At 40.2% G+C, this 115,343-nt stretch carries 102 protein-coding genes (2 of these 102 cut by a window edge); 58 read left to right on the forward strand and 44 right to left on the reverse strand.

The window, feature by feature from the left end:
* Positions 1 to 1,119, reverse strand: the 5' portion of a protein-coding gene (locus tag O7C57_RS00245; protein WP_251464819.1) for an MdtL family multidrug efflux MFS transporter. It extends 72 nt beyond the left edge of the window; only the first 1,119 of its 1,191 coding nucleotides appear in the window; the start codon lies at positions 1,117 to 1,119; the stop codon falls past the left edge of the window.
* A 420-nt stretch (positions 1,120 to 1,539) separates the two neighbouring features.
* Between O7C57_RS00245 and asd the strand changes: the two genes are divergently transcribed.
* Complete coding sequence (asd, locus tag O7C57_RS00250) at positions 1,540 to 2,646, forward strand: aspartate-semialdehyde dehydrogenase (RefSeq protein WP_154623495.1); 1,107 nt, start codon at positions 1,540 to 1,542, stop codon at positions 2,644 to 2,646.
* Positions 2,647 to 2,693: 47 nt separating this feature from the next.
* Here the strand turns inward: asd and O7C57_RS00255 are convergent, their stop codons facing one another.
* On the reverse strand, positions 2,694 to 4,511 hold the full coding sequence (locus O7C57_RS00255) for an FUSC family protein (RefSeq protein WP_269723488.1): 1,818 nt from the start codon (positions 4,509 to 4,511) through the stop codon (positions 2,694 to 2,696).
* Between the two features lie 117 nt (positions 4,512 to 4,628).
* On the opposite strand from O7C57_RS00255, the gene O7C57_RS00260 reads away from it, so the two are divergent.
* Positions 4,629 to 5,084, forward strand: a complete 456-nt coding sequence (locus O7C57_RS00260; RefSeq protein WP_154623497.1) for a MarR family winged helix-turn-helix transcriptional regulator — start codon at positions 4,629 to 4,631, stop codon at positions 5,082 to 5,084.
* 42 nt (positions 5,085 to 5,126) lie between these two features.
* Here O7C57_RS00260 and O7C57_RS00265 read toward each other — a convergent pair whose 3' ends face one another.
* The 5 genes from O7C57_RS00265 to dnaA form a co-directional block, all read right to left on the reverse strand.
* On the reverse strand, positions 5,127 to 6,716 hold the full coding sequence (locus O7C57_RS00265; protein WP_196714135.1) for a phosphoethanolamine transferase: 1,590 nt from the start codon (positions 6,714 to 6,716) through the stop codon (positions 5,127 to 5,129).
* Between the two features lie 224 nt (positions 6,717 to 6,940).
* Positions 6,941 to 9,355, reverse strand: a complete 2,415-nt coding sequence (gyrB, locus tag O7C57_RS00270) for a DNA topoisomerase (ATP-hydrolyzing) subunit B (protein ID WP_154623499.1) — start codon at positions 9,353 to 9,355, stop codon at positions 6,941 to 6,943.
* A gap of 18 nt (positions 9,356 to 9,373) precedes the next feature.
* Positions 9,374 to 10,468, reverse strand: a complete 1,095-nt coding sequence (recF, locus tag O7C57_RS00275; RefSeq protein WP_154623500.1) for a DNA replication/repair protein RecF — start codon at positions 10,466 to 10,468, stop codon at positions 9,374 to 9,376.
* 8 nt (positions 10,469 to 10,476) lie between these two features.
* Positions 10,477 to 11,577, reverse strand: a complete 1,101-nt coding sequence (gene dnaN / locus O7C57_RS00280) for a DNA polymerase III subunit beta (protein ID WP_154623501.1) — start codon at positions 11,575 to 11,577, stop codon at positions 10,477 to 10,479.
* A 5-nt stretch (positions 11,578 to 11,582) separates the two neighbouring features.
* Entirely contained in the window at positions 11,583 to 12,974 is a 1,392-nt protein-coding gene (dnaA, locus tag O7C57_RS00285) for a chromosomal replication initiator protein DnaA (RefSeq protein WP_163860443.1), read from the reverse strand.
* Positions 12,975 to 13,666: 692 nt separating this feature from the next.
* On the opposite strand from dnaA, the gene rpmH reads away from it, so the two are divergent.
* The 6 genes from rpmH (at position 13,667) to O7C57_RS00315 (ending at position 18,647) form a co-directional block, all read left to right on the forward strand.
* Positions 13,667 to 13,810 carry a 50S ribosomal protein L34 gene (rpmH, locus tag O7C57_RS00290; RefSeq protein WP_004906236.1) on the forward strand — a complete coding sequence of 48 codons (144 nt, stop codon included), beginning with the start codon at positions 13,667 to 13,669 and terminating at the stop codon, positions 13,808 to 13,810.
* 21 nt (positions 13,811 to 13,831) lie between these two features.
* Positions 13,832 to 14,191 (forward strand): ribonuclease P protein component, encoded by a 360-nt coding sequence (gene rnpA / locus O7C57_RS00295; protein ID WP_163863441.1) that lies wholly within the window; start codon positions 13,832 to 13,834, stop codon positions 14,189 to 14,191.
* Positions 14,155 to 14,415: a membrane protein insertion efficiency factor YidD gene (gene yidD, locus O7C57_RS00300; protein WP_014657163.1), complete on the forward strand. Its 261-nt coding sequence runs from the start codon at positions 14,155 to 14,157 to the stop codon at positions 14,413 to 14,415. The genes rnpA and yidD overlap by 37 nt, the downstream gene beginning before the upstream one ends.
* 2 nt (positions 14,416 to 14,417) lie before the next feature.
* Positions 14,418 to 16,067 carry a membrane protein insertase YidC gene (gene yidC / locus O7C57_RS00305; RefSeq protein ID WP_154623503.1) on the forward strand — a complete coding sequence of 550 codons (1,650 nt, stop codon included), beginning with the start codon at positions 14,418 to 14,420 and terminating at the stop codon, positions 16,065 to 16,067.
* A 99-nt stretch (positions 16,068 to 16,166) separates the two neighbouring features.
* Positions 16,167 to 17,531: a tRNA uridine-5-carboxymethylaminomethyl(34) synthesis GTPase MnmE gene (gene mnmE / locus O7C57_RS00310; protein ID WP_154623504.1), complete on the forward strand. Its 1,365-nt coding sequence runs from the start codon at positions 16,167 to 16,169 to the stop codon at positions 17,529 to 17,531.
* 336 nt (positions 17,532 to 17,867) lie between these two features.
* On the forward strand, positions 17,868 to 18,647 hold the full coding sequence (locus tag O7C57_RS00315; protein WP_154624784.1) for a transferase: 780 nt from the start codon (positions 17,868 to 17,870) through the stop codon (positions 18,645 to 18,647).
* Positions 18,648 to 18,650: 3 nt separating this feature from the next.
* Here the strand turns inward: O7C57_RS00315 and fdhD are convergent, their stop codons facing one another.
* Positions 18,651 to 19,481 (reverse strand): formate dehydrogenase accessory sulfurtransferase FdhD, encoded by an 831-nt coding sequence (gene fdhD, locus O7C57_RS00320; RefSeq protein WP_154624783.1) that lies wholly within the window; start codon positions 19,479 to 19,481, stop codon positions 18,651 to 18,653.
* Positions 19,482 to 19,663: 182 nt separating this feature from the next.
* On the opposite strand from fdhD, the gene fdnG reads away from it, so the two are divergent.
* From fdnG to O7C57_RS00390, 14 genes are all read left to right on the forward strand, one after another.
* Positions 19,664 to 22,711 carry a formate dehydrogenase-N subunit alpha gene (gene fdnG, locus O7C57_RS00325; RefSeq protein ID WP_154624782.1) on the forward strand — a complete coding sequence of 1,016 codons (3,048 nt, stop codon included), beginning with the start codon at positions 19,664 to 19,666 and terminating at the stop codon, positions 22,709 to 22,711.
* A gap of 11 nt (positions 22,712 to 22,722) precedes the next feature.
* Positions 22,723 to 23,667, forward strand: a complete 945-nt coding sequence (gene fdxH / locus O7C57_RS00330) for a formate dehydrogenase subunit beta (RefSeq protein ID WP_269723489.1) — start codon at positions 22,723 to 22,725, stop codon at positions 23,665 to 23,667.
* Entirely contained in the window at positions 23,664 to 24,314 is a 651-nt protein-coding gene (fdoI, locus tag O7C57_RS00335; RefSeq protein WP_154624780.1) for a formate dehydrogenase cytochrome b556 subunit, read from the forward strand. The genes fdxH and fdoI overlap by 4 nt, the downstream gene beginning before the upstream one ends.
* 800 nt (positions 24,315 to 25,114) lie before the next feature.
* Positions 25,115 to 26,365 (forward strand): formyl-CoA transferase, encoded by a 1,251-nt coding sequence (gene frc / locus O7C57_RS00340; RefSeq protein ID WP_269723490.1) that lies wholly within the window; start codon positions 25,115 to 25,117, stop codon positions 26,363 to 26,365.
* 63 nt (positions 26,366 to 26,428) lie between these two features.
* Entirely contained in the window at positions 26,429 to 28,132 is a 1,704-nt protein-coding gene (gene oxc, locus O7C57_RS00345) for an oxalyl-CoA decarboxylase (RefSeq protein ID WP_154622149.1), read from the forward strand.
* A gap of 106 nt (positions 28,133 to 28,238) precedes the next feature.
* Positions 28,239 to 29,183 (forward strand): transporter YfdV, encoded by a 945-nt coding sequence (gene yfdV / locus O7C57_RS00350; protein ID WP_154622151.1) that lies wholly within the window; start codon positions 28,239 to 28,241, stop codon positions 29,181 to 29,183.
* A gap of 61 nt (positions 29,184 to 29,244) precedes the next feature.
* Positions 29,245 to 30,501, forward strand: coding sequence for a formyl-CoA transferase (gene frc / locus O7C57_RS00355; RefSeq protein WP_163863432.1), 1,257 nt, complete (start codon positions 29,245 to 29,247; stop codon positions 30,499 to 30,501).
* Between the two features lie 262 nt (positions 30,502 to 30,763).
* Positions 30,764 to 32,497: a nitrilase-related carbon-nitrogen hydrolase gene (locus O7C57_RS00360; RefSeq protein ID WP_154622147.1), complete on the forward strand. Its 1,734-nt coding sequence runs from the start codon at positions 30,764 to 30,766 to the stop codon at positions 32,495 to 32,497.
* A gap of 73 nt (positions 32,498 to 32,570) precedes the next feature.
* Positions 32,571 to 33,290: a potassium channel family protein gene (locus O7C57_RS00365; protein WP_154635715.1), complete on the forward strand. Its 720-nt coding sequence runs from the start codon at positions 32,571 to 32,573 to the stop codon at positions 33,288 to 33,290.
* A 37-nt stretch (positions 33,291 to 33,327) separates the two neighbouring features.
* A complete protein-coding gene (locus O7C57_RS00370; protein ID WP_154624751.1) occupies positions 33,328 to 34,044 on the forward strand; it encodes a YoaK family protein in 717 nt (238 codons plus the stop codon).
* Positions 34,045 to 34,759: 715 nt separating this feature from the next.
* Positions 34,760 to 35,695 carry a formate dehydrogenase accessory protein FdhE gene (fdhE, locus tag O7C57_RS00375; protein WP_154624752.1) on the forward strand — a complete coding sequence of 312 codons (936 nt, stop codon included), beginning with the start codon at positions 34,760 to 34,762 and terminating at the stop codon, positions 35,693 to 35,695.
* A 22-nt stretch (positions 35,696 to 35,717) separates the two neighbouring features.
* Positions 35,718 to 37,109: an L-seryl-tRNA(Sec) selenium transferase gene (selA, locus tag O7C57_RS00380; protein WP_249999543.1), complete on the forward strand. Its 1,392-nt coding sequence runs from the start codon at positions 35,718 to 35,720 to the stop codon at positions 37,107 to 37,109.
* Positions 37,106 to 38,974: a selenocysteine-specific translation elongation factor gene (gene selB, locus O7C57_RS00385; RefSeq protein WP_269723491.1), complete on the forward strand. Its 1,869-nt coding sequence runs from the start codon at positions 37,106 to 37,108 to the stop codon at positions 38,972 to 38,974. The genes selA and selB overlap by 4 nt, the downstream gene beginning before the upstream one ends.
* Before the next feature lie 95 nt (positions 38,975 to 39,069).
* Complete coding sequence (locus O7C57_RS00390) at positions 39,070 to 40,728, forward strand: LTA synthase family protein (protein WP_154624754.1); 1,659 nt, start codon at positions 39,070 to 39,072, stop codon at positions 40,726 to 40,728.
* A 55-nt stretch (positions 40,729 to 40,783) separates the two neighbouring features.
* Here the strand turns inward: O7C57_RS00390 and O7C57_RS00395 are convergent, their stop codons facing one another.
* Positions 40,784 to 41,212, reverse strand: a complete 429-nt coding sequence (locus O7C57_RS00395) for a TOBE domain-containing protein (RefSeq protein ID WP_154624755.1) — start codon at positions 41,210 to 41,212, stop codon at positions 40,784 to 40,786.
* Positions 41,213 to 41,335: 123 nt separating this feature from the next.
* Positions 41,336 to 42,076: a GntR family transcriptional regulator gene (locus O7C57_RS00400; protein ID WP_154624756.1), complete on the reverse strand. Its 741-nt coding sequence runs from the start codon at positions 42,074 to 42,076 to the stop codon at positions 41,336 to 41,338.
* Positions 42,077 to 42,247: 171 nt separating this feature from the next.
* Here O7C57_RS00400 and O7C57_RS00405 point away from each other — a divergent pair, with 171 nt between their 5' ends.
* The 6 genes from O7C57_RS00405 (at position 42,248) to O7C57_RS00430 (ending at position 48,864) form a co-directional block, all read left to right on the forward strand.
* The gene (locus O7C57_RS00405) at positions 42,248 to 43,258 is read left to right on the forward strand and encodes an ADP-ribosylglycohydrolase family protein (RefSeq protein WP_154624757.1); all 1,011 of its coding nucleotides are present in this window, start codon (positions 42,248 to 42,250) and stop codon (positions 43,256 to 43,258) included.
* 10 nt (positions 43,259 to 43,268) lie between these two features.
* Positions 43,269 to 44,678 (forward strand): purine-cytosine permease family protein, encoded by a 1,410-nt coding sequence (locus tag O7C57_RS00410; RefSeq protein ID WP_154624758.1) that lies wholly within the window; start codon positions 43,269 to 43,271, stop codon positions 44,676 to 44,678.
* Positions 44,678 to 45,610, forward strand: coding sequence for a PfkB family carbohydrate kinase (locus tag O7C57_RS00415; protein WP_154624759.1), 933 nt, complete (start codon positions 44,678 to 44,680; stop codon positions 45,608 to 45,610). Before O7C57_RS00410 ends, O7C57_RS00415 begins: the two co-directional genes overlap by 1 nt.
* A gap of 132 nt (positions 45,611 to 45,742) precedes the next feature.
* Positions 45,743 to 46,744, forward strand: a complete 1,002-nt coding sequence (locus O7C57_RS00420; protein WP_154624760.1) for an NAD-dependent epimerase — start codon at positions 45,743 to 45,745, stop codon at positions 46,742 to 46,744.
* Between the two features lie 59 nt (positions 46,745 to 46,803).
* Positions 46,804 to 47,970 carry a nucleotide sugar dehydrogenase gene (locus tag O7C57_RS00425; protein WP_163863421.1) on the forward strand — a complete coding sequence of 389 codons (1,167 nt, stop codon included), beginning with the start codon at positions 46,804 to 46,806 and terminating at the stop codon, positions 47,968 to 47,970.
* Between the two features lie 189 nt (positions 47,971 to 48,159).
* Positions 48,160 to 48,864, forward strand: coding sequence for a lipopolysaccharide core heptose(II) kinase RfaY (locus O7C57_RS00430; RefSeq protein ID WP_154625027.1), 705 nt, complete (start codon positions 48,160 to 48,162; stop codon positions 48,862 to 48,864).
* Between the two features lie 40 nt (positions 48,865 to 48,904).
* On the opposite strand, the gene thiM is transcribed toward O7C57_RS00430, so the two are convergent.
* The gene (gene thiM / locus O7C57_RS00435; RefSeq protein WP_163863419.1) at positions 48,905 to 49,672 is read right to left on the reverse strand and encodes a hydroxyethylthiazole kinase; all 768 of its coding nucleotides are present in this window, start codon (positions 49,670 to 49,672) and stop codon (positions 48,905 to 48,907) included.
* A gap of 42 nt (positions 49,673 to 49,714) precedes the next feature.
* Entirely contained in the window at positions 49,715 to 50,917 is a 1,203-nt protein-coding gene (locus O7C57_RS00440) for an ROK family protein (protein ID WP_154625025.1), read from the reverse strand.
* Positions 50,918 to 51,105: 188 nt separating this feature from the next.
* Between O7C57_RS00440 and O7C57_RS00445 the strand changes: the two genes are divergently transcribed.
* The 3 genes from O7C57_RS00445 to O7C57_RS00455 all read left to right on the forward strand — a co-directional run bounded on the left by O7C57_RS00445 (position 51,106) and on the right by O7C57_RS00455 (position 54,242).
* A complete protein-coding gene (locus O7C57_RS00445; protein ID WP_269723492.1) occupies positions 51,106 to 51,924 on the forward strand; it encodes a purine-nucleoside phosphorylase in 819 nt (272 codons plus the stop codon).
* Between the two features lie 54 nt (positions 51,925 to 51,978).
* Positions 51,979 to 52,881 carry a DMT family transporter gene (locus O7C57_RS00450; RefSeq protein WP_154625023.1) on the forward strand — a complete coding sequence of 301 codons (903 nt, stop codon included), beginning with the start codon at positions 51,979 to 51,981 and terminating at the stop codon, positions 52,879 to 52,881.
* Between the two features lie 113 nt (positions 52,882 to 52,994).
* The gene (locus tag O7C57_RS00455) at positions 52,995 to 54,242 is read left to right on the forward strand and encodes a nucleoside permease (protein WP_154625022.1); all 1,248 of its coding nucleotides are present in this window, start codon (positions 52,995 to 52,997) and stop codon (positions 54,240 to 54,242) included.
* Between the two features lie 230 nt (positions 54,243 to 54,472).
* On the opposite strand, the gene O7C57_RS00460 is transcribed toward O7C57_RS00455, so the two are convergent.
* The 4 genes from O7C57_RS00460 to O7C57_RS00475 form a co-directional block, all read right to left on the reverse strand.
* Complete coding sequence (locus O7C57_RS00460; protein ID WP_163863416.1) at positions 54,473 to 55,603, reverse strand: ABC transporter substrate-binding protein; 1,131 nt, start codon at positions 55,601 to 55,603, stop codon at positions 54,473 to 54,475.
* Between the two features lie 316 nt (positions 55,604 to 55,919).
* Positions 55,920 to 56,711, reverse strand: coding sequence for a glycosyltransferase family 32 protein (locus tag O7C57_RS00465; RefSeq protein WP_244316456.1), 792 nt, complete (start codon positions 56,709 to 56,711; stop codon positions 55,920 to 55,922).
* A 12-nt stretch (positions 56,712 to 56,723) separates the two neighbouring features.
* Positions 56,724 to 57,494, reverse strand: coding sequence for a glycosyltransferase family 25 protein (locus tag O7C57_RS00470; RefSeq protein ID WP_154635713.1), 771 nt, complete (start codon positions 57,492 to 57,494; stop codon positions 56,724 to 56,726).
* Positions 57,495 to 57,943: 449 nt separating this feature from the next.
* A complete protein-coding gene (locus O7C57_RS00475; RefSeq protein ID WP_154622530.1) occupies positions 57,944 to 58,807 on the reverse strand; it encodes a YicC/YloC family endoribonuclease in 864 nt (287 codons plus the stop codon).
* Positions 58,808 to 58,929: 122 nt separating this feature from the next.
* Between O7C57_RS00475 and rph the strand changes: the two genes are divergently transcribed.
* Together rph and pyrE are read left to right on the forward strand one after the other, a co-directional pair.
* Positions 58,930 to 59,643, forward strand: coding sequence for a ribonuclease PH (gene rph / locus O7C57_RS00480; RefSeq protein WP_154622540.1), 714 nt, complete (start codon positions 58,930 to 58,932; stop codon positions 59,641 to 59,643).
* 122 nt (positions 59,644 to 59,765) lie between these two features.
* Positions 59,766 to 60,407 carry an orotate phosphoribosyltransferase gene (gene pyrE / locus O7C57_RS00485; protein ID WP_154622531.1) on the forward strand — a complete coding sequence of 214 codons (642 nt, stop codon included), beginning with the start codon at positions 59,766 to 59,768 and terminating at the stop codon, positions 60,405 to 60,407.
* 229 nt (positions 60,408 to 60,636) lie between these two features.
* Here pyrE and slmA read toward each other — a convergent pair whose 3' ends face one another.
* The 3 genes from slmA to coaBC form a co-directional block, all read right to left on the reverse strand.
* On the reverse strand, positions 60,637 to 61,236 hold the full coding sequence (gene slmA, locus O7C57_RS00490) for a nucleoid occlusion factor SlmA (protein ID WP_154622532.1): 600 nt from the start codon (positions 61,234 to 61,236) through the stop codon (positions 60,637 to 60,639).
* Positions 61,237 to 61,831: 595 nt separating this feature from the next.
* Positions 61,832 to 62,287 (reverse strand): dUTP diphosphatase, encoded by a 456-nt coding sequence (gene dut / locus O7C57_RS00495; protein WP_154622533.1) that lies wholly within the window; start codon positions 62,285 to 62,287, stop codon positions 61,832 to 61,834.
* Complete coding sequence (coaBC, locus tag O7C57_RS00500; protein WP_154622534.1) at positions 62,274 to 63,479, reverse strand: bifunctional phosphopantothenoylcysteine decarboxylase/phosphopantothenate--cysteine ligase CoaBC; 1,206 nt, start codon at positions 63,477 to 63,479, stop codon at positions 62,274 to 62,276. The genes dut and coaBC overlap by 14 nt, the downstream gene beginning before the upstream one ends.
* A gap of 180 nt (positions 63,480 to 63,659) precedes the next feature.
* Here coaBC and radC point away from each other — a divergent pair, with 180 nt between their 5' ends.
* The 9 genes from radC (at position 63,660) to O7C57_RS00545 (ending at position 71,691) form a co-directional block, all read left to right on the forward strand.
* Positions 63,660 to 64,328, forward strand: a complete 669-nt coding sequence (gene radC / locus O7C57_RS00505; RefSeq protein WP_163863676.1) for a RadC family protein — start codon at positions 63,660 to 63,662, stop codon at positions 64,326 to 64,328.
* Between the two features lie 251 nt (positions 64,329 to 64,579).
* On the forward strand, positions 64,580 to 64,816 hold the full coding sequence (rpmB, locus tag O7C57_RS00510; RefSeq protein WP_004924239.1) for a 50S ribosomal protein L28: 237 nt from the start codon (positions 64,580 to 64,582) through the stop codon (positions 64,814 to 64,816).
* Between the two features lie 11 nt (positions 64,817 to 64,827).
* Entirely contained in the window at positions 64,828 to 64,995 is a 168-nt protein-coding gene (gene rpmG, locus O7C57_RS00515; protein ID WP_004924244.1) for a 50S ribosomal protein L33, read from the forward strand.
* 197 nt (positions 64,996 to 65,192) lie between these two features.
* Complete coding sequence (gene rfaQ / locus O7C57_RS00520) at positions 65,193 to 66,257, forward strand: lipopolysaccharide core heptosyltransferase RfaQ (protein ID WP_269723493.1); 1,065 nt, start codon at positions 65,193 to 65,195, stop codon at positions 66,255 to 66,257.
* Between the two features lies 1 nt (position 66,258).
* The gene (locus tag O7C57_RS00525; protein ID WP_154622536.1) at positions 66,259 to 67,383 is read left to right on the forward strand and encodes a glycosyltransferase family 4 protein; all 1,125 of its coding nucleotides are present in this window, start codon (positions 66,259 to 66,261) and stop codon (positions 67,381 to 67,383) included.
* Positions 67,376 to 68,173 carry a lipopolysaccharide core heptose(I) kinase RfaP gene (gene rfaP, locus O7C57_RS00530; protein WP_154622537.1) on the forward strand — a complete coding sequence of 266 codons (798 nt, stop codon included), beginning with the start codon at positions 67,376 to 67,378 and terminating at the stop codon, positions 68,171 to 68,173. Before O7C57_RS00525 ends, rfaP begins: the two co-directional genes overlap by 8 nt.
* Positions 68,174 to 68,197: 24 nt before the next feature.
* A complete protein-coding gene (locus tag O7C57_RS00535) occupies positions 68,198 to 69,205 on the forward strand; it encodes a glycosyltransferase (protein WP_163863407.1) in 1,008 nt (335 codons plus the stop codon).
* Positions 69,206 to 69,263: 58 nt separating this feature from the next.
* Positions 69,264 to 70,289 carry a glycosyltransferase family 8 protein gene (locus O7C57_RS00540; RefSeq protein WP_269723494.1) on the forward strand — a complete coding sequence of 342 codons (1,026 nt, stop codon included), beginning with the start codon at positions 69,264 to 69,266 and terminating at the stop codon, positions 70,287 to 70,289.
* A 421-nt stretch (positions 70,290 to 70,710) separates the two neighbouring features.
* A complete protein-coding gene (locus O7C57_RS00545; protein ID WP_269723495.1) occupies positions 70,711 to 71,691 on the forward strand; it encodes a glycosyltransferase in 981 nt (326 codons plus the stop codon).
* Between the two features lie 31 nt (positions 71,692 to 71,722).
* On the opposite strand, the gene O7C57_RS00550 is transcribed toward O7C57_RS00545, so the two are convergent.
* Positions 71,723 to 72,961: an O-antigen ligase family protein gene (locus O7C57_RS00550; protein ID WP_249999526.1), complete on the reverse strand. Its 1,239-nt coding sequence runs from the start codon at positions 72,959 to 72,961 to the stop codon at positions 71,723 to 71,725.
* Positions 72,962 to 73,165: 204 nt separating this feature from the next.
* On the opposite strand from O7C57_RS00550, the gene mutM reads away from it, so the two are divergent.
* Complete coding sequence (mutM, locus tag O7C57_RS00555) at positions 73,166 to 73,975, forward strand: bifunctional DNA-formamidopyrimidine glycosylase/DNA-(apurinic or apyrimidinic site) lyase (protein WP_154624185.1); 810 nt, start codon at positions 73,166 to 73,168, stop codon at positions 73,973 to 73,975.
* Between the two features lies 1 nt (position 73,976).
* On the opposite strand, the gene coaD is transcribed toward mutM, so the two are convergent.
* Positions 73,977 to 74,462, reverse strand: coding sequence for a pantetheine-phosphate adenylyltransferase (gene coaD, locus O7C57_RS00560; protein WP_247047210.1), 486 nt, complete (start codon positions 74,460 to 74,462; stop codon positions 73,977 to 73,979).
* Positions 74,463 to 74,677: 215 nt separating this feature from the next.
* Between coaD and waaA the strand changes: the two genes are divergently transcribed.
* Entirely contained in the window at positions 74,678 to 75,955 is a 1,278-nt protein-coding gene (gene waaA, locus O7C57_RS00565) for a lipid IV(A) 3-deoxy-D-manno-octulosonic acid transferase (protein WP_154624183.1), read from the forward strand.
* A 208-nt stretch (positions 75,956 to 76,163) separates the two neighbouring features.
* Positions 76,164 to 77,630 carry an ArnT family glycosyltransferase gene (locus O7C57_RS00570; protein WP_154624182.1) on the forward strand — a complete coding sequence of 489 codons (1,467 nt, stop codon included), beginning with the start codon at positions 76,164 to 76,166 and terminating at the stop codon, positions 77,628 to 77,630.
* Between the two features lie 75 nt (positions 77,631 to 77,705).
* On the opposite strand, the gene rfaC is transcribed toward O7C57_RS00570, so the two are convergent.
* From rfaC to rfaD, 3 genes are read right to left on the reverse strand one after another with little or no spacing between them, the layout of a single operon-like run.
* A complete protein-coding gene (gene rfaC, locus O7C57_RS00575) occupies positions 77,706 to 78,668 on the reverse strand; it encodes a lipopolysaccharide heptosyltransferase RfaC (protein WP_154624181.1) in 963 nt (320 codons plus the stop codon).
* Entirely contained in the window at positions 78,668 to 79,714 is a 1,047-nt protein-coding gene (rfaF, locus tag O7C57_RS00580) for an ADP-heptose--LPS heptosyltransferase RfaF (protein ID WP_196714184.1), read from the reverse strand. The genes rfaC and rfaF overlap by 1 nt, the downstream gene beginning before the upstream one ends.
* A gap of 10 nt (positions 79,715 to 79,724) precedes the next feature.
* Positions 79,725 to 80,663, reverse strand: coding sequence for an ADP-glyceromanno-heptose 6-epimerase (gene rfaD / locus O7C57_RS00585; RefSeq protein ID WP_154624179.1), 939 nt, complete (start codon positions 80,661 to 80,663; stop codon positions 79,725 to 79,727).
* A gap of 354 nt (positions 80,664 to 81,017) precedes the next feature.
* On the opposite strand from rfaD, the gene O7C57_RS00590 reads away from it, so the two are divergent.
* Together O7C57_RS00590 and tdh are read left to right on the forward strand one after the other, a co-directional pair.
* Positions 81,018 to 82,214: a glycine C-acetyltransferase gene (locus O7C57_RS00590; protein ID WP_154624178.1), complete on the forward strand. Its 1,197-nt coding sequence runs from the start codon at positions 81,018 to 81,020 to the stop codon at positions 82,212 to 82,214.
* Positions 82,215 to 82,243: 29 nt separating this feature from the next.
* Positions 82,244 to 83,272 carry an L-threonine 3-dehydrogenase gene (gene tdh / locus O7C57_RS00595; RefSeq protein WP_269723496.1) on the forward strand — a complete coding sequence of 343 codons (1,029 nt, stop codon included), beginning with the start codon at positions 82,244 to 82,246 and terminating at the stop codon, positions 83,270 to 83,272.
* A gap of 44 nt (positions 83,273 to 83,316) precedes the next feature.
* Here the strand turns inward: tdh and O7C57_RS00600 are convergent, their stop codons facing one another.
* A complete protein-coding gene (locus O7C57_RS00600) occupies positions 83,317 to 84,312 on the reverse strand; it encodes a divergent polysaccharide deacetylase family protein (protein ID WP_269723497.1) in 996 nt (331 codons plus the stop codon).
* 26 nt (positions 84,313 to 84,338) lie between these two features.
* Positions 84,339 to 85,631, reverse strand: coding sequence for a murein hydrolase activator EnvC (gene envC, locus O7C57_RS00605; protein ID WP_154624175.1), 1,293 nt, complete (start codon positions 85,629 to 85,631; stop codon positions 84,339 to 84,341).
* A 496-nt stretch (positions 85,632 to 86,127) separates the two neighbouring features.
* Here envC and O7C57_RS00610 point away from each other — a divergent pair, with 496 nt between their 5' ends.
* The 4 genes from O7C57_RS00610 (at position 86,128) to cysE (ending at position 89,036) form a co-directional block, all read left to right on the forward strand.
* A complete protein-coding gene (locus O7C57_RS00610) occupies positions 86,128 to 86,565 on the forward strand; it encodes a rhodanese-like domain-containing protein (RefSeq protein ID WP_154624174.1) in 438 nt (145 codons plus the stop codon).
* Positions 86,566 to 86,684: 119 nt separating this feature from the next.
* Entirely contained in the window at positions 86,685 to 87,152 is a 468-nt protein-coding gene (secB, locus tag O7C57_RS00615; RefSeq protein ID WP_154624173.1) for a protein-export chaperone SecB, read from the forward strand.
* Between the two features lie 8 nt (positions 87,153 to 87,160).
* The gene (gene gpsA / locus O7C57_RS00620; protein WP_154624172.1) at positions 87,161 to 88,189 is read left to right on the forward strand and encodes an NAD(P)H-dependent glycerol-3-phosphate dehydrogenase; all 1,029 of its coding nucleotides are present in this window, start codon (positions 87,161 to 87,163) and stop codon (positions 88,187 to 88,189) included.
* Positions 88,190 to 88,214: 25 nt separating this feature from the next.
* Positions 88,215 to 89,036, forward strand: coding sequence for a serine O-acetyltransferase (gene cysE / locus O7C57_RS00625; RefSeq protein ID WP_154624171.1), 822 nt, complete (start codon positions 88,215 to 88,217; stop codon positions 89,034 to 89,036).
* A gap of 81 nt (positions 89,037 to 89,117) precedes the next feature.
* Here cysE and O7C57_RS00630 read toward each other — a convergent pair whose 3' ends face one another.
* The 9 genes from O7C57_RS00630 to O7C57_RS00670 form a co-directional block, all read right to left on the reverse strand.
* Positions 89,118 to 89,402 carry a Txe/YoeB family addiction module toxin gene (locus O7C57_RS00630; protein ID WP_269724006.1) on the reverse strand — a complete coding sequence of 95 codons (285 nt, stop codon included), beginning with the start codon at positions 89,400 to 89,402 and terminating at the stop codon, positions 89,118 to 89,120.
* Positions 89,403 to 89,456: 54 nt separating this feature from the next.
* Entirely contained in the window at positions 89,457 to 89,645 is a 189-nt protein-coding gene (locus tag O7C57_RS00635; RefSeq protein WP_425476429.1) for a type II toxin-antitoxin system Phd/YefM family antitoxin, read from the reverse strand.
* A 78-nt stretch (positions 89,646 to 89,723) separates the two neighbouring features.
* The gene (trmL, locus tag O7C57_RS00640) at positions 89,724 to 90,227 is read right to left on the reverse strand and encodes a tRNA (uridine(34)/cytosine(34)/5-carboxymethylaminomethyluridine(34)-2'-O)-methyltransferase TrmL (RefSeq protein WP_154624169.1); all 504 of its coding nucleotides are present in this window, start codon (positions 90,225 to 90,227) and stop codon (positions 89,724 to 89,726) included.
* A gap of 162 nt (positions 90,228 to 90,389) precedes the next feature.
* Positions 90,390 to 91,415 (reverse strand): UDP-glucose 4-epimerase GalE, encoded by a 1,026-nt coding sequence (gene galE / locus O7C57_RS00645; protein ID WP_154624168.1) that lies wholly within the window; start codon positions 91,413 to 91,415, stop codon positions 90,390 to 90,392.
* A 17-nt stretch (positions 91,416 to 91,432) separates the two neighbouring features.
* Positions 91,433 to 93,511 (reverse strand): polysaccharide biosynthesis tyrosine autokinase, encoded by a 2,079-nt coding sequence (locus tag O7C57_RS00650; protein ID WP_269723498.1) that lies wholly within the window; start codon positions 93,509 to 93,511, stop codon positions 91,433 to 91,435.
* 33 nt (positions 93,512 to 93,544) lie between these two features.
* On the reverse strand, positions 93,545 to 93,973 hold the full coding sequence (locus O7C57_RS00655) for a protein tyrosine phosphatase (RefSeq protein WP_154624166.1): 429 nt from the start codon (positions 93,971 to 93,973) through the stop codon (positions 93,545 to 93,547).
* 5 nt (positions 93,974 to 93,978) lie between these two features.
* On the reverse strand, positions 93,979 to 95,124 hold the full coding sequence (locus O7C57_RS00660; RefSeq protein WP_269723499.1) for a polysaccharide export protein: 1,146 nt from the start codon (positions 95,122 to 95,124) through the stop codon (positions 93,979 to 93,981).
* A gap of 37 nt (positions 95,125 to 95,161) precedes the next feature.
* Positions 95,162 to 95,830 carry a glycosyltransferase family 2 protein gene (locus O7C57_RS00665; RefSeq protein WP_336432825.1) on the reverse strand — a complete coding sequence of 223 codons (669 nt, stop codon included), beginning with the start codon at positions 95,828 to 95,830 and terminating at the stop codon, positions 95,162 to 95,164.
* Positions 95,831 to 95,955: 125 nt separating this feature from the next.
* Positions 95,956 to 97,107 carry a glycosyltransferase gene (locus O7C57_RS00670; RefSeq protein ID WP_269723500.1) on the reverse strand — a complete coding sequence of 384 codons (1,152 nt, stop codon included), beginning with the start codon at positions 97,105 to 97,107 and terminating at the stop codon, positions 95,956 to 95,958.
* Between the two features lie 489 nt (positions 97,108 to 97,596).
* Between O7C57_RS00670 and O7C57_RS21490 the strand changes: the two genes are divergently transcribed.
* A complete protein-coding gene (locus O7C57_RS21490) occupies positions 97,597 to 97,800 on the forward strand; it encodes a hypothetical protein (protein WP_269723501.1) in 204 nt (67 codons plus the stop codon).
* 636 nt (positions 97,801 to 98,436) lie between these two features.
* Here the strand turns inward: O7C57_RS21490 and O7C57_RS00680 are convergent.
* The 9 genes from O7C57_RS00680 to cpxR all read right to left on the reverse strand — a co-directional run bounded on the left by O7C57_RS00680 (position 98,437) and on the right by cpxR (position 109,159).
* The gene (locus O7C57_RS00680; protein ID WP_269723502.1) at positions 98,437 to 99,342 is read right to left on the reverse strand and encodes a glycosyltransferase family 2 protein; all 906 of its coding nucleotides are present in this window, start codon (positions 99,340 to 99,342) and stop codon (positions 98,437 to 98,439) included.
* Between the two features lie 65 nt (positions 99,343 to 99,407).
* Positions 99,408 to 99,965 carry a LicD family protein gene (locus tag O7C57_RS00685; RefSeq protein ID WP_269723503.1) on the reverse strand — a complete coding sequence of 186 codons (558 nt, stop codon included), beginning with the start codon at positions 99,963 to 99,965 and terminating at the stop codon, positions 99,408 to 99,410.
* 86 nt (positions 99,966 to 100,051) lie between these two features.
* On the reverse strand, positions 100,052 to 101,287 hold the full coding sequence (locus O7C57_RS00690; protein ID WP_269723504.1) for an oligosaccharide flippase family protein: 1,236 nt from the start codon (positions 101,285 to 101,287) through the stop codon (positions 100,052 to 100,054).
* Positions 101,288 to 101,289: 2 nt separating this feature from the next.
* Positions 101,290 to 101,679 (reverse strand): ParB N-terminal domain-containing protein, encoded by a 390-nt coding sequence (locus O7C57_RS00695; RefSeq protein ID WP_269723505.1) that lies wholly within the window; start codon positions 101,677 to 101,679, stop codon positions 101,290 to 101,292.
* A complete protein-coding gene (locus tag O7C57_RS00700; protein WP_269723506.1) occupies positions 101,680 to 103,488 on the reverse strand; it encodes an aminotransferase class I/II-fold pyridoxal phosphate-dependent enzyme in 1,809 nt (602 codons plus the stop codon).
* Between the two features lie 13 nt (positions 103,489 to 103,501).
* Positions 103,502 to 104,467, reverse strand: a complete 966-nt coding sequence (locus O7C57_RS00705) for a hypothetical protein (protein WP_269723507.1) — start codon at positions 104,465 to 104,467, stop codon at positions 103,502 to 103,504.
* A gap of 688 nt (positions 104,468 to 105,155) precedes the next feature.
* Positions 105,156 to 106,595, reverse strand: a complete 1,440-nt coding sequence (locus O7C57_RS00710) for a capsule assembly Wzi family protein (RefSeq protein ID WP_247047397.1) — start codon at positions 106,593 to 106,595, stop codon at positions 105,156 to 105,158.
* 498 nt (positions 106,596 to 107,093) lie between these two features.
* Entirely contained in the window at positions 107,094 to 108,464 is a 1,371-nt protein-coding gene (gene cpxA, locus O7C57_RS00715) for an envelope stress sensor histidine kinase CpxA (protein WP_154623646.1), read from the reverse strand.
* Positions 108,461 to 109,159, reverse strand: coding sequence for an envelope stress response regulator transcription factor CpxR (gene cpxR / locus O7C57_RS00720; protein WP_004924392.1), 699 nt, complete (start codon positions 109,157 to 109,159; stop codon positions 108,461 to 108,463). The genes cpxA and cpxR overlap by 4 nt, the downstream gene beginning before the upstream one ends.
* Before the next feature lie 153 nt (positions 109,160 to 109,312).
* On the opposite strand from cpxR, the gene O7C57_RS00725 reads away from it, so the two are divergent.
* From O7C57_RS00725 to O7C57_RS00750, 6 genes are all read left to right on the forward strand, one after another.
* Positions 109,313 to 109,852, forward strand: coding sequence for a Spy/CpxP family protein refolding chaperone (locus tag O7C57_RS00725; RefSeq protein WP_154623647.1), 540 nt, complete (start codon positions 109,313 to 109,315; stop codon positions 109,850 to 109,852).
* 428 nt (positions 109,853 to 110,280) lie between these two features.
* Positions 110,281 to 111,030 (forward strand): M48 family metallopeptidase, encoded by a 750-nt coding sequence (locus tag O7C57_RS00730; protein WP_154623654.1) that lies wholly within the window; start codon positions 110,281 to 110,283, stop codon positions 111,028 to 111,030.
* Positions 111,031 to 111,300: 270 nt separating this feature from the next.
* The gene (locus O7C57_RS00735; RefSeq protein ID WP_154623648.1) at positions 111,301 to 111,942 is read left to right on the forward strand and encodes a lysophospholipid acyltransferase family protein; all 642 of its coding nucleotides are present in this window, start codon (positions 111,301 to 111,303) and stop codon (positions 111,940 to 111,942) included.
* Positions 111,939 to 112,883 (forward strand): phosphatidate cytidylyltransferase, encoded by a 945-nt coding sequence (locus O7C57_RS00740; RefSeq protein ID WP_154623649.1) that lies wholly within the window; start codon positions 111,939 to 111,941, stop codon positions 112,881 to 112,883. The genes O7C57_RS00735 and O7C57_RS00740 overlap by 4 nt, the downstream gene beginning before the upstream one ends.
* A 573-nt stretch (positions 112,884 to 113,456) precedes the next feature.
* Positions 113,457 to 114,434, forward strand: coding sequence for a 6-phosphofructokinase (pfkA, locus tag O7C57_RS00745; RefSeq protein WP_154623650.1), 978 nt, complete (start codon positions 113,457 to 113,459; stop codon positions 114,432 to 114,434).
* 184 nt (positions 114,435 to 114,618) lie between these two features.
* A protein-coding gene (locus O7C57_RS00750) for a sulfate ABC transporter substrate-binding protein (protein ID WP_196714165.1) crosses the window boundary here: on the forward strand, positions 114,619 to 115,343 show its 5' portion. It continues 277 nt past the right edge of the window; only the first 725 of its 1,002 coding nucleotides appear in the window; the start codon lies at positions 114,619 to 114,621; its stop codon lies off the right edge, out of view.

Below are 115,343 nucleotides of genomic sequence, written 5' to 3' on the forward strand. Positions count from 1 at the left end.
ACCTGCCGCTAATAAAATGATCAACAGCATATGCATGGACTGTACGCCAATCCAACCCATAATCCAGATATAAAGAGAAGCAAAGCTCAGTTGTGAAATACCGAGAATAGAACTGGCGATACCCGCTTTCCTTGAATAGGGTGAGAGCGCTTGGCTCATAATAATGCCAAATAACATTGAAAAGCCTACACCGCAAAAACCAAACACAACAAATAGCAGCGCAATATGTTCAATGCCTGATAAGTAGGACAGCAAAATCAGCGCATTGACTAAAAATAAACTGAGGGCAGTATAAATAAGAGATTGGCTCTTAAATAAAGAAATCAGCTTTGGCATGGAAAATGATGTTGCCATGCTCAGCATCGCCAGTAGTGTCATTGCCGTAGAAAATTGCCCCGTTGTAAAGCCTAAGTTACCCATCAAAATGATTGGGGAGACATTAACATAGGTTAAAATCACCGCAATACCGAAACAGGAAATGATCAAGCGAGTCAAAAAGAAGCTATTAAGAAAACGTTCCTCTGTGGCGGAGGTTGCTAGCGTGTCATTGTGCTGATTTTTATTGATGACCGGTTTGGTTTCTTTGATACCGATAAGGCAAAACAAAATACTGACGACCGCGTAGGCAGCCATAAAGTAAAACATCACTGACCAGTGGTAAAAGAGTAAAATGGCAAAACCGATAACAGGGGCAAGTACTGGCGCAATGCAAGTAATCCCATTCATCATCGCGAGTACCTTAGTACGTACTCTTGCCGATAATACATCGCGTAATATGGCGAAGGTGACTACATAGCAGAATCCCGCCCCAATTCCCTGTAAAAAACGAGCAATCAAAAAGAAATTAGCGGTAGTGGATGTGCCAGCCATGATGGATGAGGCCGCAAATATCATGGCACCCACCAGAACAACAGGTTTACGCCCAATATGATCGGCGCACCAGCCAGCAATTAACATTGTTGATGCCATCCCCGCGAGATAAATAGAGAAGGCCATATGCAACTGGCTTTCAGTTGCTTGTAGGTCTGCGGCGATGAGCGGAATACCTGTTAGATGCAGGTCGACACCTAAAGGATAAATTAACACTATCCAGAAACTAAAAAGAACATATTTGATCATAGGGCAAAGAGTATCCTGAGAAAAGCAGGTGGGGATTTTAATCAAAAGTGATCATTCATGATATTAATTAATAACAAAAAAGCATTTTTTATTGTTGTTTTGGAAAGAAAAGGCGACTCAATAGCCGGTTTTTTCGGTAGCAGGCGGGCATATGGATAACGATTTAGAGCCAGTAAAGTAGAAGGTAAGTCAAATATTGAGTTTAGTGAGTCGTTCTAAGCCTGGCCGTATGGCAAGTATATTAGCGATATTACTAATCTTCTTATTATTAGTGAATAATTTCACTTGCACACTGGTTCATATTTTGTCAGCTTTAATGTACCTAATGAATTTCTAATTTCTGTGAATAAAGAAAGAAGGGATACAGGGGATCTCGAAATTTATTTGGGTAAAAATGTTTAAATGGACAGGGTGAACACAATGAAAAATGTAGGATTTGTCGGCTGGCGGGGCATGGTCGGTTCAGTTTTAATGCAAAGAATGGTAGAAGAAGGTGATTTTAACGCAATTCATCCTGTATTTTTTACCACTTCTCAGCATGGTGCAGAAGCTCCAGCGTATGGCGGTCATCGCGGTACACTACAAGATGCCAATGATATTGATGCATTAAAAGCGTTAGATATCATTATTAGTTGTCAAGGCGGTGATTATACCAATGATATCTATCCTAAATTGCGCGCGGCAGGTTGGGATGGCTATTGGATTGATGCTGCTTCAGCATTACGTATGAAAGATGATGCGATCATCATTCTTGATCCGGTCAACCAACAACATATCCAAGACGGTTTGAATAAAGGGATCAAAACCTTTGTTGGCGGTAACTGTACCGTCAGTCTAATGCTCATGTCATTAGGCGGCTTATTTACTCATAATTTAGTTGAATGGGCTTCTGTAGCAACTTATCAAGCCGCGTCAGGTGCTGGTGCACGTAACATGCGCGAATTATTGATACAAATGGGCGCTTTGCATACTCAAGTTGCTAAAGAGCTACAAGACCCAGCATCCGCTATCTTAGATATCGAGAAAAAAGTGACAGACTTTACACGCAGCGGCGCGATGCCAGCCGATGCGTTTGGGGTACCTTTAGCCGGTAGTTTGATCCCATGGATTGATAAAGCACTCGAAAATGGCCAAAGCCGCGAAGAATGGAAAGGCCAAGCAGAAACCAATAAAATTTTGGCGACAGGTAACAATATTATTCCTGTTGATGGGCTTTGTGTTCGTGTTGGTGCACTGCGTTGCCATAGCCAAGCATTCACACTAAAACTCAAAAAAGATATTGCACTTAATGAGATTGAGCAGCTACTGGCATCGCATAATGAGTGGGTCAAAGTCGTCCCTAATGATCGTGAAATCACTATGCGTGAACTTACCCCAGCGGCGGTAACAGGTACATTAAGTACACCTGTTGGTCGTCTTCGTAAATTGAATATGGGGCCTGAATACCTGTCAGCCTTCACAGTTGGTGACCAACTATTGTGGGGAGCAGCAGAGCCACTGCGTCGTATGTTAAATATTTTGCTGTAAATGCATTCAATTATCGCTGCACCTGAAACCTCAGCGTTGAGGTGCAGCTAGCTTATCTTTTCCGCAGATAATTTATTTAAATAGCGGTGTAACAACACCACTCTATTTGAATTTTCGTTGCGTTGTAATCGCTGCATAATGCGTTCGATATTGTATGGGGTTATTTTGTCGTGTTGTAGACGAAATACTAATACATTTAATGCGCGTTTTTTCGATGGATTATGTGAAAACTGCTTATATAGCATTAATAAAACTAACCAAATGCCATGTCTTATTTCGAAAAACTCAAGGGTCGACTTAAAGGGAAACTCACTTTTTTTGGCGAGTGCTAATCCATTTAATAAACGGTGCATTATTCGAGTCGTTGACGGCTTATTACCCTGAGCAAGTTGTAAAATACCCTGCTTAAATTGCCGATGTGCGAGCCTGAGTAGGTGCTGGTATCGTTTTTGCGGATTAGTAGGATAGATCCACATAAACGCCGCCATAGCAACCAGAGGGCCGCAAACAATGGCTATTGCATTCCCGATACTTGTTGGTAACGAGAGGGAAAATGGGTAGCTTGGTTGCAGTAAAATCAATGACACCATGATGTAGTCAAAAGCGATAAAAATCAGTCGACTGTGAGCAAAAACTAAAATACCGCTAACGATAACAGGGATAATGAATAAGGCCATCTGCCACGATGAATTTGCAAAGGGCCATAGGAACCAAGTACAGAGTAATGCCGCAACAGCACCTAAAAATTGCCCTATAAAGACATTTTTCATAAACCTGTCAGGGTAATCGAATGAGGCAAATATGGTTAACATCACGGAGAGCCCTAGAGTGAGATAAGCGAGTGTTTGCCATTGCGTGAGTGACCAAAGTACCCCAACCACTCCAATGGTGATAAATGAACGCGTGAAGGCATGCCATGCCGATATTTTGTCTTGATGTAGTTTTAACTTATCGATGCGGCTAACTCTTTTGATGGATGTGCCTTTAATGGCGTAATAAAGCGTGATTAAAAGACTTTTTAATGGACCGTTAGGGCAAAGGAACAGTAAATGTTTCCATTCTTTTTCTGAAGGCTCATGTTCAGGAAAAGGGAATGCTGCAATGGATCTAAATTGGGCGAGATGAAGTAATATTTGGCTTTGTGCTATTAATCGTTGTCGAGCCTGAACCACCTGTTTTCGATGGTAACGCCAACCAATACGATTTGCTTCAAGCAACTCATCATAACTGGCAATTTGTTGCCATAACGTGTCAATATCTTCTTGTTTAACCGACTCTTTTTTATTTAATGCATGATGCAAAACGGCATAAAATCGTTGGTCAATTTGATTTTTTAGCACGGTTGCTGGTGCTTGATCTCGCTTAGGGGTAAACAGGTAATTAAAAATAACGGCAGATAGCACACCGACCAGGATTGTCCAAAATCTATCCCATGCGACCATAAAAATATTATTGGTATCATGTACGCTAAGCATACTCACCATGACGGCTGAATAGCCTGCAAGTAGCGTACCATAGGCAACGAATCCTTTTTGTAATTGGCCAATGCCACTACATGCGCCTAACCAGACGGCAAGCCCAAGGATAAACAAGAGGGGATGAAGCATATGCAGATAAATAAGCAATACGCCCGCGAGTACACCACTGACGGTGCCAGCAAAACGCCACCAACTCTTTTCGAGTAGGTTTTCACGCCAAGGTTGCGCCGATGCCCATACTGTCATTGCCGCCCACTGCGGATGAACGAGCTGAAAATATTGTGCGATAAATAGCGCAATAATGGAGGCACAAGCCGTAATTGTGGCAAAACGTAAACGATCTGGGCTAAACCCTAAACGCTGCAATAAGGCATTATTATGTGACATAAAGTATTGAATATGAGTAATATCTGCGTGTGAATAATAAGATTAGTTGATAATATCAACTAAATGGATAGCGAATTATCAACTAAATAGTTGATAAAATCAACTAATGAGGTGTTTATGCGTACAGACCAAGCTCGTGTTTTTGGGATCATCAGTCGTGCGGCTCACCGTTATATGAAATGGATGGGGGAGCCTTATGGGCTTAATGCCATCGAGTGTTTGATGTTACTTCATATTCAACAATATGATGAATCTACGCTTGAGCAAATATCGCGAGCGATGGTGATTGATAAGTCAGTCACCACGCGAGGGATCAGCAAGTTTCTCGAACAAAAGTGGGTGGAAAAGAAAAATAGTGATGTTGATAAACGTGCGTATCATATTTCGTTGACCCTTTTGGGAAACAAAGTGGTTGATGAGTTAAATCACAAATTAAACAAATGGAATGATTACTTGGCGGCTGATTTAACCGAGCAAAATGCACAACAGTTATTTGGTTTTTTAGACAGCCTAGCGAAGAATGCCGTAGAAATGACAGTTAAAGATTTTCCCGAACGATTCGGTGAAGATTAAGCACAATCACTCCCCCATGGCATCACAGGGAGTGATTTATGCTTATTGTGGAGAGGATAACTCAGATGGTAATGTTTTCAAATTCAATAGATTACGATTTCCATCGATCATATTGATCTCTTTTTGTGGTTGGTAGCAATGGCGTAAGGGAGATAAACAGGCTTTCGCCGCTTTTTGTTGTATGCCTAACCAATCACTCATTAGCCAATAATTATTCGCTGTTGAGTATGGTTGATGTAGAACCTGCTCATTTAATTCAGGCCTAGTGGCATTGGGGCTGTACCATATAAATAGCGGAATTTCATAAGCTTCTCTGCGCGGGCTATTGACGCCATGGTGATAGTGTATTTGATTATCGCTATCTAACCGTTGTAAAGCGTGGTCAGAAAAATACATCACCGAAGCCGATTTTCCTTCCAGCTGCTGTAGAATTTTATCGATAAATTTATCGGTATAGGCGATAGAGCTGTCATAACAATTATCATCCTCTTGCTCACTGAATGCCTGATATTCTTCTTCAGGGAAGCGGTTACAGGATGGCTCATGGCTACCATAGGTGTGTAGTACTATCAGTTTTTTCTTTTTAGAATCATCCAGCTCAGTGTTTATCGCGTGCTCAACATAATCCAAAATTTCTTCATCGTAACCGACGAATTCATTCCATTTTTTGTGTTTTGCCATACTGGCAATGGAAGAAATGACACTGGTTTTTTTATTTGTCTTACCTTGATTACTAATCCAATAGGTTTCAAAACCAGCATGGTTAGCTAAGGCAATAATGTTATCTGCATAATGTTGCTTATCCTGCATTTGCGAAAAACTGATATTAGAAAGCGATACAGGAACCGATAAGATGGTGACTGGTGCAGGGGAGTAGGCTTGTTGAAACACTAACATTTGTTGTTTACGTCGATTGAGGTTCGGCGTGGTGTCGTATTCATAACCATAAAGGCTAAGGTGGTCACGACGTACTGATTCACCAATGATGAGCACATAAATATCGGCATCAGGTTGTTTTTTATCATATTGATATTTAACGACATGGCTAGATATTTTTCTAATACCTCGATTTTCATAGAGATTCCTAATCAGTGCCGAGGCGTTATAAAAAGGCGTATGGGAGAGGTATTGCTCCCCTAACAGTAGGTAGCTATCTTGTTTTGCGAATAATGCAGAATAATAGGCGGGAACTGCCGCAAGATAGACGCAGAATAGGCCAAAACTAGCTAAAGTGACCTTACGATTAAGGTATTTAGCACACTTATGAATACTGAGAAAATAAACAGTAAACACAACAAGATAAAACAGTACGTAGTATTTATTGTAGGAAAGCATACCGACTGTTTCACTGCTATTTGTATTGATAAAGGTTTCGGCTATTGATGAGGAAAAGCGGATGTCATGTTTTTGGTAAAAGAAAAAAGAAACCGAGAGATTGAGCGCCCATAAAAAGGCAACAAACACGGTGGCAATTTTACCCACTAGCGTTTTATAGTTCCCTGCGCACAGTAACATAATTAGGGTGCCAGTTACCGTAATAGCTAGCTTGGAAAGTAAACTAATATCACCACTCAATAATGCAGGGATAGCGGAGATCAGTAAAAAATAAACTAAAATGATAAATAAACGCATAATAATAATAGTGTTCTAGATACCTTGCTTAATAAAAATTCCAATAGGTATTACTTTTAGTTAATTAGGTATATGTTAAGCGTTTATAACATAAAAAATGCGTGTGTAATTAATATTGAGGGGGTAAAAAACTGTAAACTAGCGTTATGTTAAGTCATAAAAAAAGAAAACCCCATGTTTTTACACGAGGTTTTCTGTTTTATAACATTTTTTATCGGCGGTAATTAAATATCAATATTCGCCGCTTTCAGAGCATTCTCTTCGATAAAGGCACGGCGTGGCTCAACAGCATCGCCCATTAATGTGGTAAACAGCAAGTCAGTGGCAATCGCATCTTTTACGGTCACACGCATCATACGGCGTGTATTTGGATCCATGGTTGTTTCCCACAGTTGCTCTGGGTTCATCTCACCAAGACCTTTATAGCGCTGTACAGAAAGTCCACGGCGTGATTCACGACTCAACCATGCTAATGCTTCTTCAAAGTTGTTGATATTCTGACGACGTTCGCCACGCTCGATGTAAGCGCCTTCTTCTACTAAATCGGCGATCATATCACCTAAATGCGTGATACGACGGTACTCACTGCCATGAACAAAGTCAAAGTCCAGATTATAGTCGGTATCGACACCGTGGGTGCGAATACGAATAGTCGGTTCAAACAACTGGCGTTCACGGTTTTCTTTAATGAAATAGCTATAAGTACTACCAAGTTGTTCATTTTCTTCTAAACGTTGAACTAATGTTTTCGCCCACTCTTCAACTTGTTCTTTGTTTTTCAGCGCATCTTCTGTCAATGTTGAGTGATATACCAAACTATTCAGCAGAGCTTGTGGATAGAGGCGTTCAAGGCGGCGGATAATTTTATGCGCGGCATTGTATTCAACCACCAGTTTTTCTAGCTCTTCACCCTTCATTGCCGGTGCATCAGCACTTAAATGTAGAGCAGCACCATCAAGCGCAATCGAAATCAGGTACTCATCCATCGCTTCATCGTCTTTGATATACTGCTCTTGTTTGCCTTTCTTCACTTTATACAATGGTGGCTGAGCGATATAAACATGACCGCGTTCAACAATTTCAGGCATTTGACGATAGAAGAAGGTTAATAACAGGGTACGTATGTGTGAACCATCAACGTCAGCATCCGTCATAATGATGATGCTGTGATAGCGTAGTTTATCTGGGTTGTATTCGTCACGACCAATACCACAACCTAATGCAGTGATTAGCGTAGCCACTTCTTGTGAAGACAACATCTTATCAAAACGCGCTTTTTCGACGTTCAGAATTTTACCTTTCAGAGGTAAAATCGCTTGGTTCTTACGGTTACGGCCTTGTTTTGCAGAGCCGCCCGCTGAGTCCCCTTCCACAAGGTAAAGTTCAGAAAGTGCAGGGTCACGTTCTTGGCAGTCTGCCAATTTACCCGGTAAACCCGCTAAATCTAATGCGCCTTTACGGCGAGTCATTTCACGTGCTTTACGAGCAGCTTCGCGAGCACGGGCCGCATCAATGATTTTACCCACAACGATTTTGGCATCATTTGGATTTTCCAAAAGATATTCGACAAAACGTTCGTTCATCATCGTTTCAACAGCGGTTTTAACTTCTGAAGAGACGAGTTTTTCTTTTGTTTGTGATGAGAACTTAGGATCAGGCACTTTTACAGAGATAACCGCGATCAAGCCTTCACGAGCATCATCACCCGTTGCACTGACTTTGGCTTTTTTCTGATAGCCTTCTTTATCCATATAGTTGTTCAGCGTACGTGTCATTGAAGCACGGAAGCCTGCAAGGTGAGTACCACCATCACGCTGAGGAATGTTGTTGGTGTAGCAATAAACATTCTCTTGGAAACCATCATTCCACTGCATAGCAATTTCAACACCAATGCCGTCTTTTTCAGTCGAGAAATAAAATACGGATGGGTGAATAGGGGTTTTGTTGCGGCTTAAATATTCAACAAAAGCTTTGATACCGCCTTCATAGTGGAAATGATCTTCTTTGCCATCACGTTTATCAATGAGTTTGATTGATACACCTGAGTTTAAGAATGATAGCTCACGCAGACGTTTCGCTAAAACATCGTATTCAAATTCAGTGACACCTTTAAAGGTATCCATACTTGGCCAGAAACGGACACGTGTTCCGGTTTGCTCCGTTTCACCAACCACGGTTAATGGGCCTTGTGGCTCACCATGGCTATAGGTTTGTTCGTGAACTTTACCATCACGGCGGATAGTCAGCTCTAATTTTTCGGATAAGGCGTTAACAACAGAAACCCCAACCCCGTGCAGACCGCCGGAGACTTTATAGGAGTTATCGTCAAATTTCCCGCCTGCATGCAGAACTGTCATGATAACTTCTGCTGCTGATACTCCCTCTTCCTCATGGATACCTGTTGGAATACCACGACCATCATCTTGAACAGAGACAGAGTTATCAGCATGGATTGTGATCACGATGTCGTCACAAAAGCCGGCGAGGGCTTCGTCGATAGCGTTGTCGACAACCTCGAAGACCATGTGATGAAGACCTGTACCATCGTCGGTATCACCGATATACATGCCTGGGCGCTTACGCACGGCATCCAGCCCTTTTAATACCTTGATACTTGAGGAGTCATATGTATTCGACATCAACGTTTCCCGCTATATTTATTCCTGTGGTTTAACTTCTATTTTGCCACGTTCTACGCTAAACATCTTGCTATTTACATCAATCATGTCTTTAACTTGCTCAGGTGTTATTGCGCTAACAAATACCTGAGCTTGCGTAGCCTTGAGTCGAGCCGCTAATAATTGACGACGGCCCGAATCAAGTTCCGAGGCAAAATCATCCAGTAGATACAGGCATCTTTGCCCGTTCTGTCGGGTGAAAAACTCACCCTGCGCTAACCTTAATGCGCACATTAAAAGTTTTAACTGACCGCGTGAAAGCATATCTTCCACAGGGGTTCCATTTGCCCTGATCCGTAAATCTGCTTTATGTGGCCCTGACGCGGTATAGGTTAACGCTTTATCGCGCTCAAATTGGCGCTCTAATAGCTCTGAATAATCGGTTTCTTTATCCCAACCGCGTTGAAAAGAGACCGATAAAACAAATTCAGGCAAAAACTGTTGGCAAGTTTGCTCAATATTCTCCGCAATACCTGCAATATATTCATCCCGCCATCGGCTAATTTGCTCTGCAAGGGGAGCTAACTGCTTATCCCAATGGCGTATTTGTTCATAATGGTTAACTTGCCGTAAAGCGGCATTACGTTGTTTTAATAACCGTTTTAAGTCTGACCAAACGGAAAAAAACAAGGGTTCATTATGAAAACACCCCCAATCGATAAAGGCTCGCCGATATTTAGGTCCACCATTTAGCAACGTAAACCCTTCAGGGGTAATTAATTGCATTGGCAGCAGTTTTGCTAGCTCTGCAATTTTATGGCCATCTGTCCCGTCAATTCTGACTTTGCTGTCACCTTCACGATTTTTACTTAAACCGAGTGACAGTTCTTTGCGTGATTCATCAAGATGGCCTAATTTCCCATGTAGGATAAATTGCGCTTGTTCATGACGAATGACGCGGTTCGCTTGAATACTGCGAAATGCACGACCATGGCCTAACGTGTATATCGCTTCCAGTACACTGGTTTTACCGCTGCCATTAGGACCGATTAAAAAATTGAATCCATTAGCTAAAGTGAGATCGGCATCTTCAATATTACGAAAATCGCGGATCAATAAACGCGAAAGTATCATAAAAATAATTACAAGCGCATTGGCATGACGACATAAACCGCTGCGTTGCTGGCGGAGTCTTCAATTTGAACACTCGACACGGCATCGGTTAAAAACAGAGTGACATTTTCACTTTTCAGCGCATTGAGGACATCTAAGATGTAGCTCACGTTAAAACCGATTTCCATTTCTGTGCCTTGATAGCTCACATCAACAATCTCTTCCGCTTCTTCCTGCTCAGGGTTGTTCGCGGTAATGCGAAGTTGATTTTCACTGAAATACAAGCGAACACCACGGAACTTTTCATTGGATAGAATCGCTGCACGTGAGAACGCTTGTTTGAGTAAATCACAGCGAGCTTCTAATGTTTTGTCTGGATTTTTCGGCAGTACACGGCGATAATCAGGGAACCGGCCATCAACGAGTTTTGACGTGAAAATAAAGTCACCGACATGCGCGCGAATATTATTGCTACCAATCTGTAATTGTACCGGAGAATCGCCGCCATCTAACAGGCGCATTAATTCAATCACCCCTTTACGCGGCACAATGACTGAATGAGAAGGTAAGTCTTGTCCGATATCCATGGCACAGACGGCAAGGCGGTGACCGTCGGTAGAAACGGTTCTTAAAAGTTGACCTTCTGTTTCAAATAGCATGCCGTTGAGGTAATAACGAACGTCTTGGTGTGCCATTGAAAACTGGGTTGCTTCAATTAAGCGCTTAAGGATTGACTGTGGAAGTGAAAACTCAACTTCACTTTGCCAATCATCTAAATTTGGGAAATCGGTCGCCGGTAAGGTTGACAGTGAAAAACGGCTACGTCCAGAGCGAACGAGCAATCTGTCGTCATCAAGTTCGACTCGAATTTCAGAACCTTCAGGTAGCCCACGCCAGATATCAAAAAACTTGCGTGCTGGAACGGTTGTTGCTCCAACGTCATGTTCCTGTGTTAAAGGAACATTGGCCATCATCTCCATTTCTAAGTCGGTTCCCGTCAATAGCAAAGCACCTTCTTTAACTTGTAAGAGAAGGTTGCCCAAAATAGGTAGCGTTGGACGCCCGCCTAATGGACCACTAACCTGTTGTAACGGTTTTAATAACTGCTCGCGTTCAATAGTAAATTTCATAGCAATTAAGATGATAAAGTTCTGATTAAATTAGAAAAATCCTCTTTGATGTCATGGCTTTCTTCCCGTAATTGTTCAATTTTACGGCAAGCATGCAATACCGTTGTATGATCACGGCCACCAAAGGCATCCCCGATTTCAGGCAAACTATGATTCGTCAGTTCTTTCGCCAGTGCCATTGCCATCTGACGCGGGCGAGCGACAGAACGGGAACGGCGTTTAGAAAGTAAATCTGCAACCTTTATTTTGTAATATTCAGCGACAGTTTTCTGAATGTTATCAATAGTTACCAGTTTTTCTTGTAGTGCTAGTAAATCTCGCAGCGCTTCACGTACAAAATCGATGGTGATGGCGCGGCCTGTAAAGTTTGCATTTGCAATAACACGGTTTAGCGCCCCTTCCAACTCACGAACGTTGGAACGTAAGCGTTTTGCGATAAAAAAGGCCACTTCTCCTGGAAGTTGGATCTCATTCTCATCGGCTTTTTTCATCAAAATCGCGACTCGAGTTTCTAGCTCTGGTGGCTCAATGGCGACAGTTAGCCCCCAGCCAAAACGCGATTTTAAACGATCTTCGACCCCGTTGATTTCTTTAGGGTAGCGATCGGAAGTTAAAATAATTTGTTGATTACCTTCTAGTAATGCGTTGAAGGTATGGAAAAATTCTTCCTGAGAACGCTCTTTGTTCGCAAAAAATTGGATGTCATCGATAAGCAATGCATCGACAGAACGGTAATAGCGTTTGAACTCTTCAATCGCATTGTTTTGTAAAGCTTTGACCATATCTTGAACAAAACGTTCAGAATGCATATACACCACGCGCGCATTTGCTTTGTGTTGCATGATGCTATTACCAACGGCGTGTAATAAGTGCGTTTTACCTAAACCCGTTCCCCCATAAAGAAATAAAGGGTTATAGGCTCCGCCGGGATTTTCAGCTACTTGCCTCGCAGCAGCGCGAGCGAGTTGGTTTGATTTACCCTCAACAAAGTTATCAAATGTGTGTTTTGGATTCACATTTGAGCGATAGGCGACATCAGGCTGTGCTTTGGTTGAGTTGTCCCAACTTGGTTTCACAGGTGCCGATGGAATGGCAATCGCAGGCACTTCATGAGCATGGCGAGATTGCGTACTCGCTGGAGGAGTCGTTATTGGTTTGCTCCCCACTTCAAAACGTAGTACTGGTGCATCAGTACCACAAAAGTCATTCAATAATTCATTGATATTATTGATGTACTTATCTCTTACCCAATCAAGGACAAAACGATTCGGGGCATAAAGTGCCAGTGTATTATCGTTTAATTCAGCTTGAAGAGGGCGTATCCACATACTGAATTCTGTGGCAGGTAGTTCATCCTGCAATCGGGCAAGACATTGCTGCCAAAGCGAAAGTGACACGGTGGACTCCCCTAAACAAGATCAATGAAACAAAAGAAGTACAGATTAAGCAAAGAATTTTTACTGGCGCTTTATACAAGTCCCAGCGAAGCTCATGTGATTCATTTTTACTCAACGTATTTTCCCGATCCTCAGATCGGAAATGTGACCGGAGATCATACCGTAAAATTGGCAAGAGATCTTCATTCTTTTACACAGTTTTTATGCTTTTTATCCACAGGTAAATGTGGTAAGACAATGCGGTTATAGGAGTAACGCGCACTTTGATCTCGATCCGCGACATTTTTTCCACAAAGCTGGGGATAACTTTAGACGATTTATGGAAAATATTCTCTAAGGATCAAAAAATATTTTTAGATCGCTCGATGATCCTTGCGCTTTGAGGTGGAGTCCGTATAATCTCCCACCCTGTATAGCGCATTGAAGTTGTTTTCATAATGAACTAATTTAAAGTAAATTATGGGCTTTAAGCTTCATTCGCTGTTGCAGCATATGTCAGCAAACCTGTCAGCCAGGCTATAAATAAAAGTGGTTTGATTGCGTCATTTCATTGACGTGACCCCCTATGTTTTATTACAATCCTGCCTCTTTCTATATTGTTGCGATAGAGGCACAGGTGTAAATCAGTTTCCACTGGTTGCCAACGCGTTTACTGAATCAGTAATAAATTTTAAAGTTAGGTAGAAATCGTTATGAAACGCACTTTTCAACCGTCCGTACTGAAACGCAACCGTTCACACGGTTTCCGTGCTCGTATGGCCACTAAAAATGGTCGTCAGGTTCTGGCTCGCCGTCGTGCTAAAGGCCGCGCTCGTCTGACCGTTTCATCTAAGTAATAAAGCTAGCCCTCTATTCCAGTGGTTAAGCTCGCTTTTACCCGGGAGTTACGTTTGCTAACTCCCAGGCATTTCGATAATGTCTTTAAGCAGCCGCAGAGGGCGAGTTCCCCAGAGATAACAATCCTTGGTCGCCTAAACGAGCTGGGGCATCCCCGCATTGGTCTTACCATCGCTAAAAAAAATGTTAAACGAGCTCATGAGCGAAATCGAATTAAACGATTAGCGCGTGAATATTTTCGTTTGCATCAACACGAGTTACCGCCAATGGATTTTGTGGTATTGGTAAGAAAAGGGGTTTCTAATCTCGATAATCAACAAATCACGGAAGCATTGGGTAAATTATGGCGTCGACACTGTCGCTTGGCTCAAAACTCCTGATTGGCTTGATTAGGGGATACCAATTGGCAATTAGCCCGCTGTTAGGGCCACGTTGCCGTTTCAATCCAACTTGTTCAAATTATGGAATTGAGGCATTGCGCAGGTTTGGAATGTTAAAAGGTAGTTGGTTAACGGCGAAACGCGTATTAAAATGCCACCCTTTACACGCTGGTGGAGACGATCCTGTTCCGCCTAAAAAAAACGATGATAATAGAGAATTATAACGATGGATTCGCAACGCAATCTTCTACTCATCGCTTTGCTATTTGTTTCGTTCTTAGTATGGCAGGCCTGGGAGAGCGATAAAGCTGCTCAGGATATAAAAACTGTCCAAACGGCACAACGAACAGATATGCCAAGCAGTGATTCCCAAACTGTGACGAGCAGTGGGCAAGGTAAGCTGATCACAGTGAAAACAGATGTGTTAGATTTACGCATCAATACTCGTGGTGGTGATATCGATGAGGCTGACTTGTTAGCCTATCCTGCAACCCTTCATTCAGAAGACCCTTTCCGTCTATTGGAAACGGCGCCTGACTTTCTTTATCAGGCTCAAAGTGGTCTGATTGGCCAACACGGTCCAGACAACCCAGCGAATAATAATGGTCAACGTCCTGTGTATACCACGGCTGAATCAAGCTTCGTATTACAAGATGGCCAAAATGAGCTGCGTGTGCCAATGACATTCACCGATAAAGACGGTGTGGTTTATCAAAAAACCTATGTCTTGAAACGCGGCCAGTATACTGTTGATGTTGAATACAATATTCAAAACCCAACAGCACAACCTTTAAATCTCGCCTTCTTTGGTCAATTGAAACAAACAATTCAATTACCAAAAGAACGTGATACAGGTAGTAGCAACTTCGCCTTACATACTTATCGCGGTGCTGCTTATTCTTCAGATGAAACTAACTATAAAAAATATAGCTTTAGTGATATTGAAGATAAAAACCTGAATATCACAACGAAAGGTGGCTGGATAGCGATGTTGCAACAATATTTTGCAACCGCATGGATCCCTGCTAGCAACGAAAAAAGCACTTTCTATACCATTGACCTTGATAAACAGTCAGCCATCATTGGTTATAAGAGTGAGCCAATGACTATTGCGGCTAATGGTGCTGGAACTTATTCATCTACATTATGGGTTGGTCCTGAAATCCAATCAGAGATGGCTGAAGTTGCTCCTCACTTAGATTTAACTGTTGATTACGGTTGGTTATGGTTTATCTCTCAGCCACTGTTCAAGCTGTTGAAATTCATTCACGGTTTTGTCGGTAACTGGGGTATTGCTATCATCGTTATTACCTTTATCGTCCGTGGTATCATGTACCCGCTGACAAAAGCTCAGTACACATCAATGGCGAAAATGCGTTTACTGCAACCAAAACTGGCTGCGATGCGTGAGCGTATTGGTGATGATAAACAGCGCATGAGCCAAGAAATGATGGCGTTGTATAAGGCAGAAAAAGTAAACCCACTAGGTGGTTGTTTACCGCTACTTATCCAAATGCCAATCTTCCTTGCACTTTATTACATGTTGATGGGCTCTGTTGAGCTACGTCATGCCCCATTCTTTGGTTGGATTCAGGACTTGTCAGCACAAGACCCATACTACATCCTGCCAGTATTAATGGGTGTGACGATGTTCGTTATTCAGAAAATGTCGCCAACGGCGGTGACAGACCCAATGCAGCAGAAGATTATGACCTATATGCCGGTCGTATTTACTATCTTCTTCCTGTGGTTCCCATCAGGTCTGGTACTGTACTATATCGTGAGTAACTTAGTGACCATCATCCAGCAACAGATTATTTATCGTGGTCTGGAAAAACGTGGTCTACATAGTCGCGATAAAAAAGAGAAAAAATAATCTCAATCTTAGGTGAGCCGAAAGGCCACTTAAGGATATAGTATTAAGGCGGCCATTACGGACCGCCTTAATTTTTTATAGCTATGACAGAGAAACATCATGCAAACCAACGATACGATTGTTGCCCAAGCAACGCCTCCAGGTCGTGGTGGAGTCGGTATTTTACGAGTATCAGGCCCGAAAGCGGCTTTTGTTGCTCAAACGGTATTGGGTAAACTGCCAAAACCACGTTATGCGGATTATTTACCTTTCCGAGACGTTAATGACAGCGTACTTGATCAAGGTATTGCTATCTTCTTTCCTGGCCCAAATTCATTTACAGGGGAAGATGTTTTAGAACTGCAAGGGCATGGTGGCCCTGTCATTCTAGATTTATTACTGAAACGGATTCTTACGATTGAAGGCGTTCGTATTGCCAATCCGGGTGAATTTTCTGAACGCGCCTTTTTGAACGATAAGCTAGATTTAGCGCAAGCAGAAGCGATTGCAGACCTTATTGATGCAAGTTCAGAACAAGCTGCTCGTTCGGCAATGAACTCTTTACAAGGCGCGTTTTCTGCTCAAATTCATCAAATGGTTGAAGCACTAACGACTCTGCGTATCTATGTAGAAGCGGCTATCGATTTCCCCGATGAAGAAATTGATTTTCTCTCTGACGGAAAAATTGAAGCGAAGTTGAATGAGGTGATTGCCGATTTAGCCCGAGTTCGCTCTGAAGCACGCCAAGGGAGTTTATTGCGTGAAGGAATGAAAGTGGTTATTGCTGGGCGTCCTAATGCAGGTAAATCGAGTCTGTTAAATGCATTAGCAGGGCGTGAAGCTGCCATCGTTACGGATATTGCGGGTACCACACGAGACGTATTACGTGAACATATTCATATTGACGGCATGCCGCTACATATTATTGATACAGCCGGTTTACGTGAGGCAAGTGATGAAGTAGAGCGCATTGGTATTGAGCGTGCCTGGGCAGAGATCGAACAAGCTGACCGTGTTCTCTTTATGCTTGATAGCACCACGACAGATGCGACAGAACCACAAGCCATCTGGCCTGAGTTTATGGCGCGTTTACCTGAAACTTTACCCGTAACGGTCATCCGTAATAAAGCCGATAAAACGGGTGAGAAAATAGAATTTGTAGGGGATGTGCGTTACCCATTGATTCGTTTATCGGCGCGTGAAGAACTGGGTATAGATTTGCTGCGCGATCATCTCAAAGAAACCATGGGTTTTAATAGTAACACGGAGGGGGGGTTTTTGGCTCGCCGCCGCCATTTACAGGCATTAGATGCTGCTGCTGTGCATTTAGCTCAGGGGCATGAGCAATTGGTCGTTGCCCGTTCAGGAGAACTATTAGCCGAAGAATTACGTTTAGCGCAACAAGAGCTCAGTGAAATCACGGGGGAATTCACATCAGATGATTTGCTCGGCCGCATTTTCTCAAGTTTCTGTATCGGGAAGTAAAAACTGATTTAACTCAGTGTGGTAGCAGCTTGCTATCTAATCAGCAAGCTGCTTAAAAAGTCGCGGTTGTAATAACTTCTAACGTATTTCCATTAGATCTGTTAACTGATTATAGAACTGAGGAGTGAAGACAAAAGTATTTTTAGAGTCGCTATTTTCTATGCAGGAAACCCAAATTAGCATATTGAAATATATGGCAAAGGGCAGTGATAGTGCTAACATCATTAAGAAATACTTATTATTCGGATGGTGCCTACTTAACGTTAATTTTATCTTAATCCTTCTTTTTATTTTCCTTTTATACTACCGAGCTCATTTTCGTCATAGGTTATATTTATGAGTATCAAACCTTCTATTACGATAAACATCCACAGTTTTGTCCAACGCCCTGATCTTATTGAACAGTCTGATGAACTGCTAGACAAGTTATGGCCACAATTTATGTGTGAAACGGCCGTCTGTGATGAATATTGGGAAAAACTTTATGAAGAGCCTATGAACCAATTTCAATTTTTAGCGGTAGCGGATATTCAAGGTACTGAAAAAGTGGTCGGGGTGATTAAATCCGTCCTCTTCCAATGGCCTGATCACAACCTCACAAAATTAGTGGATTTAGGCTGGGATGACATTTTCAATTTTGCGATTGAAAACAAAAACGGAGAGGATCGCTATATTTCTGCACTCTCTGTCACTGTTGAGCCTGAATATCGCGGCTATCAAATACCAGCTCTGCTGATCAACGCGTTGAAAAAAGCAGCGGTAGCGTATGGTGCAAAGGCCGTCGTAGTACCTGTTCGCCCAACTTTAAAGCATCGTTATCCATTACAACCCTTCGATGATTATTGCCGATGGACCAACGAGCAGGGAGAACCTTTTGACCCTTGGATACGCACACATTGGCGCTTAGGTGGCAAAATATTAAAACCTATACACCGCTCAATGTCGATTAAAGGCACGGTCGAGCAGTGGGAGTCATGGACAGGCATGCGTTTTATACAGTCAGGACAATACGTCGTACCGAACGCGTTAGTCCCTGTCACTGTTGATATAGAAAAACAATCGATTGAATATATTGAGCCGAATTTGTGGATGTTGCACTCTCTGGAGAAGGCATAACCATTAGTTCGTTATGCGGCTTGGGTGAGTAAAGACAGTTGCTTTCCCTTGGCGGCAAAAACCCACTAAGGTTAGATTGGCTTTATCAGCCACTTCGATGGCAAGGGAGGTGGCTGCTGAAACAGCAAACAAGATTTCTGCTCCACAACTTGCTGCTTTTTGTACCATTTCATAACTGGCACGGCTAGAGACCAAGACAGCGCCTTGTTGCCAATGATGGCGATGTTTCATGCCTAATAGCTTATCAAGCGCAACATGGCGGCCGACATCTTCACATCCCCCCACAAGCAGGCCTTCTGGGGAAATCCATGCAGCGGCATGGGTACAGCCCGTTAATGCACCGATTTCTTGCACTTTCTTCAGTTCAGTTAATGCGTGATCAAGGTGAGATAGTGAGAACGTTTGAGTGAAAGGCAGTGGAGGAATCGGTTTGAATATCTCATCAAGTTGTTCAGTACCACAAATACCACAGCCAGTTCGCCCAGCTAGGTTACGTCTACGCTCTTTTAACCCCATAAAACGGCGGTTAGATAACTCAACATGCACTTCAAGGCCACGATGACAGCCTTGAATGATATCAATTCCTCGGATTTCTTGTTTTGATTGTATGATCCCTTCCGATAATGAGAACCCGATAGCAAAATCTTCTAAATCTTTTGGTGTCGCCATCATCACGACATGTGATATGCCGTTATAAACTAAAGCAACAGGTAATTCTTCGGCTACCCAATCAGTTATAGACTGATCAAGGTTGCCTTTTTGTTGCACACTTGTATGGTTTGCGCCAATCATTTTCAAAGATTTTGACAGTTTCGTGTTATTTGTTTCATACATTAGATGAATTCCTAGCACTAATGATACATAATATTAATTATGGGTAAAAAGAATTTACACCATTTCTCAGGCAATGAACCTGAATACGATACGGAAGACGTTGAATAAGAACAGTTTACCTGAATATCGCGATTTAAAACATTTCTTAGGTAAACAAGAGCAATGTAAATGAGGAGATCCCCATGCAAGTCAGCAGAAGGCAGTTCTTTAAGATCTGCGCTGGCGGTATGGCGGGTACGACGGCAGCAGCGTTGGGTTTTGCACCCTCAACTGCGTTAGCGTCGACACGTCAGTATAAATTACTGCGTGCGAAAGAAACCCGAAATACCTGCACGTACTGTTCTGTCGGTTGTGGGCTATTGATGTATAGCTTAGGCGATGGAGCGAAAAATGCCAAAGAAAGCATTTTTCATATTGAAGGTGACCCGGATCATCCGGTTAACCGCGGCGCACTCTGCCCGAAAGGTGCAGGACTTATCGACTTTATCCACAGTGAAAGTCGACTCAAATATCCTGAAGTACGCGAACCTGGAACCAATGAGTGGAAACGCATCACTTGGAACGACGCTTTTGATCGTATTGCCAAGTTGATGAAAGAAGACCGTGATGCCAATTTCATCAAGCAGAATAAAGATGGTGTAACGGTTAACCGTTGGCTGACAACAGGTATGCTCTGTGCTTCAGCCGCTAGTAACGAAACAGGTTTTGTCACCCAAAAATTTAGTCGCGCCCTCGGCATGCTTGCCGTGGATAACCAAGCGCGTGTCTGACACGGACCAACGGTAGCAAGTCTTGCTCCAACATTTGGTCGCGGTGCGATGACCAACCACTGGGTTGATATTAAAAACGCAAACCTTGTTGTTGTTATGGGCGGTAATGCGGCAGAAGCTCACCCAGTCGGTTTTCGCTGGGCGATGGAAGCCAAAATCCATAATAAAGCTAAACTCATTGTTATTGATCCACGCTTTACCCGTACAGCGGCTGTGGCGGATTTCTATACGCCTATCCGTTCTGGTACTGACATTGCATTTTTGTCAGGTGTGATTAAATACCTACTGGATAACAAAAAAATTCAGCAGGAATACGTTGAAGCTTATACCAACGCTAGCCTTATCATTCGTGAAGACTACGGTTTTGATGATGGTTTATTCACAGGCTATGATGCAGAAAAACGTCAGTATGATAAAACGACGTGGAACTACGAGATGGATGAGAATGGTTTCGCACGACGCGATCCTACGTTAACTCACCCTCGTTGTGTCTTGAATCTGCTGAAAGATCACGTTAGCCGTTATACACCTGAAGTGGTGAATAACATCTGCGGTACGCCGATTGAAGACTTCTTGAAAGTCTGTGAGTACATTGCAGAGACGAGTGCAAAAGATAAAACGGCCTCTTTCCTGTATGCACTTGGCTGGACGCAACATACCATCGGTGCACAAAACATTCGTACCATGGCGATGATCCAGTTACTGTTGGGTAATATGGGTATGCTAGGCGGTGGGGTTAACGCACTGCGTGGTCACTCGAATATCCAAGGTCTGACTGACTTAGGCTTGTTATCTCAAAGCTTACCGGGTTATCTGACTTTACCGTCAGAAAAACAAACCACGCTAGAGAGCTATTTAGAAGCGAATACCCCTAAAATGACCCAACCTGGTCAGGTGAACTATTGGGGCAATTACCCGAAATTCTTTGTCAGTATGATGAAGACTTTCTACGGTGATAAAGCGCAAAAAGAGAATAGCTGGGGCTTTGATTGGTTACCTAAATGGGACCAAGGCTATGATGTTTTACGTTATTTCGAAATGATGGATAAAGGTGAAGTCAATGGTTATATTTGCCAAGGCTTTAACCCATTAGCCTCATTCCCGAACAAAAACAAAATCATCAAATCGCTATCTAAGTTGAAATTCTTAGTCACGATTGACCCATTAAATACAGAAACGTCAAACTTCTGGCAAAATCATGGCGAAATGAATGATGTCGACCCATCGACTATTCAAACAACGGTTTTCCGTCTGCCATCTTGCTGTTTTGCTGAAGAGAATGGTTCGATTGTAAACTCTGCTCGTTGGTTGCAATGGCACTGGAAAGGTGCAGATGCCCCAGGTGAAGCCATCAGTGATGGTGAAATTCTGTCAGGTATTTATCACCGTATACGCCAGCTCTATGAAACCGAAGGTGGTGAGTCACCAGAGCCAGTATTAAACATGACTTGGAACTACTTTGACCGTGATAATCCAACTCCGGAAGAAGTGGCACAAGAAAGTAATGGTTATGCACTGGTCGATCTAAAAGATGCTGATGGCAACATCATTGTGAAGAAAGGTGAGCTGTTAAGTTCGTTCGCCCAATTACGTGATGATGGGACTACATCGAGTGGTTGCTGGATCTTTACGGGTAGCTGGACACCGAAAGGTAACCAGATGGCGCGTCGTGATAACTCTGACCCAACAGGTCTGGGTAATACTCTTGGCTGGGCATGGGCATGGCCGTTAAACCGCCGTGTTATTTATAACCGTGCATCTGCTGACCCAATGGGCAAACCATGGGATCCACGCCGTCAAATTCTAGAATGGGATGGCAGCAAGTGGATAGGTATGGACGTACCGGACTACAGTAATGCGCCTCCGGGCAGTGGTGTACACCCATTCATTATGCAACCAGAAGGTATGGGACGTTTGTTTGCACTGGATAAAATGGCGGAAGGTCCATTCCCAGAGCATTATGAACCGATTGAAACACCGCTCGATACCAACCCATTACACCCTAATGTGGTGTCTAACCCTGCTGCTCGTGTATTTAAAGACGACTGGGCGCAAATGGGTAAAGCGACAGAATTCCCTTATGTTGGAACAACCTATCGCTTAACTGAGCATTTCCACTATTGGACAAAACATGCGTTGTTGAATGCCATTATTCAGCCACAGCAATTCATTGAAATTGGTGATCGCTTGGCGAAAGAAAAAGGGATTAAACAAGGCGATATGGTGAAAGTCAGCTCTAAACGCGGCTATATTAAAGCGAAAGCGGTTGTCACAAAACGTATTCATACGTTGAAAGTCAACGGCAAAGATGTGGATACCATAGGTATTCCTATCCACTGGGGCTTTGAAGGTTTAGCGGTGAAAGGCTTCATTGCAAATACACTGACGCCATATGTGGGTGATGCCAATACGCAAACGCCGGAATTTAAATCATTCCTTGTCAATGTGGAAAAGGTGTAAGGAGATAAATTATGTCAATGCAATCACAAGACATTATTCGTCGCTCTGCCACCAATTCCCTGACGCCCCCAGCGCAAGTGAGGGACTTTAAGGAAGAAGTGGCGAAGCTGATTGACGTGACTACCTGTATTGGCTGTAAAGCTTGTCAGGTAGCCTGTTCAGAGTGGAACGATATCCGTGACAAAATCGGTACAAACGTTGGGGTATATGATAACCCAACCGATTTAACCGCTAAGTCATGGACCGTGATGCGTTTTTCTGAAGTGGAAGAGAATGGCAAGTTTGAATGGCTGATTCGTAAAGATGGCTGTATGCACTGCTATGATCCAGGCTGTTTAAAGGCTTGTCCATCAGAAGGCGCGATTGTTCAGTATAAAAACGGTATTGTCGATTTCCAATCAGAACATTGTATTGGTTGTGGCTACTGTATTGCAGGCTGTCCGTTCAATATTCCACGTATTAATCAGGAAGATAACCGTGCATATAAATGTACGCTATGTGTCGACCGTGTGGAAGTTGGGCAAGAACCTGCCTGCGTGAAAACCTGTCCAACCGGTGCTATCCATTTTGGTAGCAAAGAGGACATGACCGCATTGGCGTTAGACCGTGTTGCTGAACTGAAAACACGTGGTTACAACAACGCGGGTCTGTATGATCCGGAAGGTGTTGGTGGTACCCACGTAATGTATGTATTACATCATGCAGATAAGCCTCAGCTATATCATGGTCTGCCGGACAATCCGACAATTAGCCCAACAGTCACTTTCTGGAAAGGTATCTGGAAGCCGTTAGCAGCGGTTGGTTTTGCTGCAACGTTTGCGGCGGCCATCTTCCACTATGTGGGTATTGGTCCGAACCGCGTCTCCAAGAAAGAAGAGGAAGAGGCACTGAAGGACATTCAGGACTCAACATCTTCTGAGACTTCAAAATCAGTTGAAGGGGAGGATCACAAATGATGCCGCAGGATAATGAAAAGATTATTCGCCATAAACCGATTGAGAGGATCAATCACTGGGCGGTTGTGATTTGCTTTTTGTTCACGGCTATCAGTGGATTGGGATTTTTCTTCCCATCCCTGAACTGGTTTATGAACATTCTAGGCACGCCACAGCTGGCTAGGATCCTGCATCCTTTTGTCGGTACAGCGATGTTCTTATTGTTCGTCTTTATGTTCTTCCGCTATTTTCACCATAACTTTATCAATAAAGAAGATATTAAGTGGGCGAAAAATATCGGTAAGGTATTGAAGAATGAAGAGGCTGGGGACGTTGGTCAATATAACCTTGGTCAAAAAGGGGTATATTGGGTGGTGACTATCTGTTTACTGCTGCTAGCGGTAAGCGGTGTGATCATGTGGCGTCCTTACTTCGCAGACTTTTTCTCAATCCCAATTTATCGTGCAGCCATTATCGTGCACTCCATTTCAGCGATTGCCTTGATCATTATGATTGTGGTGCATGCTTATGCTGCTATCTGGGTCAAAGGCTCAGTACGTGCAATGGTTGAAGGTTGGGTAACACGTGGTTGGGCGAAGAAGCATCACCCACGTTGGTATCGTGAAATTGTCGAAAAAGAGAAACAGCAGCAACAAGAGAAAAACTAAGCTTCTATTGTTGTTCTGATCAAAAACCCACAAACGTTTATTGTTTGTGGGTTTTTTTTGATAAAAACAATATTCAATGTATTGAATAAATTGGCTTCACAAGCAGTCAATATATTCATATTAGACGTATAATATAACTAAAGCTATTCAGTAATATAAATAATGTAATAATTTATTTCATTATTATCGTAATATAAATAAATTTATAATTTAAGAAAAATAAAAACAATAAGCGTACAAAACGAAAAATATTATTAATACCCTTCATATTATGATGATCTGGATTAATCATAATAAGGGTTATATCAAATAAATAATAATTAAAGCGCATTCAATAATAGTACTCTGATTGTTGATTTTATTTTGATAATAAAGTTGTGTTTTTATTTCCATCATTGATTTATAACACTTTTATCTCTTTTGTTTATCCTTTATGGTTAGCTTAATTAAGATGCTCAAATTAATAATATCAAATAAGATAATCATAATAGGAGTGATTAATGACGTATTATAATAATCAATACTGTACATTTTAGTATTTATAAATAGCAATTCATTCAGTTATTGAAAAATTAAGAGATTAATAACTGTTTATTATTAACAAGATAGAATAATAAAACCATTGGCCGATATTATTTTGATTGCCTAGACATTAGATGAAATATTTATTATAACGGTGTAAATCATTATTTCTTAATAAGAATTCATCTAAATATAATCATTGTTTTTTGAAATGACATTCACCACAGCTAAATAAATCATTTAATTCCATTTACGACAGCTAAATAATGAGGTAATTCATGGATCTTCCTTTACAAGGTATCAAAGTACTCGATTTTACAGGTGTACAGTCTGGGCCATCTTGTACTCAAATGTTAGCGTGGTTCGGTGCTGATGTAATTAAAATTGAACGCCCTGGTGTGGGGGATGTGACGCGTAATCAGTTGAGAGATATTCCTGATGTCGATGCGCTGTATTTCACCATGCTAAACAGTAATAAACGTTCAGTTGAATTAAATACCAAAACACCAGAAGGTAAAGAAGTGATGGAACGCCTGATTAAGCAGGCCGATGTTTTGGTTGAGAATTTCCATCCAGGTGCTATCGACCATATGGGTTTTACTTGGGAACATATTCAAGAACTTAACCCTCGTTTAATTTTTGGTTCAATCAAAGGTTTTAATGAAAATTCACCTTATGCAGATGTAAAAGCCTATGAAAACGTTGCACAAGCTGCGGGTGGTGCGGCTTCAACGACAGGTTTTTGGGATGGCCCACCGTTAGTGAGTGCGGCGGCATTAGGTGACAGTAATACGGGCATGCACTTATTAATCGGCTTACTCGCCGCATTGTTGCACCGTGAAAAAACAGGCAAAGGGCAACGAGTGACGATGTCAATGCAAGATGCAGTATTGAACCTGTGTCGTGTTAAGTTGCGTGACCAACAGCGTTTAGAAAAAGTGGGTTACCTCGAAGAGTATCCTCAATATCCGAACGGTAAGTTTGGTGATGCGGTACCTCGTGGAGGTAATGCGGGGGGCGGTGGCCAACCCGGTTGGATTTTAAAATGTAAAGGTTGGGAAACTGACTCAAATGCGTATATTTACTTCACAATTCAAGAGCAGGATTGGGAGCAAACCTGTATTGCTATTGGTAAACCTGAGTGGGCAAAAGACCCCGCTTACAGCACACCGCAAGCTCGTCAGCCGCATATTTTTGATATCTTTGCTGAGATTGAGAAATTCTTAGCGGATAAAGACAAGCATGAAGCGGTTGAATATCTTAGTCAATACGGTGTGCCATGTGCACCAGTACTTAGCATGCGTGAGATAGCACGTGATCAATCACTGCGTGATAGCGGCAGTATTGTTGAAGTTGAGCAACCAAAACGCGGTACTTACTTAACCGTTGGTTGCCCTATGAAGTTCTCCTCTTTCACCCCTGAAATTAAAAGTGCACCACTGTTAGGCGAGCATACCGAGGAAGTGTTAACTGAATTGGGTTATAGCGCGGAACAAATTGCGTCAATGCGGACTAACAAAGCGATTTAATCTTAAATTAGGGAACGTTGCTGAAAGTTCCCTACGCACTTTTCTGTATTTTATGAGGTGGACATGTCGACTGAACAAACCCAAAACTTAACCGATGGTATGCATATTATCGTCGATGCTCTGAAAAAAAATGGCATTGATACCATTTATGGTGTTGTTGGTATTCCTGTGACAGATATGGCTCGTCACGCTCAAGCCGAAGGTATTCGTTACATCGGTTTTCGTCACGAACAATCTGCGGGTAATGCTGCGGCAATCAGCGGTTTTTTAACGCAAAAACCAGGTATTTGTTTAACCGTATCTGCACCAGGATTCCTAAATGGTATGGTGGCTCTCGCCAATGCGACGACGAATGGTTTTCCCATGATTCAAATCAGTGGTTCCAGTGATAGAGCGATTATCGACCTACAACAGGGCGACTATGAAGAACTGGATCAAATGAATACAGCGAAACCCTTTGTTAAAGCTGCTTATCGTGTCAATAAGCCTGAAGACTTGGGGATCGCGCTAGCACGTGCAATCCGTGCTGCTGTTTCAGGTCGTCCGGGAGGCGTTTATCTGGATTTAACCACAGAAGTACTGGCTGCTGTGATGGATAAAGATGAAGCAGATAAAACCATTTTTACTGTTGAAGATCCTGCTCCTCGCCAACTGCCAGCCCCTGAGTCTGTTGATAAAGCCCTTAAATTGCTAGCGTCAGCTAAACGACCGTTAATTATTTTGGGTAAAGGTGCAGCTTACGCACAAGCAGACGAAAATATTCGTAAATTCATTGAAACAACAGGTATTCCTTATTTACCGATGTCAATGGCGAAAGGGTTATTACCGGATGATCACCCTCAATCAGCGGCAGCAGCACGCTCGCATGCCTTATCTAACGCCGATGTTATCGTATTGATGGGAGCTCGCTTGAACTGGTTGTTAGACCATGGAAAAGGTAAACATTGGTCTCCGGATACACAGTTCATTCAGCTGGATATTGAACCGTCTGAAATTGATAGTAATCGCCGTATTACGGCACCTGTGGTGGGTGATATCTATTCGAGTATTGAGTTATTACTGGCTGGATTGGCCTCAACGCCTGTGAAATCTCCAAGTGATTGGATGGCGGGTATTGATGATATCAAAAAAGCCAATAGTGAGAAAATGGCGGTTAAGTTAAACACTGATACTTCACCGATGAATTATTTCAACGCGTTACGCGCCATTCGCGATGTATTAGTTGATCATAAAGATGTCTATGTGGTGAATGAAGGCGCTAATACGCTCGATAACGCACGTAACATCATCGATATGTACAAACCTCGTCAGCGTTTAGACTGTGGTACTTGGGGAGTTATGGGCATTGGTATGGGGTATGCGGTAGGCGCCGCCGTGACGAGCGGAAAACCTGTTGTTGCCATTGAAGGCGATAGTGCTTTCGGTTTCAGTGGCATGGAAATTGAAACTATCTGCCGCTACAAACTTCCTGTCACCATTTTGATTTTTAACAATGGGGGCATTTACCGTGGGGACGGCGTGAACTTGCATGGTGATGCAGATCCTTGCCCTACTGTATTAATGGCAGGTGCTCGTTATGACAAGATGATCGAGGCTTTCGGTGGCATCGGTTATAACGCAACGACACCGGATGAGATTCAACAAGCGTTAAAAGCAGGTCTTGAGTCCGGTAAGCCAACATTAATTAATGTAGTTATTGACCCAGCGGTGGGAACTGAAAGTGGCCATATTGGAAACTTAAACCCGAAATCTGTGGTGAAAAACTAGTTATTACTTAATTAAATAAAAGTAAGCATTACATCTGTGCCATTTATATATTAAATGGCACAGGGCTGCTTTTTGCCAAAAAAAGGTGAGTCTGATGGCCGATTTTATGTTTAAGATATTTATGAGTGATCTATTACCCATAATTATCATTATGATTTTGGGATACGCGAGCGGTAAACGTAACGTATTTACCAACGATCAAGCCAAAGCATTTAATAAATTGGTATTAAACTATGCGTTACCAGCCGCGTTATTTGTCTCGATTGTACGTGCAAACCGCGAAATGATTTTTGCTGATACTAAGCTAACCATTATTTCTTTTGTCGTCCTGTTGGTCTGTTTTTTCTTCTCTTTCTTTAGCTGTAAATACATTTTTAAACATAGTCGTGGTGAAGCCGCGGTGTGCGCACTGATCGCCGGTTCTCCTACTATCGGTTTCTTGGGTTTCGCCGTACTGGACCCTATTTATGGCCAAACTGTCTCTACAGGTTTAGTGGTCGCCATTATCTCGATTATTGTTAATGCTATTACTATCCCAATTGGGTTGTTCTTACTGAATCCTTCTAATGCAGATGGCAAAAAAGGTGGCGGTGGAATGGATGCCTTGATTTCGGCGTTCAAGGAGCCGGTTGTTTGGTCACCAGTCTTAGCAACCGTTTTGGTATTAATTGGCATTAAAATCCCAGATATGTGGGACCCCACTTTTGATTTGATTGCTAAAGCTAACTCGGGAGTGGCGGTCTTTGCTGCGGGCCTGACTCTGGCTGCGAATAAGTTCGAGTTTGACGGTGAGATTATCTACAACACCTTACTTAAATTAGTCTTAATGCCTGGCCTATTATTACTGGTGGGTATGACCTTTAATATGAGTTCAGAGCAGTTACAAATGATGGTATTAGCAGGAGCATTACCTCCGGCATTCTCAGGTATTATTATTGCGAGTCGCTTTAACTTGTACACTCGTACAGGAACCGCCTCTCTGGCCGTGAGTGTGCTTGGTTTTATCATCGCCGCACCGTTGTGGATTTATATCGCGCGTTTAGTTGCATAAATAAATGGAGGTGAGGTCGCCGCTGGCGGTCTCACCTCTGTTATGACATAAAGGAGTGATTATGGCTTTTCCACTTCCACTTGAAGGCATTCGTGTTCTCGATTTTACTGGCGTACAGTCTGGCCCATCATGTACTCAAATGTTGGCATGGTTTGGGGCGGACGTTATTAAAATTGAGCGACCGGGTATTGGAGATGTTACCCGTCATCAGCTCAGGGATATCCCTGATATTGATGCACTCTATTTCACTATGCTCAATAGTAATAAACGCTCACTAGAATTAAACACGAAGACGCCAGAAGGCAAAGAAGTGATGGAGAAGCTGATCCGCCAAGCCGATATTTTGGTTGAAAATTTCCATCCCGGCGCTATTGACCATATGGGGTTTACCTGGGAAGTCATTCAGCAGCTCAATCCACGTTTGATTTTTGGTTCAATCAAAGGTTTTAATGAAAATTCGCCATATGCGGATGTGAAAGCCTATGAAAATGTTGCGCAAGCGGCGGGGGGATCTGCATCCACGACAGGTTTTCCGGATGGGCCTCCAGTCGTTAGTTCCGCAGCGTTAGGTGATAGTAACACAGGGATGCATCTCTTAATTGGTTTATTAGCGGCATTACTACAACGTGAAAAAACGGGGAAAGGGCAGCGCGTAACCATGTCGATGCAAGATGCGGTACTCAATTTATGCCGTGTCAAAGTGCGTGATCAACAGCGCTTGGAAAAGCTTGGCTTTTTAGAAGAGTATCCACAATACCCGAATGGGTCATTTGGTGATGCAGTTCCACGAGGCGGCAACGCAAGTGGTGGTGGTCAGCCCGGTACGATGCTGAAATGCAAAGGCAGTGATACTGATCCAAATGCTTATATCTATTTTATTAATCAGGATCATAACTGGGAAAATACGTGCGATGCAATTGGTAAGCCGGAATGGAAAACGGATCCTGCTTTTGCGACGACAGAAGCGAGAATGAGCCATATTCAAGACGTTTGGGATGCGATTGAAGAGGTCGCTAAAGACAAAGATAAACATGAGCTGACGGATTATTTTGATCAGTTTGGTGTGCCTTGCTCTGCGGTATTGAGCATGAAAGAGATTATGTATGACCCCGCTTTGCGCGCTAGTGGTTCTATTGTTGAAGTCAAACAGCCATTAAGAGGTCACTATTTAACGGTTGGTTGCCCAATGAAGTTTTCAGCTTTTACGCCAGAGATTAAAAGCGCCCCACTTTTAGGTGAGCATAATAATGAAATCTTAAAAGAGTTAGGTTATAGCGACCAACAAATAGCGTTAATGAAAACTAAAAACGTTATTTAACGTATTCAGCCCAATTAATTATAAATAGGTTAATTGGGCGGTAATGAAATAATGGCATTCAAAATGCTCAAAATAAGAAAATCCATTATTAACTGAAAAAGGTTAATAGCTCAAATTAAAGGTTTTTTACCTCACCCATTAGGGTGAGGCGGTTTTATTCGCCAATTATTTAAATACTCATTATTTGTTATCGCGGCTTATAGCGAGACGACACTATTTTATTTTTGACAATAACTTTTGTTATTAAATAAGGATTAATAATATGAATAATTTAACCGTCAAGAAAAGCAGTAAAGTGGCTGCTGTTGATTTTGTTCCGGCTTGGGGCGACCTAGAGGGCAATATTCGCCGCCTAGTGGAAGCCGCAGAAAAGGTTGCTGCACAAGGCGTTGATTATGCGGTATTCCCAGAAACAGCGGTGAGTGGCTATTTATTTTCAGACTCAGCAGAGTTAGCGCCTTATTTAGATACGATTCCGGGTAAAACGACAGAGGCAATCTTGCCTGTATTGGCGCGTACAGGTATGTATATGAGTGTTGGTATTGCGGAACGTGATACGGATACAGGGATCGCCTATAACTCGGCAGTATTAATGGGGCCAGAAGGCATTATTGGTAAGTATCGAAAAATAGGCCTAAATTCACAGGATCAAAAAGTGTTCGCCCCCGGAAATACAGGCGTGAATACCTTTGATACTCCGATTGGTCGTATTGCTTTGTTGATTTGTTATGATGATACCTATTGGCAATATGTGCGTTTAGCAGCCTTAGAAGGTGCGCAAATTTTAGGGTGGCATTCAGTATCAGATCGTATGATGCCTAATGCTACACCAGCTGAAATGCTTGGAGACCACTCAACCGTGGCGCATGTTCAGCATATGAGTGCGTTTAATGGCATGTGGGTGATTTGTGCCACTCGTAGTGGCATTGAAACTAACCCTATCACACATGGTCAGCTTTATTACAATGGAGGGTCGAGTGTATGGGCACCTTCAGGGCATAAAGTGGCGCAATCTCCGGTTCTAAGCCCACTTGAATTAGAGCCAGGCCTTAATGGAATATACAGCGCAACGATTGACCTTGATGAAGCAGATAAACAGCGCAATGCATTATTAGCAAAACGTCGCCCTGAATTATATTTCCCAACATTAGCTTTTCATCGTAGCCCAACAGATGCAAATGCAACGACTACAAAAACGCAAGCAACGTTGATTGCAGCACAATGGGAGAAATCCGTGTCTGATTTATCGTCGGTCAAAGTGGAGGAAAATGCGTTATTAGTACTGCCTGAGTTGTCTGCATTGCCTTATACCAATGATCCGAATGTCCTACTAACCCATGCAGAGAAACAAGGTGGCGCTTTTGAGCAAGCATTAGGTCAGATCGCTTCTGAAGGGAAAGGCTATGTCGTTGGAAGCTATCCTGAAATTGATGTTGATAAATTATATCATACGGTCGTATTAGCTGGCCCTGCGGGAGATATCTTAGCAAGATATCGTGTCACTCATCTCAATGAGCGTGATAAAGGTTGGGCAAGCGCGGGTCACTCTGTCAGCGTGACCACAACACCGATTGGACGTATCGCGCTCGCCGCTGCGCACGAATTAGAAGTGCCCGAGCTAGGTGGGCTATATAGTACTTTACGAGCAGATATTATTGCAGCTCCTGCCGGCCTGCCAAGTGATTTACGTGTTGAGATCGACAGCCATCTTTATTCTGTTGACAATCCGCCAACAGGTCGAGCCGACTTTATTCCGTATGCTATCGCAACGTTAAATCAGCTATGGGTAGTGTGCGGAGGACGAAGTGAAAGAGATTTCACGTCAGCAGCAATCTATGGACCTGAACCCGTCGTGTTAACACCAACACTGACCGCAGAACGCGGTGCAGCAGATGTTAGATTACAAGCACAGGTACCAGCACCCTATACTTGGATTAACCAAGAGCGTCTTATTAGTGGGCAACAAGCGATTTGGTTTCCCCCTCTTGTATCTTAATTAATCTCAATTTATTCATGTGGTTAGGTAGGCATCCAGCGGATTGCCTACCTATTTGATGACAAAGATAAAAATGAATATAACAGCCGCTCAAACTTTTTATACAAAGCAAACCCTGATCAAAACATTACATTTTTTTGGGGTCGTCGCCTCGTTATTTTTAATTGCGAGTATTTCACTTGAAACCTTCAGACATGATCCTTTCTTAGCGCACTCGATTTATTTTGATATCCAGTTCTGGATTTGCATCTATTTTACTCTCGACTTTTTTATCTTTTTATTTCTTTCGAAAGAGAGAAAAAAATTTATTGCTAAGTATTTTATTATTATTTTTCTCTCTATCCCGTATTTAACCATCTTAGATTATACGTCGATTCAATTTACGGAAGAACAAATTTACCTAATTCGTTTTATTCCTCTTTTTAGAGGTGGTGCCGCTTTTGTCATGCTTATGATGATGGTCGTAAAACGAAATACCACTGCCTTATTTGTTTCTTACATCATCCTACTTTTTTCAACGGTGTATTTTATTAGCCTAATTTTCTTTATTTTTGAGCGAGGCAATAATGCAGACGTTAAAAATTATGGTGATGCGATTTGGTGGGCTGCGATGACAGTAACAACACTTGGTTCCAATATTATTCCCGTCACAACCGCAGGAAAAGTGGTGACTACACTATTAGCGGCGACAGGCATGACGGTATTTCCAATATTTACTGTTTATATTACCTCGGTGATCAGCCGACTAAGCCAATCTAAAAAAGTATTATCAGGAAATCCTGATGCACTGTAATCACACAAAATAACCATACTTGATAGGTTTAATCATAATGACAACATCAACATCGAAAATTCCTTTTATGCAATTGCCAACCATTGCCTTTTTATTGGCAATAACCTCGGGCATGCTTGATGGCTATGCTTTTTTTACGACTAAATCATTTGCCACTTTTCAGTCGGGTAACATCATCATGTTAGGCTATGAATTTGCTAAACACGGCATGATGGCAACCGTTCCCTACATTATTGCGATTTTTTCATTTGGTGCTGGTGCCATGCTACTGGCGCTATTACGTTATAAATACAACACCAATGAGAAAACATGGACATTTACCCTATTATCATTAGAAATCATGTTGTTACTGCTGCTTATCGCTTATATTTACTTTTTTAATGTTGCCGCGAGTGGTTTCCATGCCGTTTGGGCGCTGTCCTTTATTGCGGGTATGCAAGGTAATGCATTCCATAAAATTAATGGCATGCTATACGGTAATATTGCCGTGACACTGAATGTTCAACTCGGGTTTAGTTCATTAGCAGAATCCGTTGCGTTTAAAGGACCAGAAAGAAAAGAGGCGCTTTATAAAAGTTATTGCTACTTTTTAACTTTATTTGGCTTTGCGGGTGGGGCTTTTATGATGGCCATGTTAGCTGACTATGCGAGAGAGTACGCATTATTAATTACCCTAATCCCATTATGTTTGATTTTTACCCTTGGGCGGCATTTCTCAAGAGAAAATAGTGGACAGTCTATCGACTCTAACTAAGTAGAATATCCGGAAGGTATTGAGTCTATTGTAGTGATATTGAGTCAACTCACTTTACTTGAAATAAAGAATCACAGGCGAGTTAACTCGCCTGTGATTAAAGCAAATATTATTGTTTGATGACCATTGTACTTTCTCATCTTACTATCCATGTCATAGCATGACGCTTTCGCCGCTAAATAACGTCTCGATAATAAGCGAATGTGCTATTCATTCATTTTCATGGCCTCATTGATCACGGTTTCCGATAGCATCTCATGGGGAAACACCAATATTATCTTAAAGGCAATCACCATGCGCCCACTCTACGTTGGGTCATACTGTTGCGCTGCGCTCATTTCCCATCATTGCGATTGAATAACACTTAATCGAAGATCATTTCATCACTTTGGCAGGTCAAAAAATTTCGTTAGCGTAAAGTGATTAACTTCAAAGAAGAGAGCGAATAGAGGCTATTTCTCAGAGCATAAACCGCTAAAGGTACAAGGTTAAGTGATGAAGTCGCTTTATTAGATGGATTTTTACTTAGCTCCTTAAAAGGAAACTTGCTGATACCAAGGCAACAAGGTAGCTACCTAGCGACTTTTGTTTTATCCTGAGCAGTAGATAACAGCAATTTTCGCTGAATAAGCATAAAATACGAACAATAAATCCGAGGATATGGCTAGCATTCCCTCGGATAAGTCGTTTAAAAAATTTAAAAGAGAGCAATGCGATGGGTATTCGTATCGTCCCTAAAGAAGAATTAGGGCAAGAAAGACTGAAAGAAAAAGGTATTGGTTTTATTCCTCCTGTCCTATTTCCGAATTTGAAGAGTCTATATCAGCGTCGTGCTGAAAGATTAAAAGAACTCGGCGCTGGAGAACATCCTTTTGCAGGTTATCTTAATTTTGCCGCTGAAGTGGCCACTGCACAGAATAATGCACAGCATGATAATCCATTAGAAATGGATATGAATGCGGTATTAGAGCGAGCGACAGCGAGTCATAATTCGCCTCTTGATGTGAAAACATTTCCGCGTACAGCACATTGGCACAAGCTTCTGCATTCGATTATTGCGGAATTATTACCTGTAGTACCTGAGTCTGTGCGTCCTGCACTGGAAAATCTCGATAAAGCCTCGGCCAATGAGCTTGAAGAGATGGCCTCCGCATTGCTGAATGAACAGTTCGAAAAGGTACCGGCGGATAAATCAATGTTTATTTGGGCGGCACTCTCTGTTTATTGGGCTCAAATGGCAGCGCAAATTCCGGGTAAAGCTCGTGCGGAACATGGCGATCATCGTCATTTATGTCCGGTTTGTAATAGCATGCCAGTATCAAGTATTGTCCAAATTGGGACAACACAAGGCTTACGTTATTTACACTGTAATTTATGTGAAACCGATTGGCATATGGTTAGAGTGAAATGCAGTAATTGTGAACAAACAGGTAAGCTGAACTATTGGTCTCTTGATGATGAAAACGCGGCCGTTAAAGCAGAAAGTTGTGGTGATTGTGGCAGCTACCTCAAAATTCTTTATCAAGAAAAAGACGCAAAAGTTGAAGCTGTTGCTGATGATTTAGCGTCTATTATTCTCGATGCACGTATGGAAGAAGAAGGCTTTGCTCGTAGTAGCCTTAATCCATTCTTGTTTCCCGGCGAAAAATAGTCACTAAAAGAGAGTAACCATGATGTCAGACTCCACTGCCGCGCTATACCGCCAGCTTCCTGCTATTGATAAGTTACTGCAACTCGACGAGGTACAAACCCTCGTCATTGAATCAGGGCATCATTGGGTGACTGAGCAGTTACGAGATATGCAGCAGCAAGCCCGTGAGTTTATCCAGCAATATGAGCAATTGCCTGCATGGCACGCTGACTGGGTGACAGAGCTGACTAAACGTCATAACAGATTACAGGAAAGTGCGATAAAACCCGTTTTTAACTTAACGGGCACGGTACTACACACGAATTTAGGTCGTGCGGTAATGGCGCAATCTGCCGTTGAGGCGGTGAATAAGGTGATGAGTTCACCTGTAACGTTGGAGTACTCTCTTGATGGTGCCACGCGAGGGCATCGTGACCGCGCTTTGGCTGACTTATTTTGTCAATTAACTGGCGCAGAAGATGCCTGCATTGTTAATAATAATGCGGCAGCTGTTTTATTGTTATTAGCGACTGTCGCGCAAGGTAAACAAGTGATTGTTTCGCGCGGCGAGCTCGTTGAGATTGGTGGGGCTTTTCGAGTGCCTGATGTGATGGCACAAGCAGGTTGCCAACTCGTGGAAGTCGGAACAACCAATCGAACTCATTTACGTGATTATGTTAATGCTATCAATGAACACACTGCATTATTGATGAAGGTGCATACCAGTAACTACAGCATTGAAGGTTTCACCGCAGAAGTTGAAGGTGCCGAGCTGGCTGAGTTAGGTAAGCAGTATCAATTGCCGACAGCAATTGATTTGGGCAGTGGATCAATGATAGATATGACAGCGTATGGTTTACCTGCTGAGCCAATGCCACAAACGTATCTTTCGCAAGGGATTGATTTGGTGTCGATTTCGGGTGACAAACTGCTGGGAGGGCCGCAAGCAGGGATCATTCTCGGCAAGAAAAAATGGATTGAAGCCATTCAAAAGCATCCGCTTAAACGTGCATTACGTGCCGATAAAATGACATTAGCGGCATTAGAAGCGACATTAAAACTGTATTGCACGCCAGAAAAACTGGTTACTGAACTACCGACATTACGTTGGTTAACCCGTAGTGCCGATGAAATTAAAGCGCGTGCGCAGCGTTTGATTGTTCCCTTGCAGGCTTTTTATGGTGATAAATTTGTGGTTGAAATCGAACCTTGTTTATCCCAAATCGGTAGTGGGTCTTTACCGGTTGATAGGTTGCCAAGCTATGCTGTGACATTTACGCCATTTGATGGGCGAGGAAATACATTGGCCTTACTTATGGCACGTTGGCGTCACTCTGCCCAGCCTGTGATAGGCCGATTGAAAGAGGGTAAATTATGGCTGGATCTCCGTTGTTTAGATGATGAACATGCATTATTGCAGGTACTGCTTTCATGATTTTTGCTACCGCTGGCCATGTTGACCATGGTAAAACTTCATTAATTCAAGCGATTACTGGGGTGAATACCGCCCATTTACCCGAAGAGAAAAAGCGCGGCATGACCATCGATCTTGGTTATGCGTATTGGCCTCAACAAGATGGCAGCTCAATTGGCTTTATTGATGTTCCTGGGCATGAAAAATTTTTAGGTAATATGCTGGCAGGCGTTGGTGGTATTCAACATGCTCTGTTGGTGGTGGCGTGTGATGATGGTGTTATGGCGCAAACACGAGAACACTTAGCCATTTTGCGCTTAGCGGGCTGCCAGAAAATAACGGCTATTTTAACCAAAGCAGACAGAGTTGATGAAAAGCGTATCACTCAAGTTATTCAACAAGTACAGGATGAACTTCATCAACAAGGTTGGTCTGGCCCCGTTCTATTTGTGACTTCAGCTAATAATGGTTGTGGTATTGCTGAGTTACAAGCATACCTGCAACAATTACATCAAGAAGCAACCGATCATCAAAACCCCCAACAACGTTTTCGATTAGCTATTGACCGTGTATTTCATGTCAAAGGCGCAGGGATAGTGGTCACCGGTACCGCTTTGGCAGGGCAAGTTCAGCTAGGTGAGAGTTTATGGCTGACGGGAGTTGACACCTCCGTTCGTGTCAGAGGAATTCATAGGCAAAACCAACCCGCAGAATTCGCGCAAGCGGGGGATCGTGTTGCATTAAATCTTACTGGTGACGTCGATAAAGCAGAGATCACCCGTGGTGATTGGTTACTCTCTGAAAAGCCATTTGCAGCGGCAACCCGAGTGATTGTTGAATTAAAATGTGATTCAGTGATTAAACATTGGCAGCCTGTGCATTTATATCATGGTGCCAGCCATATCACGGGGCGAGTATCCTTATTGACCGAATTCGCAACAACGCCTTTGCTGGCGGAACTTATCCTCGATACGCCTTTGTGGTTAGCAGATAATGATCGTCTCATTGTGCGTGATATTAGCGCCCGTGAAACCTTGGCAGCCGCAAGAGTGATCCGATTAACTTCTCCACGCAGAGGGAAAAGATTACCTGAATTTATTGACTGGCTACAACGTCTTTGTTCGGCGAACGATGAACTCACCCATTTGAAATTACAGCTGCCGAATGGTGAATTAAATTTAAAGAGCTATGGGTGGTCTCGTCAGTTAACACCTAGCGCACTGGAGCCGTTGTTAACTCAGGTGGAATTAGTTCGTGTCGGTGATTTAGTGCTATCCGCTTTTAAGGCTCAAGTCGCGAAAGAGCGATTAGTGCAAACGTTAGAAGATTTCCATGAGGTTCACAGTGACCAAATCGGTGTCAGTAAAGCGAGATTAAAGCGGATGGCATTACCAACAATGAGTGAATCATTAGTTTTTAAATTAATTAATGAGCTGATTGTTGATGAACGTATTAAGCAAACGCGTGGTTGGCTGCATATGCCGCAACATGGTCTGGTATTCGATGCAGAACAACAACGCATTTGGCAACAAATAGTTCCGTTATTTCCTCGTATAGATGCATGGTGGGTTCGCGATATTGCAGCAGAGCTTAACCAGGATGAAAACCTGATACGAGGTGTGATGAAAAAAGCAGCACAGATGGGATTCGTGACGGCAATTGTACGTGATCGCTATTATAGTAGTGATGAAATCAAACAATTTGCTGAGTTAATCTTACGATATTGTCTTGAAAAAGAAGAAATTTGCGCTGCTGATTTTCGGAGTGAATTAGGGATTGGTCGTAAGTTAGCGATTCAGATACTCGAATTTTTTGATAAAAGTGGCTTTACGCGGCGTAAAGGTGATGGACATTTTTTACGTGATAAAGGCATTTTTGCCGAATAGATTTATCGTCTAAATTAGTTAGAATAGCCAGTCAATTCGTGGCGGTCTCTGCCTATTGAAGGCCGTCGGTACTCACATATTTTGTGGTAAGCTCGATGAAAAAAAGCGTATTTTCTGCCATTTATCTCACACTGATTTTAATTGCCTCCCTTTTCCTTGTTTTTGAAAAAAGTGGTGTGATTTACCCAGCATTGATTTCGATCAGTGTTTACGCCGTGATCTTTGGGGGACTCTATTTTCTTTCTGCAAGATGGCTATTTTCGGCGGTTGTCACGAGTACGCTATTTATTATTATTAAATTCCTTAACCAACTCAAAGTCCATTATTATAAAGAACAGTTATTTTATTCCGATATCAGTGTCATGACAGACACCTCAAATATCGGAACATTGGCTCATTATTGGTTGGCTGGTGTTGCGTTGATTGGCTTATTGATCTTATTCGTGGTGAATGCAGTACTGAGCTGGCGTTTATTATCGCCTAAACGATCATTTGTGTGGCGTTTATTGGCGATTGTTCTCGGCATTGGTGGATATTTTGGGGCCAGTTTTGCAGCGTCTCACTATTACACGCAATGGACTGAAACCTTGCCTAAGGGGAAGGGCACAGTAACCAATTTAGTTATGTCGGCAAAAAATTCGAGCTATCACTCGCCACAAGTGAAAGGTTCATCCGATTATTTTTTACAAAGAGCAGCTTCTGTCACATTGCCTGTTTCTGCAACCACAGAAAAACCAGACATTTTATTATTGTTACAAGAATCGACAGTCAATCCAAACATCTATCGATTACCTGATGGAACACAGTTGCCAAATCTATTTATGTTCCAACAAGATAACGAATTGATCGCACATAGTCATATGCGTGTACAAACGTTTGGTGGGGGGACTTGGCTATCTGAGTTTGCGGCACTAACAGGGCTAAACAGTGATGATTTCGGCTCACAGAAAAGTGGTGTTTTCTATTTTATTGTCGACCATCTCAACAATAGTTTATTTAAAGAGATGAAAGCGAATGGTTATTATACGGTTGTTTTAACGCCTTTTAACCGTGGAGCTTACCATTCTGGCCATGCATACCAGACGCTGGGTGTAGATAGAATTATTCAACCTCAAGAGTTAGGTTATCCTGGAAAATTACAAGATAACTTATGGACGATCAGCACTGAGGATATGCTGAAATACGCCAAGGAAATTTTAGCGAAAGAAACGGATAAACCGGTATTTATTTTTTCGCTAACGATGTATGAACACGGTCCTTATAAAGATAGTCACAGTGATGATTATGGCTTAAAAGGTAAAGTGAAAAATGCAGATTCAGCGGGCGAATTTAGCCATTATATGGAGAAGATTGTTGCTTCAGATAATGCGATCCGCGATTTTGTTGACTTTATGGCGAAACGAGAAAGGCCACTCATGTTTTTGTATTTTGGTGATCATCAACCGGGTATTAGCTTGAATCAATATCAATCTGATTATGCTAACCCTGCGTTTATCACCCAATTTACGTTACGTGATAATTTAAAATCAGGTAATAGCATCCAAACAGGTAAGCTAACCGATATCGCCTTCCTTGGCGGTATCTTATTAGAACGTGCAAATCTAAAGATTTCGCCATTCTATGAAGCGAATATTAAAATGCGCCATTTGTGTGATGGTAAGTTGGATGATTGTGAAGACAAACAATTATTAGAAAGTTATCACCACTATATCTATCAAACATTACAAGTTGCTAATAAAAAAGCGGAAGAATAAGGTTAATCAATATATCGCGGAGTTTTACTCCGCGATATATTCTCTGTACTGTGGATTAGCGGCGTGTGGCAAGGATTACGCTTGATGCTTTGACCAATGCAGTGATATCGACACCTTTCGTTAATGCCATGTCTTGCAGACTTTCATTGGTAATGATCGCGGTGAGTTCAACACCTTTATTTGTCACTAGGTGAACTGTACTGTTCACAGCCCCTTCAATAATATTACTGACTTTACCGTTAAATTGATTACGTGCTGAAAATAGTAAACCGCAATCCGGTTTTGCGAGTACCACCCACGGGGCTTTAATAATGGCAACGGCTTCTTTGCCGACAGCCAAACCTAATGCTTTGCAGCTTTCGCATGTAATGACAGTTGTTAGCTCTTCACCATTTCCCAATGACAAAACAACCTCATTGTTAACCGCCCCTTCTTTTATTGCGCTAACTGTACCGACTAATTGATTTCGAGCAGAAACTTGCATGATTTACCTCATTCCATTTAATAATAAAAAATCACTCTTCATAGAATAAATGTAAAAGGTGAAGTTAGCTAAAATATGCGCCACGTTCGTGCCTAAGATCACGCCATTCAGATTAATAAGGTACTAGGGGGAATTAAACTCGAGTTCGTAAATATCGCCACGACAGATAATTTCACTGTACTCAATAATTCTGCCAGCTTGAATAGAGCTAGTTTGTCTCACGAGTAAGAGAGGTGCCCCTACCGTCGTGTTTAACCAATTGGCGTACTCTTCATTACAGCTGATAGCTTTGACTTTATGCTGGACACGGCTAAAGTTAATGCCTTGGCTACCCCATAATGCATAAAGGGAGTCGGTGAGTTTTTCCGGTTCAGGGAGGTATTGAGCTGGAATATAGTTATTTTCAAAAGAGACAGGCTGCCCATTTGCGATGCGGATACGCCTCAATTGTGCTATTGGACTATTAACAGGTAAACCTAATTTAGCGGCAATATCCGCGGTAGCCTCAGTTAAGGTGCGAAGTAACCACTGAGTGGTCACCGTTCCTCCCGCTTTAATGACTTGAGAAGTAAAGCCACTTTCATGGGATAGTGAATAGCCTAAATATTTGGCGACTTGTGTTCCCACTCCTTGTTGGCGGATCACCGTTCCTTTCTTTTCCAGAGCCTGCATTGTTTTACTGATTGTCACTCGAGAGAGCTTTAACTGTTGGGCAAGGTAACGCTCCGCAGGAAGATAATCCCCAGCATCGACGATTTTATGTTCAATAGCGGACTCAATCGCATGCTGTAGCTGACGGTACAAAGGTGTCGTTGAGTTCACATCTAGCTGATTTTTTATCCATTCAAGAAAGCGGGCTTGCATTATATTTTTCCATAAAGCTTTCAACAAATTAAGTTTATAACAGACTTTAATATATTCATAATATCATCTAATGGACTTATATTGGCATTATTTTTTCACTGATTGGACTGGTATTGGACTTAATTGCTGCTAATATAATTAATGTTGTTAAGGAAAGTATTGGGAGCAAAAATGGGGCGTAAACCCGACATTCAATCAGCGATTCTTGGATGTTTATATGGTCAGGCGACGGGGGATGCCATGGGCATGCCATCTGAGCTATGGCGACAAGATCGTGTTCAACAGTTTTTCGGCTGGATAGATAATTTTTTGCCAGGGCCAGACGAAAATGTTGCGGCGATTGGGTTTCGTGCCGGTGAAGTGACTGATGATACTCATCAAGCAATTGCGTTAATGGATGCAATTATTACTTGTAATGGTCAGGTAGAGCCGAAGGTGGTGGCACAAAATATTTTAGCGTGGGCGGGACGCATTAATGCTTTCGATAAGAATATTTTTGGACCGACTTCAAAACAATCTCTATTAGCTATTCAAGCAGGCATACCCATTAATGAAATTGTATCAAATGGGGTCACTAATGGTGCGGCAATGCGGATAGCGCCTGTGGGCTGCGTTGCTTCAACTGCGGATCGCAATCAATTTATAAAAACCGTTGAAGCGGCTTGTATTCCGACACATAAGTCGGATATTGCGATTGCAGGTGCCTGTGTCATTGCTTGGGCAATTAGTCGAGCCATTGAGCAAACATCTTGGTCTCAAATAAAAAAAGAACTTCCAATACTTGCCGAAGAGGTTCAGCAGTTGTATGCCTCAACGTTTAGCCCTTCTTTAGGACAGCGAATCTCACTGGCTTTTCAGAAGGCGAACGCGCTACAGAACTGCTCGCCTCAGACAACACTAAAAGAGCTGTACGATTTTATCGGAGCCGGTATGGACACGATAGAATCTATTCCCTGCGCTCTGGCCATAGTCGAGCTAACAAATGGTGATCCTGTCATGTGTGCGAAGTATTGTGCCAACCTGGGGGGAGACACGGACACCATTGGTGCTATGGCCGGAGCGATTTCGGGAGCTCTGTCAGGTATTGAAGCTTTTCCTGAAGAATGGATTGCATTGATTAATAATTCTAATAATATAGATTTCTATCCCTACGCAAAAATACTCAGTACCTTACGCCATTAAGGAGAGTGGAATGAGTGCATTACCTGACACTCCGCAAAAAAATGAAGCTTGGAAAATTGAAAACACGGGTATTGATATCGTTCCCGAACATGAGCGAACAGCTACCCCTCTGGAACTCTTCTGGATTTGGTCCGCCGCGAATATCGGTATACTCGGTATCGTTTATGGCGCGATTATTGTTTCCTTCCGACTCTCCTTCTTTCAATCTCTACTCGCCACCATTATTGGTATAGCCAGTTTCGCGCTGGTGGGCTATATCAGTTTATCAGGGCAGAAAGGCCGCACCTCTACGTTGACGCTGTCGCGCACGATTTTTGGTAAAACAGGTAACATCGCTCCCACATTTTTTAGCTGGATAACACTGATGGGTTGGGAATCCATCAATATGATCACGGGTACGTTGACACTAAAAGCCCTATTTCAAGTAGTTGGATTCAGTGACTCCGTCGCATTAACCGTAGTTTGCATGGTGTTATTTGGTGGATTGGCAATTACGATTAGCTTACTCGGCCAAGCGACCGTCGTTGTGATGCAAAGTTGGATCACGCGTATTTTTGGTACTATGACCTTAATCGCTGCGCTGTATATTATTTGGCAAACAGACTGGAATGCTGTTTTATCAATGCCTTCTGGTAGTTGGTTGACGGGTTTTTTACCCGCGGTATCCATTATTGCCGCTGGAACAGGCATTGGCTGGGGGATAGCGGGAGCAGATTATAGCCGCTACCAAAGTGAACGGTCATCAAAATCCTCTATTTTCAATGCGGTGACCTTTGGGGCCACATTACCGCTATTTATTTTATTATTTACGGGTATTTTGCTTTCTGCTCGTTTGCCTGAATTAGCCTCAGCGGAAAACCCAATTGCATTGATAGGTTCTGAATTACCGAGTTGGATGTCGATCCCTTACTTATTAACGGCGACAGCTGGGATTATCACTATTGCCGTACTCAGCCTCTACTCTGCAAGCCTGAATTTATTAACTATCGGTGTCAAAATTCGCCAAGTTTATGCCGTTGCATTAGATGCTATTTTAGTCATGGGAGTGGCAATTTATATCCTATTTATTTCAGGAGAGTTTATTAACTCATTTATTGCTTTCCTTTTGTTTTGCGGGGTGTTTTTAGCCTCATGGGAAGCGGTATTTATGCTGGATTATGCCGTACTACGGAGCCGAAAAGGCTATGCGTTCGAGCAACTGTTTGGACAATCTAACGCTGGAATCCGTTGGATCCCGCTGTTATGTTGGTTACTCGGTGCACTGGCGGGCCTATTAGTCAGTGATAATGAGTTTATTAAAGGGCCATGGGCGACCGGTATTTTCGAGGGTTCTAGCTTATCTATCCTTCTTTCATTCGTATTAAGCTTTGTACTTTACGGCTTATATCTACTGTTTAGTCGTTCAGCGGAGAAGGTTTAATGCGCACTGTTATTGTGATTGGTGCAGCAGCGGGTGATTGTGTATTGAGTATCGCGAGAATGCCCCGTCGCGGTGAAGACATTGCCGCTCGCGACCATGGATGGCAGATTGGTGGGTGTGCCTTTAATGTCCTGCGTGCTTTAAGCCGTCTACAAATCCCCTTGGTGAATGGTATCCGAGTAGGCAAGGGGCAATGGGGAGAGCGTGTTCGCCACGTATTATCGGAACTGGGTGTAAAGCCTATTTTGACGAGTGATACGCAAGATAATGGCTGGTGTTTCGCCCTCACTGAACCTGATGGCGAAAGGACATTTATTTCAATTCCTGGCTGTGAAGAAGAGTGGAATAGAGCTGAACTACAGGCTCTTCCACTACCTACAGAGGGTATCATCTATGCTAGCGGTTATGAATTAGGTTGCCAACAAGGCGAAGCGTTGCAGGAATGGCTGCTCCATGATTGCCCCACACAAACGATTGTTTTGGACTTAGGGCCACGGCTTGCGGCTCTCCCCCGTGATTTTATCGCCCAATTACCTGCCAATAGAACTATTTTGACAGTCAATCGCGATGAGGCCCGTTTTCTTTGCGGAGACGGTGACTTAATACAACTTGCGGTGGAGTATGCCAACCATAACGGCATCACGTTAATTGTTCGTTTAGATAGTCAAGGGGCATGGTTGTGTCAGCCACATAAACAACCCCAGTTTGTACCCGCGTATCAAGTTTCTGTTGTTGATACGATAGGCGCTGGCGATGCACATACCGCTGGAGTATTAGCTGGATTATCTCACGGGTTGTCATTGAAAGAGTGTGTTGACCTTGGGAACCATGTTGCCGCGATTGTGGTGAGTCAGCAAGGCCCAGCTGGCGCTCCAACAATAACGGAAATACAGCAATCCAATCTGAAAAAAGTCATACCTGAAACGTCTTAATTGTTCTTCAGCGCATTTTTATTTACTGGCAAATAAAACCATTGCTACATTTATAGGTCTTATACTCTAAATTACCATTGAATGGTTCGTCTCGAACTATTGAGTACGGCTTAACGCTAGAAGAACATTAATATGAAATACTTAGTTACTGGCAGTGCAGGTTTTATTGGCTTTAGACTATGTCAGCGTTTATTAGATAGTGGGCATGAAGTTGTCGGTATCGACAACATGAACGCTTATTACGATCAGGGGCTGAAACAATCCCGTCTACATATTCTTGAACACTATCCTCATTTTCGTTTTATCCCACTTGATATTACCGATCGAGAAAAAGTGGTTGTACTTTGTACGCAAGAAGATTTTGACCGTGTGATCCACCTTGCCGCTCAAGCTGGCGTTCGTTATTCACTGCAAAATCCCTTTGCGTATGCAGACAGTAATCTCAATGGCCATTTGGCGATCCTTGAAGGATGCCGACAGGCAAACGTCAAACACCTAGTGTATGCCTCGTCTAGCTCCGTGTATGGCATAAGCAATCAAACACCATTCAGTACTGATATGCCGACCGACCATCCGGTTTCCCTGTATGCAGCAACGAAGAAAGCCAATGAGTTAATGGCTCACTCCTACTCTCATCTTTACCAGTTGCCAACGACCGGTTTACGTTTTTTCACGGTGTATGGCCCATGGGGTCGTCCAGACATGGCGTTATTTAAATTTACTAAAGCCATTTTAGCTGGTGAACCCATTGATGTTTATAATAACGGCAATCTCAGTCGTGATTTCACTTTTATTGATGATATCGTGGAAGGGGTTATCCGTATTTCCGATATAATCCCACAAGCAGACCCAGAAAATGGTTCTCTTTCTCCTGCACAGAGTCGCGCCCCATACCGGTTATACAATATTGGTAATGGGCAACCGGTTCAGTTAACGGATTTTATTGCCGCACTGGAAAAATCCTTAGGCAAAAAAGCGATCAAAAACTTTTTACCTATGCAGGCTGGGGATGTGTATACCACTTGGGCGGATACCGAAGACTTATTTAAGGTGACGGGATATCGTCCACAAGTTTCTATTGAACAGGGTGTACAAGCGTTTGTTGATTGGTATCAGTCATACTATCGCCTGTAACTTATGATATTGATGAAGGATACCCTGTAATCTACTAAGATGGATTTGAGAGGTCAGTTTTGAAAATAGCAATTGCGGGTACAGGCTATGTGGGTCTGTCTAATGCCATGTTACTGTCACAACACCATGAAGTGGTGGCAGTCGATATCATTGCCGAAAAAGTGGCGATGCTGAATAACAAACAGTCACCAATTATTGATGCTGAAATCGAGCAGTTTCTACGGGAAAAAACACTCAATTTCCGTGCCACGCAAGATATCGTTGAAGCCTATACTGGCGCCCAGTACGTGATTGTGGCAACACCGACAGATTATGACCCAAAAACCAACTACTTTAATACTAAATCGGTTGAGTCGGTCATTCATGACGTGCAGAAAATTAACCCCGATGCCACGATTATCGTCAAATCCACTATTCCTGTCGGTTTCACCGAGCGTTTACGTGAAGAGTTCGGCTACACCAATGTCATTTTCTCGCCTGAGTTTTTACGCGAAGGTCGCGCACTTTGGGATAACCTGCACCCTTCTCGTATTGTGGTGGGCGAGCGCTCTGAGCGTGCGGAAACTTTTGCGAACTTATTGCTCGAAGGTGCCATCAAAAAAGACGTTCCTGTGCTGTTTACCGATGGCACGGAAGCCGAAGCGATTAAACTGTTTGCAAACACCTATTTGGCGATGCGCGTCGCTTATTTCAATGAATTAGATACCTATGCAGAAAGCCGTGGTTTGAACGCACGACAAATCATTGAAGGGGTATCATTAGACCCGCGTATCGGCAGCCATTATAACAACCCGTCTTTCGGTTACGGCGGTTATTGCTTGCCAAAAGATACCAAACAGCTATTAGCCAACTATGATGATGTACCGAATAACTTGATTAACGCCATTGTGGAATCAAACCGTACTCGCAAAGATTTTATTTCCGATGCAATTATTGCTAAAGCACCACGTAAAGTTGGTGTCTATCGTTTGGTGATGAAAGCGGGGTCAGATAACTTCCGTGCGTCTGCGGTACAAGGCGTCATGAAGCGTATCAAAGCTAAAGGTATCGAAGTGATTGTGTATGAACCGGTGCTGAAAGAAGATGAATTCTTCCGTTCAAAAGTCTACCGTGACCTTGAGGCCTTTAAAGCGGACAGCGACATCATTTTGGCTAACCGGATGGTGCCTGAAATCGAAGATGTGGCGGATAAAGTGTATACCCGTGATCTTTTTGGTAACGATTAAACTAAGATCCCTTCCAATATATTGCTTCTATCACTAGCCAGTTATCACGCTGGCTAGTTGACTATTTTTTGTCATTTTACTGCCTAGTTTAATTGAATCACTCGAGTAATCTGCAATAATCGCTAAGAAATAAATATCACTAATTGTTAGCATCAGCTTTTAATAGCGGGTAGGGCTGAGTGGCGGGCGATGAATAAAATAATAAAGACACAAAAAAATGGATATCAAGTATACCAAAAAGAAAGTGAGATTGATTATTGGCAAGTTATTGATGATTATATTCAAGGAAAAATTATCGGTAAAAATCTCAATAGTGGAAATATGGAGCGTAGCGTCGCTCGTATTAATATTGATGGAAAAAACTACATTATTAAATGCGAAAAAGAGCGTGATAGTCGTTTAGAAAAACGTATTATGCGTATGATGTACGGCCCTTATTTTTCTCGCTTACTTGTTCGTTTAGTTCAAGCACAAAACCAAGGTTGTACCATCACCAATGATATTTATTTTGTGGCAGAGAAAATGCGATGCCGAGAATCGATTGAAACTTGGATTATTGCCGAATATGTTGAGGGAACGGTACTCTCTGAAATTAACGATATCACCCCTTATTATTCTGAAATAGCAGCATTAATTAGCCAACTGCACGCCTATAATTTATCATCAAATGATATTCATGCCGGTAATTTGGTACTGACTGAGCATGGTCTGAAAATTATTGACTTATCAGATTTTGGTAACCTCGCGATTTGCAAAGCGAATGATTTAATCGCATTAAAACGGTTTTATGGTATCGAACCAGATAAAAAGAGTTTTATGTACCGATTCATTATGTTGCGAAATAATATTCGCCATTGGTCACGTAAAATTCGCGGTAAGAAAACACGTTTATAAAGGAAAGCCATCACAAAATTATTAATGATGGCTAGTTATTCTACTGTGATAAGGCATCAAGAAACTCAGGAATAAAGCTGCCCGTTCCTCGGCAATTTCTCTTCGCAATTTCACCAGCTTGTTTCATGATGGCGCAGGTATTTGCAATATTAAGTAATCGGTCACCAGGTAGGGCACAAGCTGCGGTAACAGCGGCCGATAGCCCGCAACCCGTGCCAACCACACGGGTCATTATGGGGTGTCCGCCTGTTATCGCAATCGTTCTGTGACCATCAGTGACATAGTCAACCTCGCCACTTATCACAATCATGGTGTTGACTTCACGAGCAAGAGCTTGAGCTGCGGGTAAGGCATCATTGGGGGTATTTAATGAATCGACCCCGCGCCCACCTTGACTCGACCCCGCCAATGCCATGATTTCGGAAGCATTACCGCGAATGGCTGTGGGGGTTAGCTTCAACAGTTCTCGACAAAACTGTGTTCGAAACTGAAGAGCGCCCACCGCAACAGGATCTAAAACCCATGGTTTCTGGGCGTGTCGAGCGCTATAAACGGCTAAACGCATTGCAGACTGGCGATCAGAAGTTAAGGTTCCCACGTTAATCAACACACCATCAGCAATCGCCGCAAATTGTTCTGCTTCTTCAGGCTCAATAACCATGGCCGGTGAACACCCTATCGCTAATAAAATATTGGCGGTAAAGGTTTGCACAACATCATTAGTCATACAATGGATCAATGGAGAGTGCACAGTAAATAACTGTTTAGTCTTTGAAATTTGAGTTTCTGAAACAGTTTCAAATTGCATTTTTTTCTCCTCTCCTCGTCTACATAAACTAACGGCTATGATTTAGTCAGATAAATAATTTTCCAACACCATCCCTCCAGCCCCTTGTGCTACCACCTCATATGAGTCATTTGCTGGAAAAATACGTGTTTTAATATGTGGGAATGCGGACATTTTTTCTTCTATCGATTTCTTTGTCATCGCAAAAAAATGATTTTTGGGTGTCAGTGTTCCACCACACACTACAACATCAGGCTGTAATGTCAAAATAGCATTTGCTAGCGCTAGGCCGTAATAATAGGCAGCTTCTTCTAACACATCCAAACACAACTGATCATCCATGGCGAGAGCTTGAAAAATAGTATGGTAATTAATTTCTGCTTCAGTACTAACCAGTTTATTTATTACTGAAGATTTTCCTAAGCGAATTTGCTGAATAATGCGTGTTTTTATCGCTGATAATGAGCTGTATTGTTTCAAACAACCATATGAGCCACATTCACATCGCTGGCCCCGAATATCAATGGTGATATGACCGAAAGCTTGAGCGGTGCTAATTGATGCAGGCGCAAATGTATTATTAATGACGGTACAACTTCGTATATCTGTATCACAGGTTGTAAATAAAAAGCGTTGGCTTTTTGAATGATAGCGTAACCGATATTCGGCAAGTGCAGCGAAAGTAATGCCGCTGCCTAGCGTGACAAAGCAGGGAACTCTGTCATTAATATAACTGAATAAGTCAGTAATTCTTGCATCATACTGACTAAATTCGACCTTATCGCGTTCTAATATATGGTCAATGGCAATGCCGATACCCAATATTTTTTCTGTGGTGAGTTGATGCTCAGATAATAACTGTTCAACTTTTATTAATAGGTTATCCAGCATCTTTTCCGCTGTTTCTAATTGCTCATTTTTTATTTTGAGCATGCCTAAAATATCTAATTTTAAGTTGAGTAATAGAATCGTTGAATAGAGATCACTCATCTCAATACCGACAACATAGCCATCATCAGAGTTAATGCTGTACAGTATTGGCTTACGTCCACCCGTTGACTCGCCAAGCTCTGACGTAGAAATCAATTGGCTTTTACTCAACTCATCAAGCAGTCTTGCACAAGTTGCAGGTTTCATACTCGCCAGTGATGATAACTCTTCCGCTCTAATCGGCCCATGATTCAAAATTAATCGATAAAGCATTTTCAGCTTACGAGTTTTGGAATTCTTAGAGGTGCGAAATTCATTCAATAATGTCAGTAACAAGTCATCACCCTTTTCTTATCAAGAGATACCGCGTCAAAGATTAGCAGATTTGCTCAGAAAGTACTGCTCTTTGGTCGATATCATAGCGAGAATCTTTTTCTTAAAATGAGATTAAGATCGCTGTACAGTTTTTAAATTGCTTTATCATCCCTCTTATTCATCCTTTTGGTACTATTTCGGAGATTTCCATGCATAACACCAATGATATTTTAGAAAGCTTACGCTTCATTGAGACTCACACCGACATTAAACCAACCGTTGGTATCATTTTAGGGTCAGGTCTAGGTCCATTCGCAGATACATTAGAAAACGCGGTTCATATTCCTTATAGCGAAATCCCCCATTTTGCAAAATCTGAGGCTGTTGGCCACGCGAATGAATTGGTGATCGGAACTATCGCGGGTAAAAATGTGGTCGCGATGAAAGGCCGTTTCCACTATTACGAAGGTTTTTCTCTCGACCAAGTGACCTTTCCTGTGCGATTGATGAAAGCACTCGGGGTAGAAAAACTGATCATTACTAACGCATGTGGTGCAGTGAATACCGACTTTAACCCTGGCGACCTGATGGTGATTACTGACCATATTAACCTCACTGCAAATAACCCATTGATTGGGCCAAATAACTCTGAATTAGGTGTCCGTTTCTTGGATGTCAGTGAAGTTTATAACAAAGAACTACGTCAAATAATTTTGGATGTTGCTAAAGAACAAGGGGTTTCCGTGCGTCAAGGCGTTTACGCGTGGTGGACTGGCCCAACGTATGAAACACCTGCTGAAATCCGCATGATTAGAACATTAGGCGCTGATGCTGTTGGTATGTCAACGGTACCTGAAGCACTGGTGGCCCATCATTCACAAATTAAAACGGTTGGTATTTCCTGCTTAACGAATATGGCTTGCGGTATTTTGGAACAGCCTCTGAGCCATGATGAAGTGATCGAAACGGCTGAAAAAGTGAAAGCCACCTTCTTGCAATTAGTCACTGGCGTGATTGCTCGCTTCTAACTTATTCTCAAAATAATATAAAGAATGTCATAGAAACAAGTAGGTAGGTATTCAATGAAATTAAAGGGGCTAGTTTTAGTTTCGCTTGGCGCTTGTAGCTATGGCATTTTATCAACATTGGTTGTATTGGCTTATCAGGCTGGATTCTCTTTAAATGATGTGATTGGTAGTCAAACTGTTTTAGGTGCGGCATTACTTTGGGTGTTTGTGTTAGCTGGATCAGCGATGAGAAAAAAAACGCTAAACTGGCCAACAGGAAAGCAATCAACATTAATGTTATTGACGGGAACCACTACTGGGTTAACGGGACTACTCTATTACGCCTCATTACAGTATTTATCACCGGCATTGGGGGTTGTGCTATTTTTGCAGTTCACTTGGATGGGAGTCGCGATTAATTCTATTGTGACTCGCCGAATGCCTACCGTCATGACGATCTTATCAGTACTCTTTATCTTAGTTGGAACCTTACTAGCGACAGGGCTACTGAACAGTTCGAGTGTGCAATTCCACTGGTTAGGTATTGTATTTGGCTTATGTGCAGCGCTATCAAATGCAGTACGTGTTTATGTCAGTGGCGCGCTTGCTGTAAAAACTGAACCAATGATGCGTTCAGCCATTATGGTAACAGGAGGGGCTATTTTGACCTCGATTGTTGTGCCTCCAACCTTTTTATTAGACTTCACCACATTTAACTCCTTGTTTTTCTCTTACGGATTACCATTGGCCTTTTTTGGTTCTTTCTTTGGGATGTGGATGTTTGCTAAAGGTACTCCATTGATTGGAACGAGCTTAGCGACAATAGTCAGTTCAATGCAATTGCCTGTAACCATCATATTGTCCGTAACTGTATTACATTTACCTCTTGAATTCATTCAGTTTGTCGGTGTCGCCATTATCTTATTTGGTGTCGCAATTGCTGAAGTGAAAATAAAAACAAATAAACAAACACGTTAAACAATTCGGGGTTACAGCTGAGTCGATAATTGCGCTGTGATGAGCGTAAATGAGTGAAATAACTATGCTATCACTTGAAGTATTGACGAATATAACTCCAAACGGAGATTGATATGAATATTAAAACCCGTCTAAAAACCATGTTATTCCTACAATATTTTGTCTGGGGAAGTTGGTTAGTCACGCTAGGTGCCTACATGATGAAAACACTGAATTTCTCTGGCGCTGAAGTTGGAATGGTTTATAGTTCGAAAGGGATTGCTGCTATTTTAATGCCGGGTATTATCGGAATTATTGCAGATAAATATATCCCTGCTAATCGGTTATATATGATTTGTCATATTATCTGTGCTGGTTCGTTATTCTACGCCGCCAGCGTAACAGACTCTACATTGATGTTCTGGGTAATGCTGATTAATGCGATGGCATTTATGCCAACGATTGCATTATCCAACTCAATTAGTTACTCCTCATTAAGCCAATTTCATCTAGATTCAGTGACAAATTTTCCGCCTATTCGAGTATTTGGCACGGTAGGTTTTATTATCGCTATGTGGAGTATTAGTCTATTAAAATTTGAATTAAGTAGCATGCAACTCTATATTGCGGGTAGCTGTTCATTGTTGTTGGCGCTATATTCTTTGACTTTGCCGCATATTGCCGTTAACAAAAAAGCTATTTCTACTAGTTGGGTTAGTAAGTTAGGTCTTGATGCATTAGTGTTATTCAAAAAACCGATAATGGCGGTTTTCTTTTTATTCGCAATGCTACTGGGGGCTGTTTTACAAATCACTAATACATTTGGTAGCCCATTCTTACACGACTTTGCTCGTGACCCATTGTACCAAGATAGTTTAATCGTTCAGTATCCTGCTATCTTATTATCCGTTTCACAAATGGCAGAAGTTGTGTTTATTTTAGCCATTCCATTCTTTTTAAAACGCTATGGCATCAAAACAGTCATGCTATTGAGCATGTTAGCTTGGACATTAAGATTTGGTTTTTTTGCTTTTGGCGATCCATCCGCAATTGGTTTAATGTTCCTGATTTTATCCATGATCGTATATGGATGTGCTTTTGATTTCTTTAATATTTCTGGCTCCATTTTCATTGAAAAAGAAGTTGATCATCGAATGAGAGCAAGCGCTCAGGGATTATTTATGACCATGGTGAATGGCGTTGGCGCTTATTTTGGTGCGATATTAAGTGGACTCGTGGTTGATTACTTTAGTGTGGATGGCGTTAAAGATTGGCAGACGATTTGGCTTGTTTTTTCATCGTATACCGTTGTGCTTGCTATTATTTTCTATTTCACTTTTCACTATCATCATGTGAGGGAAGGTGAAGTCAAAGCTGATTGAGATTAAATTTCATGGGATCTGGTGATGTGAGTATCACCAGATTTTTTGACAAATTATCTATTAACATACTCATTATTAGCTAACAATTGTTTGAGCTGTAATTATACTCCTCGTATTGAATTGGTTTTGAATGGGTATCAGCTTAAGTGGGGAAGGCTTAAGGTGTAGATGCGATTTCAATCGATTAAAGTCATCATGATAGCCCTCATACTCTGAGGGCTATTAATTTATTATTGTGCGGCTTGAGACCCCCAAAGTGCATCAGCAATAGGGATTGTTGTATATGTTTTAATAATTTGATTATACGTTTCTTCAGGCTTAAGTGATGTAAATTGTTCGGGATAGATAAATTTTGCAAGATATTCCATACCGACAATATTATAAGGATGGTTATAGAAGTTATGGTAGACGCCATATAACCGATTATTTTTAACGGCACTAATTTGGCTAAAACCCGTTCTATTTTTTAGTCGTTCAAAACCACGTTGGTTTTCTTCTTTTGTCACGCCATAACCAAAGGGAGCAGCAATATTGTTTTTATTAACCCAACGAGAGCCGGTGACGATATAAACGTCAGGCGTTGTTGTAATGACTTGTTCTAAAGAGACAGTGCCAGAAGCACCCGGTAAAAATTGACTGCCAATATTATCGGCGCCAATTGCTTGCACTAAACCACCCCAACCGGCGTTATTATGGGTAAAACAGCAGCTATCGCTACCATTTGCTCCTGCCTTGGCTTCAATAAAAACACGCGGCTTATTCTGGATTTTTGCCGTTGCTTGTTGGATGTCTGATAAGCGAGCTTGATAAAAGTCAGTATATTCTTTGGCTTCTTTTTCTTTATTTAACACCAATCCAAGCATGTCGATGCTCGTGGTTGTATTTTCGATTGGGTGCAAAAAAGTATCGATATATAGAATAGGAATATTAGCATCTTTTAAACGGCTAACAACACCAGAGCCTTCTAATGCAGGTTTTGCACGTAACTGCGCAATCAGGAGGTCGGGTTTTTGAGCAATTACCACTTCAGTGTTAACTTCACCTTTGTCATTGAATCCCATATCGGGAATTTTCTGTAGATCGGATTGCCATTTTTTTGCCAGTAATTCTACCGTCTGAGGGTCCGTTTTTTGCAGATTATTATTCCATGCGACGAGGCGATTAAACGGATTCTCTCTATCAAGCAAAGCCAGCGTTAAAATATCTCGACCATCTTGCAATACAACTCGTTTCGGTTCTTGTTGTAACGTAATTTTTTGGCCATCGGTATCGGTCACTGTAACGGGATAGGTCGTTGCTAAGGCCGAGGATGAGCATAAGGTTACGAATGTTATTGATAGCAGGTGATTAATTATCTTCATATTTAGACCCTTTTTGATTGAGCCTTGATAATAACAATTATCATTATCAATTTTAAGTATTCTAAGCCAATCGCTGATAGTTTTTATTTACCTATCGGTGAGTTGCTGTCTTTAACAATAAATTCAATGCATTACACGTTTAATCATTTGAGTAAATCCTACAGAAAAAGAAAAGAGGGTATTTAATCTGCGAATATAGTGACGGTTAGAAGGGCTAAAATGGAGAGAGACAAAACTTAGGTTAAGTAGGGAAAGAAATCATGTTTAATCTTGATACACTCGAAAAAACTAAGTGTATCAAGTAGTAATCGCGTGTTTACTTATTTCTTGAGATCAAAACATAAGAGACAATTTTTGAAAAGTTAATTTTTAATAAGATTTTTTCACTATCGCTTAATGGATAATCACCTTGATCTCTAGACTTTTTAAATCGACTAATAATAAATTTATTAAGAATTTTTAATTTATCTTTTCTTTTATGTGACGGTAGCCAAGAGCCGCTGAAGTGGTGAATAGAATAGTTAATCTTATTATATTCAGGACTGCAAAAATAATAAGATGGATAAATGACTACCCCTTCTGCTAGATGGGATTCTTGGCTTCCATCGTAGGGGGGATTAAGGCCAAATTCATTAGAGAAATAGCGGCTAATTTTGAATGTATTGGGTTCTAAAACAAGTTCTCCATTGACTTCAAAATTCAGATTGTCATAATCAGAAAGTAGCCCTTTTATGACTGATGAGCCTTTTACAGAACCCATAGCAGCTGTAATAGGTAGATACTTACCATCATATTGTTCATACCCGCTAAAAAAACTAAGGTTCAAAAAACGGTCAAAACTTTGTGTTACTTCTACATCACTATCAAGATAGATCCCTCCGTAATTATAGAGAGCATAAAGCCTTATATAGTCAGAAGCAAAGGCCCATTTTTTATTTTTTATTGCTTCGGTAACATAGGTGTTATTTATTTCGTCTAGGCAGTCATTTCCCCATTCCATAATCTCATAATCAGGAAGGTGTTTTTTCCAAGTATCAATACAATCTAACACAAATTGAGGTTTAGGGTTATTACCAACCCAAACATAGTGTATTATTTTAGGTATCAAAATGAATTCCTATTAGTATTTTAGTGAACGGAAAAATTTTCTTATTTGCAAGAAAAATAAAGATATTTTACTTTCAATGAAACCTTTTTGTCGTCTGGTTTTTTTTTCTGTAATCCTATATTTCTCAATATTACTATTTTCAAGTGTTAGTATTGGATGCTCAATTATTTCAGTCAAAAAGTAACCATCTACAATTTTGAGCTTATAAAATAAATTCCATGAATCAGCAACATAATAAGCTTTGTCAAATAGAGTAATTAATTTTTCACACTCATCTCTATGAATTAAGTAACAACATGTTCTAAATAACTTACTTGGTTTGTAAGTGACTTTTCTAAAAACAACATTACCGATTTTAATTTTATTAAAAAAACTGAGAGAAAGGCGTTTTCTTGAATTTAAGCCTTCTTGACCACCTAGTAAGTAAATATTATTCTTTTTGAGTAAGGATGTTTTTTCATTATTTAACTGTTTAACGAGATCTGATAATTTATCGCTAATAATAGCATCATCTTCTAGAATAATTGCCCACTCATAATTGCTGTTAACAATTTTTTTATATATTAATTGGTGGCTGAGACTACATGCAACTTCATTAGCACATGAGGGCTTATTATATTGAAAGTTTAGTGAGTTAAGGTAGTCAGATGGCAAATCTTTGCCTTCGACAGCATCGATCATTACCCAAGACAACTTTTGTGCTGATAGCGAATCAGTAATTTTTTTTCGACGTTCAATATCTTTTTTTAATGAAACTATGAAAATAGGGATGTTACTTTCCATAACAGCGGATCCTGTATCGTTATGCAACCTTTTTGTATTATAAATAAAAAATGATAATTAGTCTTCAGATATTATTCCATTATTGTTAAAAATAATGCTCCTAGACTATTATTGAAACCCTATCAATGCATTGATTATATTGGTTTTTTCTTATGGTGAATGCATGGGGTGTTTTGCTCGTTTAGCTGGAAAATGCAATGCGACCATTATTAAAATAGCTATATTTAAAATAAAGCACACTTAAAATATTTTTTAGTTATTAATGAATTAAAGTAATATAAGGTTATACGTCGGTATGCTTTCTAATGATTTTTATTTTTGCTGTCCCTGTATTAAAATTCTTAATAGAAAGACAGATAAAGAGTGGTTGGAATTCATATATAAGATAAATATAAAGCCAGTAAAAATTTAGGTATAGAGAATGAACCGGCTTTATATTTTATAATGCGTTATTCAATATTTTGAATTTGTTCTCTCATTTGTTCTATCAACACTTTGAGCTCAACGGCTGAATTGGTCACTTCACTATTGATAGATTTTGATGCGAGAGTATTTGATTCACGATTAAACTCTTGCATCATAAAGTCTAGGCGTCGACCATTGGCTTCTTTTTTCTTGAGAATATTACGCGTTTCTTTCACGTGTGCTTCCAGCCGATCCAGTTCTTCGGCGACATCGACACGTTGAGCTAATAAAATGAGTTCTTGCTCTAAACGGTTGCTATCTACTTGAATATCAGCTTCTTCTAATTTGGTTTGTAGGCGCTCACGCTGCCATTGCAAAATTTCGGGCATATGCTGACGGACTTTTGCAACTTCAACCAGTACTGCATCCAGACGTTGTTCGATAAGAGCGTGTAACGCAGCGCCTTCAGCTTCTCGGCTTTGAATAAATGCATCTAATGTCTCATCAAGCCCTGCTAACAGCTGCTCGCTGATCGCATCTAAATCCTGCTCGCCCGCTGACATAACGCCAGGCCAACGTAGAATTTCTAATGGATTAATTTCGCCTTCATGACTGTAATTTTTTACCCAGTTAGCCGCACTAATAATTTGACGAGCTAAATTTTCGTTAAGGATTAATTCTCCTCGATTTGCTCCATCTAATTCAAAACGTAAATTACATTCAACTTTGCCTCGAGTCAGGCGAGCACGAATGCGTTCACGAACCACTGGCTCAAGACTTCGTAATTGTTCTGGTAAGCGGATATAGGTTTCTAGATAGCGTTGGTTAACGGAACGCAGCTCCCAGGCCGCACTCCCCCATTCACCCTTGATATCACGGCGGGCAAAAGCGGTCATACTACGGATCATAATTCGTTCCTATCAAAATGAATATAAGAGGGATTATAACGCTATGAGTGATGTCATGATAGGCATTATCGTTTTAAGGACGTATAATGCGCGGCAATTTAGTTGAAAATGGAGATAACACCATGCGTCCAGAAGGCAGAATGGCAGACCAAATGCGTCCGATTAAAATATCACGCAACTATACTAAGCATGCGGAAGGCTCTGTTCTTATTGAGTTTGGCGACACTAAGGTGTTATGCAATGCAACTGTCGAAGAGGGAGTGCCTCGTTTTTTAAAAGGTCAAGGCCAAGGCTGGGTGACAGCAGAATATGGCATGCTACCTCGAGCAACAAATTCGCGTAATCAACGTGAAGCGGCAAAAGGTAAGCAGACTGGGCGTACAATGGAAATCCAACGTCTAATCGCACGATCTTTACGCGCAGCGGTTGATTTGAAAAAGTTAGGCGAATATACCATTACGTTAGATTGTGATGTGATACAAGCAGATGGTGGTACTCGTACAGCAGCTATTTCAGGGGCTTGCGTTGCGTTAGTCGATGCACTTAATAAAATGGTTGAACAAGGTAAATTGACGGCGAGCCCTTTAAAATCGATGGTAGCCGCAGTCTCTGTAGGAATTGTGAATAATGAAGCTGTATGTGACCTTGAATATGTTGAGGACTCTGCGGCTGAGACCGATATGAACGTCGTTATGATGGATGATGGTCGTATGATAGAGGTTCAGGGAACTGCCGAAGGCGAACCATTTAGCCATGAAGAGCTATTGTCGTTACTTGCATTAGCAAAAACGGGACTAGAATCTATTTTTGAAGCTCAACGAGAAGCGTTGAAATAAGAATATTTTTAATAGGCGGCTGAAATAGTCGCCTTTTTTATGGCTGGTGATTTTTTCGAGCTCACCAGTATGTGTATCATCGTATTAAATATATTGACATTAAATATTGAGGAGATTGACCCATGAAAGCCTATCAGCGCGAATTTATAGAGCTTGCCATGAAAAAACAGGTGCTTAAATTTGGTGAGTTTACGCTGAAATCAGGCCGTAAAAGCCCCTATTTCTTTAATGCTGGGCTGTTTAATACGGGGCGTGATCTGGCACTGGTTGGTCGATTCTACGCGCAAGCTCTCAAAGAAAGTGCAATCGAATGTGATGTTTTGTTTGGGCCTGCTTATAAGGGGATCCCAATAGCAACGACGACAGCAGTTGCACTTGCTGAACATCATAATATTGATATGCCATACTGCTTTAACCGTAAAGAAGCCAAGGATCATGGTGAAGGTGGCACATTAGTGGGTTCTCCACTACAGGGGCGTGTGGTGGTTGTCGATGATGTTATTACAGCGGGTACGGCAATTCGTGAATCGATGGAAATTATTAAACAGCAAAATGCGACACTTAATGGCGTCCTTCTCTGTCTTGATCGTCAAGAAAAAGGCAAAGGTGAGATCTCGGCGGTACAGGAAGTTGAACGCGATTATCACTGCAAAGTTTATTCAATTATTACGATGAGCGACTTGATTGCTTACCTCGCTGAACGAGAAGATATGCAACAACATCTCATCGCGATGCAAGCTTATCGTCAGCAGTATGGTATTTGAGGTTAATCAGCTGTTGTCTTCTTATTCAGGGTAATCACTTTTTAGATGAAAGTCAGATAAGAGGGATTTGGGCTAGTCATCCTACAATGATGAGGAGCTGCACAGATGAATGGCATTCATCATGTCCTGGATTTGAGCTTGTTTACCCTAAGGTAATCAAGAAACAGGTAAATAAAGAAAAAAGCCCTCGCCCAAAGAATGTGGGCGGGGTGAGTAGTTGTTTAATCTGTTATTGTAACTGAGCTAAAATTAAAGGCCAGCGTGATTCAAATTCTACTGTGGGTCGATAACGGAATTCTGAACGTACAAAACGCGACAACATCCCTTCACAAAATGCGAGCAGTTGGCTTGCAAGAAGGGATTCATCATGCAGAAAACCATGCCCATCTCGTATTTTTTTCTCTTTTAATACTTGGCGTAATTGTGACTCTATTCGTTCAAATAATTGGTTTATACGACCTTGCAGCCTATCTTGCTCAAACATCAGGGCGTGGCCGGTCATAATACGGGTCAGCCCTGGGTTTTTCTCTGAAAAGCCTAAAATAAGGGCTAAAATCAGTTTAATGCGAGTTAGCGTATCTTTCTCATCGCTTAGGATAAGATTGATACGCGAAACTAAAGAGTCCTCGATAAACTCAATTAAGCTATCGAACATTTTCGTTTTACTCGGAAAATGACGATAAAGTGCAGCTTCAGATACTCCTACAGTTGCTGCAAGCTTTGCAGTTGTAATTCGTTGACTACCATCACTACTTTCTAACATCAGCGCCAGAGACTGCAAAATCTCTTCACGTCTGTTGCGTTTTTTTGTTATCGCTTTTTCTGCCATGTCTGATAAGACCCCTGCTAAAACAGCAAAACAAACTATCTAAAATTTTGCCCCGAGTAAATAGAAAATAAAGGGCAAAAAGTAGATAAAAGAGCACGATATCGATGAAGTTCGGCTGGCTTAAAAGGGCATATGCTTGTTGTATCGTTAGATGGTATATATTTGTGACCTTGCATGTGGCATGTAAAGTGACCATTTTCAGCCTTCGAGGGACGAGTTTCTTGCCCGCGAACTTTTTATCAATGGAACCTTACTTGCCCCTTGCGCGACTTAGCGTATTAGCTCCTCAGTTAAATCATAAAGAGGGGAGCTAGTAGGCTAAGCCATCAATTTATCTTAAAAAGCTGACAAAATAACAGTCTATATTTCACGAATTGCTATTGTTGTCAGTTTCGAGATAGGGTCTGTTAGGACGTATACCTCGTTTAGATAAACATATCGCTACCAACAAAATACCCTTTAAAGCAACTAAACTGTCGTACTAAAATGATACCGTCTATTTTTCGCTAAACTCACTGATAAGTTTATTTGTTATTCCATCATGAAATATGGATTTGGTATTATCAGTAAAGCTAAGAATTAGGAGTAAGCAAATTTATTGACGTCCTGAATGTCCGAAGCCTCCAGCGCCTCGTTCTGTCGCATCAAAGTCATCGACAATATTAAATTCAGCTTGAACGACTGGAACGAAAACCATTTGGGCCATTCGTTCGCCCGGTTCAATGGTAAATGTCTGGTTGCCTCTGTTCCATACAGACACCATCAATTGCCCTTGATAGTCAGAGTCAATCAATCCAACTAAATTACCAAGTACAACACCATGTTTATGGCCAAGACCGGAACGCGGTAGGATGACTGCTGCTAGCTGCTCATCAGCGATATGAATCGCGAGGCCAGTAGGGATTAACTCTGTTTGACCCGGCGCTAAATCGATTGGTGCATCAAGGCAAGCACGCAGATCTAATCCCGCTGAGCCAGTCGTTGCATAAGTTGGTAAAGGAAACTCGTTACCAATACGGGGATCAAGAATTTTCAGATCAATTTTTTTCATAACGTTGAAGTATCTCGTCTAATAAACGGTGGCTTAATTCAAGTTTACTACTGTGTGGTAAACGGGTGTCGCCAAAAGCATCAAAAATATGCAGTGCATTGTTATCACTGTTAAAACCATTATCAGCGAGCGAAACATCATTCGCACAAATTAGGTCTAACTGTTTTTGTTGGCGTTTCTGACGTGCGTATTCTTCCACATTCTGGGTTTCGGCTGCAAATCCAACCACATAAGGGCGATGTTGTGCTAATTGGCCAACACTGGCAACAATATCAGGATTTTTGACTAATGTAATGGCAACTTCATCACCCTGTTTTTTAATTTTATTTTCCGCAATTGTTTTTGCACGGTAGTCAGCGACAGCCGCACAACCGATAAAGATATCTTGCTCAGTGATAGTTTGGTGCACTTTTTCGTACATATCGAGAGCACTGATAACATCAATTCGCGTGACTCCTGCCGGTGTCGCTAAAGTCACTGGGCCTGCAATTAAAGTCACTTGTGCACCACGTTGACTGGCTGCTTCAGCAATAGCGAACCCCATTTTTCCTGAGCTGTGATTACTAATAAAGCGGACTGGGTCTAAATCTTCACGGGTAGGCCCTGCCGTAATCATAATTTTTCGATTTTGTAAGTCAGTTCGAGAACGGAAGTGTTCACAGGTAAAACGTACAATCTCTAATGGATCGAGCATTCTTCCTGGGCCGATGTCACCGCAGGCTTGGCTGCCATCATCTGGCCCCCAAATCATACATTGACGTTGTTTCAGTTTGATTAAATTTTCTTGTGTCGCCGTTGCTCGATACATTTGTTGATTCATGGCAGGAACAACCGCAAGCGGCGCAGCCGAAGCTAAACAAATGGTGGTCAATAAATCATTCGCCATACCAGCACTTATTCGAGCAATTAAATCTGCTGTAGCTGGCGCTAATATGATGATATCGGCCCATTTAGCGAGCTCAATATGGCCCATTGCTGCTTCCGCCGCTGGGTCGAGTAAATCGTCAGAAACGGGATGACCAGAAACCGCCTGCAATGTTAAAGGTGTAATAAAGGCTTTTGCCCCATGAGTCATAACAACGCGGACTATAGCACCCTCATCACGTAAGCGACGAGTGAGCTCAGGAATTTTATATGCGGCAATACCACCACTTATGCCGAGGACTATTTTTTTACCTAATAGCTGTGCCATCGTTTTATCCATCTAATCATCGTGAAGAGCATATTATCATATCAGAAGTGTCAGCGAGAGTACTGTATATATCATCACCCTTTTGTTTTTTGCGAAGCGTTACGCAAATCAACAATTGATGTGTTGTTGTCGTTACCGCCTATGTATAGAAAGAGAAGCAGCAAGGGGCATAAGGGGGTGATAATGGAGCATGAAGAGAGCTTAAAGCCAAGGGAGAAAATATTGGCGTATGGTGCCGCAACGCTGACGGATGCAGAGTTATTGGCTATTTTTTTACGAACGGGTAGCCAAGGCGAATCCGTTTTACAACTTGCGGAGCGTTTGTTGAAAGAGTTCGGCTCTTTATACTTACTCTTACAGTCTGACTACACAAAGCTAGCAAAATGCAAAGGTGTCGGTGTTTGTAAATTCTCTCAATTTCAGGCGATTAGTGAGATCGCACGGCGTTTTTTTACTGAACAATTTTTATATGAAGATGTGATCTCTGAACCTAACCATTTAAAAATACGATTACTTGAATTGTTTGCTGGGCAAGAAAGAGAAGTTTTTGTGGTACTCTTTTTAAACAATCAACATCAAATTATTAGTTATGAAGAACTCTTTAAAGGAACTATCAATCGGGTAGAGGTTCATCCCAGAGAAATTATTCGTTATGCCATGAAAATGAATGCAAGTGCGGTCATCTTGGCGCATAATCACCCATCAGGCAATGCAGAGCCTAGCGAAGCGGATAAACAAGTGACTTTTCGTATTAAAGATGCTTGTAGCTTAGTGGGAATTAAATTGCTTGACCATTTTGTTGTTGGACATAAAAATTGTGTTTCATTTCTTGAACGAGGGTGGTTGTAAAAGCATTTTTTTGACTAAAAAATGACAACTTTTGCCGCATTGGGCTTGAGTGAGAACGATTGAAAGCGTATACTACGCCACCTTTGAGGATCTTGGGTTTGGCGAGAAGAGCCTATCTCAGTAAATTTTTTACTAAGATGATAACATTCTTTTCAGTCAATAAAGTTTGCTGAGATGGGCTCCTAAGCCTGACGAGGCGGCCATACCCAGAACAAAAAAGCTCGAGCTGATTAGATTTTTGGAGAATAGACATGTCACGAGTCTGCCAAGTTACTGGCAAGCGTCCAATGAGCGGTAACAACCGTTCACACGCATTAAACGCGACCAAGCGTCGTTTTTTGCCAAACCTGCACTCTCATCGTTTCTGGGTTGAGTCTGAGAAACGTTTCGTAACGCTGCGTGTATCTGCTAAAGGCATGCGCATTATCGATAAAAAGGGTATTGATGCTGTTCTTGCTGAACTGCGTGCCCGCGGTGAGAAGTACTAAGGAGCTAAAAAATGGCTAAAGGTATTCGCGAGAAAATCAAGCTGGTTTCTTCTGAAGGTACTGGTCACTTCTATACCACGACGAAGAACAAGCGCACTATGCCTGAAAAACTGGAAATGAAAAAATTCGATCCAGTTGTTCGTAAGCATGTGATCTACAAAGAAGCGAAAATTAAATAATTTTTGTTTTCTTATTAAAAAACCCAGCTTTGGCTGGGTTTTTTATTTTCAAAATCAAAAAACTATACTTATACGCATTCAAGGCTATATCGATTATTCCTAAAGTAGTAACATGTTCGTTCTTGATTGAATTAATAGTGTTAGTTTTTGTCAAAGAACTATGTCATTTTGCGTATAGATATCATTAAGAGTGTCTGGTGAAAAAACAGTTTAAAAAAATTCTTGTTATCAAGATGCGGTTTCATGGGGATATGCTACTGACTACGCCTGTGATCAGTACATTAAAGCAAAACTATCCTGATGCCGAGATTGACGTGTTACTTTATCAAGATACGATCCCTATTTTGTCTGAAAATAGGGAAATCCATGCCTTGTATGGAATTAAAGGTAAGAAGGCTAATGGGCTCAGTAAAGCCTGTAACTTTGTCAATTTGTTATTAAAATTACGTCGTAATAGGTATGATTTGGTTGTAAATCTTGCAGACCAATGGATGATATCAGTGCTTGTGCGGGCTATCCCTGCTCAGGTAAAAATTTCACATAAATTTGCTCATCGAGAGTCGACGTTTTGGCATAATAGCTTTACTCATTTGACTGCACCTCACGGTGAACACGTTGTTATGAACAATCTTTCTGTTCTTGAACCGTTAAAAATCAATAACCTTAAAACAGATTTAACGATGTCATATGCAGAGCAAGATTGGAAAAAGATCGATCAGCAGCTATTGGAACTTGGTGTTCATAGCAGCTATGTCGTCATCCAGCCAACGGCACGGCAGATATTTAAGTGTTGGGATGATGAAAAATTTGCGGAAGTCATTGATGCGTTGCAATCCCGTGGTTACCAAGTGGTATTGACTTCTGGGCCAAGTCAAGATGACCTTGATTGTGTTGAAAATATTGCATCCCATTGCCACACTAGGCCCATCACTGAGTTGGCGGGTAAAACGACATTTCCTGAACTTGGTGCACTCATTGCCCACTCTGCGTTATTTATCGGTGTAGATTCTGCCCCAATGCACATTGCAGCAGCGGTCAAAACACCCATAGTTTGTTTGTTCGGTGCAACCAACCATGTATTCTGGCGTCCGTGGAGTGAAAACGTAGTGCAATTCTGGGCGGGTGACTATGAAGCTATGCCACCACGCGAGAAACTCGATAGAAATAAAAAATACCTTTCTATCATTCCTGCATCTGACGTTATCAAGGCAACAGAAAAAATGTTGCCGATGAATATTCGTTCAATAATGACAAGGTTCTAATATGATTTTGGCATTTTGTCTGTACAAGTATTTTCCGTTTGGTGGTTTACAACGTGATTTCTTACGTATTGCGTTAGCGTGTCAGGCAAGAGGGCATCATATCCGCGTTTATACTCAATCTTGGCATGGTGAGAAACCCGCTGGTTTTGAAATTATGATTGTACCAGTCACATCGAAAACCAATCATGGACGTAATGCACAATATTGTGAGTGGGTGCACGCTCATATCAAACAATATCCAGTAGACCGTATTATTGGTTTCAATAAAATGCCTGGCCTAGATGTATATTATGCGGCGGACGTTTGTTATGCAGAAAAAGTCGCTAATGAAAAAGGTTTTTTTTATAGGCTAACTCCCCGTTATAAGCATTATGCAACGTTTGAAAAGGCCGTATTTCAAGTAGGAAAACCTACCAAATTATTAATGCTGACTCCTCATCAAATTGCACATTTTAAAAAACATTATGCTACAGAAGCATCGCGTTTTTATATGCTACCGCCGGGTATTGCGCAAGATAGAAAATACGATAAGCAGATCCCCAATGCACGGCAAATTTATCGAGAAAAAAATCAGATACCTCCGTCAGCGTATTTGTTATTGCAGGTTGGTTCCGACTTTAAGCGTAAAGGAGTCGATAGAACCTTAAGAGCAATGGCTGCATTGCCTGAAGAGATTAAGAAAAATACGCGATTAATGGTTGTTGGGCAGGATAAACCTGAAAAATATCAGCGTCTAGCCAATACACTGGGCATAGGTCAACAAGTCTCCTTTTTTAGTGGGCGTAATGACGTTGCTGAGCTAATGGCAGCGGCAGATATTTTAATGCATCCAGCATACCAAGAAGCCGCGGGTATTGTGTTACTGGAGGCTATAACAGCAGGTTTACCTATTATTGTTACGGAAGTTTGTGGTTATGCCTCATTTATTGCTGATGCTCAATGCGGCATGGTGATCCGTGAACCATTTGAGCAAAAAACGTTAGATTCCGCGCTTTCAGAAAGTCTGCAAAATAAACAACAATTAAAAAATTGGGCAGAAAAGGCGCGGCATTTTGCGGATACAGAGGACTTATATAGTTTACCTGAAAAAGCGGCTGATATTATTTTAGGACATCTAGATGATTGAACTTAAAACACCTTTTAGTGAGCTATGGAAAAATAAAGATCCTTTTGTGGAAACTGAGCAGTTAGAAGGTGAGGTGTTTCGTCAGCTAGAAAGCCGCAAAACATTGCGCTTTGAGCTTGGTGGAGAGAGCTATTTTATCAAAATCCATTATGGTACAAGTTTAAAAGAGGTGTTAAAAAACCTGTTTTCATTAAGGTTACCAGTATTGGGTGCTGATAGGGAATGGAACGCGATACATCGGCTAACAAAAGCGGGTGTGGATACGATGGATGGTCGTGCATTTGGGCAAAAGGGGATGAACCCGCTACGTCGACATTCCTTTATTATTACGAAAGATTTAACGCCAACGATCAGTTTGGAAGATTACTGTGCCAATTGGTCAAGCCTAGCGCCTGATTTTACAGTCAAACAATTGATTATTCGCCGTGTTGCTCAAATGGTACGTAAAATGCACGCCGTTGGTATAAATCACCGCGACTGTTATATTTGCCATTTTTTACTACACTTGCCTTTTTCAGGTGAAGAGCAGGACTTGAAAATCTCGGTGATAGATTTACATCGAGCACAACTCAGAAAAAAGGTTCCAATACGTTGGCGTGATAAAGACCTTATTGGGTTATACTTTTCTTCATTAAATATCGGCCTAACAAGCAGAGATATTTTCCGTTTTATGAAGGTTTACTTTGATTTGCCTTTACGAGATATTTTAAAAGAAGAACAGGCTTTGATACTCAAAGCGGGAAGCAAAGCAAAAAAAATCCAAGAGCGTACAAAGCGCCGTGGTTTATAGATAAACAATTTGTTGGGGTCTTATATGGTCGTTGAATTTGATAAAATGATACAACAAGTTATCCCGCTCGGTGTGTCAGACTTAGATATTTCATCTTATTTTCATGTCGCCTATGGCATTGATCATCATTTTTTATATGGCTGTGGCGTATCTATTGCCTCGTTGTTGATGCACAATGAGCATACCAATTTTTCTTTTCATGTATTTATAGACGATTCAATTAGTGATGCGGATTTAGCTCTGTTTAGGGAGCTCAGTGACGACTATAATGTACAAATCACCCTCTATATAATTAATTCTAGTAGTATAAAAACACTTCCGACGACTAAGAATTGGACGCATGCCATCTATTTTCGATTTATTGTTGCCGAATACTTTATCAATAAAATAGATTATCTATTGTATTTAGATGCTGATGTTATTTGTAATAATTCGATTGAAGGGCTGACTCAGTTAGACTTACAAAATAAAGTGGCTGCGGTTGTTACTGAAAGGGATGAAAATTGGTGGAAAAAACGGGCTCAAACGTTAGGTTTCCCCGAAGTATCCGCTGGCTATTTTAATAGTGGTGTGATGTATGTAAATTTAGCCGCTTGGAAAGAAAATCAGGTTACAAAAAAATCAATGTCATTGCTTATGGATACGAATATTAATCATAAGATTAGTTATCCTGACCAAGATGTATTAAATATATTATTAGCAGATAAAGTCATTTATTTGGATGCTGTTTATAATACACAATTTAGCTTAAATTATGAGTTAAAAGATCAATTTCACTATCCTGTTACTCAAAACACTATTTTTATTCACTATGTTGGACCAACGAAACCTTGGCACGAATGGGCTACTTATGAAACAGCCAAGCCTTTCTCTGATGCTCGATCAGCGTCACCTTGGAATAAAGTACCATTATTAAAGGCTAAAAGTAGCAACCATTTACGTTATTGTGCGAAGCATAATATCAATCAAGGCCACTATCTATTTGGATTTCTTCTCCATTTTAGGTACTTATTATCTAAGCTTAGTAAATAATTAACATTTACGTTTTAGTGAAAAGTAGCATAAAACAATATTTTATTATTGGAGATAAATGATGAATTTTAATATCCATGACATAGTGACTGAGAGATATGTTTTAAACGATAGTGATGAAGACTTAAATGAAAAATGCCTTAATATCGTTTATGGCTCAGATGAAAACTACCAGTTTGGAGCAGGAGTTTCAGCAGTATCTTTGTTAATTAATAATCCTAGTACATCTTTTAGATTCCACTTTTTTTTGGATACGATAAATCCTAATTTTGTTGATAAATTAAAATGGATTGCTGAACAATTTTCAACACAAATAATTGTGTATAAACTGAATCACGATTTTTTAGAGAAATTACCTGCCTGTGACGTTTGGTCATCAGCAATGTATTTTAGGCTGATCGCGCTTGATTATTTAGCTTTTCATTATGATTATGCACTATATCTCGATGCAGATGTAGTATGTCATAGTGAACTAAATTTAGATGCCAATATTCTTAGCCAAGTTATTTGTGGTGTTGTTCTTGATAGTGAAATGGTGAGAAGCAAAAGTGGGTCAAGGTTGGGTGTACCTGAATTAAGTACACGGTACTTTAATTCAGGCGTGATGTTTATTAATTTAAAAAAATGGCAAGAACATGAAGTGACTAAACGTTGTTTAGCACTATTATCTGCACCGGATGCAAAGCAACGTTATAAATACCCTGACCAGGATGTGTTAAATTTGATTCTGGTGGATAACCAAGTTCAGCTTAATCAGCGTTTTAATACTATTTATACCTTAAAGAATGAGCTATATGATCGAAGCCATAAAAAATATCAACAGGTGATCACGGATAATACCACGTTGATACATTATACAGGGATCACTAAGCCATGGCATACTTGGGCAAACTACCCGTCTGCTAAGCCTTTTTATATCGCTCTTGAGCAGTCGCCATGGTGTAAAAATGATTTAAAATCAGCAAGTAAATTTGTTGAAAGAAAAAAAGAATATAAGCACTTATTGAAACAAAAAAAGATTGTTGCTGGCTGTCTGTGTGGAATCCAATACTTGTTGATGAAAGTTTTTCGAAATAAAAAATAGTAATATGCTAAATAAATGGTTTTTACTGTGAAGTTTATTAATCCTTCCTTAGTCACTGTCTGTCGTGAGAATGAAGGGTACCCTTATTACTCAAAAGTGAATGATAGGCATTGTTTATGCATAGTGTTCACAAATTTTGCCTCTGTGAAAGGGATAATAATTGATATGCTGGATAGGGAAGCATATTGAATGCGTTCGATTGAGTTAAGGTAGCATCATAATGTCTTGATTTTTATCGTATATCAATATTATTGTAGATGTTAACATTTCGATTTATATATTTTCAGAATATTATGAATAGATACTAGGTTATGATAGAATTTTTGTATGTTCTGTAGTTGTTTGATTTGGACTGAAAATAAAAACAGTCTTCCGGTTACAAAACAGGTATCGAATAATAATATTCAGTAAGGTCAACAAAATGTTAAGCCATGAAATGATCAAATCTCTAGTTGAAATAAGTGGTAGCAAAGCTAGTGATGGTGATAAAGCGTATTTTCATATTGCTTATGGGGTTGATGAAAAGTTCCTCTACGGTATTGGTACATCAATCTCTTCGATACTCCTTAACAATAAAGAGACGCATTTTCATTTCCATATTTTAGTTGATAGCTTAGTTGACGAGAATCTTTTTCAGCAGTTAATTGCAAATAGTTACCATAAAATCACGGTTTATCTGATCGACATCCAAGAATTTAAACGCTTACCATTGCCATCACCAGCTTGGAGCCACGCCATCTACTTTAGATTAGTGATTATTGATTATCTGTCTCAATCAATCGATAAATTATTGTATTTAGATGCGGATATTATTTGTAAAGGCAATCTCGCATATCTAAAAACATTAGAATTTAATGAGCATGTTTACCTTTATGCTGTAAAAGATAAATTTTGCAGTGAAAAGAAACAGTTGCCTATGGATATGAGCAAATACTTTAACTCTGGGTTTTTATATATGTCGATTCAGGAAATGGTGAAAGCAGACATACCCAACAGAGTTATTGAATTAGTAAAAAATAATAATTTTACTCATCCAGATCAGGATGCATTGAATATTTTATTAAATGATAAACTGGTTAATATAAGTGAAAATTTCAACTTTATGTTTTCTTTAGATTGGTATATTACTAGCAAAAGAAGCACTAATAATATACCAAATGATGTTGTTTTTATTCACTTTGTTGGTTTAACTAAGCCATTTCATGAATGGGCTATTTTCTATAAAGAGTATCAGTTTTTTGATATTGCACGACAGAATTCGCCTTGGAAGAATATTCCCTTGCTCAAAGCCGAAAATTACAAGCAATTATCTCGCAAAAAATCACATCTAAGAAAAAATAGAAAGTTTTTTCAATTTTTATTAGCAACAGTTGAATATATAAACAAGAAAATATTTCATTGATATCATGCTGACATTGTCAGCATGAATATGACTAATGGATGCGCTTTTGGTTAATTAAGATAGCAACGAAAATATTGTATAGGAAGAAAATATCTAAAAATATAAATTCAAAGAGGCAGTAGATTAAAAAATAGCCAATAGAGGAGGCAAAGATACCCACATTTAAAATATTTTTTTGCGATTTTATATTTCTCATTAAATCTTTTAAGTTAATAACATAAGCAATAATAAATAACAGCAACCCACCTAAACCTACATTATATAAGATGTTTAAGAAAAATGGGTCATCATTATTATGTACATATTCATTTTTGCGTTGTGAAAATTTTCCGCCACCACGAAATCTTTCTGCATTATTATCATTCAGATACTGGTTGTAAGAGACAGAACCATACCCAACACCAAATAGAATATTTTTAGTTTGATTCATAAAAATAGGGAAACGTGTCATCACAATTTTGTCTCTACCTGATGAAATGTTTTTTGCGTCTAGAGTTTGGTTTATCTTATTTTTTACTTGAGGAATGGTGGTATAAGCGATGGTTGTAACACTTAAAGAGGCAATGGCAAAAATAACAATGTATAAAGTAAATTTTTTAATACTTTGAGAAAACAAAAATAAAATAATTAATGTTTCAATAACTACAGCAAGTACGCCTCCACGACTACCAGTATAAAGTAAAAAACAAAATGCAAAAATGGATAAAATAAACATTGCTACTTTTAATAGATTATTTTTAAAAATAAATAAGGCAGCGAAGGTAAATGGAAAAAGCAATGTTGTATAGTGAGCAAAACCATACCTAAGCTGTAAAAATAGAGGTAAGTCACTATCTTTAAATTGTTTTAATATTGGAGATATAAAAAGAGTAAATGCCAAAGTAGCAATCAAGGCATAACTTATTGTTTTTATTGATTTTGATTCGTTATTTCTGAATGCGATTAAAAATAACGTAATGATAATGACATAGCGCCAGTCATTGAAAAATTCTTTCAGCGCTTCTAGTGTAAATTGAGAGTAAGTAAAAAATATCGCGCATAAAATACACCATAAGCTAAATAAAAAGAATACTTTTCGTCCTCTAACTAACTGAATAAGGTCATCTTTGATATTTATTTTATTTTTAATAATGGTATAGACAGTATAGAGAAAGAGTAAGACAGCAGAAATATTTAACACGCCTTGAGTATCATTTGTAAACATACCCAATATGACAAGGGAAACTAATAAAAAAGGAAATTGACTAATAATATAGTTTTTTATATTCACAAGTTTGCCTATCGATTGCTGTCAGATTTTTGTCGGTGATCAAAAGTGACGATATTGTGTTAGATAACGGATCTTTGATTGCTAATAGGCGAATTGTATTTATCATATACTTGAATGTCCAGTTGATCAGTGGGTTAACATGGTCAGTTCGTTTAAGGTATTTTGATTTTGATATTAATCATATCGCTGTTTAAGGATCTATTCATGCCAGAGCTACCCGAGGTTGAAACCAGCCGCAGAGGCATAGAGCCTCATCTCGTCGGTAATATTATCCAATATGCCGTAGTGCGTAATGGCCGTTTACGTTGGCCTGTTTCAGAACAGATCAAAAGTTTATCTGATGAGGTTATTTTAAGCGTTCAAAGGCGTGCGAAATATCTATTAATTGAACTACGACAAGGTTGGATAGTCATTCATCTCGGTATGTCGGGCAGCTTACGCATTTTGTTAGAAGAGTTGCCTGAAGAAAAGCATGACCATATTGATTTAGTATTAAAGGATGGCAAGGTTTTGCGTTATACCGACCCGAGACGCTTCGGGGCTTGGTTATGGTGTGACGACCTTGCGACGAGCTCTGTCTTGGCACATTTAGGGCCTGAACCTCTTTCGGATGAGTTTAATGCTCAATATTTATTTGAGCAGGCAGCAAAACGAAAAATTGCTATCAAGCCTTGGCTGATGGATAACAAGGTGGTCGTCGGGGTGGGGAATATTTATGCGAATGAAGCGCTATTTGCGGCAGGTATTTCGCCAGAAAAAATCACGAATACATTAACGCTTGAGCAATCAGAGGGTTTGGTTACACAAATTAAGAAAGTATTGCGGCGTTCCATTGAACAAGGTGGAACAACGTTGAAAGACTTTTTACAGTCTGATGGTAAGCCTGGTTACTTTGCTCAAGAATTATTTGTTTATGGTAAAAAAGGGGAACCTTGTTTGATGTGCGGGACGCCGATTATGAGTATCAAACAAGGTCAACGCAGTACTTTTTATTGCCCTCAATGCCAAAAATAATTTAAATTTTATTGAGTTTTTTTAGCATCGCTTCTGCAACGAGCGGTGGTAGGAAAGAAGAGATATCACCATCATGAAGAGCAACATCTTTGATCAGTGATGATGAAACGAACGACAAGCTTTGTGAAGGAAGTAGAAATACCGTTTCTAATTCAGGCACAAAATGGCGGTTCATATTGGCGAGTTGCCATTCATATTCGAAATCAGCGACTGAGCGAACGCCACGGATCAAGATGTTGGCACCATGCTTTTGTGCGAAGTTAGCCATGAGCTCTGAGAAGCCAACGACTTCTACGTTATCTAAATGTGCGGTAACGTTTTGCGCAAGTTCCACGCGTTCTTCAAGGGTAAACATAGGGCTTTTGCGTTGGCTATTGGCGATGGCGAGTAACACATGGTCAAACATTGCTGCTGCACGAGAAACAATATCAATATGGCCTGATGTTATGGGGTCAAAGGTGCCAGGGTAAATCGCTTTGTGTTTCATAAATTGTTATCTCGTTGTTTATTAATACTTATTTATATGAATTTAAATTAAGTAATATGTGCATATCATCAACATTATCGACTATTAAGGGGAGTTGCAACTCACGAATAGCCGCTTAAGTTAATTTCAAGTCTATTTTTAGGTGCATATTCTGCACACTTTCATAAAAGGTTTATGTTAAGATAGCGCCAATTTTAGTAAGTGAATCAGATCGAATGTTATTGCGTTTATATCAGGTACTGCTTTATCTTATCCAACCACTCATTTGGATTCGTCTATTAGTGCGAGGTCGCAAGGCTCCCGCGTATCGTAAACGCTGGGGAGAACGCTATGGCTTTTGCGCCGGTAAAGTTGCGCCAGGTGGTATTCTGTTACATTCCGTCTCTGTTGGTGAAACACTTGCTGCTGTGCCTTTAGTAAGAGCACTACGACATCACTACCCATCATTACCAATAACAGTGACAACGATGACCCCAACGGGTTCTGAACGTGTGGTATCCGCATTTGGTGATGATGTTTATCATGTTTATCTCCCTTATGACCTTCCTGGCTCGATGCGCCGTTTCCTCAACCACGTTGATCCTAAGCTGGTCATCATTATGGAAACGGAATTATGGCCTAATATGATTAATCAGCTTAATCGCCGACAAATTCCATTAGTGATTGCTAACGCACGGTTATCAGAACGTTCTGCCGCGGGTTACCAAAAACTGGGTAGTTTCGTGAAGCGTATGTTGCGGAATGTCACGATGGTAGCAGCACAACATCAAGAAGATGGGGAACGCTTCATTAAGCTTGGTTTAAGACGGGTGCAATTGAATGTGACGGGGAGCTTGAAGTTTGATATTTCGGTGACACCGGAACTTGCTGTTCGTGCAGTCACATTACGTCGGCAATGGGCAGCACATCGGCCCGTTTGGATCGCAACGAGTACTCACGAAGGTGAGGAAGCCATTGTTTTAGATGCCCACCAACAGCTACTTACCCAGTTCCCTGATTTATTATTAATTTTAGTGCCTCGTCATCCTGAACGTTTTAGCAAAGCGGAAGAGTTGACACGTAAAGCAGGACTAAAATTCATCCGGCGCAGTGAGGGGATTGTTCCTACCGCAGAGACACAAGTCGTGATCGGCGATACGATGGGCGAATTGATGTTGCTGTATGGAATTGCGGATTTGGCGTTTGTCGGTGGCAGCCTTGTGGAAACCGGTGGACATAATCCCCTTGAGGCAGCCGCTCATGCATTACCTGTATTAATGGGGCCACATACATTTAACTTTAAAGATATTTGTGGAAAGTTAAAGCAAGCGGATGGCCTAATCACGGTGACTGACAGTGATTCGATGACACAAGCCGTGACAAGTCTTTTATCAGACGAAGATTATCGTTTGTATTATGGGCGTCATGCAGCAGAAGTATTGCATGAAAATCAAGGCGCATTACAACGGTTGCTCAAGCTGTTACAGCCTTATTTACCTCCTAGAGAACAATAATTTTAGTCATTATCTTTAATTCAGAATTTTTTAACTTGAATAAAACGACAATAGATAATGACTATTTGTCTACTCTTCTTATTATTCACTATAAACTATAGTAGAATCTGCCGTTTAATTTCCATTACGACTATTCGCCTTATGTTTCTGTAAGTTATAAAAGGGCTGAATAGATGGTGGGTACCTTTACTTGATTATTTAAGACAGTATGCCAACAATCAATCAATCAACATCAAACAAATATGTTTATTTATGGGTCATTGGCTATGCGGTTGCATGGATTTTAGCCAGTTTCTATTTAGACCCCACTGTACCTTATGATACGGTAGAGGCCGTTAACTGGGGGATGAATGGGGAGTGGGGATCACCTAAAAATCCTTGGTTTGTTGGTGCACTTATGTGGCCAGCTATCCACTTAGGTATATCCTACAGCTTTTATTGGTACTTTATTCATTTTGTCGGTATTGCCTTCGGTTTATTAGGCGTTTGGAAATTAGCCTATTATTTAACAGAACGTCGTGATTTAGCGTGGTTCGCGATGCTCATGTTGAATTTATCGGGTGTCATTAATTTTGATATCATCCCTTATAATGATAACTATATTTTAGTCACTTTCTGGGCTTGGATAATCTATTTCTTCCTACGTGCTGTTTATGAAAACCCAACATGGTGGCTGTTATTCGCGCTATGTGCTGGGTTAGCGACAATGGGTAAATACTCCACGTTATCACTTGTAGGCTCAGTATTTCTCTTGACGTTATTCGTTAAGCAAGTTCGTCAAAGTTATCGCTATCCTGTTTTCTATTTAGCGATAGCCCTTTGGTTCGCCATTGTACTACCTAACTTCTTTTGGCTAATGGCCAGTGATTTTTCTGCCTTTAAGTGGGTAGATTCACAGATAGACCCAGGTTTTAATTTACATACGACCCAAGCCGCGTTAAGCGTATTTTATCCTTTAATTATTGCGGCAATTATTTTGTATTGTTGCGGTGGGAAATTAGGTTGGCCAAAAACTCTGGCGAATCGAATGGCAAATTTTTTAGTCCTTTTCCCTCTTATCGTTATTTATGGTTGGTTTTCCTTCCATGATGGTGGTCGTATTACTGAGTGGCTACAACCCTTTATGGCGGCCTGTGCTCCGTTATTTATTGGTTCGATAACGGTTATGCCAACGAAGTCGTTAAGAAAACCACTCATTGGCTTAGCCATTTTTGGTGTCGTTGTTTTGTTAGGCTACTGCATTGTGCAGGCCGCAAATATCCGAGGGGCGGGCCAAAAGTTTATTGGTGTAAAAACGCTGATTGCAGAAGGTGAAGAGCGTTGGTATCAACGTTATGGGGTTCCCTTAAAATATGTTGGAGGGGAAGATAACTTACACCAATGGTTTATTATTTATGCTAAAGATAGACCACATGTGATCCAGCCTTGGACTCTTGAGCATCATATGCCGCCAAATGTGTATAACCGTGGCATTACCGAAGAAGAAATTCGCCAGCATGGCGCTATCTTATTGGGGCGTAAGTATGATGATTGTGCTCATGAAAACTTTGATAAAGTTCGTAAATATTGGCCACAGTTCAGGATAGAAAAAGAAGATGTTATTTACCGCTCTGAGCCGGATGCCGAACCTGAAACCATGTGTTTTGGCTTTATTGCTCCTGAGAAATCCAAATAAACGACAATAAGCGGCGATATTGCCGCTTATTTTTTTACACTAAGCGATGATGGCTCATAATAAGCAGTAAACGGATTAAAGAGAGTCTTTTAATTGAGCAAAGACAGTAGCCGCTTCAATAGTGTCCATCGTGTGTTTATCCGACTTAATTTCATGTTGCTCTAAACCGTAACCACCAATTAACCCAGGGTCTGTTGGGCCGAATAGGGTGAAATTTGGTTTATCTAAGGCCGCGGTTAAATGGCTAAGACCTGTATCAACAGAGACGACCGCCTTCGCATTAGCAATCTGTAGAGCCACTTCCGCTAAGGTTAATTTAGGCAAAACGTCGACAAAATTAAATCCATCCGCGAGGCGTAATGCTCTTTGGCGTTCATGTTCAGCACCCCATGGCAGCTTTATTCTTAAACCACTTTCCGCCATTAATGCAATAAGTTCCCGCCAGTGGCTTTCAGGCCAGTGTTTATCATCACGGGTCGTTGAATGCAAAAATACGACGTAATCATCAGTTGTGACCGTCGGTGCATGTAAAAAATGTTGAGCGATTGCGTAGTCACCTTGTGTGTTGGGGCAATCATAGCCAAGGCTTGCGGCAAATAGTTGGCGAATACGCTCTACTGCGTGTTGTTGCTTACTGATTTGATATTTATAGTCGTAAAAAAAACTGGCAATTGGTTCCCGAATACTATGGCGATCATAGCCATGTTTCGGACCATCTGCGAGGCGAGTGACCAGAAATGCGCTTTTTAATAAGCCTTGTGCATCAATAATGGCATCATAATGCGTCGCGGTAAGCTGCTGGCGAAATTGAGCACGTTCGGCTCGGATTGGCGCAGAGAACCAATTCTTACGCCAACGACGAATGGAGACAGGGATCACTTGATGAACGGCGCTGTGCCATGTTGGGATCTGGGCAAAGCCTTCTTCTACTACCCAGTCAAATTGAATCTCTGGGAAGGCCAGTTGTGCATCCGTTAATGCCGGTAGGGAGTGTAAAACATCGCCCATCGATGAGGTTTTAACTAACAGTACACGCATTAATCGACACCTATGTGTAATCGCGCTAATGCCTCAATCACTAATTGCGGTTGAATATCAATTAAGCTTTGGTGATAGCCACTTTCCCCATCACCTTTACGGACTTTATGGTAGCCACTGATTAAACGAATCACTTCTGCTTGATGGGATAGTGGAGGTGTAAAATCGGGGCTACTCGGGCCATAGAGTGCGACAAGTGGTTTACCTAATGCAGCGGCGATATGCATTAATCCGGAATCATTACTAATAACCGCTTGGCAACTGGCAATAAGGCTGACAGCTTGCTCTAAAGATGTTTTTCCCGCAAGGTTACTGCAATGTTCGTTGGCACTGTCTGTTAGGCTTGCGCGAATTTCTTCGCCTACATCATGATCTTTTTGTGAGCCAAATAAGAGAACTTGATAGCCTTTTTCACTGATCAGTTGTTCAGCGAGGGCGGCATAATGATAATGGGGCCAGCGTTTTGCCGGGCCAAATTCGGCGCCGGGGCAAAAGCCAATGATGGGGCGCGTTGTATCGATGCTAAAAACATTCATCGCATCGGTAACTTCTTGTTCGTTAACGACAAGTTTGGGCCACAAAATAGGCTCAGGAATATCTGCTGCACTATGAATAGTGTGCTTATCATAAGCCAATGCTACATAGCGCTGTACCATTAATGGAAATGCGCTCTTATCTAATATACGTAGGTCATTGAGTAATCCATAACGCATCTCACCACGCCAGCCGGTCCGTTTAGCAATTTTAGCAAAGAAAGGCACGAGCGCAGATTTAAAGGAATTAGGGAGAACAATCGCTTGGTCATAACCATTATGGCGTAGACTAAGACCAAGCTGGCGACGCTCACCGATAGCGAGCGTACCATGACCTAATGGCATTGGGATGGCTGCATTGACCTCGGGCATTTTGGCTAATAGTGGACGGCACCATTGCGGAGCCATCACATCAATTTGTGCTTGAGGATATTGAGCCTTGATTGTGCGATATAGGCTCTGTGACATCATCATATCCCCTACCCAAGAGGGGCCGATCACCAATATTTTCATAAAGTATGTATTAGTCTTCTTTATTCAGCCATTGCATATATTCGGCAACACCTTCAGCAACCGTTTTGAAGGGGGCTTTGTAGCCAGCCGCACGTAATTTAGTCATATCCGCTTGTGTGAAGCTCTGATAGCGGCCTTTGAGTTTTTCTGGGAATTCAATGTATTCAATAGCAACATTTTTGTCATTATGGAAGTGTGTTACGGCATCTGCCACCGCTTGGAATGATTCCGCACGGCCTGTTCCACAGTTAAAGATCCCAGAAACATTATTCTGCCAGAACCATAAATTAACGGCTGCCACATCACCAACATAAATAAAGTCACGGCGAAAACCATCGCTACCTTCAAAGAGTTTTGGTTGCTGCCCTTCATTAATCTGTTTATTTAGATGGAAGGCAACACTTGCCATGCTGCCTTTATGGTTTTCACGGGGGCCATATACGTTGAAATAGCGAAAGCCACAGACCTGTGATTGTGCTTCAGGTAAAATTTCACGTACATATTGGTCAAACAGGAACTTAGAGTAACCATAAACATTAAGTGGTTTCTCAAACTCACGTTCTTCGATGAAGTTATCACTGCGGCCGCCATAAGTGGCTGCGGAGGAAGCATAAAGGAAAGGAATTTCACGCTCTAGACAAAAGTGCAGTAACTCTTTTGAATATTGGTAATTGTTATCCATCATATACTTACCATCCCACTCTGTCGTGGATGAGCAAGCACCTTCATGGAAGACCACATCGATATCACCAAAGTCATCACCAGCCATAATACCGGCAATAAAATCTTCTTTATCAATATAATCAGCAATATCGAGGTCAACAAGATTGGCGAATTTAGTTCCATCTTTCAGGTTATCTACGACTAGGATGTCTGTACGACCTGCATCGTTTAATGCTTTTACAATATTGCTACCAATAAAACCAGCTCCGCCAGTGACAATGATCATCGGGTGTACCTCAAGTGGTTAATGACATATGGAACATGAATCTATCCATAATTTACTCTAAATGTTTCGAGGTGCAGCTAGGCGATAAGTGAATGGGTCGCTAGGCGCATATATAAGTATGCGACTCGTGTGAATGAATGAAGTCAACAACGCTGCAACTTGAAGTATGACGAGTATAGCATTTCTCTGCGCTGACGACACCATAACGAATAGACAAACATTCTAGAAGTGACATTTTTTATAGGCTAATGAGCGTGATCTTGGCTACAAACTTGATTTATTTATGCTGTAGCTGTCGCGAGTTCTAGTATCTATGATTAAACTCTAAAAATTGAATTATAACAGGAATAAGTTATGTCAGAGTTATTTTATCAGCAGATTAAAGAACAATTAGTGCAAACGGAATCCGAAGGTTTATTCAAGCATGAACGGATAATAACGTCATCACAAGGTTCTGACATTGAAATCGTTGGTGGTCAACACGTTATCAATTTTTGTGCGAATAATTACCTTGGCTTAGCGAATCATCCTGAACTTATCGAAGCGGCAAAGCAGGGGATGGATAGCCACGGTTTCGGTATGGCATCTGTCCGCTTTATTTGTGGAACACAAGATAGTCATAAACAACTTGAGAAAAAATTAGCCGATTTCTTAGGTATGGAGGATGCCATTCTCTATTCCTCTTGTTTCGATGCGAATGGGGGATTGTTTGAAACCTTATTAGGCCCTGAAGACGCTGTCATTTCCGATGCGTTAAACCATGCATCCATCATCGATGGAATACGCCTGTGTAAGGCAAAACGCTATCGTTATTCTAATAATAACATGGCGGAACTACGACGTTGTCTAGAGGAAGCTAAAGCATCGGGGGCACGCCATATCTTGATTGCGACAGATGGTGTGTTCTCAATGGATGGCGTGATTGCTGATCTGAAAGCTATCTGTGACCTCGCTGATGAATTCCAAGCACTTGTCATGGTAGATGACTCCCATGCTGTTGGTTTTGTTGGTAAAAATGGTCGAGGCACCCATGAATATTGTGATGTGATGGGGCGAGTAGACATTATTACAGGGACGCTGGGGAAAGCACTTGGCGGGGCTTCTGGCGGCTATACCGCGGCAAAAAAAGAAGTCGTTGAGTGGTTACGCCAACGCTCTCGTCCCTACTTATTTTCCAACTCATTAGCACCCGCTATCGTTGCAGCCTCGATTAAAGTCATCGATATGATGAGTGAGGGGGATGAGCTACGTGAGCGGTTATGGCACAACGCGACACTATTTCGTGAAAAAATGACTGAAGCGGGTTTCACCCTTGCTGGCGCGGATCATGCCATTATCCCTGTGATGTTAGGGGATGCGGCGCTGGCGCAAGTTTTTGCGAATGAGCTACTGGAAGAAGGGATTTATGTTACGGGATTCTTCTATCCTGTTGTTCCTCAAGGGCAAGCACGTATTCGTACACAAATGTCTGCGGCGCATACAGAGGACGATATTTTACGAGTTGTTGATGCATTTACGCGTATTGGTAAAAAACTGAATGTCATTTCTTAATGGTAACTAAATATAAATAAGGCCGTTCTATGAAAGCACTGTCCAAATTAAAAGCAGAACCAGGTATATGGATGACAGATGTTCCAAAACCGGAACTCGGGCACAATGATGTGATGATTAAAATCCGTAAAACTGCAATCTGTGGTACGGATGTGCATATCTATAATTGGGATGAGTGGTCACAAAAGACCATTCCTGTACCTATGGTCGTCGGTCATGAATATGTTGGGGAAATTGTTGAAATAGGACAGGAGGTTAAGGGCTTTAAAATTGGTGACCGCGTTTCAGGTGAAGGGCATATCACTTGTGGACATTGCCGTAATTGTCGGGGAGGGCGTACCCATTTATGCCGTAACACGATAGGTGTCGGCGTGAATCGCCCTGGCTGTTTTGCTGAATACCTTGTACTGCCAGCATTCAATACCTTTAAAATCCCCGATAATATTCCGGATGAAATTGCCGCGATATTTGATCCTTTTGGCAACGCAGTGCATACAGCATTATCGTTTGATTTAGTCGGGGAAGATGTGCTGGTTTCGGGGGCGGGGCCAATAGGTATTATGGCCGCAGCCGTCTGCCGACACGTTGGAGCTCGACATGTCGTGATCACTGACATCAATGACTATCGACTGGACTTAGCGAAAAAAATGGGCGTTACTCGAGCCGTGAATGTCGGGCGAGAAAATCTACAAGATGTGATGAAAGAGTTGGGTATGCAAGAAGGCTTTGATGTTGCTTTAGAGGTTTCTGGTTCTCCCGCGGCATTTCATACGATGTTAGATACGATGAATCACGGTGGTCGTATTGCATTATTAGGTATTCCCTCTTCTGAAATGGCCATTGACTGGGGAAAAGTGATCTTTAAGGGACTCTTTATCAAAGGCATCTACGGTCGAGAGATGTTTGAAACTTGGTATAAGATGGCAACGTTAGTACAGTCTGGTCTAGATCTCACTCCAATGATTACTCATCAATTTGCTATCGATGATTTCCAGCAAGGCTTTGATATCATGCGTTCGGGGCAATCAGGTAAAGTGATATTGAATTGGGATAAATGATAAAAATGCCAGTGGCTAGTGTGTGTAAGCAACTGGCAGGATGATTAAGGTTTTTGTTGGGTAAACAGTGACGGCTTTTTATTTGATAATAGAGGCCGTAACGTTTTATCTTGATAAATGGATTCAACAACAAACATCAAAAAATGGATGCCTTCAAGTTGAGTTGCCGAGGTGTTGTTCGGTAGCTCAAATTCACAAATGCCAATTTCAACAGGGGCTGGTGGCGTGGTTTGCGTGCCGTTAGGTGAGTCTTTTGACGACTGCTTAGGCTCTTCAGGTTGCATTTTAAGTGGTTGTTGCTCTTGAGGCTGCTGAGCACGATTTAATAGGGTGCTGACGTTAACTAACTCAATATCGCTGGGTAGTTGGGGTAAAAATTTCTGCAATGCCCGTACGGTGGATGGGTGTGGATGGCCAATTGCAATGGCATTACCGTGTTTACGCGCGTAGGCAACCGCTTTATTCAGCTGCGTCCGTGTCTCTTCTTCAGATTGATGGTTATCAAGAAATAGATGACGTCGGACGGTGGGAACGCCAAATTCTTTAGCGGCTTTCGCAACTTGGGTATTGCCAATCGTCACGCTGTCTAAAAAGAAAAAATTTGAGCGGGAAAGTGAACGCATGACATTACGCATACCTGGCAGGCTGGAAGTCATCTCACTGCCCATATGATTATTCATGCCTGTGGCATGAGGAACTTTACTTATCGCCCGTTGAATAATACGGTCAACCTCTTCTGCGCTCATTGAGGGGGCAAGCGTATTTTTTTCTAAAGGTTGCTGACTAAGTGGCTTCATCGGCATGTGGATCAAAATTTCTCGCCCTTGTTGATGCGCTTTGTTCGCAACGAGCTGCCCATGAGGTGAATCAGGTAGGATGGCAATGGTGATTGGCGTTGGCAGTGCCAATATTTGGTTATCTTCTTTGGTGCGATAGCCAAAATCATCAATGACTATCGCCAATTGTGCTGCACTAGCCTGAAGACTCATTATCAATAGAGATAACCCAATGAGTCGCTTAAAAGGCCGGTGTTTTAACATAATTATCTTCCTAACTGTTTGCTTGGTTATTTACCTAACCAAGGGCGAGGGTTAACAGTTTTACCCTGCCGGCGAATTTCGAAGTACAGCGCGGGGCGTTCCTGCCCGCCACTACTTCCCACAAGTGCGATAGGTTGCCCAGCCCGAACTTCTTGTCCAACATTCACGAGTGCGCTTTGGTTATAGCCATATAAACTCATGTCGCCTTTACCATGCTCCACGACAACAACAAGGCCGTAGCCTTGTAACCAGTCAGCAAGTAGTACGCGGCCATCTGCAATGGCTTTGACTTGAGTCCCTTCATTGGCTCCGATCACCATACCTTTCCAGCGCAGCTCACCTGAAATGGCATCGCCATAATTATGTAGCGTCTGTCCACGTACTGGCCATAAAGCTTGCCCCGCAGGACGACCTAAGCCACCGGTTCGAGACATTAGTGAACGCTCACTCTCTGATGGCTTATAAGTTGAACCTGTTTGTTTCGCTTTACGTTCTTTTTCGGCAACCTCCGCACGGATACGAGCCGCCTCACGCGCTTCTCGTTCTGCTCTCGCTTTGGCTTCACGTTCTGCACGCGCTATCTTATCTCTTAGCCTTGACTCGTTTTGTTTCATCACAGCCAGATTTTTTTGATCTTCTTTCAACGTACTTTCAAGCGCTGAGAGTGTTTGCTTACGTGCAGCTTGCGCATTATCTAATTTACGTTTTTCTTGTTGCTGACGTGCTAAGGCTGTTTTTTGTTCAGCTTGTTTTTTCTGTTCAAGTTGCTTTTGCTGATTAAGTTCCAGAGTCGTGGCTTCAAGCTGTTTAATATTTTTTTCGCGTGCTTGGTTGAGATAGCTGTAGTAAGCCAAAATGCGCTCTTCACGCTGGCCTTCTTCACCCTTTAAAAATAATGATAAACCTTGGTGTTTACCTAATCGAAATGCGGCATCGAGTTGTTCCGCCAGTAATTTTTCATGCTCACTTTTTTGTTTTTGTAATCGATTAATGTTGCTATTTAACTCAGCAATGTCTTTGTCTAACTGTTTAAGCTGAGCTTGTGTGTTATGCAGTTCGCGTCCTGCTGCTGAAATACTTTTTTCTTGTTGTTGGAGCTGATTGAGTAGTGCGGATCGCTTGGCCTGCTGGTCTTTTACGCTTTTTTCTTTTTCAGCGATATTTTGCAGCAAATTTTGCAGTTGATCTTTGTTTTCTGTGATCTGATTGGCCGCTATTGCTTGCATCGGCAAGAGTGCGATGAAACCACAAGCGAACAGCGTTGAGGTAATAGCTTGACGAATAACGGCTATTTTCATCCGGTTATGTTTATTGGCCATTCTGATAGAAAACCTCGAATAAATGCGATAGCTGATTATTTCATCTGATAGTGATAGTTACCAGCACCCTATTCTGAATATCGTAACAAATAACATTCAACCAAGCGGTTTCAATTATCTTATGAAAGATAAACGATTTGGTAGTGATGCAATCATAATCATTTGTCATTCCATTGATTGTATCGTGTCTTACATCATTTTGTAGCATTAAATCAAATATTATCAGGATCTGTTAGTGCTTAGGGTGCTTTTTAATCTTGCGAATACGGATTGTACATAGGCTATTTTTGGTGACGACTAGGGCTTATGGTAAAATAGCAAAAGTGTCTATCTTGATAGACAAATGATATTTTGTTGGGAAAAGAGATTATTTCTGCGTACTGTTTCGCAAAAAAATCCATCTAGTTTGCGCTAACTGGCTGTAATTAGCTCAACACAAAGGTATACTCTGAACCCTTTGATATTCGTTTTTAACTAACGGGAGTGATTGCCCCCCATGATGCAAGAAATCATGCAATTCGTCAGCCGGAACATGTTGTTGAGTCTGGTTTGGATCGCGCTATTTGTCGCGGTGGTCGTAATGACCTTTAAAGGTCTGTTCTCTAAATCAAAAGTGATCACGCGCGCACAGGCGATTGCTCTGATTAATAAAGAAGAAGCCGTCATTGTGGATTTGCGTACACGTGACGACTTCCGCAAAGGGCATATTATTGATTCTATCAATTTAACGCCATCTGAAATTAAAGAGAATAATTTAGGTGAGCTAGAAAAACACAAGCAAAAACCAATAATTGTGGTTTCGGCGAGTGGCATGGAATCGGGTAAACCGGCTGAGCATTTAGTGCAACACGGTTTTGAAAAAGTCTTTGTCCTGAAAGAAGGGATTGCTGGCTGGTCAGGTGAGAATCTGCCGTTAGCTCGTGGTAAGAAGTAATTTATCCGACATGTAAATTGTAATAAACCTAACGATAACATTTGTGTGGTAACACATTATTTGAACGTCTGCCGGTCTATACAGTCAAATTCATATGGAAGTTAAAAGGTATTAAAATTATGTCAGAACAAAACAACTCTGAAATGGTATTCCAGATCCAACGTATCTATACAAAGGATGTTTCATTCGAAGCACCTAATGCACCACATATTTTCCAACACGAGTGGCAGCCAGAAATTAAATTGGATTTGGATACTTCATCTACCCAATTGACTGAAGGTGTTTATGAAGTTGTTTTGCGTGTTACCACAACAGCAAAACTGGGCGAAGAAACCGCATTCCTGTGTGAAGTTCAACAAGCTGGCGTATTCTCTATCGAAGGTATTGATGGGACTCAAATGGCACATTGTTTAGGTGCATACTGCCCAAATATTCTGTTCCCATATGCACGTGAAGCAATCACTAGCATGGTGAGCCGCGGTACATTCCCTCAACTGAACCTAGCGCCAGTTAACTTTGATGCTCTGTTCATGAATTATTTGCAACAGCAGCAAGGCGAGCCAGCGCAGAATAGCGAAGTTCAATAGGACGCTTAATGAAAACTGCTTCAATGACAGTCATCGGTGCCGGTTCTTACGGCACCGCTTTAGCGATTACGTTAGCACGTAATGGCCATCAGGTTATGCTGTGGGGACATGACCCTCAGCATGTGCGTAAATTACAACAAGAACGTAGTAATCAGGCATTTTTGCCTGGCGTTTCTTTCCCTGATAGTTTATCTCTCGAAACGGACCTTAAACGTGCCGTGGAAGCGAGTCCAAATATCTTGATTGTAGTACCAAGCCATGTTTTTGGTGATGTGCTCAAACAAATTCAACCTTATCTCCGAGCTGACTCACGTATTATCTGGGCAACGAAAGGCTTAGAAAGAGATACAGGGCGTTTATTACAAGATGTGGCGCGTGAAGTATTAGGCAATGAAATTCCACTTGCTGTGTTATCCGGCCCCACGTTTGCCAAAGAATTAGCTGCGGGTATGCCAACGGCAATTTCAGTTGCCGCAACTGACAGCCAATTTGGTGATGAACTGCAACAGCTTTTCCATTGTGGCAAAAGTTTCCGTGTGTACAAAAACCCTGATATGGTTGGTGTACAGCTGGGTGGGGCAGTAAAAAATGTGATTGCAATTGGTGCGGGCATCTCGGATGGTATGGGCTTTGGCGCTAACGCACGGACAGCCTTGATCACGCGTGGTCTAGCGGAAATGAGTCGATTAGGTGCTGCATTAGGTGCTGACCCCTCCACCTTTATGGGCATGGCGGGACTGGGTGATTTAGTGTTAACCTGTACCGATAATCAATCACGTAACCGTCGCTTTGGCATGATGCTTGGCGATGGTATTAGTGTGAGTGAAGCTGAAAAAGAAATTGGCCAAGTGGTGGAAGGTTATCGCAATACCAAAGAAGTGAAGGCACTTGCTGAGCGTGCAGGGGTTGAGATGCCAATCACGGAGCAAATTTATCAAATCCTTTATCGCCAAAAAAATGTCCTAGAAGCAGCACAAGCGCTATTAGGGCGAGCGACTAAAGATGAAATTGCTGACATGCCAACATCGAAGGACTAAAAAATCAAATTTTAAGTGAGTCATTATGTCGCGAGAAGAATTGGATAGAATCTGGGGATTCATTAAAGATGAAGCAAAGTCACTTGCCGATTGTGAGCCTCTGTTAGCCAGTTTCTTTAATGCAACCTTGCTTAAGCACGATAACTTAGGTAGTGCACTCAGTTATATGCTAGCCAACAAACTCAGTTCACCTATCATGCCAGCCATGGAAGTGAGAGAAATTGTTGAACAAGCCTATCGTAATGACGAACAAATGATTTTTTCTGCTGCGATGGATTTATCCGCCGTGCGTCTGCGTGACCCGGCGGTTGATAAATATTCTACCCCCCTGTTATACCTGAAAGGTTTCCATGCGTTACAAGCCTATCGTATCGGGCATTGGCTATGGAAAGAAGGTCGTCAAGCACTTGCCATTTATTTGCAAAATCAGATTTCAGTCACCTTTGCTGTTGATATTCACCCAGCCGCTCGCATTGGTTGTGGCATCATGTTAGACCATGCAACAGGAATTGTGATTGGTGAAACGGCGGTTGTTGAGAATGATGTTTCTATTCTGCAATCCGTGACTTTAGGTGGTACGGGTAAGACTTGCGGTGACCGTCACCCTAAAGTTCGTGAAGGCGTGATGATCGGTGCGGGTGCGAAGATCCTTGGTAATATTGAGATTGGGCGTGGTGCAAAAATAGGCGCGGGTTCAGTTGTCCTTCACCCCGTTCCTCCTCATACTACGGTAGCGGGTGTACCTGCTCGTGTCGTCGGTAAACCAAATAGTGATAAGCCATCGTTAGAGATGGACCAAAACTTTAATGGCTCGATTTATGGTTTTGAAGACGGCGATGGGATTTGAGAAGAGTCATTATTTTATCTGAGCTGAAACGGCTAAAAGATATGGATGAATACACTAGCCATACAGATGAGTTATTTCATGTTACTGTATCACAATTTGTTGAACCTTTTCATAATAACGACAAGCAATAATAGTTAAACCCTCATCGTCTATTGAATAAATGAGCCTATTTGTTTCATCTATTCGTCTAGACCAGAAGCCAGCTAAGTTTTCTTTTAGTGGTTCTGGTTTTCCTATCCCATAAAAAGGTGTTCTTTTAGTCTCGTCAATGAGCATTATTAATGCGTTTGAGCATTTTTTGTCTTGGGTTTGCCGGTATAGATAGTCTTCCCATCCTTGGTCAGTCCATATTAAAAATCTACTTATTTATAAGCTCTCTTTTCTTTACTTTTCCGGCTTTAAATTGAGCAATTGATTTATTTAAATGTTCGGCATTTGCTGGTGAGCGTAATAAATCGTTTCCATTAGGCTATTGTAATACTCTAAAGACATAACTACAGCATCCTCTGAGTCACGAGGAGTGATGATAGTTGTATCTGCATCATCAAGAACTTTATCTAATACCGATTTTAGATTATTTCTAGCCTCACTAAATGAAACAGTTTTCATTTACCCCGCTATACTTGTACTTTATTCTGTACAAGTATAATGGCGTTATAAGGAAAGATCAGTATGCATGCTGCTAAATTAGTCGCGTAATAATGCTCCTGCGTAACCCAATTGTCGCCATGCCTCGAACACTACCACGGCGACTGAGTTTGATAGATTCATACTACGGCTATCTGCCAACATCGGGATACGAATTTTTTGTTCCATTGGCATATTATCGAGGACGTAAGGCGGTAGTCCCCGCGTCTCAGGACCAAACATTAAATAATCATCTTGTTGATAACTCACATTACTGTGGCTTGGTTTACCTTTAGTGGTTAACGCAAAGACACGGGCACCACGAGCAGATTGATTATTATCTGGATTTAATCCTTCGCTTGCTAAGAAAGCAAAATAATCATGATGGTGTTTGATGTCAGCAAATTCACTATAGTCTAAACCCGCACGGCGTAGCCGCTTGTCATCCCAAGTAAAACCTAACGGATGGATCAGGTGTAAGCTAAAGCCTGTGTTAGCACAAAGGCGAATGATATTGCCCGTATTTGGCGGAATTTCAGGTTCGAATAAAACAATATGTGGCATAACGAATGACTGTGTTAAACAGTAAATTTAAATGAAACAGTGGTAAAGGATTTTACGCGCAAATGATGCAAGTTGCATGTCATTGTGAATACTAAAATGAGCGCAATAAAAAAGCGGGTTCGATATGGAACCCGCTTTATGTGAATCGACGCTAGCTAACGACTATTGCTTATAGCCATTAGGGTTTTGAGATTGCCAGCGCCAAACGTCGTTAGCCATATCTTGAATAGAGTATTTGGCAGTCCAATTAAGATCATGCTGTGCTTTAGCGGGGGTTGACCAATACTCAGCAATATCACCAGGGCGGCGTTCTGCGACTTTATAAGGAATGGGTCTGCCTACAGCCTTTTCAAAAGCAGCAATAACTTCAAATACGCTAGTGCCTGTACCTGTGCCTAAGTTATAAATATGCAAACCTGCTTTTTGACTAACACAATTTAAGGCTGCAATATGTCCATCGGCTAAATCCATGACGTGAATATAATCACGCACACCTGTACCATCTTTGGTTGGATAGTCTCCCCCAAATACAGTGAGCTCTGGTCGGCGGCCTACCGCAACCTGAGCAATAAACGGTGTTAGATTATTTGGAATGCCATTAGGATCTTCTCCCATCAAACCAGAGCTATGTGCACCGACTGGATTGAAATAACGAAGCAACACAGCTGACCATGTCGGATCGGAAACGACTAAGTCAGATAAAATACGTTCAACCATATACTTACTGGTGCCATAGGGGCTATTAGTATTACCGACAGACGCTTCTTCCGTTAATGGAATATGTTCTGGTTCACCATACACCGTTGCCGAAGAGCTAAAAATAAGACTCTTCACACCGGCTTTTTGCATACAAGAGACTAACACTAAGGTGCCATTGACGTTGTTATCATAATACTCAATTGGCTTTTGAACTGACTCACCAACGGCTTTTAGCCCAGCAAAGTGGATCACCGATGTGATCTGGTGCTCAGCAAAAATCGTATCCAGAATCGCGGCATCACGAACATCACCGACATAAAACACGGGTTTTGTACCCGTGATAGTTTCAATACGCTTTAAAACCTCAGGGTTAGCATTGCAGAGATTATCCAAAATAACGGGTTGCATGCCTTGTTCAATCATCTGTACACAGGTATGGCTACCAATGTAGCCAAGGCCTCCTGTGACTAACACTTTTATTTGCTTCATTTTATATTCCTGTACGACTAATACTCATAAACATAGTTATAGTCGTCTGATTTCGCATCGATACCATTGAGGATCACGCCAGTAATTTCGATATCGTTTTGTTTAAAGCGTTTTAGCGATAGCTCAACATCTTTTACGGTATTGACACCATAGTAGGCAATAAGCAGTGAGGTGCCGACATATTTGCCGATAATTGCCGCGTCAGTGATCGCTAAGATTGGGGCAGTATCGATAACCACAATATCGTATTGACCTTTCATCGTGTCGAGTAAATGCTTAAAGCGTTCCCCCATTAAAAGCTCAGAGGAGTGAGTGACATTTTTACCTCGGCAAATCACATCCAAGTTTTCAATGACATGACGATGAATATTTGGCTGATTGGCATCTTGCTGAGCTAAGTAATCAGATAAGCCCATTTTATTACTTAAGCCAAATGCTTTATGGATACGGCCTTTACGTAAGTCGGTATCAATTAACAGGACTTTTTTGCCGGCATTAGCCAATACAACCGCCATATTGGAGGTGACAAAGCTCTTACCGACACCTGGTGAAGCACTGGTAATCATCACAAGGTTATTTCCTTGATTCATCACCGAGAAGTAAACGCTAGTTCGTAAAGAACGAATGGCTTCTACAGCCGTATCGGCAGGGTTTTCTAACGCCAAAGGATGTTTATTGCCCTCAGCAATCAGTTTTTTCTCATGGGTAGAGAATGGGATGGTGGCATAGACATTAACGCCTAGCGCATCGATATCCTCAGTACCTTTAATTTTATTATTAAAGAACTCACGGGCAATTACATACGCACAACCCACAATAAAACCAAGGATAGTAGCAAGAACGAGTATCAATGATTTTTTCGGTGCTACTGCATTGGGTTGAGATTCCGCGGAGTCAATAATACGCACATCAGCCGTAATACCTGAATTGAGTACACTGAGTTCTTGTTGTTTGGCCACCAATTGATTGTAGATAGCTTGTTCAGATTCGACATCACGGGTTAAACGTACAATCTGCTGTTGGGTGTTAGGGAGTTTTTGAATATTTTTACTGATTTTCTCTTTTTCACGTAACAGTTGCTGACGTTTATCGAGCAATGACTGATAAGCAGGGTGGTTACGAGTATAGAGCTGCTGGATCTCTACCTCTTTAAAGGTTAACTCATTGAGTTTCTCTTCAACTTGCAAGGCGCTATCAAGGGCTGATTTTGCCTCTAAGGACAGGTCGATAGATTCGTTCTTTTTACGGAAAGCATTTAATTGGTTTTCATAGTTGTCCAATTTAGTTTTTACTTTCGGTAAGTATTCATCTAAGAATAATAAAGTATTATTGGTAACCTCTTTTTTACGCTCGGTATTTTGGTCCACATAGTTTTGGATAATGCTATTTAAAATCTGCACATTTTCCGCTTTATCGGCACCTTTAATAGCAAGATTAATAATACCCGTGCCTTTACCAACTTCTGCAATCGTTAAGGTATTACGTAGGTTTTCAATGGTTGAATAACGGGCATTTTTAATAAGCGTAAATTCTTGTCCGACTTCCGCATTGATTGAGGATACGAGCAAGCTGATTTCATCTTGTTTTAGGAGTTCCCCCACGTTGCCTTCAACGGTTTGGTTATCAATGTGAAGCGCATAACGATTTTCACCTAAATAAGTGAGGGTTGCAGGCTCACCAATAAGAGATTCAGGTAAAAAGTAGAGGGAGATAGCAACAGAGGATTTATCTCCCCAGAGTTTATCGAAAAAACCAGCCGGTGCAATTTGGGTATCTAAATTAAGGTCTGCAACCGTTTTGCCGAGCACCATTCGAGACTTAATTACTTCGATCTCGGAATCTGCTTGACTATTATTATTAGCAAATGGCATCACATCGCTCATTTGATCTAACAATGAAACTTGGCTCATTTTATCGTATTGCAGTGTCGCATTGGCTTGATAAATGGGGGTGGCTAAAAAGCTATAAGCGGCGCCAATGACAATAAAAAAGAGGGTAAAAAAGCCGATTTTAAGATAACTGGATTTGAGTACCTTAAACAGCGCCAGCAGATCGATTTCGTCAGAGGCAGCGGAACTGGTTTTTGTCGTGTTCATAATCAATTAACGTTAAGCCTTCAAATAGTAAAATTAAATTTTCCCTTGCCACTGTATAACGGCTTTTTCCATCAGTTGATAAACATGCTCAAACATTTCATCACTGCGTTTATGCGGATCTGGGATCTCGGTTTTATTTAGCCATTGGCCGAACAACATGACTTTGCCACGTGTTTCGGGGAACTGTTGATGGATTCTATCAATATGATCGTTTTCCATCACTAGGATTAAGTCTGCTTCTTTACATAACTCACTGGTTAAACGACGTGATTGGTGATTATCTAAAGAGAGATTGTGGTTTTGTGCGATACGGACAGCGCTATCATACGCGGGGCGATCCTCTTTGGCGATAATGCCTGCGGAATGGATCTTTTTATTGGGAAAATGAACTTGTAATAAACGCTCCCCAGTGGGGGAGCGGCATATATTTCCCATACAAACAACAAGAATATTGTTAAACATACGGATTACCAGTCGTGAATACGTTTAGTTCCTTCGGTTAACTGATTATAAGTTGCGATGGTTGGTAACAATTGAGTGATGAGACGGTTCCAACGTACCACCGGAGCAGCAGTGACATAAACCAGGTCATAAGGTTGCAATTTAAATTCTGTTCCCATCACCATGGAGGTGGCATCAGAGAGATCTAACTGATAAACCGCCGCCATTTTCTTCGGCAGTAGGGCATCCAGTTCTTTATCACCGGAAGTTTGATTTTTAATTGGACGGATAACAAATACACCCGTTGCATTAGCGGTAGTTTGATCTATACCACCCGCTTTACTCAGTGCCTCAGTAATATTCATCCCAGCACGATCAATCGTTAGGGTGTTTGGTTGACCCACTTCCCCCATCACAAACACTTTTTGCCCATCGTTACGTGGTACGTATAACACATCACCTGGTAGCATCAAGTGGTTCTGGGTTAGGTCGCCATACTGGACTAATGCTTGCAAGGAAACTTTAATTTCTTTGCCATTACGGGTTAGTACGACATTATCCCAATCGGCTTTTTCAGTCAGTCCACCGGCATTATTAAAGGCTTCTAAAATAGTTAATGGTACGTTGGTAATCGGTAATGTGCCTGGTTTAGAAACTTCGCCAGATACATACATTTTTTGTGAGCGGAAGGCGGCGATACTGACATCCACTTGCGGAGATTCAATATAAGTTGCAAGGCGGTTGCTCACTAGATTACGGATTTCAGTGACGGTTTTACCAATGACTTTCACTTTACCAATATAAGGGTAGTAGATAGTACCATCGGAATGTACCCAGTTACCGGAGTCCGCAGCACTACGGTAAGACCCTGCGGGGATGGTGAGTTCAGGGTGATCCCAAACAGTAATGGTTAAGACATCACCTACACCAACACGGTATTCATAGGTGGCAAGCTGCTTCTCTAAGGTTGGGTTAGGTTTGGCGATAACCTGTGGGGTATACATCTCATCTAACAGTTTTGGCGAGATCGGGTAGATATCGACAAATTTAGAAATATCACGATCGCCAGTGTCGACGACGTTTTTGCCCGAGGTAGACATATAAACACCGGGGGTAACAGTACAGCCAGTTAGAGCAGTCGTAATAAATATGGATATGAAATATTTTTTCATAAATTATTGAGCCTAATGTTCATAAAATATAGTATTATTACGTTCTTTTATGCAAAGCGTTATAAACGTAGTGGTTAAAATAGTATATACTTTTGCAGATATTAAATTTTAGTTCTGTTCTATAAATGTTCCATTGCCATACAGCTGATTTAAGTTTATTGCTTGAAAGGGAGTTGTTAGAAATTCGATATTTAGCTAATGAGTCTTGAATACAATAAGCCTTTTGAGCAGATTTTAAGATAGCTAACCACATTAAATAATCCTCTGCTCTCGTTGATTTCTGAAAAAATTTACCTAGTTTTTTAGCGCAATAAATTCCTGTAAGATTTCCTATAAAACATGAACGGAGTAAATCGTGATAGGTAATAATACGAGGTGAAATTCTTAATTTAGTCTTTCCATCAGCGTTAAATGCTGAGTAGTTTGAACATACTAAATCCCACCCCGATTCTAATAATGTGATTTGCTTTTCTAATTTAGAGGGCTCCCATAAATCATCACTATCAAGAAAAGCTATATATTGACCTTTTGCTGCCATAATCCCTTTATTTCTAGAAGTAGCAACACCTTGATTTAAATTTGATCTAATAAGCTTTATTCTATCATCTTGATACTCAGATATTATATTAATTGATTTATCTGTTGATGAATCATCAATAATTATTAATTCAAATCTGGTGTAAGTTTGAGCTAGTACTGAGTTTATAGATTAAGATATATATTTTTCAGCATTATAACATGGCATTATAATTGAAACTAAACCATCAATTGCAGGAGATAACATTCTATGACCTAAAGTATTAATTTATTAATATACTGGCAATTATAATATTAAGAAAAAATTTTCTCTACGAAATCGCTTAGCTTAAAGTTTCTGGCATATTTTTTTCCTAATAATGAAAGATTCTTTAATTCTTGTGGATTGTCAAATGTCCATAGTATAGAGTTAAGCAAATCGATTTCAGAATTAATAGGAATTATTTTTCCACAACATGAACCATTAATGTTCATAACTTCATTAACATATCCTACATCTGTTGTAATACAAAATAATGATTGAGACATTGCTTCAAGAATGACTCGAGGGCCAGTTTCTGATGATGATGGATTGATAAAAACTTCATTAGAAGAATAAACCTCATTCAAATCATTTCCATTCGGCACTTCACCAAGTAGTGTGACTAAAGAGTTAAGTTTATTTGTATTTATTAAATTTATAAGACTTTTTCTTAATGGACCATCACCCGCAATGGTTAGATGAAATTTTTTATTTGGATAATATTCATTAAGCTTTTTGAATGTGTTAATTAATAATTCTAACCCTTTTCCTTCATATAAACGAGATACAGTAAGAAAATTAATTAGGCCACTATCTTTTATCTTAGAAGAAGTATGAGTTTGAAAGTCTTGTTCAGTTAATGAGCTTTCAATAAGTACTTTAGTTTTTTTTCTCAGGAAAAATGGAACATTATTAATTACAGAGTTTCCATTTGCTGATGAGTTACAAAGATATGCTGAAATGCAAGTAAGAATATACTCCGGAAGATATAGAAGAAATCTACTTATACGAGATAAAAAGCTTTTATTTTTATTGTTTAGTATTACTTGAAGTGGGTTTGAGACAAAGTGGTAATTAATTATTTTATCTTTTTTAAAAAAGACAAAAAACCAACAGAATGGTTCGGGAGTTTTAATATAAATTCTATTAGTCATTTTGCATAATAATTTAATAGATTTGGTTATTTTAAAAAAATGTTTAGCGCTAGAAATATAATTTTCAAATAAAGGTAACTCAATTACTTCACAAATATCACTCGATATAAAAACATCTGAATTTGAATGTTCAGATATACTTGCAGTTGTTAGGAGTACTATTTTTCCGTAAACTTTGTAAAACTCGATTAAATATTTAGCATTTATGGATGATATATAAAAACCGTTATTGGATTTTTTTATTGCCCAACAACAATATAAGCCGGTCATATAGAACTCCTTTGCAAGCAAGAATGATTATAAATATATTTTCTATTTATTTCATTTTCTTTTTGGAATATAAGGTTTATCATCATAAATATAAATAGTGATTGAAAACTATCAAATAATATAGCACCCTTAAAGGTAACTACGATAGTATATATCAGGAGTAATATAGAAACCCAACTTTCATTATTGAATTTGCGAAAAAACATATTTTTGTTTAAGAAGATAAAAATAATTGTGAATATCCATAATAATAATCCAATATATCCAACAGAAAACAATATTCTATACCAACCAACATCTGTATTCATGTAGTAATCGTTATTATTTCCATACCATCTCGAATCTCCTAAAAAAGAAAAATCACTCCACCCATAGATAAACATATTAATATTTTCTTGTAGTGAACTAGTCTTTGTACCAGATACAAATATTTCTGTTATCCACGAGAGAAAAAACTCTTTAAATGTCAGAGGAAGTAAGTTAATAACGATGGAAAAAATAAGCGTTATCAGTAATGAAGATGAGATTAAAAATTTTAGTGATTGTTTAAATTGGGAGATTTTAAAAAAAATAAGTAAGAAAAACATTATCCCTATAAGAGAGGACCTTGCTGAGATGACTGATGATACTAATAATAAAATTAAAATTATAGAGTCATTCAATGTCAACTTAATTCTTCTATTGTTTTTATAATAAATGAAGAGCAAATAACTTATAGAACATAGAACATAGAACATAGAACATAGAACTTGAACAAAGCCTATAGAATATACAGATATACCTGAAATACCAATCATTCGTAATGACATTGCACTATTTAGGGCATCATTACCACCTATAAGCGAGAATGTTTTTTGATTTATTAAACTCAAATATGATGACTGAAATGATGTTGAAATTAGCATCAATATTATGAATATAGAATTAACTAGCCCTGCGAATCCAATTGTTTTCAATAGTAACAATTTATTTTCATGGAAAATAAATTTGTAGATAGATGCGGAGAAAAGAATAATTAAAAAATATAAAAATGAAGTTCTAATAAAGTAGCTATCAGATGAGTTTTCTGGATTGTTAATGAAACTAAAAATAGACCAAGAAAATAATAAAAATGAAAACAGAAGTGCACTCTTATTCTTGAGGGGGAATGCTTTTTTGTTTAAAATATTTATAATACAGTATATAAGCATAAAGAAAAGAATAAGATAACTACTTGGTATACCAAAAGTAATATTATAATTTACATTATAAATCAAATAAATAGTAAGAAACAAACATATATAGAATCTTACATTTGAGTAATGTTTTTTTATCATAAGGAGTAAATTACTATAATTTAAATATTCTATTTAACTCACTCATAAAACTATTGATAATAATTTTTTTAGGAGTGTTCTTTAGTATGGGTAATGTATTTTTAATTTGTAATCTTAATAATTTTCTCATGCATATTGAGGATATCCATTCTTGTTCATATTTATTTAGTTGCTTAGGAAAGGATGTGAGTTCTTTATTGATCAATTCTTTGTTTTTTTTATAATATAATGAAAATAAACGTGAACTATCATTTAATATTTCAACCCTTTTTTTTCTTGATAAAGAATCTGAGAGAAGTCTATACTGAAATAGTATATCATTTACATTTCCAAATCTTGCTCCTGCTTCATGCATATTCATCCATAATGCTAAATCTTCAGCATGCTTAAAACAGTTAGTTCCATATTTAATATTGTTTTGAGTCATAAAATTTTTTCTAATTAAAACAGATGGATGTGCAAATGGTACGGTACTAGCTAAAGCAATGTTTACCATTTGAGTATTCTTAGGTACAAGTACTAGTCCTGATATATCACCAACTTCATTTATTTCAAAGTAATGGCATCCACATATATCTAATTGGTTCTGCGTAATATAGTCTAATTGTTTTTTTAATCTTGTCGGTAAAGAAATATCATCTGCATCCATTCTCGCGATAAATTGACCTTTGGCCATCTCAATCCCTTCATTTAGGCTATATATTAACCCTTTATTTTCTCTATTAATAATGTTGATACGGGAATCTTTAGCTGAAAATTCTTCCATGATTTTCAAAGAATCATCAGTAGAACCATCATTGACTAAGATTAGCTCTAAATTAGTATGTGTTTGTGTTAATATAGAATTGATTGAATCAAATAGATAATCTTGTGCATTGTATACAGGTAATACTACTGATATTAAATCTTGATTTTCCATTGTTTAGTTTCTATTTATTAAAATCTGCAGTTTAGTTTAATGATTAATAGTATATTTATATATAATTAATGTTTTATTTCTTTTCCAATACAACCAGTTGGAATTGCTGAGTTTTCCCCTTTCCATTTTTTATTAGGGATAATATAATCCTCTCCATAATAGCTAATCAAGTGTGCTTTGTAATTTTTAGGTATATGCCATAGCCCGTTTTCAAATTCTATTGTTTCAAATCCATTATATTTGTTATTAAATAAATATAGTTCTACACCATTTTTTATCAAAATAGAGTCCTTCCACGTTAGCCCTTGAAATGGACGAAACACAGGGGTAGATATAACATCATTCTTTATAGAACAAAAAAATAAATCTACACTGATACCTTTAAAACTATAAGATTCTTCAATTATAATTCCATCAACACTTATTTCTCGTGTTAATATAAATCCTTGCTCAATTATTTTATTTCGTAAATTTAAGTTCCATTCTTTTTGATTTATTCCAATATCAAGATCGTAGTCATGTGATAGAATTGAACCTTGTCTTACCGCGCCTAATAATGTCCCATATTCCAACCAATATCCTATATTATTTATATTAAAAAAATCATGAAGACGTTTTAGCATTGTTTTTTTTATTAATTTTTAACATGACTGATTTTTTGAAAAAAATCATATCATATTTTATTTTTCGTAAAAAATTAATTAACATATTATTCCTTAAGTAAATTTTTATATTTTATACATTTTAAGATTCTATATAAACTAGTAATAAATGCATTCAATACAATAGCCCAACAAAGGGTACTTATAGTTACATATTCAAATTGGCTCATGAATAAAATAAATGTGATATAAAAGAATGCAGCAATATAGATACTATTATTAAAATCTTTCTTTCTATCTATAAGAACTAATGCACAGTTCCCTAAAAAATATGAAAATATATTTAATAAAGGTATAAAATACAATATTAATAAATAGGTATAAGATTTTGCCATATCATCTCCTGCGAATAAGATGATAAAATCCTTTCCAAACAAAAGCAATATAGGATATGTTAGTAAATAAATAACTATTAAGTACTTTATAGTTGAAAATGTTACGCCAAAGTTTTTTGTTTTTGCGATATAAGGGTAAAGTACTTGATTTAGTAAATTTATAGGCATTAGCGCTAAATTAATCAGTTTTTCAGCTAAATCATAATAGGCAACCTGAGCAAATCCGATATAATTACCAATTAAATAGGTGTTTAATTTTAGAATTATAACGCCGATAGAACGAGATAACAAAAATGAATATGACTCTTTAATATCTTTCTTTATTCTTTTAAAAGATACTGGAACAAATTTCAATTTCAATTTAATATTGAAAAACCATAATGATAATATCCCATTAATCAAAGAAGAAAAAACTAATGCTAGAGGAAATGAATAAAATCCGATAAAAGTATAAGAGCCTATAAATATTATTAACAGCATACATAATCTTGAAAAAAGGTTAATTAATGCTGCATATTTTATTTTTTCTAAACCAAGGTATAACCATTGTGAAAATAACGCTTCACCCAATACAATAAAGAATAAAATATTAGAAAGATAATGGTTTTCATTTAATTTGCTGTTAAAGTAAATGAAAAATTGGAATATTAAAAAAGATATTAAAACTAATAATAATTTTATATAGGTTATACTGCTATATATAATAGATAGTTTCTTCTTGCTATTAGAATTTTCTGACGCAATTCTAGTTCCATAAATGTTGAAACCAAAATCAACAATTATAGACATAAGCATAATTATACTTTGAATAAAAATGACTAATCCATAAGAATCTATACTGAATTTTCTAATTATATATGGGTAATATATAAATGGAATTAATAACGTTACTATTTGTATAATACTCAAATAAGAAAAGTTACTGATTAATTTTTTTTTAATTGTCATCGTTAATATAAAAAAGATATAGGAATTGAGATTTCATCTGGATAAGGGTCAATAATATGCTTAGTAGTTTTATGTGGAAAAACCTTCTTATCTTTTATATAACTTTGTACAATACTTTTATTTATAACAAAGTCCTCTCTCCATGATATAACCTGCACCGAGGGTAGATTATAGTTTAGCATTACAGCAGGGACTCTTCTTAAACCTAATTTTTTAGCTACTTCAAATCGATGATGACCATCCATGATGGCATATGAGTTTTCTTCTAAGAGTAAAGGCACTCGCCAGAGTGCCTCCGCCTTGATTTTTTCTATAAGCCATTCAACACGTTCAGGTATATGTTCTTCAGTGATTTGAATGTTATCAATGTTAACTAATTCTAAACGATACACTTATACAACCTTAGACTCTATATCAAGTAAGCTATCTATTAAATATTGATTATCAATAGTATTTCTAACAGCAAGCCGGACATATGATTGTCCATCGAACCCTTTTTTCTCTGAACAATCTTTTGCAAGAATACTATAGTCATTACAGAGCATTTCTATTAGCCTACTTGATGAAATCAAATTTACTTTGCATAAAATATAGTTCGCTTGGGAATTGATAGGTGTTAAAAGCTTATTTTTCTCTAACTCAGTAAACAATGAATTCCTTTCAACAATTATTTGATTACAAGCTGATGAATATATTTTTTCATATTTACCTATAATTTGAAAGAAAAACTCACCAAGAGAGTTTATATTCCACACTGGAATGGACTTTTTAATTGCAGAAATTAATTCAATATTAGAACTTGCTATAACTCCTAAGCGAATGCCTGGGACACCATAACTTTTGCTAATGCTTTTTATCACGATTAATCCTGAATACATATTAAGAATTTCTTCTTTCATCAATGTAGAGTTTAATCCATTTTCAGCAAAATCAACAAAGCTTTCATCTACAATGAATGTTTTTTTATTTATTTTGAACCAATTAATTAGCTCCAGCAAATCTTTATATGGAATGAAATTTCCAGATGGATTATCAGGGTTTATAAGGATAACCCCATCATTTTCTTGAGCCAAATTAATAATGTCATTTTTATTATATGAGAAATTTTGGCTATTCAGTTTCTTAAGGGCTACAGATTTAAATCTTGATGAGTATTCCTCAAACGTTGGAATAAACAAACCTAGTTTTTCATTTTTATATTGTGCAAGTGTATCAATCAATTCTGCGGCTCCATTTCCTACAGCGATTTGGTCTGGATTGCACTTGAACATTTTGGCCGCTAAAAGTGATTGTACATTAGCACCTGATGGGTATTCGCGCACTAGAGTATCAAACGAGTTTTTCATTTCACCCATGAATGTTTTATTAGGAAAATATGGATTTACTAAATAGCAGAAATCAATAATATCACTATAACGCCAATAACCACCATAACGACGGGATAAGAGACTTAATTTTTCTTTTTCTGGTGCAAAAATAACATTGGCATTATCAAGATCTTGAGCATCATCTATCTCGTACCATTTTTCACCTTGTAATGGTAACGCTTTTAATTCCTGAGTTTCCAATAGTGTGATGACTCGCAATACTTGCTCGTAATACTCATTTTGGCCTAATGCTTTTGAATAAGCCTCTAAAAAAGGCACGTATGTATTTTCTAAAAATTCTTTAGAAAATTTATAAATATTTACTGTTTTATAATATAAATCACTTTTATTAAACTCAAAGTCTTTTTTAGGAACAAAATTAACAATATCAAAGTTATTATTGATTTCAACAACTGTTCCATCCATCCATGGCTGATATTTATCAACTACGGCAATATTTGGAAATTGATTTGATATTAGATTTTCTATGATTTTTTCTTCAAAAATCAAATCACTTTCTAATAGAATGGTGTCGTCTTTTACTAATTCATCTTTGGCAAGGTATATTGAATATATATTGTTTGTTTTATCATATATATCATTATCAATATATATTATTTCTATTCCATTATACTGATTACCTAAGAATTTTTTTAAATTTTCTTTTTGGTAGCCAGCAACTAGAATAATTCTACTAATATTATATTTTGATAGGATATTTAAACAACGTTCAATTAATGTAACTTCATGTACAGATACCATACATTTGGTTTTATCACTAGTATATTTACCTAAACGATTGCCCATTCCTGCAGCAGGTATTAAAACTTGCATATCTTTTCCTTAATTATTTTTCTAGCCAGAATTTTGTGTTAGGTACAGACATTGAAATTCTCTGACCTACATTATTAGCGATTGCTAATTTATGTATATTTTTTGCAATAAATAAATCATGTATGGATAACCCTATATTATAGCATATTATCTTTTCTAATTGACTTTTTCTTCCTAGTTCTATAGGGGATTTTATATATGAGGCTGTTTCTATTGCTTTATTTTGAAATTTATTAAAGTGCTTAAATCCAGATACATGTCCTAAATCATCAACATAAACTTTGTCGAAAAATAAATCACAGTTAGTAAAACCTCTGGTATGAATAGGAACAACTAGGCATCCATTCGAAAACTTATCATCACTACAAATATCGTTTTCAAAATAAGTTACAGATGAAATAACTATATCTGTATTTTCAACGCATTCATCATATGTATTACATATAATATATTGGGTGCTTTGTGGGAGTAACTGTTTTGCAAACGCAATAAAATCTAAATGTTGATCTTTATATTTTTTAACTTTAATTACTAAGTCACGTTTATCATATATGCAAGAAAATATTTTTAATGTTGCCCTAGCTTGTATTCCAACTCCAATGAATGATAAAGAGTTAAAGTCATTTTTAGCAAACGAAATAATTGAGTGTGTTGCTATAGCTCCTGTTCTCATTGCGGTGATAAAATTTCCATCCATGATGCATTCAAGGTTGCCGTTCTTTATATTATAAAGAAATATTTGACTATCTAACACTGGTGATCTATTTGGATATCTATTAACTATTTTTAAACCTGCACTTTCTTCTTTTAATAAAATAGAAGGCATAAAATTATAAAAAACTTCATCTTCAGGTTTTAAGCTAATCTTAGGTGGCAGAATTGTGTCATTTTTTTGGCTAATAGATTGACATATCCAGCTATAAATTGTTTGTGGAGAGATATCTAGCTCCAATATATTTTCAAACGATAGTAATTGCATAAGATAGCCTATGATTAGTTTGTTTTAGGTAATAGCTACCGCACTGGGTTGTCGGGTCCCAGAGCACCATTGAATTCTATATCTATGCTTATTAATTGATAACATTACATTTTTATGCAATTGCTCAATTGATAAGCATTTCTTATCGTTTTTACCCCCGAGAGGGTATGCCTCTACGCTGACTCGGTCAAGCGAAAGCCACTAATAATAACACTAAATATAGGTTATGACTATTAATGTGATAGTCTTAAAGAATAGTCTTATTGGTTTTGTAAATCATATAAATTCTTTTAAATTATAAGGTTATATTTTTCCTAAATAACGTTTGATAATTGGCAACATTTTATTTTAAGAGAGATAAAATAACCCTATTTTTTGTCGAGGTATTATCTTAATTAAACTAATAACTCTCTCGTTACAAGAGTATCGCGTTAAGATAACTTGAATAATTGAGATATACATCATTTTTATTTTTTGGTTGCCAATGAATATTCGTAAAAGGCGTTTAATTGATAAATTAAGATAATTAATTTTTGATGTAATAACTCAAGAACACTCAATAAGCGATTTCTCGTGTTAATTATAGTGTGGCCTTAACTAATTGCGAATGAGAAGGTGTCAAAAAATGAATAATACCCTAGCTGCATGGAAAGGCTGCTAGGGTATGTCTTTTAGATCAGGGGGAGTATTACCACTTGAATGGCAGTGTCACCATCACGGAAGCACCGATATCATCACGGGTATCGTAATCGGTTTTCGAAACCCAGACTTTAGCGTCTGTACTAACTCGGTCGTCAAAATTATGCCACCAGCCTAAATCAAGACCTTTAATTGTTTCTGATTTAGGGTAGATTTTGTTTTGTGGATAACTTTCTTTATTGACCTTGGCATAGACTAAACGTGTACTAACACGGTTATCATCGTCAAGGGTGTATTCCACTTTGGCTGATAGCATACGCCCATCACCGCCCATGGCATGGCCTAATGGAGCACCTTGTTGGTAATAGCCGTCTTTATAGATAAAGTGACGATACATCACCCCGTTTTTATTCCACTCGGTGTGGGTATTGGCACCTTCAATATACCAACTTAAAGGCTGGCCCCAAGCAGTGTGGTAGCCTTCGATGCCCCCCATAAAGGCATTTTTCGATGGAAACATACCCGCTTCATCTTCACCGATCATCTGCCCATAAACACTGACAGGTAGGCCAATTAGCGGATAAAGTTTAATTTTGGCATCAAGTCCTGCGAGTTGGTTACCTGGATCATCATTTTGATCACCGGTGTTATCTTTACCTGCCATCGCATTCCAGAAAGAATTCCAGTTGTTTGGACGCCCTTCACCACCCCACATCACTACGCGCGAACCACCTAATTCAAAGAAATCAGTTGGGTTCATGGTCATACGTAAACCAATTAATTTTGTGTGTGGCTGTGACGAGTATTGCTTAATTTGCCCAGCAGTCAGCTGATATTGCCATGAACCAATCCATGACAGCCAAGGGGTCTCAAATGGACTTTGGTCTGCACGCTGCATAAGGAAACCAGTAACTGGACGTGCTGCATCAGTACGAATCAAACTACCATCATGACCAGGTCCCCACCATTGAGGGATTTCACCGAAACTTACCCATTGGTTCCAAATTTTTACGCCACCATAAGAACCATTAAGGTTGTAATCAGAGCCATTTTCAACACGTAGCGCTCGTTCAGCGTTGGCTTTTAGATTTAAGTCAACATCGTCGGTACTATAGTTGCCTTCAACGGTGTAACGGAAATCACTGTATTCGCTTTGGGCGAATCCTTGTGGCATGGAAGGCTTACCAGTGGATAAATAGGTTTGTAATTGAACACTATTTTTCGTGCGGTTTAGTTGCTGCTTAATACGTTGTACTATCGCTTCTTGTTCACTATTGGTGATATTGGCATTATTTAGTGAGCGGGTTATTTCTTCTGCCGATAAAGGCCATGTTGAAAGACTAATTTGGATAACATTACGCTCTGATAACCAGGCGAGGTCGTTACGTAGATTGTTATCGGGTAATACGAGTCCTCCAGCAAGAGCGTTACCACTCATTGCACTCAATAACGTTAGGATGGCCAACTTGGTAAGCTTAATTTTTTTCATTGATGAATCCGTTGAGTTGAGTCGTCTAATTTTTTGTGTCTTGATGCAAACAATTGCCTATAAAATAATTCAAATTGAACGCAAATTAAGAGTGATAATTGCCACGCTGAGATTACAGGGATATTTGTCGTATTGATTAGACATGCGTGCTGCGTTCTATATCAATATAATAGGTAATCTTTGAGTAAATAAAAAGCAGATTATCAATATATCCGGTATTTTGTCTGTTTATGATTATAGATCACGAAATAAATAGAAATTGAGGGATTAATATCGAGTATTCATTTTTATTAATATGAGAACTTCCTATTTATTGTTTTTAAATGGCTTTTAATTCCTATCAAAAAATGATGATAAAACGTGTTGATATTGAAATAAGCAAGAATGCTTAAGTAAATAGGTGGGCGTGAGTGAGATATCAATATTGCGAAATAAAAAGTAAGCCCTTTAAATAATCTTATTTAAAGGGCTTAAAATAAAGCTTATGGCTGGATAAGATTATCGACCATGTTCGGGTAACCAAATCTGTAAACGTAAACCACCAAGTGGGCTATCGTCAGCTTTTACCCAACCTTTATGTTGTGATATCGCTGTTTCAACAATCGCCAAACCTAACCCCGTGCCTCCGGTCTCTCTATCACGAGCTTCATCAGTGCGATAGAACGGGCGGAAAATATTTTCACGGTCTGCTGGGCTAACCCCAGGGCCATCATCATCAACAGTGATTAATATGCCGTTGTTTTCCTCTTTAAAATTCACCGCAATGTGTGTATTAGAGTAACGAAGGGCATTACGAACAATGTTTTCAAATGCACTGCCAATTGCCGATGGGTTGCAGTAGATAGGCCATGGGCCGGGCGGTGCGGTTACATCCAACGTTTTATTCATTTGCTCTGCTTCAAAGCGAGCATCCTCTAAAATATCTCCCCATAAATCATCGGCTTTAATGTTCTCCCTGAGGATTTCATTTTTGTGTTGGCTACGTGATAACACCAATAAGTCGTTGATCATGCTATCTAAGCGATGGGTTTCGGTTTCGATGCGTTCTAACTCTTTACTTTCACCGTGGCGACGACGTAATAGTGCCGTTGCCAACTGCAATCGAGTTAATGGCGTTCGTAATTCGTGTGAGATATCAGAAATTAAACGTTGTTGGGCGGTGACCATGCCATCAAGCGCACTGATCATCTGGTTAAAACTATTACCTGTAGAAAGAAATTCTTGAGGTCCAGATTCAAGTTCAGGGTGTGGACGTAAATTGCCTTTTGCGACATCGTCAGCTGCCATTTTTAATTTACGAGCAGGGCGAGCCAGACTCCATGATAGCCAAAGTAGTAACGGAGCACTGATTAACATGGTGGCAATTAACAGCAGGAATGGTCTATCAAACAATAAGTTAATAAAGTCTGATTGCGGGCTATTTGCCGGTCGTACTAAATAGAGTTGATAGTGATCTTCACCGTCGCGAATGGAAAACGGTCCAAGAATTTCGGCTCGTCCGTATTTTTTCTTTTTCGGGTGATCGGCGTTGTCGGATTGCCCGATAAAGTTACGGATCACTTGCATTTCACTGGGCATCGCACCGATAACACGTCCTTCACTGGTCACAATGATGAGACGTTGCCCCGGGGGGGCCCATTTTTTGATGGAGTTAGAAATACGTCGCCACCAAAGTAGGTCGTTCATCGGTGCCTGTGCAAGTTCGGCTTCGATGTGTTGCTCAAGCATCTCCCCTTGGCGTTGCTCACTTTCCAGTAGGGAAGTGAGCTGCCTAGAGTCTAGCTTGGGTACCATCAGCACTAGCATTAAAACTAGTGCGAGGGTAAACCAGAAAATCGCAAATATTCTCGCGGTTAAGCTATTTATCATGTTGCTGAAACCATCAAGTATCCACGGCCACGCAAGGTTTTAAACCAAGGTTGACCATCTGTACGTTCTGGGAGTTTACGGCGTAAGTTAGATATGTGCATATCAATTGCACGGTCAAACGGTGTTAACCGCTTACCGAGCACTTCTTGACTTAAATGTTCTCTTGAAACAACTTGACCAAGGTGCTGTGCTAATAAATACAGTAACGTGAATTCGGTACCTGTTAGGTCAAGAATTTCATTGTCAAAGCTAGCTTCTTGGCGGCCTGGATTCAATTGTAGTTTATCCACCTGTAATACCGGTGTATTGCTGTTATCTCCTTGGTTTTGTTCACTCCAATTAGAGCGGCGCAATAATGCACGGATACGCGCGACTAATTCACGGTCATTAAAAGGCTTAGGCAAATAGTCGTCAGCACCTAATTCTAACCCTAATACTTTGTCGAGTTCGCTTCCGCGGGCAGTCAACATAATAACGGGGGTTTGGTGGATTTGACGTAGCTCTTTTAATGTCTCAATACCATTTTTCTTTGGCATCATGACATCGAGTAATAACAGGTCAATGGACGAATCAAGTTGTTGCAAAGCCTGTTCACCATCATAGGCGATGACAACGTTGAAACCTTCCATTTCGAGCAGTTCTTTTAAGAGCGACGTGAGTTCACGGTCGTCATCAACTAATAGGATTTTATGCATGTGTTTAAGTCCTCCAGCTGCCAAAATACGATAACAATCTTCACGATTCCATGACTTTACGTTCTTTTACATGCTCTGACGCTAGTTTGCAGCCACCAGCGTATAGTTGTCTACATTGAATCACGAGCACTGTCCGAGAACAAGGAGTTGGGAATGCAAAGAACAGCACAAACAACAGTTATGTTGACGTTAACCTCTGCATTTATTATCGGATCAGTGACGGCTTTTGGGGATACACCAGAAAATATTATTCAAACTGGTGATTCATCGACTCCCCTAATGTTACAAATGCAAAATGAGCCGGAGTCTCCATCAGTAGTTGCTCAGCTTCAGCACCATGAGCTGTTTGGTAATGCAGAACGCACAAGTACATTTATGTTTAATGGTATCACGTTAAATGAAAAACAGCGTCAGCAATTGCGAGATTTAATGGCAACACAGCGTCGTTATCAATTTGATAACCCAGTTTCCATGCAAGAGCGTGAAGCACTGCACAATTTAATCATCGCCGATGATTTTGATGAAAAAGCGGTTCGTGACCAGTTAGAAAAACATATGCAAAAAGAATTGGCCCAGCGTGTTGAAATGGCGCGTATTCACCATGAGTTGTACCAGCTATTAACACCTGAGCAGAAAGCCCAACTTGAGCAGATCCATCAACAGAAGATGTCTCAATTTCAGGCTTTACAGTAAATAGTTTTGTTGAAGTTGTTTAATTCGAAATTCTCTTGATCGTAGTAGTGAAGTAGCAATAAGTGAAGTTTTTCCTTGCCATAGACACCATCCCTGTCTTTTACAGCCCCTTCTTGGGGCTATTTTTTTGCCTATTACTATGTATCATAGGCCTTATAAATCCAAAAAAGACTGATTTAATGAATATGAACAGTTGAATTGTGCACAGGTTAATATCGGGATAGGGCTTTCCTGTTATTTAATTTTAATCATATTATTTAGTCTATCGTGATTTATTCTGCTGCAAATTCTACTATTGAGATAAAAAACAGATGAACTTCACTTTATAAGTCGATTCTTACTATATTCCTATTGTTATTTTTTGCAGACTTTATAGTCTTTAAAACCTTAAAAAGAATGGTTATGTGTATTGCAAAGGAAAAAATATGATGAAGATGAAGGCGCTTGTTGCAGTCGCTGTTTCAGCCGTGATTTTGACGGGATGTAAAAACTTAGATCAGGGCATGCTAACAAACTCGGGTATGCAATTACTGCAAGCTGCTACTTTAACTGACGGTGACGTGAAGCAATTAAGTGACCAGTCATGTAAAGAGATGGATGCACAAAATAAAATTGCACCTGCTTCTAGCAAATACTCGAAGCGCTTAGATAAAATTGCTAAAGCATTAGGCAATGAAATCGATGGCACTCCTGTTAACTATAAAGTTTATCTGACCGATGAAGTAAATGCGTGGGCAATGGCGAATGGCTGTGTGCGTGTTTATAGCGGTTTGATGGATATGATGAATGATAATGAAGTTGAAGGTGTATTAGGCCACGAAATGGGCCACGTTGCACTGGGTCACTCACGTAAAGCTATGCAAGTTGCTTATGCCGCTGTTGCTGCCCGCACCGCAGCGGCTTCAGCAGGTGGCGTGGTTGAGCAATTGAGCGCGTCTCAGGTTGCTGCATTGGGTGAAAAACTGGTTAACTCTCAGTTCTCTCAACACCAAGAAAGTCAGGCGGATGATTTCTCTTATGACCTGCTGAAAAAGCGTGGAATTAAAACCGAAGGTCTGGCAACCAGTTTTGAGAAATTAGCAAAACTGGGCGGTAGCGAAAGCAGCATGTTTGACTCGCATCCACCGTCAGCTGAACGTGCTCAACATATCCGTGACCGTATTGCGGCTGATAAATAAGCCTTTTTGTTAGTCAACAATCATATTGAAGTGCAGCTATGGTGAATCCATCGCTGCACTTTTTTTGCATTTTTTGTGAGTTTTTTCAGAGAATTTGCAGCGTGTCTGCGAGTGTAATCTCAAATAAGAGGAATTCAGAGCTTCCCTGTTGTGCTAATAAATAAACCCGTTTAGCTTAAGTCTTAATTTTCATTTCTGATGTGTTAATTAAAAAATATTTATCCCTTCTGACTAAGAACTGGGTAGAAAAACGCTTTGCAAGGAATAAAGATGGAAAAAGCTCAAAGAGTTTCTTTGATGGCAAAAGGAATGGGGATGTTATTATCATTTACTTGCCGCTTATTAACCGGTGTACGTACGCGTTGGGTCGGTTGTCAACCAACGATGACGTCTCGTATATATTATGCGAATCACTCTAGTCACCTTGATGGTCTTGTTATTTGGTCTGGCTTACCTCCTTTAATGCGCCATACCGTCCATCCTGTGGCAGCAAAAGATTATTGGGATAAAACACCGTTTAGACGTTATTTGGTTAATAAAGTATTCCGAGCTGTATTGGTTGATCGAAAAGGGGAGGGGGCCGCCAAAGACAATATATTAGCGCCGCTAGAAGCGGTGTTAGTACAGCAACAATCATTGATCCTCTTTCCGGAAGGCACTCGCGGCGATGGCGAAGAATTAAGTCATTTCAAAAGTGGTATTTACCACCTAGCTAAAAAATTTCCTCATGTCGAAGTGGTTCCTGTTTATCTTGAAAATTTAAACCGTGTGTTGCCAAAAGGCTCCAAGCTCGTGGTTCCCGTTATTTGTTCCGCAGTAGTGGGAGCGCCTCTCTCGCCATTAGGCGAGGATGAATCTAAAGCTGAATTTTTACAACGCGCTAAATCTGCATTAGAGGAGTTGATGCCATGAGCCTTTGGGATAGCGAGATCGTGTTATTGCTATCGGGTGTATTCAGTATACTCGTGGTAGCCAGTATCATTGGTGGGATCCTTGCTTATCGGTATTCAGGAGAAAAGAGCAATCCTACAATCGACAATTTAAATGCCAGAATACGTGCATGGTGGTTGATGTGTATCGTGTGTGTATTGGCCGTTGTGATAGGCAATATCGGTGTTGTGATTTTATTTGCGCTAATTTCATTTTTCGCATTGAGAGAGTTTATTACTTTAACGCCAACTCGACGTAGTGATCATGAAGCGTTATTTTGGTGCTTTTTTATATTCCTGCCGTTGCAATATGTTTTGGTTGGTATTCAGTGGTATGGCATGTTTTCTATTTTTGTACCGGTATTCGTATTTCTTTTCTTACCGACACGTATCGCTTTAGCGGGGGATACTTATCATTTTCTTGAACGCACAGCCAAAATTCAGTGGGGCATGTTAGTTGCGGTGTTTTGTTTAAGTCATGTTCCTGCTTTATTGATGTTAGATATTCAAGGTTATGAAGGCGAGAATGTAAAATTACTCCTGTTTTTAATTGTTGTGACCCAACTTTCTGATGTGTTGCAGTATGTGTTTGGGAAATTGTTTGGCAAACATCCGATAGTGCCAAAATTAAGTCCTAATAAAACAATTGAAGGCTTTATCGGCGGCATACTCTCTTCGGTGCTTATTGGGATCTGTTTATATTGGGTAACGCCTTTCAGTTGGTGGGTTGCAGGATTGATGTCTCTTGCGATCACTTTAATGGGATTCGTCGGGGGGTTATGTATGTCGGCGATCAAACGTGATAGTGGTATTAAAGATTTCGGCGCAATTATTGAAGGGCATGGTGGCATGTTAGACCGTATCGACTCGTTATGTTTCGCAGCGCCAATATTCTTTCACTTAACACGTTATTTTTATACGTAATTTGGCTTCTGTGTTCGATTAACTCCAAAATGAAAAAAGTGCTTGAACCCGCGCGGGTCAGGCACTCAACTAAAGCCTATCAAATTTTATACCTCGCGACAGTTGGTGTGTTTAGCAACCCAACGATGGCATGTTGTCGTCCTCACGCTACTGGGGAATGATGCAAGGAGGTTCACCTTGGCTTCCTTAACACCCGTGAAAAATGGCGCTTTATCATGTGAATATAGATAACCGTGCGAGTGACTGCCGCTGATGTTTAACTCGCAAGGTTAACTTTCTATTTCATATCAATGCTATGATGGAGACTTAATTTTTGTTTCGAAGTAAGGCAACAACCGCTATAGTGAGCCTGTGTTTTTACGGTAATCCATTTTATGAACTAAAATTGTGTAGACTGGATCACAATAAAGTATCAAAACTTGATGGAAAACAGGTATATCAGTACCTTTACCGTATTATAGTGGTAGGTGAATCAATTCAGCACGATGGTTTATAATCGAATTTGATGTAGAAAAGCGCAGGTGTTGTGTCTTTTATCGATTTGCAATTTATATTCATTAATCAGAGGTCATCATGGTCAAGCAGATTAAAAGAATTGGGGTATTAACAAGCGGTGGTGATGCACCAGGTATGAATGCTGCAATCCGCGGCGTGGTACGTGCTGCATTGAGCGAAGGGTTAGAAGTCATGGGTATCTATGATGGATATCTAGGTTTATATGAAAATCGCATGAAACAGCTAGACCGTTATAGTGTTTCTGACATGATTAACCGCGGTGGTACCTTCCTCGGATCTGCGCGTTTTCCTCAATTCCGCGATGAAAAAGTTCGTGCTGTTGCCATTGAAAATCTGAAAAAAAATCATATTGATGCTCTCGTCGTGATTGGTGGTGATGGTTCTTATCTCGGTGCTAAAGCATTAACAGAAGCTGGTTTCCCATGTATTGGTCTACCCGGCACTATCGATAATGACGTTGCAGGAACAGACTATACCATTGGTTACTTCACTGCCCTTGAAACCGTTGTTGAAGCGATTGACCGTCTGCGTGATACCTCAACTTCTCACAAACGTATTTCTATTGTTGAAGTGATGGGACGCTACTGTGGTGATTTAACGCTATCCGCGGCGATTGCGGGAGGGTGTGAGTTCTTAGTCTTGCCTGAAAATGAAATGGCTTATGATCGTGAAGAGCTGTTGTCTGAAATCAAACAAGGTATTGAGAAAGGCAAGCGACACGCCATCGTTGCGATTACAGAACATGTTTGCGATGTTGATGAATTAGCTAAATACATTGAAGCAGAAACCCATCATGAAACGCGTGCAACGGTACTGGGACATATTCAACGTGGTGGATCGCCTGTTGCCTATGACCGCATTTTGGCCTCACGTATGGGGGCATACTCTATTCAGCTCCTTTTAGAGGGCTATGGCGGTCGTTGTGTCGGGATCCAAAACGAAAAATTGGTTCACCATGACATTATTGATGCGGTAATGAACATGAAGCGCGTCTTTAAGAAAGATTGGTACGATACAGCGAAAAAACTGTACTGATTTTTACCTCTACAATTGCAAATCTCTCCTGTATCGTGCATTAACGGCACGATACAGGTTTGTTCTCTCTCATCGAATTCACGGTATATTCTTTTGTTGCATAAATTGTCATTTTTAATTATTTCATGTTATCTATGAAATCTGTCAGCCTGCCTTAACATTTAAATGAATGAGGTATGGAAGAATGGCACTAAAATGGCAGTCAGCAACGGCATTGTTATTAATACTGACGACGGGAGCATGGGCGAAAAACATTCAATTATTAAATGTTTCTTATGATCCGACTCGGGAATTTTACCAGCAATATAACCAAGCTTTTAGCCAGTATTGGCAAGGAAAAACTGGGGATACGGTAACCATTCGTCAGTCTCATGGTGGTTCAGGTAAACAAGCAACATCTGTCATTAATGGCTTGGAAGCCGATGTCGTCACGCTAGCGTTAGCTTATGATGTTGATGCCATAGCGGACAGCGGGCGCATTGATAAAAATTGGATAAAACGGCTCCCCGATAATTCCGCACCTTACACTTCAACAATTGTCTTTCTTGTCCGTAAAGGCAATCCTAAAAATATCCAAGATTGGGATGATTTGATCCGTCAAGATGTTGCGATTGTGACGCCGAATCCCAAAACCTCAGGCGGAGCGCGTTGGAATTATCTTGGGGCTTGGGGATATGCTTTGGAAAAAAATCATCATGACCCAGAGAAAGCCAAACAATTTGTTAAACAACTCTATCAAAATGTTGAGGTGTTAGATTCTGGTGCTCGCGGCGCAACAAATAGCTTTGTGGAACGTGGAATTGGAGATGTATTAATTGCGTGGGAAAACGAGGCGTTATTAGCGATTAATGAGCTTGGTGAAAATGGTGAATTTGAAATTGTGACGCCTAGCATCTCTATTTTAGCTGA

Origin of the sequence: Providencia sp. 21OH12SH02B-Prov (genome assembly GCF_027362595.1) — a bacterium.
GTDB classification, from domain to species: Bacteria; Pseudomonadota; Gammaproteobacteria; order Enterobacterales; family Enterobacteriaceae; genus Providencia; species Providencia zhejiangensis.

Excerpts from the sequence above, each read along its gene's own strand:
- asd (WP_154623495.1), top strand. The coding sequence starts at position 1,540 with ATGAAAAATGTAGGATTTGTCGGCTGGCGGGGCATGGTCGGTTCAGTT.
- O7C57_RS00255 (WP_269723488.1), bottom strand. The coding sequence starts at position 4,511 with ATGTCACATAATAATGCCTTATTGCAGCGTTTAGGGTTTAGCCCAGAT.
- O7C57_RS00260 (WP_154623497.1), top strand. The coding sequence starts at position 4,629 with ATGCGTACAGACCAAGCTCGTGTTTTTGGGATCATCAGTCGTGCGGCT.
- O7C57_RS00265 (WP_196714135.1), bottom strand. The coding sequence starts at position 6,716 with ATGCGTTTATTTATCATTTTAGTTTATTTTTTACTGATCTCCGCTATC.
- gyrB (WP_154623499.1), bottom strand. The coding sequence starts at position 9,355 with ATGTCGAATACATATGACTCCTCAAGTATCAAGGTATTAAAAGGGCTG.
- recF (WP_154623500.1), bottom strand. The coding sequence starts at position 10,468 with ATGATACTTTCGCGTTTATTGATCCGCGATTTTCGTAATATTGAAGAT.
- dnaN (WP_154623501.1), bottom strand. The coding sequence starts at position 11,577 with ATGAAATTTACTATTGAACGCGAGCAGTTATTAAAACCGTTACAACAG.
- rpmH (WP_004906236.1), top strand. The coding sequence starts at position 13,667 with ATGAAACGCACTTTTCAACCGTCCGTACTGAAACGCAACCGTTCACAC.
- yidD (WP_014657163.1), top strand. The coding sequence starts at position 14,155 with ATGGCGTCGACACTGTCGCTTGGCTCAAAACTCCTGATTGGCTTGATT.
- yidC (WP_154623503.1), top strand. The coding sequence starts at position 14,418 with ATGGATTCGCAACGCAATCTTCTACTCATCGCTTTGCTATTTGTTTCG.
- mnmE (WP_154623504.1), top strand. The coding sequence starts at position 16,167 with ATGCAAACCAACGATACGATTGTTGCCCAAGCAACGCCTCCAGGTCGT.
- O7C57_RS00315 (WP_154624784.1), top strand. The coding sequence starts at position 17,868 with ATGAGTATCAAACCTTCTATTACGATAAACATCCACAGTTTTGTCCAA.
- fdhD (WP_154624783.1), bottom strand. The coding sequence starts at position 19,481 with ATGTATGAAACAAATAACACGAAACTGTCAAAATCTTTGAAAATGATT.
- fdxH (WP_269723489.1), top strand. The coding sequence starts at position 22,723 with ATGTCAATGCAATCACAAGACATTATTCGTCGCTCTGCCACCAATTCC.
- fdoI (WP_154624780.1), top strand. The coding sequence starts at position 23,664 with ATGATGCCGCAGGATAATGAAAAGATTATTCGCCATAAACCGATTGAG.
- frc (WP_269723490.1), top strand. The coding sequence starts at position 25,115 with ATGGATCTTCCTTTACAAGGTATCAAAGTACTCGATTTTACAGGTGTA.
- oxc (WP_154622149.1), top strand. The coding sequence starts at position 26,429 with ATGTCGACTGAACAAACCCAAAACTTAACCGATGGTATGCATATTATC.
- yfdV (WP_154622151.1), top strand. The coding sequence starts at position 28,239 with ATGTTTAAGATATTTATGAGTGATCTATTACCCATAATTATCATTATG.
- frc (WP_163863432.1), top strand. The coding sequence starts at position 29,245 with ATGGCTTTTCCACTTCCACTTGAAGGCATTCGTGTTCTCGATTTTACT.
- O7C57_RS00360 (WP_154622147.1), top strand. The coding sequence starts at position 30,764 with ATGAATAATTTAACCGTCAAGAAAAGCAGTAAAGTGGCTGCTGTTGAT.
- O7C57_RS00365 (WP_154635715.1), top strand. The coding sequence starts at position 32,571 with ATGAATATAACAGCCGCTCAAACTTTTTATACAAAGCAAACCCTGATC.
- O7C57_RS00370 (WP_154624751.1), top strand. The coding sequence starts at position 33,328 with ATGACAACATCAACATCGAAAATTCCTTTTATGCAATTGCCAACCATT.
- fdhE (WP_154624752.1), top strand. The coding sequence starts at position 34,760 with ATGGGTATTCGTATCGTCCCTAAAGAAGAATTAGGGCAAGAAAGACTG.
- selA (WP_249999543.1), top strand. The coding sequence starts at position 35,718 with ATGTCAGACTCCACTGCCGCGCTATACCGCCAGCTTCCTGCTATTGAT.
- selB (WP_269723491.1), top strand. The coding sequence starts at position 37,106 with ATGATTTTTGCTACCGCTGGCCATGTTGACCATGGTAAAACTTCATTA.
- O7C57_RS00390 (WP_154624754.1), top strand. The coding sequence starts at position 39,070 with ATGAAAAAAAGCGTATTTTCTGCCATTTATCTCACACTGATTTTAATT.
- O7C57_RS00395 (WP_154624755.1), bottom strand. The coding sequence starts at position 41,212 with ATGCAAGTTTCTGCTCGAAATCAATTAGTCGGTACAGTTAGCGCAATA.
- O7C57_RS00400 (WP_154624756.1), bottom strand. The coding sequence starts at position 42,076 with ATGCAAGCCCGCTTTCTTGAATGGATAAAAAATCAGCTAGATGTGAAC.
- O7C57_RS00405 (WP_154624757.1), top strand. The coding sequence starts at position 42,248 with ATGGGGCGTAAACCCGACATTCAATCAGCGATTCTTGGATGTTTATAT.
- O7C57_RS00410 (WP_154624758.1), top strand. The coding sequence starts at position 43,269 with ATGAGTGCATTACCTGACACTCCGCAAAAAAATGAAGCTTGGAAAATT.
- O7C57_RS00415 (WP_154624759.1), top strand. The coding sequence starts at position 44,678 with ATGCGCACTGTTATTGTGATTGGTGCAGCAGCGGGTGATTGTGTATTG.
- O7C57_RS00420 (WP_154624760.1), top strand. The coding sequence starts at position 45,743 with ATGAAATACTTAGTTACTGGCAGTGCAGGTTTTATTGGCTTTAGACTA.
- O7C57_RS00430 (WP_154625027.1), top strand. The coding sequence starts at position 48,160 with ATGAATAAAATAATAAAGACACAAAAAAATGGATATCAAGTATACCAA.
- thiM (WP_163863419.1), bottom strand. The coding sequence starts at position 49,672 with ATGCAATTTGAAACTGTTTCAGAAACTCAAATTTCAAAGACTAAACAG.
- O7C57_RS00445 (WP_269723492.1), top strand. The coding sequence starts at position 51,106 with ATGCATAACACCAATGATATTTTAGAAAGCTTACGCTTCATTGAGACT.
- O7C57_RS00450 (WP_154625023.1), top strand. The coding sequence starts at position 51,979 with ATGAAATTAAAGGGGCTAGTTTTAGTTTCGCTTGGCGCTTGTAGCTAT.
- O7C57_RS00455 (WP_154625022.1), top strand. The coding sequence starts at position 52,995 with ATGAATATTAAAACCCGTCTAAAAACCATGTTATTCCTACAATATTTT.
- O7C57_RS00460 (WP_163863416.1), bottom strand. The coding sequence starts at position 55,603 with ATGAAGATAATTAATCACCTGCTATCAATAACATTCGTAACCTTATGC.
- O7C57_RS00470 (WP_154635713.1), bottom strand. The coding sequence starts at position 57,494 with ATGGAAAGTAACATCCCTATTTTCATAGTTTCATTAAAAAAAGATATT.
- O7C57_RS00475 (WP_154622530.1), bottom strand. The coding sequence starts at position 58,807 with ATGATCCGTAGTATGACCGCTTTTGCCCGCCGTGATATCAAGGGTGAA.
- rph (WP_154622540.1), top strand. The coding sequence starts at position 58,930 with ATGCGTCCAGAAGGCAGAATGGCAGACCAAATGCGTCCGATTAAAATA.
- pyrE (WP_154622531.1), top strand. The coding sequence starts at position 59,766 with ATGAAAGCCTATCAGCGCGAATTTATAGAGCTTGCCATGAAAAAACAG.
- slmA (WP_154622532.1), bottom strand. The coding sequence starts at position 61,236 with ATGGCAGAAAAAGCGATAACAAAAAAACGCAACAGACGTGAAGAGATT.
- dut (WP_154622533.1), bottom strand. The coding sequence starts at position 62,287 with ATGAAAAAAATTGATCTGAAAATTCTTGATCCCCGTATTGGTAACGAG.
- coaBC (WP_154622534.1), bottom strand. The coding sequence starts at position 63,479 with ATGGCACAGCTATTAGGTAAAAAAATAGTCCTCGGCATAAGTGGTGGT.
- rpmB (WP_004924239.1), top strand. The coding sequence starts at position 64,580 with ATGTCACGAGTCTGCCAAGTTACTGGCAAGCGTCCAATGAGCGGTAAC.
- rpmG (WP_004924244.1), top strand. The coding sequence starts at position 64,828 with ATGGCTAAAGGTATTCGCGAGAAAATCAAGCTGGTTTCTTCTGAAGGT.
- O7C57_RS00525 (WP_154622536.1), top strand. The coding sequence starts at position 66,259 with ATGATTTTGGCATTTTGTCTGTACAAGTATTTTCCGTTTGGTGGTTTA.
- rfaP (WP_154622537.1), top strand. The coding sequence starts at position 67,376 with ATGATTGAACTTAAAACACCTTTTAGTGAGCTATGGAAAAATAAAGAT.
- O7C57_RS00535 (WP_163863407.1), top strand. The coding sequence starts at position 68,198 with ATGGTCGTTGAATTTGATAAAATGATACAACAAGTTATCCCGCTCGGT.
- O7C57_RS00540 (WP_269723494.1), top strand. The coding sequence starts at position 69,264 with ATGATGAATTTTAATATCCATGACATAGTGACTGAGAGATATGTTTTA.
- O7C57_RS00545 (WP_269723495.1), top strand. The coding sequence starts at position 70,711 with ATGTTAAGCCATGAAATGATCAAATCTCTAGTTGAAATAAGTGGTAGC.
- mutM (WP_154624185.1), top strand. The coding sequence starts at position 73,166 with ATGCCAGAGCTACCCGAGGTTGAAACCAGCCGCAGAGGCATAGAGCCT.
- coaD (WP_247047210.1), bottom strand. The coding sequence starts at position 74,462 with ATGAAACACAAAGCGATTTACCCTGGCACCTTTGACCCCATAACATCA.
- waaA (WP_154624183.1), top strand. The coding sequence starts at position 74,678 with ATGTTATTGCGTTTATATCAGGTACTGCTTTATCTTATCCAACCACTC.
- O7C57_RS00570 (WP_154624182.1), top strand. The coding sequence starts at position 76,164 with ATGCCAACAATCAATCAATCAACATCAAACAAATATGTTTATTTATGG.
- rfaC (WP_154624181.1), bottom strand. The coding sequence starts at position 78,668 with ATGCGTGTACTGTTAGTTAAAACCTCATCGATGGGCGATGTTTTACAC.
- rfaF (WP_196714184.1), bottom strand. The coding sequence starts at position 79,714 with ATGAAAATATTGGTGATCGGCCCCTCTTGGGTAGGGGATATGATGATG.
- rfaD (WP_154624179.1), bottom strand. The coding sequence starts at position 80,663 with ATGATCATTGTCACTGGCGGAGCTGGTTTTATTGGTAGCAATATTGTA.
- O7C57_RS00590 (WP_154624178.1), top strand. The coding sequence starts at position 81,018 with ATGTCAGAGTTATTTTATCAGCAGATTAAAGAACAATTAGTGCAAACG.
- tdh (WP_269723496.1), top strand. The coding sequence starts at position 82,244 with ATGAAAGCACTGTCCAAATTAAAAGCAGAACCAGGTATATGGATGACA.
- O7C57_RS00600 (WP_269723497.1), bottom strand. The coding sequence starts at position 84,312 with ATGTTAAAACACCGGCCTTTTAAGCGACTCATTGGGTTATCTCTATTG.
- envC (WP_154624175.1), bottom strand. The coding sequence starts at position 85,631 with ATGGCCAATAAACATAACCGGATGAAAATAGCCGTTATTCGTCAAGCT.
- O7C57_RS00610 (WP_154624174.1), top strand. The coding sequence starts at position 86,128 with ATGATGCAAGAAATCATGCAATTCGTCAGCCGGAACATGTTGTTGAGT.
- secB (WP_154624173.1), top strand. The coding sequence starts at position 86,685 with ATGTCAGAACAAAACAACTCTGAAATGGTATTCCAGATCCAACGTATC.
- gpsA (WP_154624172.1), top strand. The coding sequence starts at position 87,161 with ATGAAAACTGCTTCAATGACAGTCATCGGTGCCGGTTCTTACGGCACC.
- cysE (WP_154624171.1), top strand. The coding sequence starts at position 88,215 with ATGTCGCGAGAAGAATTGGATAGAATCTGGGGATTCATTAAAGATGAA.
- O7C57_RS00635 (WP_425476429.1), bottom strand. The coding sequence starts at position 89,645 with ATGAAAACTGTTTCATTTAGTGAGGCTAGAAATAATCTAAAATCGGTA.
- trmL (WP_154624169.1), bottom strand. The coding sequence starts at position 90,227 with ATGCCACATATTGTTTTATTCGAACCTGAAATTCCGCCAAATACGGGC.
- galE (WP_154624168.1), bottom strand. The coding sequence starts at position 91,415 with ATGAAGCAAATAAAAGTGTTAGTCACAGGAGGCCTTGGCTACATTGGT.
- O7C57_RS00650 (WP_269723498.1), bottom strand. The coding sequence starts at position 93,511 with ATGAACACGACAAAAACCAGTTCCGCTGCCTCTGACGAAATCGATCTG.
- O7C57_RS00655 (WP_154624166.1), bottom strand. The coding sequence starts at position 93,973 with ATGTTTAACAATATTCTTGTTGTTTGTATGGGAAATATATGCCGCTCC.
- O7C57_RS00660 (WP_269723499.1), bottom strand. The coding sequence starts at position 95,124 with ATGAAAAAATATTTCATATCCATATTTATTACGACTGCTCTAACTGGC.
- O7C57_RS00670 (WP_269723500.1), bottom strand. The coding sequence starts at position 97,107 with ATGACCGGCTTATATTGTTGTTGGGCAATAAAAAAATCCAATAACGGT.
- O7C57_RS21490 (WP_269723501.1), top strand. The coding sequence starts at position 97,597 with ATGGAAAAAATAAGCGTTATCAGTAATGAAGATGAGATTAAAAATTTT.
- O7C57_RS00680 (WP_269723502.1), bottom strand. The coding sequence starts at position 99,342 with ATGGAAAATCAAGATTTAATATCAGTAGTATTACCTGTATACAATGCA.
- O7C57_RS00685 (WP_269723503.1), bottom strand. The coding sequence starts at position 99,965 with ATGCTAAAACGTCTTCATGATTTTTTTAATATAAATAATATAGGATAT.
- O7C57_RS00690 (WP_269723504.1), bottom strand. The coding sequence starts at position 101,287 with ATGACAATTAAAAAAAAATTAATCAGTAACTTTTCTTATTTGAGTATT.
- O7C57_RS00700 (WP_269723506.1), bottom strand. The coding sequence starts at position 103,488 with ATGCAAGTTTTAATACCTGCTGCAGGAATGGGCAATCGTTTAGGTAAA.
- O7C57_RS00705 (WP_269723507.1), bottom strand. The coding sequence starts at position 104,467 with ATGCAATTACTATCGTTTGAAAATATATTGGAGCTAGATATCTCTCCA.
- O7C57_RS00710 (WP_247047397.1), bottom strand. The coding sequence starts at position 106,595 with ATGAAAAAAATTAAGCTTACCAAGTTGGCCATCCTAACGTTATTGAGT.
- cpxA (WP_154623646.1), bottom strand. The coding sequence starts at position 108,464 with ATGATAAATAGCTTAACCGCGAGAATATTTGCGATTTTCTGGTTTACC.
- cpxR (WP_004924392.1), bottom strand. The coding sequence starts at position 109,159 with ATGCATAAAATCCTATTAGTTGATGACGACCGTGAACTCACGTCGCTC.
- O7C57_RS00725 (WP_154623647.1), top strand. The coding sequence starts at position 109,313 with ATGCAAAGAACAGCACAAACAACAGTTATGTTGACGTTAACCTCTGCA.
- O7C57_RS00730 (WP_154623654.1), top strand. The coding sequence starts at position 110,281 with ATGAAGATGAAGGCGCTTGTTGCAGTCGCTGTTTCAGCCGTGATTTTG.
- O7C57_RS00735 (WP_154623648.1), top strand. The coding sequence starts at position 111,301 with ATGGAAAAAGCTCAAAGAGTTTCTTTGATGGCAAAAGGAATGGGGATG.
- O7C57_RS00740 (WP_154623649.1), top strand. The coding sequence starts at position 111,939 with ATGAGCCTTTGGGATAGCGAGATCGTGTTATTGCTATCGGGTGTATTC.
- pfkA (WP_154623650.1), top strand. The coding sequence starts at position 113,457 with ATGGTCAAGCAGATTAAAAGAATTGGGGTATTAACAAGCGGTGGTGAT.